The sequence below is a fragment of the Streptomyces sp. NPDC028928 genome, assembly GCF_055564915.1.
Map to the genome: position 1 here is coordinate 272,996 of NZ_JBVHVI010000002.1, position 114,478 is coordinate 387,473.

The 114,478-nt window shown below is 72.8% G+C and carries 93 protein-coding genes, 1 tRNA gene and 3 pseudogenes (1 of these 97 only partly in view); 41 read left to right on the top strand and 56 right to left on the bottom strand.

What is annotated here, in order from left to right:
• The 6 genes and pseudogenes from ACZ4U1_RS07110 to ACZ4U1_RS07135 form a co-directional block, all read right to left on the bottom strand.
• Positions 1-297 (bottom strand): annotated as a pseudogene (locus ACZ4U1_RS07110) (hypothetical protein); the annotation flags it as partial.
• Between the two features lie 8 nt (positions 298-305).
• On the bottom strand, positions 306-1,547 hold the full coding sequence (locus ACZ4U1_RS07115) for an MFS transporter (protein WP_467900614.1): 1,242 nt from the start codon (positions 1,545-1,547) through the stop codon (positions 306-308).
• A gap of 121 nt (positions 1,548-1,668) precedes the next feature.
• Positions 1,669-2,469, bottom strand: a complete 801-nt coding sequence (locus ACZ4U1_RS07120) for a sugar phosphate isomerase/epimerase family protein (RefSeq protein ID WP_467900616.1) — start codon at positions 2,467-2,469, stop codon at positions 1,669-1,671.
• A 41-nt stretch (positions 2,470-2,510) separates the two neighbouring features.
• Positions 2,511-3,452 carry a bifunctional helix-turn-helix transcriptional regulator/GNAT family N-acetyltransferase gene (locus ACZ4U1_RS07125; RefSeq protein WP_467900618.1) on the bottom strand — a complete coding sequence of 314 codons (942 nt, stop codon included), beginning with the start codon at positions 3,450-3,452 and terminating at the stop codon, positions 2,511-2,513.
• A gap of 75 nt (positions 3,453-3,527) precedes the next feature.
• On the bottom strand, positions 3,528-4,124 hold the full coding sequence (locus tag ACZ4U1_RS07130) for a dihydrofolate reductase family protein (protein ID WP_467900620.1): 597 nt from the start codon (positions 4,122-4,124) through the stop codon (positions 3,528-3,530).
• Positions 4,125-4,385: 261 nt separating this feature from the next.
• The gene (locus ACZ4U1_RS07135) at positions 4,386-5,432 is read right to left on the bottom strand and encodes a LacI family DNA-binding transcriptional regulator (RefSeq protein ID WP_467900622.1); all 1,047 of its coding nucleotides are present in this window, start codon (positions 5,430-5,432) and stop codon (positions 4,386-4,388) included.
• Positions 5,433-5,650: 218 nt separating this feature from the next.
• On the opposite strand from ACZ4U1_RS07135, the gene ACZ4U1_RS07140 reads away from it, so the two are divergent.
• From ACZ4U1_RS07140 to ACZ4U1_RS07150, 3 genes are read left to right on the top strand one after another with little or no spacing between them, the layout of a single operon-like run.
• On the top strand, positions 5,651-6,802 hold the full coding sequence (locus ACZ4U1_RS07140) for a Gfo/Idh/MocA family protein (RefSeq protein WP_467900624.1): 1,152 nt from the start codon (positions 5,651-5,653) through the stop codon (positions 6,800-6,802).
• Positions 6,799-7,950, top strand: a complete 1,152-nt coding sequence (locus tag ACZ4U1_RS07145; protein ID WP_467900626.1) for a dihydrodipicolinate synthase family protein — start codon at positions 6,799-6,801, stop codon at positions 7,948-7,950. Before ACZ4U1_RS07140 ends, ACZ4U1_RS07145 begins: the two co-directional genes overlap by 4 nt.
• Before the next feature lie 29 nt (positions 7,951-7,979).
• A complete protein-coding gene (locus ACZ4U1_RS07150; RefSeq protein WP_467901452.1) occupies positions 7,980-8,780 on the top strand; it encodes a sugar phosphate isomerase/epimerase family protein in 801 nt (266 codons plus the stop codon).
• Positions 8,781-8,954: 174 nt separating this feature from the next.
• On the opposite strand, the gene rbsD is transcribed toward ACZ4U1_RS07150, so the two are convergent.
• The 7 genes and pseudogenes from rbsD to ACZ4U1_RS07185 form a co-directional block, all read right to left on the bottom strand.
• Positions 8,955-9,344 carry a D-ribose pyranase gene (rbsD, locus tag ACZ4U1_RS07155; protein WP_467900628.1) on the bottom strand — a complete coding sequence of 130 codons (390 nt, stop codon included), beginning with the start codon at positions 9,342-9,344 and terminating at the stop codon, positions 8,955-8,957.
• Positions 9,341-10,330 (bottom strand): ribokinase, encoded by a 990-nt coding sequence (locus ACZ4U1_RS07160; protein ID WP_467900632.1) that lies wholly within the window; start codon positions 10,328-10,330, stop codon positions 9,341-9,343. Before ACZ4U1_RS07160 ends, rbsD begins: the two co-directional genes overlap by 4 nt.
• A gap of 79 nt (positions 10,331-10,409) precedes the next feature.
• Positions 10,410-12,362 (bottom strand): ABC transporter permease/substrate-binding protein, encoded by a 1,953-nt coding sequence (locus ACZ4U1_RS07165; protein WP_467900635.1) that lies wholly within the window; start codon positions 12,360-12,362, stop codon positions 10,410-10,412.
• Positions 12,352-13,881, bottom strand: coding sequence for a sugar ABC transporter ATP-binding protein (locus tag ACZ4U1_RS07170; RefSeq protein ID WP_467900638.1), 1,530 nt, complete (start codon positions 13,879-13,881; stop codon positions 12,352-12,354). Before ACZ4U1_RS07170 ends, ACZ4U1_RS07165 begins: the two co-directional genes overlap by 11 nt.
• A complete protein-coding gene (locus ACZ4U1_RS07175) occupies positions 13,878-14,936 on the bottom strand; it encodes a LacI family DNA-binding transcriptional regulator (protein WP_467900640.1) in 1,059 nt (352 codons plus the stop codon). The genes ACZ4U1_RS07170 and ACZ4U1_RS07175 overlap by 4 nt, the downstream gene beginning before the upstream one ends.
• A gap of 1,958 nt (positions 14,937-16,894) precedes the next feature.
• Positions 16,895-17,660: pseudogene (locus ACZ4U1_RS07180) on the bottom strand (RpnC/YadD family protein); the annotation flags it as partial.
• A gap of 20 nt (positions 17,661-17,680) precedes the next feature.
• Entirely contained in the window at positions 17,681-18,100 is a 420-nt protein-coding gene (locus ACZ4U1_RS07185) for an ATP-binding protein (RefSeq protein ID WP_467900642.1), read from the bottom strand.
• A gap of 202 nt (positions 18,101-18,302) precedes the next feature.
• Between ACZ4U1_RS07185 and ACZ4U1_RS07190 the strand changes: the two genes are divergently transcribed.
• The 4 genes from ACZ4U1_RS07190 (at position 18,303) to ACZ4U1_RS07205 (ending at position 23,193) form a co-directional block, all read left to right on the top strand.
• Positions 18,303-19,139, top strand: a complete 837-nt coding sequence (locus tag ACZ4U1_RS07190) for a helix-turn-helix domain-containing protein (RefSeq protein WP_467900645.1) — start codon at positions 18,303-18,305, stop codon at positions 19,137-19,139.
• Positions 19,140-19,146: 7 nt separating this feature from the next.
• Positions 19,147-19,341, top strand: coding sequence for a DUF397 domain-containing protein (locus ACZ4U1_RS07195; RefSeq protein ID WP_467900648.1), 195 nt, complete (start codon positions 19,147-19,149; stop codon positions 19,339-19,341).
• 41 nt (positions 19,342-19,382) lie between these two features.
• Positions 19,383-21,638 (top strand): SF1B family DNA helicase RecD2, encoded by a 2,256-nt coding sequence (gene recD2, locus ACZ4U1_RS07200; protein ID WP_467900650.1) that lies wholly within the window; start codon positions 19,383-19,385, stop codon positions 21,636-21,638.
• Between the two features lie 265 nt (positions 21,639-21,903).
• Positions 21,904-23,193 carry a citrate synthase gene (locus ACZ4U1_RS07205; protein WP_467900652.1) on the top strand — a complete coding sequence of 430 codons (1,290 nt, stop codon included), beginning with the start codon at positions 21,904-21,906 and terminating at the stop codon, positions 23,191-23,193.
• Positions 23,194-23,871: 678 nt separating this feature from the next.
• Here the strand turns inward: ACZ4U1_RS07205 and ACZ4U1_RS07210 are convergent.
• The 3 genes from ACZ4U1_RS07210 to ACZ4U1_RS07220 form a co-directional block, all read right to left on the bottom strand.
• Entirely contained in the window at positions 23,872-26,124 is a 2,253-nt protein-coding gene (locus ACZ4U1_RS07210) for a heavy metal translocating P-type ATPase (RefSeq protein WP_467900654.1), read from the bottom strand.
• A 213-nt stretch (positions 26,125-26,337) separates the two neighbouring features.
• Positions 26,338-26,577 carry a heavy-metal-associated domain-containing protein gene (locus ACZ4U1_RS07215; RefSeq protein ID WP_189294377.1) on the bottom strand — a complete coding sequence of 80 codons (240 nt, stop codon included), beginning with the start codon at positions 26,575-26,577 and terminating at the stop codon, positions 26,338-26,340.
• A gap of 85 nt (positions 26,578-26,662) precedes the next feature.
• Positions 26,663-27,313, bottom strand: a complete 651-nt coding sequence (locus ACZ4U1_RS07220) for a TetR/AcrR family transcriptional regulator (protein WP_467900658.1) — start codon at positions 27,311-27,313, stop codon at positions 26,663-26,665.
• A 165-nt stretch (positions 27,314-27,478) separates the two neighbouring features.
• On the opposite strand from ACZ4U1_RS07220, the gene ACZ4U1_RS07225 reads away from it, so the two are divergent.
• Together ACZ4U1_RS07225 and ACZ4U1_RS07230 are read left to right on the top strand one after the other, a co-directional pair.
• Complete coding sequence (locus tag ACZ4U1_RS07225) at positions 27,479-29,746, top strand: MMPL family transporter (RefSeq protein ID WP_467900660.1); 2,268 nt, start codon at positions 27,479-27,481, stop codon at positions 29,744-29,746.
• Between the two features lie 30 nt (positions 29,747-29,776).
• The gene (locus tag ACZ4U1_RS07230) at positions 29,777-30,820 is read left to right on the top strand and encodes a zinc-dependent alcohol dehydrogenase family protein (protein WP_467900662.1); all 1,044 of its coding nucleotides are present in this window, start codon (positions 29,777-29,779) and stop codon (positions 30,818-30,820) included.
• 45 nt (positions 30,821-30,865) lie between these two features.
• Here the strand turns inward: ACZ4U1_RS07230 and ACZ4U1_RS07235 are convergent, their stop codons facing one another.
• Entirely contained in the window at positions 30,866-31,066 is a 201-nt protein-coding gene (locus ACZ4U1_RS07235; protein ID WP_030993109.1) for a helix-turn-helix transcriptional regulator, read from the bottom strand.
• 333 nt (positions 31,067-31,399) lie between these two features.
• Here ACZ4U1_RS07235 and iolC point away from each other — a divergent pair, with 333 nt between their 5' ends.
• The 5 genes from iolC to mmsA all read left to right on the top strand — a co-directional run bounded on the left by iolC (position 31,400) and on the right by mmsA (position 37,534).
• Positions 31,400-32,350, top strand: a complete 951-nt coding sequence (gene iolC, locus ACZ4U1_RS07240) for a 5-dehydro-2-deoxygluconokinase (protein ID WP_467900665.1) — start codon at positions 31,400-31,402, stop codon at positions 32,348-32,350.
• Positions 32,351-32,415: 65 nt separating this feature from the next.
• On the top strand, positions 32,416-33,294 hold the full coding sequence (locus tag ACZ4U1_RS07245) for a Cgl0159 family (beta/alpha)8-fold protein (protein ID WP_467900667.1): 879 nt from the start codon (positions 32,416-32,418) through the stop codon (positions 33,292-33,294).
• A gap of 7 nt (positions 33,295-33,301) precedes the next feature.
• Positions 33,302-34,141, top strand: coding sequence for a 5-deoxy-glucuronate isomerase (iolB, locus tag ACZ4U1_RS07250; protein WP_467900669.1), 840 nt, complete (start codon positions 33,302-33,304; stop codon positions 34,139-34,141).
• Positions 34,138-36,015, top strand: a complete 1,878-nt coding sequence (gene iolD, locus ACZ4U1_RS07255) for a 3D-(3,5/4)-trihydroxycyclohexane-1,2-dione acylhydrolase (decyclizing) (RefSeq protein ID WP_467900671.1) — start codon at positions 34,138-34,140, stop codon at positions 36,013-36,015. Before iolB ends, iolD begins: the two co-directional genes overlap by 4 nt.
• 16 nt (positions 36,016-36,031) lie before the next feature.
• Positions 36,032-37,534, top strand: coding sequence for a CoA-acylating methylmalonate-semialdehyde dehydrogenase (gene mmsA, locus ACZ4U1_RS07260; protein WP_467900674.1), 1,503 nt, complete (start codon positions 36,032-36,034; stop codon positions 37,532-37,534).
• A 56-nt stretch (positions 37,535-37,590) separates the two neighbouring features.
• Here mmsA and ACZ4U1_RS07265 read toward each other — a convergent pair whose 3' ends face one another.
• Positions 37,591-38,424, bottom strand: a complete 834-nt coding sequence (locus tag ACZ4U1_RS07265; protein WP_467900676.1) for an SCO4651 family lipoprotein — start codon at positions 38,422-38,424, stop codon at positions 37,591-37,593.
• Between the two features lie 447 nt (positions 38,425-38,871).
• On the opposite strand from ACZ4U1_RS07265, the gene ACZ4U1_RS07270 reads away from it, so the two are divergent.
• Positions 38,872-40,332 (top strand): APC family permease, encoded by a 1,461-nt coding sequence (locus ACZ4U1_RS07270; RefSeq protein ID WP_467900678.1) that lies wholly within the window; start codon positions 38,872-38,874, stop codon positions 40,330-40,332.
• Between the two features lie 129 nt (positions 40,333-40,461).
• Here the strand turns inward: ACZ4U1_RS07270 and ACZ4U1_RS07275 are convergent, their stop codons facing one another.
• Entirely contained in the window at positions 40,462-40,869 is a 408-nt protein-coding gene (locus ACZ4U1_RS07275) for a GNAT family N-acetyltransferase (protein ID WP_467900680.1), read from the bottom strand.
• Positions 40,870-40,984: 115 nt separating this feature from the next.
• On the opposite strand from ACZ4U1_RS07275, the gene ACZ4U1_RS07280 reads away from it, so the two are divergent.
• From ACZ4U1_RS07280 to ACZ4U1_RS07295, 4 genes are all read left to right on the top strand, one after another.
• Positions 40,985-43,636 (top strand): CocE/NonD family hydrolase, encoded by a 2,652-nt coding sequence (locus ACZ4U1_RS07280; RefSeq protein WP_467900682.1) that lies wholly within the window; start codon positions 40,985-40,987, stop codon positions 43,634-43,636.
• Positions 43,633-44,487: an ABC transporter permease gene (locus ACZ4U1_RS07285; protein ID WP_467900685.1), complete on the top strand. Its 855-nt coding sequence runs from the start codon at positions 43,633-43,635 to the stop codon at positions 44,485-44,487. Before ACZ4U1_RS07280 ends, ACZ4U1_RS07285 begins: the two co-directional genes overlap by 4 nt.
• Before the next feature lie 158 nt (positions 44,488-44,645).
• A complete protein-coding gene (locus tag ACZ4U1_RS07290; RefSeq protein ID WP_467900688.1) occupies positions 44,646-46,163 on the top strand; it encodes a vWA domain-containing protein in 1,518 nt (505 codons plus the stop codon).
• A gap of 126 nt (positions 46,164-46,289) precedes the next feature.
• Entirely contained in the window at positions 46,290-48,212 is a 1,923-nt protein-coding gene (locus tag ACZ4U1_RS07295) for an AMP-dependent synthetase/ligase (protein ID WP_467900690.1), read from the top strand.
• A 51-nt stretch (positions 48,213-48,263) separates the two neighbouring features.
• Here ACZ4U1_RS07295 and ACZ4U1_RS07300 read toward each other — a convergent pair whose 3' ends face one another.
• Positions 48,264-48,662 carry a rodlin gene (locus ACZ4U1_RS07300; RefSeq protein ID WP_467900692.1) on the bottom strand — a complete coding sequence of 133 codons (399 nt, stop codon included), beginning with the start codon at positions 48,660-48,662 and terminating at the stop codon, positions 48,264-48,266.
• Positions 48,663-48,909: 247 nt separating this feature from the next.
• Here ACZ4U1_RS07300 and ACZ4U1_RS07305 point away from each other — a divergent pair, with 247 nt between their 5' ends.
• The 4 genes and pseudogenes from ACZ4U1_RS07305 to ACZ4U1_RS07320 form a co-directional block, all read left to right on the top strand.
• Complete coding sequence (locus tag ACZ4U1_RS07305; protein WP_467900694.1) at positions 48,910-49,308, top strand: rodlin; 399 nt, start codon at positions 48,910-48,912, stop codon at positions 49,306-49,308.
• Between the two features lie 240 nt (positions 49,309-49,548).
• The gene (locus tag ACZ4U1_RS07310) at positions 49,549-49,776 is read left to right on the top strand and encodes a chaplin (protein WP_467900696.1); all 228 of its coding nucleotides are present in this window, start codon (positions 49,549-49,551) and stop codon (positions 49,774-49,776) included.
• A gap of 113 nt (positions 49,777-49,889) precedes the next feature.
• Positions 49,890-50,825 (top strand): chaplin, encoded by a 936-nt coding sequence (locus tag ACZ4U1_RS07315; protein WP_467900699.1) that lies wholly within the window; start codon positions 49,890-49,892, stop codon positions 50,823-50,825.
• Between the two features lie 168 nt (positions 50,826-50,993).
• Positions 50,994-51,995 (top strand): annotated as a pseudogene (locus ACZ4U1_RS07320) (glycoside hydrolase family 26 protein); the annotation flags it as partial.
• Here ACZ4U1_RS07320 and ACZ4U1_RS07325 read toward each other — a convergent pair.
• From ACZ4U1_RS07325 to ACZ4U1_RS07365, 9 genes are read right to left on the bottom strand one after another with little or no spacing between them, the layout of a single operon-like run.
• Positions 51,959-53,158, bottom strand: coding sequence for a GNAT family N-acetyltransferase (locus ACZ4U1_RS07325; protein WP_467900702.1), 1,200 nt, complete (start codon positions 53,156-53,158; stop codon positions 51,959-51,961). The pseudogene ACZ4U1_RS07320 and the gene ACZ4U1_RS07325 overlap by 37 nt on opposite strands.
• On the bottom strand, positions 53,155-53,799 hold the full coding sequence (locus ACZ4U1_RS07330; protein ID WP_467900704.1) for a lipopolysaccharide biosynthesis protein: 645 nt from the start codon (positions 53,797-53,799) through the stop codon (positions 53,155-53,157). The genes ACZ4U1_RS07325 and ACZ4U1_RS07330 overlap by 4 nt, the downstream gene beginning before the upstream one ends.
• Positions 53,796-54,953 (bottom strand): glycosyltransferase, encoded by a 1,158-nt coding sequence (locus ACZ4U1_RS07335; protein ID WP_467900706.1) that lies wholly within the window; start codon positions 54,951-54,953, stop codon positions 53,796-53,798. The genes ACZ4U1_RS07330 and ACZ4U1_RS07335 overlap by 4 nt, the downstream gene beginning before the upstream one ends.
• Entirely contained in the window at positions 54,950-55,711 is a 762-nt protein-coding gene (locus ACZ4U1_RS07340) for a polysaccharide deacetylase family protein (RefSeq protein WP_467900708.1), read from the bottom strand. Before ACZ4U1_RS07340 ends, ACZ4U1_RS07335 begins: the two co-directional genes overlap by 4 nt.
• Positions 55,695-57,449, bottom strand: a complete 1,755-nt coding sequence (gene murJ / locus ACZ4U1_RS07345) for a murein biosynthesis integral membrane protein MurJ (RefSeq protein WP_467900710.1) — start codon at positions 57,447-57,449, stop codon at positions 55,695-55,697. Before murJ ends, ACZ4U1_RS07340 begins: the two co-directional genes overlap by 17 nt.
• A complete protein-coding gene (locus tag ACZ4U1_RS07350; RefSeq protein ID WP_467900712.1) occupies positions 57,446-58,783 on the bottom strand; it encodes an O-antigen ligase family protein in 1,338 nt (445 codons plus the stop codon). The genes murJ and ACZ4U1_RS07350 overlap by 4 nt, the downstream gene beginning before the upstream one ends.
• 3 nt (positions 58,784-58,786) lie before the next feature.
• Positions 58,787-60,229, bottom strand: coding sequence for an exopolysaccharide biosynthesis polyprenyl glycosylphosphotransferase (locus tag ACZ4U1_RS07355; protein WP_467900714.1), 1,443 nt, complete (start codon positions 60,227-60,229; stop codon positions 58,787-58,789).
• Complete coding sequence (locus ACZ4U1_RS07360) at positions 60,226-61,461, bottom strand: glycosyltransferase family 4 protein (protein WP_467900717.1); 1,236 nt, start codon at positions 61,459-61,461, stop codon at positions 60,226-60,228. Before ACZ4U1_RS07360 ends, ACZ4U1_RS07355 begins: the two co-directional genes overlap by 4 nt.
• Positions 61,462-61,477: 16 nt before the next feature.
• Positions 61,478-61,822 (bottom strand): hypothetical protein, encoded by a 345-nt coding sequence (locus ACZ4U1_RS07365; protein WP_467900719.1) that lies wholly within the window; start codon positions 61,820-61,822, stop codon positions 61,478-61,480.
• 130 nt (positions 61,823-61,952) lie between these two features.
• Here ACZ4U1_RS07365 and ACZ4U1_RS07370 point away from each other — a divergent pair, with 130 nt between their 5' ends.
• The 8 genes from ACZ4U1_RS07370 to ACZ4U1_RS07405 all read left to right on the top strand — a co-directional run bounded on the left by ACZ4U1_RS07370 (position 61,953) and on the right by ACZ4U1_RS07405 (position 67,514).
• The gene (locus ACZ4U1_RS07370; protein WP_467900722.1) at positions 61,953-62,192 is read left to right on the top strand and encodes a chaplin; all 240 of its coding nucleotides are present in this window, start codon (positions 61,953-61,955) and stop codon (positions 62,190-62,192) included.
• Positions 62,193-62,362: 170 nt separating this feature from the next.
• On the top strand, positions 62,363-63,763 hold the full coding sequence (locus ACZ4U1_RS07375; RefSeq protein ID WP_467900724.1) for a hypothetical protein: 1,401 nt from the start codon (positions 62,363-62,365) through the stop codon (positions 63,761-63,763).
• Positions 63,764-63,882: 119 nt separating this feature from the next.
• Positions 63,883-64,170, top strand: coding sequence for a hypothetical protein (locus tag ACZ4U1_RS07380; protein WP_467900726.1), 288 nt, complete (start codon positions 63,883-63,885; stop codon positions 64,168-64,170).
• Positions 64,171-64,294: 124 nt separating this feature from the next.
• Positions 64,295-64,801 carry a DUF5949 family protein gene (locus tag ACZ4U1_RS07385; RefSeq protein WP_467900728.1) on the top strand — a complete coding sequence of 169 codons (507 nt, stop codon included), beginning with the start codon at positions 64,295-64,297 and terminating at the stop codon, positions 64,799-64,801.
• Positions 64,801-65,385: a vitamin K epoxide reductase family protein gene (locus ACZ4U1_RS07390; protein ID WP_467900730.1), complete on the top strand. Its 585-nt coding sequence runs from the start codon at positions 64,801-64,803 to the stop codon at positions 65,383-65,385. The genes ACZ4U1_RS07385 and ACZ4U1_RS07390 overlap by 1 nt, the downstream gene beginning before the upstream one ends.
• Before the next feature lie 98 nt (positions 65,386-65,483).
• Positions 65,484-65,999, top strand: coding sequence for a hypothetical protein (locus ACZ4U1_RS07395; protein WP_467900732.1), 516 nt, complete (start codon positions 65,484-65,486; stop codon positions 65,997-65,999).
• Between the two features lie 176 nt (positions 66,000-66,175).
• Entirely contained in the window at positions 66,176-66,664 is a 489-nt protein-coding gene (locus ACZ4U1_RS07400; RefSeq protein WP_467900734.1) for a tyrosinase family oxidase copper chaperone, read from the top strand.
• On the top strand, positions 66,648-67,514 hold the full coding sequence (locus tag ACZ4U1_RS07405) for a tyrosinase family protein (RefSeq protein WP_467900736.1): 867 nt from the start codon (positions 66,648-66,650) through the stop codon (positions 67,512-67,514). The genes ACZ4U1_RS07400 and ACZ4U1_RS07405 overlap by 17 nt, the downstream gene beginning before the upstream one ends.
• A gap of 78 nt (positions 67,515-67,592) precedes the next feature.
• Here ACZ4U1_RS07405 and ACZ4U1_RS07410 read toward each other — a convergent pair whose 3' ends face one another.
• The 4 genes from ACZ4U1_RS07410 to ACZ4U1_RS07425 all read right to left on the bottom strand — a co-directional run bounded on the left by ACZ4U1_RS07410 (position 67,593) and on the right by ACZ4U1_RS07425 (position 70,175).
• Positions 67,593-67,889 (bottom strand): chaplin, encoded by a 297-nt coding sequence (locus tag ACZ4U1_RS07410; RefSeq protein WP_467900738.1) that lies wholly within the window; start codon positions 67,887-67,889, stop codon positions 67,593-67,595.
• A gap of 163 nt (positions 67,890-68,052) precedes the next feature.
• Positions 68,053-69,012, bottom strand: coding sequence for a D-2-hydroxyacid dehydrogenase family protein (locus ACZ4U1_RS07415; RefSeq protein ID WP_467900741.1), 960 nt, complete (start codon positions 69,010-69,012; stop codon positions 68,053-68,055).
• Between the two features lie 189 nt (positions 69,013-69,201).
• The gene (locus tag ACZ4U1_RS07420; RefSeq protein WP_467900743.1) at positions 69,202-69,510 is read right to left on the bottom strand and encodes a hypothetical protein; all 309 of its coding nucleotides are present in this window, start codon (positions 69,508-69,510) and stop codon (positions 69,202-69,204) included.
• Between the two features lie 464 nt (positions 69,511-69,974).
• Positions 69,975-70,175: a dehydrogenase gene (locus ACZ4U1_RS07425; RefSeq protein WP_467900746.1), complete on the bottom strand. Its 201-nt coding sequence runs from the start codon at positions 70,173-70,175 to the stop codon at positions 69,975-69,977.
• Positions 70,176-70,897: 722 nt separating this feature from the next.
• Between ACZ4U1_RS07425 and ACZ4U1_RS07430 the strand changes: the two genes are divergently transcribed.
• The gene (locus ACZ4U1_RS07430; protein ID WP_467900748.1) at positions 70,898-71,239 is read left to right on the top strand and encodes a hypothetical protein; all 342 of its coding nucleotides are present in this window, start codon (positions 70,898-70,900) and stop codon (positions 71,237-71,239) included.
• Between the two features lie 1,532 nt (positions 71,240-72,771).
• Here ACZ4U1_RS07430 and ACZ4U1_RS07435 read toward each other — a convergent pair.
• On the bottom strand, positions 72,772-72,996 hold the full coding sequence (locus ACZ4U1_RS07435; protein ID WP_467900750.1) for an e9imm peptide: 225 nt from the start codon (positions 72,994-72,996) through the stop codon (positions 72,772-72,774).
• A 210-nt stretch (positions 72,997-73,206) separates the two neighbouring features.
• Here ACZ4U1_RS07435 and ACZ4U1_RS07440 point away from each other — a divergent pair, with 210 nt between their 5' ends.
• On the top strand, positions 73,207-74,265 hold the full coding sequence (locus ACZ4U1_RS07440) for a tyrosine-type recombinase/integrase (RefSeq protein WP_467900752.1): 1,059 nt from the start codon (positions 73,207-73,209) through the stop codon (positions 74,263-74,265).
• A gap of 181 nt (positions 74,266-74,446) precedes the next feature.
• Here the strand turns inward: ACZ4U1_RS07440 and ACZ4U1_RS07445 are convergent.
• Positions 74,447-74,519: transfer RNA gene (locus ACZ4U1_RS07445), tRNA-Arg, on the bottom strand.
• Between the two features lie 321 nt (positions 74,520-74,840).
• Here ACZ4U1_RS07445 and ACZ4U1_RS07450 point away from each other — a divergent pair.
• From ACZ4U1_RS07450 to ACZ4U1_RS07465, 4 genes are all read left to right on the top strand, one after another.
• Positions 74,841-76,448: a dynamin family protein gene (locus tag ACZ4U1_RS07450; RefSeq protein WP_467900755.1), complete on the top strand. Its 1,608-nt coding sequence runs from the start codon at positions 74,841-74,843 to the stop codon at positions 76,446-76,448.
• Positions 76,449-76,451: 3 nt separating this feature from the next.
• Positions 76,452-78,815: a GTPase gene (locus tag ACZ4U1_RS07455; protein ID WP_467900757.1), complete on the top strand. Its 2,364-nt coding sequence runs from the start codon at positions 76,452-76,454 to the stop codon at positions 78,813-78,815.
• A 310-nt stretch (positions 78,816-79,125) separates the two neighbouring features.
• Positions 79,126-79,602 carry a single-stranded DNA-binding protein gene (locus tag ACZ4U1_RS07460; protein ID WP_467900759.1) on the top strand — a complete coding sequence of 159 codons (477 nt, stop codon included), beginning with the start codon at positions 79,126-79,128 and terminating at the stop codon, positions 79,600-79,602.
• 328 nt (positions 79,603-79,930) lie between these two features.
• Positions 79,931-81,289 carry a Cys-Gln thioester bond-forming surface protein gene (locus ACZ4U1_RS07465; RefSeq protein ID WP_467901454.1) on the top strand — a complete coding sequence of 453 codons (1,359 nt, stop codon included), beginning with the start codon at positions 79,931-79,933 and terminating at the stop codon, positions 81,287-81,289.
• 8 nt (positions 81,290-81,297) lie between these two features.
• Here the strand turns inward: ACZ4U1_RS07465 and ACZ4U1_RS07470 are convergent, their stop codons facing one another.
• Together ACZ4U1_RS07470 and ACZ4U1_RS07475 are read right to left on the bottom strand one after the other, a co-directional pair.
• Positions 81,298-82,479, bottom strand: a complete 1,182-nt coding sequence (locus ACZ4U1_RS07470; protein WP_467900762.1) for a cellulose-binding domain-containing protein — start codon at positions 82,477-82,479, stop codon at positions 81,298-81,300.
• Positions 82,480-82,599: 120 nt separating this feature from the next.
• Positions 82,600-83,277: a lytic polysaccharide monooxygenase auxiliary activity family 9 protein gene (locus ACZ4U1_RS07475; protein ID WP_467900765.1), complete on the bottom strand. Its 678-nt coding sequence runs from the start codon at positions 83,275-83,277 to the stop codon at positions 82,600-82,602.
• Positions 83,278-83,553: 276 nt separating this feature from the next.
• On the opposite strand from ACZ4U1_RS07475, the gene ettA reads away from it, so the two are divergent.
• The 3 genes from ettA to ACZ4U1_RS07490 are packed head-to-tail and all read left to right on the top strand — an operon-like array spanning position 83,554 to position 86,313.
• The gene (gene ettA, locus ACZ4U1_RS07480; RefSeq protein ID WP_467900767.1) at positions 83,554-85,218 is read left to right on the top strand and encodes an energy-dependent translational throttle protein EttA; all 1,665 of its coding nucleotides are present in this window, start codon (positions 83,554-83,556) and stop codon (positions 85,216-85,218) included.
• A 7-nt stretch (positions 85,219-85,225) separates the two neighbouring features.
• Positions 85,226-85,639 carry an acyl-CoA thioesterase gene (locus tag ACZ4U1_RS07485; protein WP_467900769.1) on the top strand — a complete coding sequence of 138 codons (414 nt, stop codon included), beginning with the start codon at positions 85,226-85,228 and terminating at the stop codon, positions 85,637-85,639.
• Positions 85,636-86,313 carry a DUF8185 domain-containing protein gene (locus ACZ4U1_RS07490; RefSeq protein ID WP_467900771.1) on the top strand — a complete coding sequence of 226 codons (678 nt, stop codon included), beginning with the start codon at positions 85,636-85,638 and terminating at the stop codon, positions 86,311-86,313. The genes ACZ4U1_RS07485 and ACZ4U1_RS07490 overlap by 4 nt, the downstream gene beginning before the upstream one ends.
• A gap of 11 nt (positions 86,314-86,324) precedes the next feature.
• On the opposite strand, the gene ACZ4U1_RS07495 is transcribed toward ACZ4U1_RS07490, so the two are convergent.
• From ACZ4U1_RS07495 to ACZ4U1_RS07510, 4 genes are all read right to left on the bottom strand, one after another.
• Positions 86,325-87,275: an ABC transporter ATP-binding protein gene (locus tag ACZ4U1_RS07495; protein WP_467900773.1), complete on the bottom strand. Its 951-nt coding sequence runs from the start codon at positions 87,273-87,275 to the stop codon at positions 86,325-86,327.
• Between the two features lie 14 nt (positions 87,276-87,289).
• Positions 87,290-90,025, bottom strand: coding sequence for an FtsX-like permease family protein (locus ACZ4U1_RS07500; RefSeq protein WP_467900775.1), 2,736 nt, complete (start codon positions 90,023-90,025; stop codon positions 87,290-87,292).
• A 1-nt stretch (position 90,026) separates the two neighbouring features.
• Entirely contained in the window at positions 90,027-93,398 is a 3,372-nt protein-coding gene (locus ACZ4U1_RS07505) for an FtsX-like permease family protein (RefSeq protein ID WP_467900777.1), read from the bottom strand.
• Positions 93,399-93,558: 160 nt separating this feature from the next.
• Positions 93,559-93,963 carry a globin gene (locus ACZ4U1_RS07510; protein ID WP_467900779.1) on the bottom strand — a complete coding sequence of 135 codons (405 nt, stop codon included), beginning with the start codon at positions 93,961-93,963 and terminating at the stop codon, positions 93,559-93,561.
• 100 nt (positions 93,964-94,063) lie between these two features.
• Between ACZ4U1_RS07510 and ACZ4U1_RS07515 the strand changes: the two genes are divergently transcribed.
• Positions 94,064-95,041 carry a methyltransferase domain-containing protein gene (locus tag ACZ4U1_RS07515; RefSeq protein WP_467900781.1) on the top strand — a complete coding sequence of 326 codons (978 nt, stop codon included), beginning with the start codon at positions 94,064-94,066 and terminating at the stop codon, positions 95,039-95,041.
• Between the two features lie 5 nt (positions 95,042-95,046).
• Here ACZ4U1_RS07515 and ACZ4U1_RS07520 read toward each other — a convergent pair whose 3' ends face one another.
• From ACZ4U1_RS07520 to ACZ4U1_RS07590, 15 genes are all read right to left on the bottom strand, one after another.
• Entirely contained in the window at positions 95,047-96,918 is a 1,872-nt protein-coding gene (locus ACZ4U1_RS07520) for an FHA domain-containing protein (protein WP_467900783.1), read from the bottom strand.
• Between the two features lie 34 nt (positions 96,919-96,952).
• The gene (locus ACZ4U1_RS07525; protein WP_467900785.1) at positions 96,953-98,296 is read right to left on the bottom strand and encodes a vWA domain-containing protein; all 1,344 of its coding nucleotides are present in this window, start codon (positions 98,294-98,296) and stop codon (positions 96,953-96,955) included.
• 118 nt (positions 98,297-98,414) lie between these two features.
• Complete coding sequence (locus ACZ4U1_RS07530; protein ID WP_467900787.1) at positions 98,415-99,770, bottom strand: PP2C family serine/threonine-protein phosphatase; 1,356 nt, start codon at positions 99,768-99,770, stop codon at positions 98,415-98,417.
• A 3-nt stretch (positions 99,771-99,773) separates the two neighbouring features.
• A complete protein-coding gene (locus ACZ4U1_RS07535; RefSeq protein WP_467900790.1) occupies positions 99,774-102,230 on the bottom strand; it encodes a serine/threonine-protein kinase in 2,457 nt (818 codons plus the stop codon).
• Entirely contained in the window at positions 102,227-103,501 is a 1,275-nt protein-coding gene (locus ACZ4U1_RS07540; RefSeq protein ID WP_467900792.1) for a hypothetical protein, read from the bottom strand. Before ACZ4U1_RS07540 ends, ACZ4U1_RS07535 begins: the two co-directional genes overlap by 4 nt.
• A gap of 41 nt (positions 103,502-103,542) precedes the next feature.
• Positions 103,543-104,574 (bottom strand): glutamate ABC transporter substrate-binding protein, encoded by a 1,032-nt coding sequence (locus tag ACZ4U1_RS07545; protein WP_467900794.1) that lies wholly within the window; start codon positions 104,572-104,574, stop codon positions 103,543-103,545.
• 14 nt (positions 104,575-104,588) lie between these two features.
• A complete protein-coding gene (locus ACZ4U1_RS07550) occupies positions 104,589-106,022 on the bottom strand; it encodes a hypothetical protein (RefSeq protein ID WP_467900796.1) in 1,434 nt (477 codons plus the stop codon).
• A gap of 417 nt (positions 106,023-106,439) precedes the next feature.
• Positions 106,440-107,438 (bottom strand): N-acetylglucosamine kinase, encoded by a 999-nt coding sequence (locus tag ACZ4U1_RS07555; RefSeq protein WP_467900798.1) that lies wholly within the window; start codon positions 107,436-107,438, stop codon positions 106,440-106,442.
• Positions 107,429-108,694 carry a 6-phospho-beta-glucosidase gene (locus tag ACZ4U1_RS07560; protein WP_467900800.1) on the bottom strand — a complete coding sequence of 422 codons (1,266 nt, stop codon included), beginning with the start codon at positions 108,692-108,694 and terminating at the stop codon, positions 107,429-107,431. Before ACZ4U1_RS07560 ends, ACZ4U1_RS07555 begins: the two co-directional genes overlap by 10 nt.
• A gap of 7 nt (positions 108,695-108,701) precedes the next feature.
• Entirely contained in the window at positions 108,702-109,535 is an 834-nt protein-coding gene (locus ACZ4U1_RS07565) for a carbohydrate ABC transporter permease (RefSeq protein WP_467900802.1), read from the bottom strand.
• Positions 109,536-109,538: 3 nt separating this feature from the next.
• Positions 109,539-110,480 carry a carbohydrate ABC transporter permease gene (locus ACZ4U1_RS07570; RefSeq protein ID WP_467900804.1) on the bottom strand — a complete coding sequence of 314 codons (942 nt, stop codon included), beginning with the start codon at positions 110,478-110,480 and terminating at the stop codon, positions 109,539-109,541.
• Positions 110,480-111,823, bottom strand: a complete 1,344-nt coding sequence (locus tag ACZ4U1_RS07575; protein ID WP_467900806.1) for an ABC transporter substrate-binding protein — start codon at positions 111,821-111,823, stop codon at positions 110,480-110,482. Before ACZ4U1_RS07575 ends, ACZ4U1_RS07570 begins: the two co-directional genes overlap by 1 nt.
• A gap of 68 nt (positions 111,824-111,891) precedes the next feature.
• The gene (locus ACZ4U1_RS07580; RefSeq protein ID WP_467900808.1) at positions 111,892-113,103 is read right to left on the bottom strand and encodes an ROK family transcriptional regulator; all 1,212 of its coding nucleotides are present in this window, start codon (positions 113,101-113,103) and stop codon (positions 111,892-111,894) included.
• Between the two features lie 241 nt (positions 113,104-113,344).
• Complete coding sequence (locus ACZ4U1_RS07585; RefSeq protein WP_467900810.1) at positions 113,345-113,965, bottom strand: Uma2 family endonuclease; 621 nt, start codon at positions 113,963-113,965, stop codon at positions 113,345-113,347.
• Between the two features lie 133 nt (positions 113,966-114,098).
• On the bottom strand, positions 114,099-114,478 hold the 3' end of the coding sequence (locus tag ACZ4U1_RS07590; RefSeq protein ID WP_467900812.1) for a mechanosensitive ion channel family protein. 727 nt of this gene lie beyond the right edge of the window; only the last 380 of its 1,107 coding nucleotides appear in the window; its start codon lies beyond the right edge, outside the window; the stop codon is at positions 114,099-114,101.

Below are 114,478 nucleotides of genomic sequence, written 5' to 3' on the forward strand. Positions count from 1 at the left end.
CCGGTAGCCCGGCCCGGCCCGGCTGGTCGCGGACGACGGCGACCCGTCCTGCCCCGAGGGCGCGGGCCCGCCCTTCGCCGGGCCGTTCGGGTACGGTGCCGGGCCGGCCGTCCTGGGCTGGTGTGTCGACGGCACGGCACCGCTCAGGGTCCGTCCGGCACCCCGGTAGCCCGGCCCGGCCCGGCTGGTCGCGGACGACGGCGACCCGTCCTGCCCCGAGGGCGCGGGCCCGCCCTTCGCCGGGCCGTTCGGGTACGGCGCCGGGCCGGCCGTCCTGGGCTGGTGTGTCGACGGCACGGCACCGCTCAGGGTCCGTCCGGTGCCCCGGTGGGCCGGGCCCGCAGCTCCGGTGTCGACGTCGCGACCGCCGCCACCGCGAGGACACACAGCAGGCCGCCGCTGATCAGGGCGGTCGTGCCCGAGGTCCAGCCGGCCAGCAGACCGCCGCGCACATTGCCGAGGCTGGGACCCGCCTGACCGACGATCTGCTCGGCCGCCGTGACCCGGCCGAGCAGCGCGTCCGGGGTCCGGGTCTGCACGATCGTGGAGCGGGCGACCACCGCGGTGGCGTCCGCGGCGCCGGCGACCGCGAGCAGGGCGAGACCGAGCCAGGGGCTGTCGGCCATGCCGAACAGGACCAGTGCCGCTCCCCAGGTCGCGGACGCGCACAGCATCACCGGGCCCGGCCGGGCGAGCCGGGTCAGCGGGCCGGACAGCGCGGTCGCGGCGACACCGCCCACCGCCAGCGCCGACAGGAACAGGCCGAGGGTGCGCGGATCGCCGCCGAAGCGCTCGGCGTTGACCAGCGGGAACAGGCTCACCGGGAACGACAGCACGGTGGCGGCGAGGTCGGTGACCAGCGCGCCCCGCACCACCCGGTGCCCGGCCAGGAACCGCAGCCCGTCCAGCACCCCGTGCACCCCGGCCCGGGACGGCTCGCCCCGCGGCGGCAGCGCGGGCAGCCCACGGGCGCCGTAGAAGGCGAGGCCGAAGCTGAGGGCGTCCAGCAGATAGCAGACCCCGATGCCGAACCAGCCCAGCAGCACCCCGGCCAGCGCCGGACCGAGCAGCATCATCGACTGCCCGCTGACCTGCTGGAGCGCCAGCCCCGCGGCCACCTGCTCCTTGGGCAGCAGCCGGGGTACGAACACCCCGGCGGCCGGGGCCCCGAGCGCGCCGAAGGCCGACTGCACGGCCACGAGCAGCAGGACCACCAGCACCGGGACATGCCCGGTGAAGCCCTGCACGGCGAGCAACAGCGAGCAGACCGCCTGGCCGACGGTCGCCGCGAGGAAGACCCGGCGCCGGTCGGCCCGGTCCACCCAGGCTCCGGCGAACAGCCCGAACACCACCAGCGGCAGCGCCTGCGCCAGCCCGACCGCACCGGTCCAGGCGGTGCTGTGGGTCATGTCCCACACCTGGTACATGACCGTCACCATGGTCATGAACCCGCCGAGCACGGACACGGTCCGGCCGATCAGCAGCCGCCGGAAGACGGGCGAGGTGCGCAGGGGGCGTATGTCGACGAGCGAGCGGGCGAGGCTCATGACTGGAGGCGCGCGCGGGGCGCCGGAGGCTGGATCACCGGGGGAGGCTAGCGGCGGCCCCGAACCCGGGCCACCGATTTTTCTCCTCCGGTGACGCCACTTCCGGTGACGCCGCTTCTCGTTACGCCGCCTCGCCCAGCAGCCGCCCCAGATGCTCACGGCCGGCGCCCAGCAGCCCGGGCAACGGTTGCGCGGCCTCGTACCAGCGCTTCTCGTACTCCCAGCACAGCCAGCCGTCCCAGCCCTGCCGGGACAGCACGTCCACGCACTCGGTGAGCGGCAGCACCCCCGTGCCGAGTGGCAGCGGGGTGGTGTCCTCGGCGGAGGCGATGTCCTTGACCTGGACATAGCCCAGGTGCGGGGCGAGGGCCGCGTAGGTGTCCGACGGCTGCTCACCGCCCAGCCACGTGTGCATCACGTCCCACAGCGCGCCCACCTGCCGGTGCCCGACCGGTCCGAGGATGCGGATCGCGTCGGCACCGGTGCGGTGCGAGTCGTGGGTCTCCAGCAGGATCCGCACACCCAGCGCGGCGGCGTCCTCCGCCGCGGTGCCGAGCCGCCGGGCGGCGATCGCGTCCGACTCCTCCCGGGGCCGGTCCGGGTCGGCGCCGGGGAAGACCCGCACGAAGGGCGCGCCGAGGTCGTGGGCCAGCCGGAGGAGGTCCCGGATCTCCGCCAGCACGGGCGCGTCCTCACCCGGGGCGGCGACACGCGCGTACCCGGCGAGACCGAGCACCTCGAGCCCGGCACCCCGGAACAGGGCCGCGGCCCCGGCCCGTTCGGCGGGCGTCAGCCCCGCGTGCACCGGTTCCTCGGGATGGGCACGCAACTCGACCCCGTGATACCCGTGCGCCTCCGCGAGCGCCAGGACCTCCGGGAGGGGCAGACCGGGAACACCGAGAGTGGAGAAGGCGAACTTCATGGCCACGGACCCTACTCGCTCATGTCCCAGGACCGCAGGCGTCACTCGCCGGGCCCGCGCAGCGTGAGGCGCCAGTCCTGGCCGAGGAGGTCGTGGCCGAAGGAGCGGTGGGGGTGTTCGGCGGTCAGGGTGAAGCCGTGGCGTCGGTAGAGGCGGCGGGCGCCGGTGAGGACGTCGTTGGTCCACAGCACCAGCTCGCGGTAGCCGGCGCCACGGGCGAAGTCGATCACCGCGCGCACCAGCCGGTCACCGATGCCGTGCCCGCGGGCCTCCGGCTCGACGAGCAGCAGCCGCAGCCGCGCGGTGCCGGGCGCGTCGTCCCGTACGCACATCACACACCCCACGGGCCGCCCCGCCAGCTCGGCGATCCACACCCGCTCCAGGTGCGGATCGTGATCCTCCGCGTAGTCGGCGACGATCCGGGCGACGAGCCCCTCGTACTCGGCGTTCCACCCGAACTCGGCCGCGTACAGCGCGCCGTTGCGCTGCACGATCCAGCCCAGCTCCCCGGCCCGGGGCTCCCGCAGTACGACGTCCTCGGCCGGCCTCTCCCCGGGCGGCTTCTTTGTGCCGAGGATGTCCCGGATGGTGCGCATGGCCTCGGCCAGCCGGGGCCGGTCCTCGGCGGCCACGCCGTCGAGCAGCGCGCCGACCGTGTCCTGGGCCCGTTCCTCCAGCAGCGCGGCGGTCGCGCGCCCGTGCGCGGTCAGCGTGATACGGCGGCGCCGCGGATCGTTCTCCGAGGGGCCGCGCGCGATCAGCCCGCCCTCCTCGAACCGGTTCAGGATCCGGCTCAGATACCCGGCGTCCAGACCGAGCCCGCCGCGCAGGTCGGCCGCGTCCAGGTACGGCGCGTGCGCGAGTTCGTACAGCACGCGGGCCTCGGTGAGGGTGTAGGGGGCGTAGAGGTGGCGCTCGTAGTCGAGCGCACCGATCACTCCTGTGTAGAACCGGTTGAAAGCGCGAACGTCCTCGACGGTCATGGTCGCCCCCGGACACTTGACCCCGTCAGAGATCCTGCCTCCGAGCCTAGGCCGCCCGCGCTCCCGCGTCCACGCCTACGACCGCCCCGCGGGCCGGTAGACGTTCACCTGCGCGCCGGTCTTCGCGGTGGCCGACGACACCAGCTCCCAGCTCCGCTTGCCCCCGTCCGCCGGGAAGACCGACTTCCCGCCGCCGAGCAGCACCGGCATGACGACGAGCCGCAACTCGTCCACCAGCTCCGCCTCGATCAGGGCCCGCACCAGCGTGGGGCTGCCCATCATCGCCAGGTCCCCGCCCTCGGCTGCCCGCAGCTCCCGCACCTTCCCCAGCGCCTGCGCCCCCGGGATCCGTACGGTGTTCTCCCAGCTCAGCTCGGAGTCCCCGAGGGTGTCGGACACGACGTACTTCCGCATCGCGTTGAGCCGGTCGGCGAAGGGGTCCCCGGCCCGGTCCGGCCACGCGGCGGCCATCGTCTGATACGTCCGCCGCCCGTACAGCAGCGCCTCGGCCTTCTCCAGCCCCGCGGCGAAGGCCCCGCCGACGACCTCCGGGTCGAAGAACGGATGCGACCACCCACCGTGCGCGAACCCCCCGTCGGTGTCCTCCTCGGGCCCACCCGGGGCCTGCACGACCCCGTCGAGACTGATGAACTCGGTGACGACGACACGCATGGGTTGCTCCTCGGCACGTGCTCGCTGCCCACGGCTGCTGGGCAACTGCTTTCAACTGCTGACGACTGCTGACGCGGGTGAAGACCGACCCCGCCCCGAAAACTCATCGGTCCCGACCGAGCCCGTTCCGCACAGCCACGGCATCGACCCGCCGCGGACATCATCCGCGCGCTGTCCGGGAAGCGGCACCGCGGCCCACCTCCGACGCCGCACCGCCCACCCCGACGCCGCACCGCCCGGCAAAGGCCACCGCCCCCGCGGTCACCCCCGCGGTACTCCGGTGGACCCCCGCACCATCAACTCCCCCCGTACCGAGGCGATCCCCCCGGGCGGCGGTTCCTCGCGGCCCATGGCGATGCGGCCCGCGCGGGCGCCCGCCTCGGCCAGGGGCAGGCGGACCGTCGTCAGGGAGGGCACCGCGTCGACGCTGAACGGGAGGTCGTCGAAGCCGGCCACCGAGACGTCCTCGGGGATCCGCAGGCCGGACTCGCGCAGGGCGGCGCAGGCGCCGAGGGCGACGGAGTCGTTCGCGGCCACGATCGCCGTCAGGGACGGATCGCGGCGCAGCAGCTCCAGCGTGGCCTCGTAGCCGGACCGGCGGTCGTAGCGGCCGTGGACCGTCCAGCGCGGGTCCTCCTCGATGCCCGCCGCCGAGAGCGCGGCGCGGTGGCCCTCCAGGCGGTGCCGGGTGGTCGTCCGTTCCTCGGGGCCGGCGATGTAGCCGAGCCGGCGGTGGCCGAGGCCGATCAGGTGGTCGGTCAGCGCGCGGGCGCCGCCCCGGTTGTCGAAGGTGAGCGCGATGGCCTGGGTGTCCGGCGCCGGCGGGCGCCCGCACAGCACCACCCGGGTGCCGGCCTCCGCGAGCTTGCGCAGCTTCGCCGCGACCGCCGCCGCGTGCGGCTCGTCCTCCACCGCCCCGCCGGTCAGCACCACGGCCGCGGCCCGCTGCCGCTGGAGCAGGGTGAGGTACGTCAGTTCGCGCTCCGGCGAGCCGCCCGTGTTGCAGACGACGGCCAGCCGCTCGCCGCCCGCGCGCCCGCCCGGCCCGCCGATCTCGGACTGGATCGCGCTCGCCATGATCCCGAAGAAGGGGTCGGCGATGTCGTTGACGAGGATGCCGACCAGGTCGGAGGTGGCGGCGGCGAGCGCGCTGGCGGGGCCGTTGAGGACGTAGTCCAGCTCGTCCACCGCGCGCAGCACCCGCTCGCGCGTGGATGCGGCGACCGGGTAGTTGCCGTTCAGCACACGCGACACCGTCGCGGGGGAGACCTGGGCGCGGGCCGCCACGTCCGCCAGGGTCACCGTCATCTCGTCCTCCGGTCACGCGTCATGTCGTACGCCCTCGTAGACAGCCAGGCACGCGTCCTGGTTCCGAGCCGACCTTAAGGCCATGAACCCCGGTTGTTCGCCCCCTCGAACAACTCGAAGCGGACACGGTCTTGTACAGACCACGTCCAGAGGCTAGCTTCTCTCATGTAGAAAGCGCTTGCTACAGCTTGCCGCACCAGCCCACGAAGGGGACTCACGTGACACGCAAGACGGTGCGTATCGCCATGAACGGCGTGACCGGGCGCATGGGCTACCGCCAGCACCTCGTCCGGTCGATCCTCGCCCTGCGCGAACAGGGCGGCCTCGACCTCGGCGACGGCACCGTGCTCTGGCCCGAACCGATCCTGCTCGGCCGCCGCGAGCACGCCCTGCGGGAGATCGCCGAGCGGCACGGCCTGGACGAGGTCTCCACCGACGTGGACGCCGTCCTCGCCGACCCGACCGTCGACCTCTACTTCGACTCCCAGGTCACCTCCGCCCGCGAGGAGGCCATCGGGAAGGCGATCGCGGCCGGCAAGCACATCTACACCGAGAAGCCCACCGCCACCGGCCTCGACGGCGCCCTCGCCCTCGCCCGTCTCGCCCACGACAAGGGCGTCAAGCACGGCGTCGTCCAGGACAAGATCTTCCTGCCGGGCCTGCTGAAGCTGAAGCGGCTCATCGACGGCGGCTTCTTCGGCCGCATCCTCTCCGTGCGCGGCGAGTTCGGCTACTGGGTCTTCGAGGGCGACTGGCAGCCCGCCCAGCGCCCCTCCTGGAACTACCGCGCGGAGGACGGCGGCGGCATCGTCGTCGACATGTTCCCGCACTGGGAGTACGTCCTCCACGAGCTGTTCGGCCGCGTCAAGTCCGTCCAGGCCCTCGCGACCACCCACATCCCGCAGCGCTGGGACGAGAACGGCAAGCCCTACGACGCCACCGCCGACGACGCCGCCTACGGCATCTTCGAGCTGGAGGGCGGTGCCGTCGCCCAGATCAACTCCTCCTGGGCCGTGCGCGTCCACCGCGACGAGCTGGTGGAGTTCCAGGTCGACGGCACCGAGGGGTCCGCCGTCGCCGGCCTGCGCAGCTGCCGCGTCCAGCACCGCAGCGCCACCCCCAAGCCCGTGTGGAACCCGGACATCCCCGCCACCGAGGTCTTCCGCGACCAGTGGCAGGAGGTGCCCGACAACGCCGAGTTCGACAACGGCTTCAAGGCCCAGTGGGAGCTGTTCCTCCGGCACGTCTACGCCGACGCCCCCTACCACTGGGACCTGCTGGCCGGCGCCCGCGGCGTCCAGCTCGCCGAACTGGGCCTGAAGTCCTCCGCCGAGGGCCGCCGCGTCGACGTACCGGAGATCTCCCTGTGACCATCCGACTCCCCGCCGCCGACGGCACCCTGCGCACCTACGAGCCCCGCACCGAGCCGCTCGCGCTCACCCCGGGTGCCCCCTTCACCTGCCGTACGGTCTTCTCCGCGGCCCACGTCGTCGCCGACCCGTACGCCGACGTCTCGCCCGACGCGCCCGCCGCCGTCGACTGGGACGCCACCCTCGCCTTCCGCCGCCACCTGTGGTCCCACGGCCTCGGTGTCGCCGAGGCCATGGACACCGCCCAGCGCGGCATGGGCCTGGACTGGGCGGGCGCGGCCGAGCTGATCCGGCGCAGCGCCGCCGAGGCGCGCAGCGTGGGCGGCCGGATCGCCTGCGGCGTCGGCACCGACCAGCTCACCGGGGGCACCCTCCCCCAGATCCGTGCCGCGTACGAGGAACAGCTCGCCGTCGTGGAGGAGGCCGGCGCCCAGGCCGTCCTGATGGCCTCCCGCGCCCTGGCCGCGGCGGCGCGCGGCCCGGAGGACTACCTGGAGGTCTACGGCCACCTCCTGCGCCAGGCCGCCGAACCGGTGGTCCTGCACTGGCTGGGCCCGATGTTCGACCCCGCCCTGGAGGGCTACTGGGGCTCAGCCGACCTGGACGCGGCCACCGGCACCTTCCTGGAGGTCATCGCCGCCCACCCCGACAAGGTCGACGGCGTCAAGATCTCCCTGCTCGACGCACAGCGCGAGATCGACCTCAGACGGCGGCTGCCGCAGGGCGTGCGCTGCTACACCGGGGACGACTTCCACTACCCCGAGCTGATCGCGGGCGACGACCAGGGCTTCAGCCACGCCCTGCTCGGTGTCTTCGACCCGCTGGGCCCGCTCGCGGCGCAGGCCGTACGGGTCCTGGACACGGGCGACGTGCGGGGCTTCCGGCACCTCCTCGACCCCACCGTCAAGCTGTCCCGCCACCTCTTCCAGGCCCCCACCCGCTTCTACAAGACCGGCGTGGTGTTCCTCGCCTGGCTGGCCGGCCACCAGGACCACTTCACGATGGTCGGCGGCCTCCAGTCGGCCCGCTCCCTGCCGCACCTCACCCGCGCCTACGAACTCGCCGACGGCCTCGGCCTGTTCCCGGACCCCAAGCTCGCCGAGGAACGGATGAAGAACCTGCTGTCCCTGTACGGGGTGAACCAGTGACCGGCCTCGAGCGTTTCTCCGTCAACCAGATGACGGTCAAGCAGCTGTCGATGCCCGAACTGGTCGACGCCTGCGTGCAGTCGGGCATCACCCACGTCGGCCTGTGGCGGGAGCCCGTCCAGGCGTACGGCCTGGAGGCGACGGCGAAACTGGTCCGCGACGCGGGCCTCACCGTCACCACGCTCTGCCGGGGCGGCTTCCTCACCGCGGCCGACCCCGTCGAACGGGCCGAGGCGCTCGGCGACAACCACGCGGCCATCGAGGAAGCGGCCGCGCTCGGCACGGACACCCTGGTCCTCGTCTCCGGCGGACTGCCCTTCGGCAGCAAGGACCTGCACGGAGCCCGCGAGCGCATCGCGGACGCCCTTACCGTCCTCGCCCCGTACGCGGCCGCACGCGGTGTCCGCCTCGCCATCGAACCCCTCCACCCCATGTACGCCGCCGACCGCTGCGTGGTCTCCACCCTGGCCCAGGCCCTGGACCTCGCCGAACGCTTCCCCGCCGAGCAGGTCGGGGTGACCGTGGACACGTACCACATCTGGTGGGACGACCAGGCCCCCGCCCAGATCGCCCGCGCCGGAGCGGCCGGCCGCATCCACTCCTTCCAGCTGGCCGACTGGACCACCCCCCTGCCCGAGGGCGTCCTCAACGGCCGCGGGCAGATCGGCGACGGCTCGATCGACATGCGGGAGTGGAAGGGCTACGTGGAGGCCGCCGGCTACACCGGACCCATCGAGGTCGAGCTGTTCAACGAGGGGCTGTGGGCCCGGGACGGGCGGGAGGTGCTGGCGGAGACGGCGGAGCGGTTCGTGGAGCACGTGATCCGGTAGCGCGAAAAAACCGGAGCGGGTGCAACCGATCGCCCGCCCCCGGTGTCGTAACTGTCGTCGGAACCACGGGGGACCCGGGGGGATCGGGGTTCCGGCAGGGGAGGAAGCAGAGGGGGCGTACCCAGGCCGTCGGGCCGGGAACGCCCCCTCGAAGTGTCCTTGGTGCCGGGGCGGCTAGAAGAACACCCCGCACCGCAGCAGCACGTTCGCGTACGGCCGGGCCTCCCCGGTGCGCACGACCAGCCGGGCCCCCGCCGACAGCTCCTTCAGCCGCTCGTGCGGGACGAGGACCAGCTCCGGGAAACGGCCCGCCAGCAGCTCGGCCGCCGCCGGATTGGCCGCCCGTACCTCCTCCGCCGCCGTGGCGCCCTCCACCACCAGCTCGGCCAGCAGGCCGTCCAGCACCTCGGCGAAGGACGGCACACCCGCGCGGAAGGCCAGGTCCACGACCCGGGGCCCGTCGGGTACCGGCATGCCCGCGTCGCACACCAGCACCCCGTGCCCGTGACCCAGTTCGGCCAGCGCGCCGGACAGGTGGCGGTTGAGGATCCCCGCCTTCTTCACAGCGCGTCCCCTCGCTCGCCGGTTCCGGATGCGCTGTCCGACCCCTGGCCGGGGGTCCGGCGGGTGTCCCCCGGGACGGCACGGCACAGCGCCTCGACCTCCGCCGCCGTCGGGTACGACTCCTGCGCGCCCCGCTTCGTCACGGCCGCCGCGCCGACCCGGGCCGCGTAGGCCGCCGCGTCCGCCGGGTCCGCGCCCGAGCCCAGCTTCCAGGCCAGGGCCGCCGTGAACGCGTCCCCGGCACCTGTGGTGTCCACCGCGTCCACCTTCACCGACGGCACCCGGGTCACGCCCGAGCCGTCGGCCACCAGCGCGCCCTCCGCGCCCAGCGTCACCACCACCGACCGCGGCCCCTTGGCCAGCAGCAGCCGGGCCCAGTCCTCCGGCTCCTCGCTCACGCACGCGTCACCGAGGATCACCCGCGCCTCGTGCTCGTTCACGATCAGCGGGTCACAGGCCGCCAGCACCTGTGCGGGCAACTCCCGCGGCGGAGACGGATTCAGCACGAACCGGCTGCCCGGCGCCAGGTTCCGTACGACCTCCACCACCGTCTCCAGCGGGATCTCCAGCTGCGCCGACACCACCCGGGAGGCGTGGAACAGGCTCGCCGCCGCCCGCACGTCCGCCGGCAGCAGACGGGAGTTGGCGCCCGGCGACACCACGATGCTGTTGTCACCGGACGGGTCCACGGTGATCAGCGCCACGCCCGTCGGGGCCCCGCCCACCAGCACGCCCACCGTGTCGACCCCGGCCGCGCGCAGGGAGTCCAGCAGCAGCCGGCCGTGGCCGTCGTCGCCGACCCGCGCCAGCAGGGCCGTACCGGCACCCAGCCGGGCGGCGGCGACCGCCTGGTTGGCGCCCTTGCCGCCCGGGTGCACGGCCAGGTCGCCGCCGAGCACCGTCTCGCCGGCGGCCGGTCGGCGCTCGACACCGATCACCAGGTCGGCGTTGGCCGATCCCACGACCAGGAGGTCGTAGTCGTACATCAGTTGACTCCCCTGAGAGATGACGTCAGGCGGACGGCCACCCTCACGGTGTACGGCCGTCCGCCCAAGTCGCCTGTTGTCAGCCGGTGAAGCCGGCCACGTTGTCCTTCGTGACCACCTTCACCGGCACCTTCACCGTCGGCTCCACCTTCTCGCCCCGGACCGCCTCGAGGGCGTTGTCCACGGCGATCTTCCCCAGCTGCGAGGGCTGCTGGGCGACGGACGCGTACAGCGTGCCGTCCTTCACCGCCGTCAGCCCGTCCGGGGTGCCGTCGAAGCCGACGACCTGCACGGACTTCCCGGCCTTGGAGCCGAGCGCCTTGATCGCGCCCAGGGCCATCTCGTCGTTGGCGGCGATGACGCCCTGCACGTCGGGGTGGGCCTGGAGCAGGTTCGACATCACGTCGAGGCCCTTGGTGCGGTCGAAGTCGGCGGGCTGCTGGGCCAGCACCCGGATGCCCGGGTAGGCCTTGAGGCCCTTGGCGAACCCGGCCGCCCGCTCCCGGGCCGCCGACGTGCCCGCCTGTCCCTGGAGGATGACGATCCTGCCCTTGCCGCCCAGCTTCTCGGCGATGGTCCTCGCGGCCAGCTCGCCGCCCGCGACGTTGTCCGAGGCCACCAGGGTGTCCACGGACGCCTTGTTGACGCCCCGATCGACGGCGATCACCGGGATCCCCGCCTTGTCGGCGGCCTTCACGGAGTTGCCCGCCGCGTCCGAGTCCACCGGGTTGACGATGATCGCGCCCAGGCCGGAACTGGTGAAGTTCTGCAGCTGGTTGGCCTGCTGGGAGGCGTCGTTCTGCGCGTCGGTCACGGTCAGGTCCACGCCCAGCTTCTCCGCCTCGGCCTGGGCGCCCGCCCGGATCTGCACGAAGAAGGGGTTGTTGAGCGTGGACAGGGACAGGCCCAGCTTCGGGTTCGTGGACGACGAGGAGCCGCCGTGCAGGAAGGAGGTCGCGCCGACGACGGCCACGGTGACCACGGCGGCGAGCGCGTACGTCACCGCCTGCCTGCCCTTCGGCCCGCCCGCACCGGCGGCCACCGGGGTCGCCCCGGCCTTGCGGCGCACGGTGTCCAGCAGCACCGCCAGCGCGATCACGACACCGATCACGACCTGCTGCCAGAACGCGGACACGTTCAGCAGGTTGAGGCCGTTGCGCAGCACCGCCAGGATCAGCGCGCCGATCAGCGTGCCGGACGCCTTGCCGGTGCCGCCCGCCAGCGAGGCACCACCGATGACGACGGCCGCGATCGCGTCCAGCTCGTAGCCGTCGGCGGCCTGCGGCTGCGCCGAGGACAGCCGGGCGGCGAGCACGATGCCCGCGACGGCGGCGAACAGGCCGGACAGGGCGTAGATGACGAGCTTCTGCTTCGGCACGCGCAGACCCGACAGCCGCGCGGCCTCCTCGTTGCCGCCGATCGCGTACATGGACCGGCCGATGTACGTCCGCCCCAGCACCAGCGCGGCGACCAGCCCCATCACCACCATGACCAGCACCGGCACCGGCAGCCAGCCGCCGAGCGTGTCCCCGAGGTGGGAGACCGAGTCCGGGAAGGCGATGGGGGAGCCCTGCGAGATCACCAGGGCGAGACCGCGGCCCACCGACAGCATGGCCAGCGTCGCGATGAACGGCGGCAGCTTGCCGTAGGCGATGAGGAAACCGTTCACCAGACCGGCGACGACGCCCGTGGCGACCGCCAGCAGCACCGCGAGCACCACCGGCACGCCGTGCTGTGTGGCACTCCAGGCCAGCATGGTCGCCGACAGCGCGGCCACCGAGCCGACCGACAGATCGATGCCCGCGGAGACGATCACGAAGGTGACACCGAAGGCGAGGATCGCCGTAACGGCGGCCTGCACACCGATGTTGAGCAGATTGTCGGTCGTCAGGAAGTCCCCGGACAGCGCCGACAGGGCGATGACGAGGACGATCAGCGCGGTGAGCGCGCCGTTGTCGAGAAGCAGCCGGCGCAGGCCGCCCGGGGCAGCGCCACCCGCGCCCGCCCGGCTCTTGAGCGTGTCAGTGGCCACGGGAGGCCTCCAGTTCGGTAGTAGGGGTGCTCGGGGTGCTCACGGCGAGGGACATCACCGCGTCCTGCGTGGCCTCGTCGGCGGAGAGTTCACCGGCGATCCGGCCCTGGGCCATCACCAGCACCCGGTCGCTCATGCCGAGCACCTCGGGCAGATCGCTGGAGATCATCAGGACGGCGGCACCGGCGGCCGTCAGCTCGTTGATCAGCTGGTAGATCTCGACCTTGGCGCCGACGTCGATACCGCGTGTCGGCTCGTCCAGGATCAGCACCTTCGTGTCGGCCAGCAGCCACTTGCCGATGACGACCTTCTGCTGGTTGCCGCCCGACAGGGTCCGCACCTGCTGCCCGAGGCCCGCCATGCGCACCCCCAGCTGCCCGGCGATCCGCTCGGCGGCCGCGTACTGCCCCTTGCGGTCGACGAGCCCGGCCCGGGTGGCCGCGCGCAGGGTCACCAGCCCCAGGTTCTCCGCGACGGAGGCGTCCAGCACCAGCCCCTGGGCCTTGCGGTCCTCCGGTACGAGTCCGATCCCGGCCGCCATCGCGGCGTTCACGTCATGCCGCCGGACCGCCTCCCCCGAGACCCGCACGACCCCGTGGTCGTACGGATCGGCGCCGAACACGGCCCGCACGACCTCCGTCCGCCCGGCCCCGACAAGGCCCGCGATGCCGACGACTTCACCCGCGTGCACCTCGAAGCTCACGTCGTGGAAGACGCCGTCCCGCCCGAGTCCCTCGACGGACAGCAGGGCCGCGCCCTGCTCCCGCCTTTCCCGCGGATACTGCTGCTCGATGGACCGCCCCACCATCAGCCGGACCAGTTCGTCCTCGTCGGTGGAGGCGGGCACCTGCCCCACACTCCGCCCGTCCCGGATGACGGTGACCCGGTCCCCGAGGGCGGCGATCTCTTCCAGATGATGAGTGATGAAAACGATCCCCACACCGTCCTGGCGCAGCGCCCGCACGATGGCGAAGAGCTTCTCCACCTCCTCCGAGGTGAGCACGGCGGTCGGCTCGTCCATGATGAGCACGCGCGCGTCCAGGCTGAGCGCCTTGGCGATCTCGACCATCTGCAGCCGGGCGATGCCGAGTTCCCGCACGCGCGCGCGGGGCGAGACATCGACCCCGACCCGCTTCAGCAGCGTCTCGGCCTCGGCCTCCATCCGCTTCCGGTCGATCAGCCCGAACCGGCGCGGCTGCCGCCCGAGGAAGATGTTCTCGGCGACGGTCAGATCGGGCACCAGATTGAACTCTTGGTAGATGGTGGCGATCCCGAGGCGCTCGGAGTCCTGCGCCCCGTGGATGCGCACCTCCTCACCGCCTACGAGGATCCGGCCGGCGTCGGGGGTGTAGGCCCCGGAGAGCATCTTGATCAGCGTGCTCTTGCCGGCGCCGTTCTCACCGAGCAGCACATGGACCTCACCCCGGCGCAGATCGAAGTCGACGCCGTCGAGCGCGACCACGCCGGGGAAGGTCTTGCGGATGCCCTCGATACGCAGCAACTCGTCCGGGTTGCTCACGACGTGCTCCTTTGCACTGGGGAGGGGGACTGCGTGGGGGGTGTGGGGGCTTGGGCGGGCGCGAGGGCCTCACCGCAGGAGCGGCGTACGACGAGCCGGGCGGGCAGGGTGACGGAGCGCGGGGTACGCCCCTCGATCCGGTCGACCAGGGCCCGTACGGCGGCCCGGCCCAGCTCACCGGTCGGCTGGGCGATCGCGGTGACCGGCGGATCGGTGTGCACGAACCAGGGGATGTCGTCGAACGCGGCCAGCGCGATGTCGTCCGGCACCCGCAGCCCACGCGCGCGTACGGCGTCCAGCGCGCCCAGCGCCATCAGGTTGTCGGCCGCGAAGACCACCTCGGGCGGCTCCGGCAGATCGAGAAACCCCTCGGTGACCCGCCGCCCGCTCTCGGCCTGGAAGTCACCCTGCCCGATGTAGACCTCCGGCAGCGGAAGCCCGTACTCGGCCAGCGCGGCCCGGAAGGCCTCGACCCGCTCGCTACCGGTGGTGGTGGCGGCGGGCCCGGCGATGATGGCGAGCCGCCGATGCCCGAGCCGGTACAGGTGCGCGACGAGATCCCGCACGGCGGCGCGCCCGTCGGCCCGCACGACGGGCACCTCCACACCGGGGATCCACCGGTCGACGAACACCATGGGAGTCCCGCCCCGGACGGCGTCGAGCATCAGCGGGGACCCCCCGTCGGTGGGCGACACAAGAAGCCCGTCGATCCGCCGGTCGAGCAGATTCCGCACGTGGTGGTCCTGCAGCTCGGGCCGCTCGTCGGCGTTCCCGATGATCACGCTGTACCCGAGCGCGCGGGCCTCCTCCTCGACGGAGCGGGCCAGCTCGGTGAAGTAAGGATTCAGCACGTCGCTGATGACCAGCCCGAGCGTATGGGTCTGATCGGTCCGCAGAGACCGGGCGACGGCGTTCGGCCGGTACCCCAGGGCCGCCACGGCGTCCATGACCCGCGCCCGCGCCTCGGCACTGACGGAAGGATGCCCGTTCAGCACCCGCGACACGGTGGCCACGGACACCCCCGCCGCGGCGGCAACATCCTTGATGCTCGCCATCGCCGGCCCCACCTCCTCGTGGAACTCATGGAATCGATTACATCCCGGTTCGTAGGGAGGATTGGAATCGATTACACGGGGCGGGAGCAAGGGGGTGGAGGTGGCCGAAACCCAATCGTGACCGGGGGAGGGAGAGCGACCGGGGGCACCCGGGGCGGACCGCGGCTCCTTGCCGCCGGCCGGCCCAGGGTCGCCTACCTCTTACCGCAGACGAAGTCGCCGTAAGGGGTTGATGTGCCCGTCGGCCATGGCGTTGCCGCGGTGGTGAGCCTGCTTCTCGCCGTAGGAGAAGGCGCCGTGAGCGCGCTGAGGCGAGGGAGCCGATACGTGGCTGTGGGGCCGCCCGCTTCTTCTCTCAGCGTCGGGCTTCCGCGAGGTGAGTCAAGGGCGCTCCCGTTCCGCTGCGCTCCACTCCCGCGTCGCCTTCGGCGATGGACCTCCGGCCCACCCATGACACACCTCGCTCCAGCCCGGGGAAGAAGCGAGCGGGCAGCCCGGGAAAAGTGGCCGACTGAGGTCCGCTGTCCCCTTGGGTCGGCTGCGTTCGTGGCGTGGGGAAGGGCGCGCGGTCGCGTGGGGCATGGACGCCGGGTGGTGTTGGCGACTTCCGGTGGGTGGGTGGGTGGGTGGGGCGCGGTCGGCCTTGGGTGCGCGCCGGGTGGGTTTGGCGGCGAGCGGCTGGTGGGGGCGGGGGTGCATGCGCGGTGGGTGCGGTGGCGGACGGCTGGTGAGCGGTGGGCCGCAGTGCGCCCGCACGCGAGGGGTGGCGGCTGCTGCATGTCCCATCAGCCCCTCAAGTCACACAAAGGCAGTGATTGGCGGATTTGGGCCACCCCCACCGATCACCCCACCCCCGTCTCCACTTCCTTTGCTCCGCCCCCTGGCCCAAGTCCGCCAATCACTCCCGGGATGGGAGCCAGGGAGTCCCAAGAGCCCCATGATTCCCAGGAGGAGCCGCCAATCCGGCCCCGAGCCGCCCATCCGACCCGGCGTGCTGGTGGGGCACCCCGCGCACCCGCCCACCATCCGCAGCCGCCGATCCCACCCGGCGTGGCGACCGGTGGGGGCCGGGGTGCACGCGTGGTGGGTGCGACGGCGGACGGCTGGTGGCCGGTAGCCACGGCGGGCACTCCGCCCGCACACGGCGGTGAGGACTGGCCGCAGTGCCCCATCAGCCCCTCAAGTCACACAACGGCGGTGATTGGCAGATCTGTTCCACCTCCACCGACCACCCCACCCCCGAACCAGCCCCTTCACTACGCCCCTTGGAACAAACCTGCCAATCACCTCCCGGCAGGGAGTCCCATGAGCCCCGAGCCCCCTGAGTCCCCGGCAGAGCCGCCCATCCGGCCCGGCGTGCTGGTGAGGCACCCCCCTCGGGCGGAAGCCGCCGATGTCACCCGGCGTGCAGGCGAGGCGAGACCGCGTCCCACCCACCGGCCGTTCGCCGCTTAGCCAGCCCGGCGTGCAGGCGAGGCGCGATCGCGCCCCCACTCCCACCGGCCGCTCGCCGCCAAACCCACCCGGCGCCCTGCAAGACGCGACCGCGCCCTCCCACCCACCGGGCCGGAAGCCGCCGATGTCACCCGGCGTGCAGGCGAGGCGCGACCGCGTCCCACCCACCGGCCGTTCGCCGCTTAGCCAGCCCGGCGTGCAGGCGAGGCGCGACCGCGCCCCACCCACCCACCCACCAGCCGTTCGCCGCTTAGCCGGCCCGGAGTCCATGCGAGGCGAGACCGCGCCCCTCACCCACGGCGCGGACGCAGCCGACGCCGGGGCCCAGTACCGGCCTGGGCCACTGCCTTTCCGGGCCGCTCGCTCGCTTCTTCCCCGGGCTGGAGCGGGCCGGGTCAAGGGTGGGCCGGAGGCCCATCGCCGAAGGCGACGCGCAGCGCCCTTGACGCGGACCGTGGAAGCACGACACTGGCCGAGAAGCGAGCGGCCCAACGGTCACTTGTTCACTCGTCGGTGAACAGCTCCGTGGCGTCCGCTGCATGGACGGCTCGCTGGGCCCAGACCTCCAGCCTGTCCAGGTCCGTGCAGCCTTCGACGCGCTCGCGGACCTCCTCCGGTACCCGGATACCGCGCCATTCCAGGATGCGCAGGATCATCTCGGCCTTGGCCTCGGCTCGCCCCTGTTCTCGGCCTTCCTCGCGTACCTGTTCCGCCAGCGGGTGTCGCCAGAAGTACTGGATCGCCGTCATCAGGTCCCTCCACATCTGCTTCGCCTGGGGATCAGCCAGGCATGAGTCGACGAACTGCACGAAGACGGCGGCGCTGTCGGGGTCGATGGTCCGCAGGGCGGATGCCAGGGATTCCAGTATTGCCGGAGCCTGCGGCCCACGCCCGTGTGTCATCGCCGACAGCACCGCAAGGGGGGGACATCCCGCTCGGCCTGCCGCTCGTCCGCGATCACCGGCACGTTGTCCGGGCCCAGCACCAGCGGACGTACCGTCAGCGAGTCCCACCCAGGGAAACCCAGCGGATCGGACGCGAGGCCCACCTCGCCGTAGCACCGCTCTGCGTGATCACGATGAGGACCGGCTCGCAGCGGTACTTCTCATACAGGTACGACAGGTAGTACGGCCTGCCCCGCTCGCGGTCGTCCGCCTTCCCCTGCGACTCCACCACCAGCAGGTACGTGCCCTCGTCCGTCTCCGCCCGCAGCAACGTGTCCACCCGACGCTCGACCGGCTCGATCTCCGTCAGGTCCACGTTCAGCGCCTCATGCGACGAGCCCACCATCACGCCACCCCCAGCTCGCACCACACGTACTTCCCCCGGTCCCCGAACCGAGCCGACGGCTGCCACCCCCAGTACTCCGCGCAGGCCGTCACCAGCCCCAGCCCCCGCCCCTCCTCCCGCTCCAGCACCTGCTCCAACGGCACCGGCGGCTCGGGCGGCTCCGGGTCCGTGTCCCACGCCCCGATCCACACCAGCCCCTGCGCCGACCTGCGCACCCGCAACGCCGCCGGCCCCTTGGTGTGCCGCACCGCGTTCGACACCAGCTCCGTCGCCAGCAGCTCCGCCGTGTCCGCCAGCCCGGCCAGGCCGTGCATCGTCAGGATCACCCGCAGCGTCTGACGGCACACCGTCACCGCTCTCAGGTCGTTGGGGATGTAGAGCGTGTAGTCCCAGGACTCGACGGACTCGTTTCCGGGCATGCGTCATCAACTCCACGTAGTGAATGGGGATTTGGCGCGCGGTGGCATCGCCGCAGCCGTCACGGCAGGACGGCACGGTGCGCTTCCGCAGCGTGTGCAATGCGTCACTGACGGTAGATCTAAATCTAGGGACGCGGCAAGCCGGTCGCGTAATCTGACGCCGAACGAGTGGCGCCTACGGGCGCGTGAGGAGGTCCAGCCGATGGTGAAGAGGCGTGAACCGACGGCTCGCCAGGTGCGGCTGGCAACTGAACTGCGCAGGCTGCGTGAGGCTGCGGGTCTCAACTCCCGCCAGGCGGCCGAGCTGCTCGGTGTGGCCCCGGCCCAGATCACCCACATCGAGTCCGCACTCGCGGGCGTGAGCGAGCAGCGAGTCCGCCGCCTGGCGTCCCACTACGCCTGTACCGACGACGAGTTCATCGACGCGCTGGTGGCTATCGCCACCGACCGGACGCGCGGCTGGTGGGAGGAGTATCGGGGTCTGCTGCCGACGTCGTTTCTGGACCTTGCCGAACTGGAACACCACGCTACGTATCTGCACGAGGTGGCGATCCTGCACGTATCAGGCCTGCTGCAGACGGAGGAGTATGCTCGCGCGCTGTTCTCCTCCAGGGTGCCGGAGCTGACCAGCGAGGAGCTGGAGTTGCGCGTGCGTCACCGCATGCGACGCCAACAGCTCAAGGTTCCTTACCGGTTGGTGATTCACGAGGCGGCGCTGCGTATCAGGGTGAGTGACCGCAATGCGTCCCGGTCTCAACTTGCCAGGCTGCTCGAGTTGTCCGAAGCAGACAACATCACCGTGCGCGTCGTCCCGTTCGACTTGGATGGCTTCACCAGGGCATCGAGCACCATGACGTACGTGGGCGGCTCTCCGTCGAAGCTGGACACAGTGGTGCGCGACGCGCCTCACGGCTCGGTGTTCATCGATTCCGAAGCGCAGCTCAACGCCTATCGAACGCGCTTCCGTAAGGTAGAGGCTGTTTCACTCGAACCCGACCGGTCTCGCGACTTCATCCACAAGCTGGCCAAAGAGCTGTGAGGCATCCATGACCACCCTCGACAACTGGCGGAAGTCGTCCTACTCGGGCGAGGGCGACGGCAACGCCTGCGTAGAGATCGCGGCGTCCCCCACCCGCACAGCCATCCGCGACTCCAAAGCCCCCACCCGAGCCACCCTCACCTTCCCCACCCCCACCTTCACCGCCTTCCTCGAAGCCCTCAAGGCGCACCCCCGCCCCTGACCCGGTCACCCGTTGTCACACCCCACCGGTACCGTCGGGTCATGGCTCAACAGGCGGGGACCCAGACCGGGGAGCGGCGGCTTGCCGTGGTCGAAGGTGTGCTGGAGCGGATCACGTACGCCAATGAGGAGAACGGGTACACGGTGGCCCGGGTCGACACCGGCAGAGGCGCCGCCGACCTCCTCACCGTGGTCGGCGCGCTGCTCGGTGCGCAGGTCGGGGAGTCCCTGCGCATGGAGGGCCGCTGGGGGTCGCATCCGCAGTACGGCAGGCAGTTCCACGTCGAGAACTACACGACCGTGCTGCCGGCCACCGTCCAGGGCATCCGGCGCTATCTGGGGTCCGGGCTGGTCAAGGGGATCGGGCCGGTCTTCGCCGACCGGATCACCCAGCACTTCGGGGTGGACACCCTCAAGGTCATCGAGGAGGAGCCCAAGCGCCTGATCGAGGTCCCCGGTCTCGGTCCCAAGCGCACCAAGAAGATCGCCGAGGCCTGGGAGGAGCAGAAGGCGATCAAGGAGGTCATGCTCTTCCTGCAGACCGTCGAGGTGTCCACCTCCATCGCCGTGCGGATCTACAAGAAGTACGGCGACGCCTCCATCTCCGTCGTCAAGGAGCAGCCGTACCGGCTCGCCGCCGACGTCTGGGGCATCGGCTTCCTGACCGCCGACAGGATCGCCCAGTCCGTCGGTATCCCTCACGACAGTCCTGAGCGGGTGAAGGCCGGGTTGCAGTACGCGCTGTCGCAGTCCGCCGATCAGGGGCACTGCTTCCTGCCGGAGGAGCGGCTGATCGCCGATGCCGTCAAGCTGCTCCAGGTCGACACCGGGCTGGTCATCGAGTGTCTCGCCGACCTGTCTCAGCCCCCGGAAGAAGGCGCCGATCCCGGGGTCGTACGGGAGAAGGTGCCGGGGCCGGACGGTGGCGGTGACGAACCCGTGAGCGCCGTATACCTGGTCCCCTTCCACCGTGCGGAGCTGTCCCTGTCCGCCCAGTTGATGCGGCTGCTGCGGACGGACGAGGACCGGATGCCGGGGTTCCGGGAGGTGGACTGGGGGAAGGCGCTCGGGTGGCTGAAAGCCCGCACCGGAGCCGATCTCGCGCCCGAGCAGGAGGCCGCGGTCAAGCTGGCGCTGACGGAGAAGGTCGCCGTCCTCACCGGCGGCCCGGGGTGTGGAAAGTCGTTCACCGTCCGTTCCATCGTGGAGCTGGCCCGGGCCCGGCGCGCCAAGGTGCTGCTGGCCGCCCCGACCGGCCGGGCCGCCAAGCGGCTGGCCGAGCTGACCGGGGCCGAGGCCTCCACCGTGCACCGGCTGCTGGAGCTGAAGCCGGGCGGGGACGCGGCCTACGACCGGGACCGGCCGCTCGACGCCGACCTGGTGGTCGTGGACGAGGCCTCCATGCTGGATCTGCTGCTCGCCAACAAGCTCGTGAAGGCCGTACCGCCGGGGGCGCACCTGCTCTTCGTCGGGGACGTGGACCAGTTGCCCAGCGTGGGGGCGGGGGAGGTGCTCCGGGATCTGCTCGCCGACGGGAGTCCGGTCCCGGCCGTCCGGCTGACCCGGGTCTTCCGGCAGGCCCAGCAGTCCGGGGTCGTCACCAACGCGCACCGGATCAACGCGGGGCAGCATCCGCTCACCGACGGGCTGAAGGACTTCTTCCTCTTCGTGGAGGACGACACGGAGGCCGCGGGCCGGCTGACCGTGGACGTGGCGGCGCGGCGGATTCCGGCCAAGTTCGGGCTGGATCCGCGCCGGGACGTACAGGTGCTCGCGCCGATGCACCGGGGGCCGGCCGGTGCGGGTGCGCTCAACGGGCTGCTCCAGCAGGCCATCACGCCCGGGCGGCCCGATCTGCCGGAGAAGCGGTTCGGCGGCCGGGTCTTCCGCGTCGGCGACAAGGTCACCCAGATTCGCAACAATTACGAGAAAGGGAAGAACGGTGTCTTCAACGGCACCGTGGGCGTCGTCACCTCGCTCGATCCGGTCGACCAGCGCCTGACCGTGCTGACGGACGAGGATGAGGAGGTTCCGTACGAATTCGACGAACTGGACGAACTGGCGCACGCGTACGCGGTGACCATCCACCGCTCGCAGGGCAGTGAGTATCCCGCCGTGGTGATTCCGGTCACCACGGGGGCGTGGATGATGCTCCAGCGGAACCTGCTCTACACGGCGGTCACCCGGGCCCGGCAGCTGGTCGTCCTCGTCGGTTCGCGCAAGGCGATCGGGCAGGCGGTGCGCACGGTGTCAGCCGGACGGCGGTTCACGGCCCTGGACTTCCGGCTGCGGGCGTGAACCCCGGGGCTCGGTGCCGGTGGGGCGCGGGCTCGGCACCGTCAACCGCGGGTCTGTACAAAAAATGATCGATCAAATGAGTCATGAAGGTCACAGAGCACTTCCAGATGCCCCTCCGAGGGGGCAGGATGAGCAGGTTGACGGCACTGAGTGCCGCCAATAGGCCCAATGGTCGACCCCGAGTGCACTCTGCTGAGCCAAATGGGGGATGGTAGAGACAGTCAGGGCACCTCGAAGATGAGGCACTACGTCGGTGAGGGAAGACGTGAGCGACAACTCTGTAGTACTGCGGTACGGCGACGGCGAGTACACCTACCCGGTGGTCGACAGCACCGTCGGTGACAAGGGCTTCGACATCGGGAAGCTCCGCGCCCAGACCGGTCTGGTGACCCTGGACAGCGGCTACGGCAACACGGCCGCCTATAAATCCGCGATCACCTACCTCGACGGCGAGGCGGGCATCCTCCGCTACCGCGGCTACCCCATCGAGCAGCTGGCCGAGCGCTCCACCTTCCTTGAGGTGGCGTACCTGCTGATCAACGGCGAGCTGCCCACCGTCGACCAGCTGACGGCGTTCAAGAACGACATCACGCGGCACACGCTGCTGCACGAGGACGTCAAGAACTTCTACCGGGGCTTCCCGCGTGACGCCCACCCGATGGCCATGCTGTCCTCGGTCGTCTCGGCGCTGTCCACCTTCTACCAGGACAGCCACAACCCGTTCGACGAGACGCAGCGCGACCTCTCCACGATCCGGCTGCTCGCGAAGCTTCCGACGATCGCGGCGTACGCGTACAAGAAGTCGATCGGCCACCCGTTCGTCTACCCGCGCAACGACCTCGGCTACGTCGAGAACTTCCTGCGGATGACCTTCTCGGTCCCCGCCCAGGAGTTCGAGCTGGACCCGGTCGTCGTCGCGGCGCTGGACAAGCTGCTGATCCTGCACGCCGACCACGAGCAGAACTGTTCGACCTCGACGGTCCGCCTGGTCGGCTCCTCGCAGGCCAACATGTTCGCGTCGATCTCGGCCGGCATCAGCGCGCTGTGGGGCCCGCTGCACGGCGGTGCCAACCAGTCCGTGCTGGAGATGCTGGAGGGCATCCGCGACTCGGGCTCCGACGTCGACACCTTCATCCGCAAGGTGAAGAACAAGGAGGACGGCGTCCGCCTGATGGGCTTCGGCCACCGGGTCTACAAGAACTTCGACCCGCGCGCCAAGATCATCAAGGCCGCCGCGCATGACGTGCTCTCCGCGCTGGGCAAGGAGGACGAGCTCCTCGACATCGCCCTCAAGCTGGAGGAGCACGCGCTGTCCGACGACTACTTCGTCGAGCGCAAGCTGTACCCGAACGTGGACTTCTACACCGGTCTGATCTACCGCGCCATGGGCTTCCCGACCGAGATGTTCACGGTCCTGTTCGCCCTCGGCCGGCTGCCGGGCTGGATCGCCCAGTGGACCGAGATGATCAAGGAGCCGGGCTCCCGCATCGGCCGCCCGCGCCAGATCTACACGGGCGTGGAGCTGCGCGACTTCGTGCCGGTCGAGGAGCGCTGAGCGCACTGAGCAGAAGGGCCTGCCTGTCCCGGCAGGCCCTGAAGCGGTGATTCGGCGGGCCTCGAAGCGGTGATGCAGCAGGCCCTGAAGCGGTGATGCAGCAGGCCCTGAAGCCGTGAGCCAGAAGCGAGAAGCAGAAGGCGCCCTGAGTCGCCGGTCCCCCCACGGGCCGACGACCAGGGCGCCTTCCCATGTCCCGGTGCGGATTCCCCCCACGGGATCCGGCCGGGCGCTCGGAGAGGACAGCGCCTGAATCGCTGTCTGTGAGCACAACGAGCAAAACTCGCCGTACTCCAGTGATGCGGTGCGATCTGCCGGGACAACGCACGCTGGGAGGGCCGCTCAAAGCTTCCCGGTGTACGTGCCCCGGCAACGCATCTCTGAGGAAGTCCCCCAAGACATCCCCAGATGCCAGTCAGCGCCCCCCAAGACGCTGGTCTGACATCGCCAACTTAGACCTTCGAACCCCTTCGATGGTTACGTTCGCATCACTGTGATCTGCGTCTCTTGCATATGTCCTTTAAGTGCGCAAGAGCCCCGATACAGCAATCGGGGCTCAAGCGTAAGGATGATGCGCGAGCCTTGTGAAGAGCTTATGTGAGGCGCGCGCCGGACTCTAGGGGGACTCCTATATCGGCCACGGCAATCGCCACCGGTCCCCGCAGTGTCACCGCCGGCTCACCGGAAGGCCCGCAACCGCAGGCTGTTGGTCACCACGAACACCGAGGAGAAGGCCATCGCCGCCCCCGCGATCATCGGGTTGAGCAGCCCCGCGGCGGCCAGCGGCAGCGCGGCGACGTTGTAGCCGAAGGCCCACACGAGATTGCCCTTGATGGTGGCCAGCGTCCGGCGGGACAGCCGGATCGCGTCGGCGGCCACCCGCAGGTCCCCGCGCACCAGCGTCAGATCGCCGGCCTCGATCGCCGCGTCCGTGCCGGTGCCCATGGCCAGGCCCAGGTCGGCGGTGGCGAGCGCGGCCGCGTCGTTCACCCCGTCGCCGACCATGGCCACAGCGCGCCCCTCGCGCTGCAGCCGTCGTACGACGTCCACCTTGTCCTCGGGCAGCACCTCGGCGTACACGTGCGCGGAGTCGATGCCGACCGTCCGCGCGACCGCCTCGGCGACGGTCCGGTTGTCGCCGGTGAGCAGCACCGGCGTCAGCCTCAGCGCGCGCAGCTCGCGGACCGCCTCGGCGCTGGTGTCCTTGACCGCGTCGGCGACGGCGAGGACCCCGCGGGCCCGCCCGTCCCAGCCCGCCACGACGGCCGTACGGCCCTCCTGCTCGGCCTCCCGGGCCGCGCGGGCCAACTCCTCCGGCAGGACGTCGTACAGGCGCCCCACGGCCACCTCACGGCCGTCCACGCGTCCGCGTACGCCCCGCCCGGGAACGTTCTCGAAGTGCTCGACCACCGGCAGGGCCCCGGCGCGGTCCTCGGCGCCGGCGGCGAGCGCGCGGGCCACCGGGTGCTCGGAGGCGTGCTCCAGGGCGCCCGCGAGCCGCAGCAGCTCCTTCTCGTCCTCGCCCTCGGCGACGTACACCGCCTGCAGGCTCATCCGGCCCGTGGTGACCGTGCCGGTCTTGTCGAGGACCACCGTGTCGACGCGGCGCGTGGACTCCAGCACCTCGGGGCCCTTGATCAGGATGCCGAGCTGGGCGCCGCGGCCGGTGCCGACCATCAGCGCGGTCGGGGTGGCGAGGCCCAGCGCGCAGGGGCAGGCGATGATCAGTACGGCGACGGCGGCCGTGAAAGCGGCGGCCGTGTCGCCGGTGACACCCAGCCAGGCGCCGAAGGTGCCGAGCGCGATGAGGATGACCACGGGTACGAAGACGGCGGAGATCCGGTCGGCGAGTCGCTGCACCTCGGCCTTGCCGTTCTGCGCGTCCTCCACCAGCCTCGCCATCCGGGCCAGCTGCGTGTCCGCGCCGACCCGGGTGGCCTCTACGACCAGCCGGCCGCCCGCGTTGACCGTGGCGCCGGTGACCCGGTCGCCGGGGCCCACGTCGACCGGCACGGACTCGCCGGTCAGCATGGAGGCGTCCACCGCGGAGACGCCCTCGACCACCGTTCCGTCGGTGGCGATCTTCTCGCCGGGCCGTACGACGAACCGGTCGCCGACGGCCAGGGACGACACCGGGATCCGCACCTCGCGGCCTTCCCGGAGCACCGCCACGTCCTTGGCGCCCAGCTCCATCAGGGCCTTCAGGGCGGCGCCCGCGCGGCGCTTGGAGCGGGCCTCCAGATAGCGGCCCAGCAGGATCAGCGCGACGACTCCGGAGGCGACCTCCAGGTAGATCGTGGAGGCGCCGTCCATGCGGGCGACGGTGAGGCGGAACTCGTCGTGCATGCCGGGCATGCCCGCGTCGCCGAAGAACAGCGCCCACAGTGACCAGCCGAAGGCGGCCAGCGTGCCGACCGAGACGAGGGTGTCCATGGTGGCGGCGCCGTGCCGCAGATTGGTCCAGGCGGCCTGGTGGAAGGGCCGGCCACCCCAGACGACGACCGGTGCGGCGAGGGTCAGCGAGAGCCACTGCCAGTTGTCGAACTGGAGCGCCGGGACCATCGCGAGCAGGACCACGGGGGCGGCGAGCAGCGCGGAGACGAGCAGGCGGTGGCGGAGGGCGCCGAGTTCGGCGTCCGGTGCGGGGGTTTCCGGTTGGGCTTCGGGCGCGGGTTCGGGCGGCGGGGGTTCCTCGGCGGTGTAACCGGTCTTCTCGACGGTGGCGATCAGGTCGGCGACCTGGACGCCGTCGGCGTAGGCGACTTTGGCCTTCTCGGTGGCGAAGTTGACGGTGGCGCTGACGCCGTCCATCCGGTTGAGCTTCTTCTCCACCCGGGCGGCGCAGGAGGCGCAGGTCATTCCGCCGATGAGCAGCTCGACCTCGGAGGTCGTGCCCGCGCCGGCGGCCGTCTCTGCGGTGGTGCTGGTCATGTCCGGACTCCAGACATCGGACCGGGCCGTACGGATCCAGTATCAGCTGGTCGGTACGGCCCGGTCGGGGGATCGAAGGGTTTCCCCGGGTTCTTTCCGGGTTCCTCCCGGGGTTCCGCCCAGGGTCCCTCCCGGGGTCCCTCCCGGGGTTCCGCCCAGGGTTCCTCCCGGGGTTCCGCCCGGGGTCTTCCCGGCTTCTGCCCGGCTTCTTCCTCAGGCCTTGCCGGCCAGCTCGAAGCCGGCCTCGTCCACGGCGGCGCGCACGGCCTCCTCGTCCAGCGGGGCCGCGGAGACGACGGTCACCTCGCCGGTCGACGCGACGGCCTTCACCGAGCTGACGCCCGGGATCTGCGAGATCTCGCCGGAGACGGATCCCTCGCAGTGGCCACAGCTCATGCCGGTCACCTTGTAGACGGTGGTGACGGGGCCCGGGGTGTCGGTCTGAGCGGTCATGTCGTTACTCCTCGTCGAGGCGTGTGGGGCCGGTGGGGTCCGCGGAGGGGATCCCACGCTCACCACACTATACCCCTAGGGGGTATTAATCCACCGTGGGGGCCCCGAGCCGGTCACCGGCCAGCGGCTCCAGGTAGCGGATCAGGACGTCCTTGGTCTCCTGGATGTAGGCCGCGCGCTCGGCGCCCTCGTGGGCCAGGACCAGTTCCAGGCCGGCCTTGTAGACGCCGAGGCAGACGCGGGCGGTGCGGGTGACGTCGGCCGGGGCGGCGTCCGGCATGAGCGAGCCGAGCAGCGCCTCTATCCGGCCGATCACGGTCGTGTGCAGCTGGTCGTGCGCCTCGGCCATCCGGCCCGGGATGTCGGGGCCGTGCATGAGCGCGAAGAACACCGGGTGGTCGGTGTTGAAGGCCATGAACCGGTCGACGGCCGACCCGATCGCCTCCTCCAGCGGGGTGGTGGGGTCGACCGGGGCCAGCGCCTCGCCGTACGCCTCCCGCATCTCGTGCATCAGCCGGTCGCCCAGCTCGATCGCGATCGCTTCCTTGTTCGGGAAGAACTGGTAGAGCGTGCCGGGCGAGACGCCCGCCTCGCGGGCGATGGCGTTGGTGCTGGCGGCGGTGTAGCCGGTGGTGCAGAAGACCTGGGCGGCGGCTTGGAGCAGCTGTGCGATACGGCGCTCGCCGCGGGCCTGGCGACGGCGCGGCTGCGGCTCCTTCTCTGTGGTGTCGGACACGCGTTATCCCCAGCTCTCCGAACGCGATTGACAAACGCGAGTGGTCGCTCGCATTCTGGTGAAACACGAGCGATCTCTCGTGTTTTTCAGTCTATGGCAATGACTGCTCCATGCTGCCGTGCTCGCGCACGGCCGCGCTGGTCAGGGTGAAGGGGACACCGCACGATGACCGAAGTCAACAAGGCGCCGCGGCCCGCGGACGCACCGCCCCGGATCGGCGGCTGGACGCGATTCGTCACCGCCCGGCCCCGCCTGTCGCTCCTGGTGGCCCTGGTGCTCACCGCCCTCGCCGTGCTGGCCGGCAGCGGGGTCGCGGACCGGCTCGGCAGCGGCGGCTGGGAGGACCCGGCGGCCGAGTCGACGTACGCGACCAGGGCGCTGGAGCGCGAGTTCCCCGGCTCGCAGCCGAACATGCTGCTCCTGGTGGACGCGGGCCGCGCCTCGGTGGACGACCCGGCGGTGGCCGCGGAGGCCCGCGCGCTGGCCCGGCGACTGGCGGGCGAGCCGGGCGTGACCGGCGTCGGCTCCTACTGGCAGGCCACCCCCGCCCAGGCCCCGGCCCTGCGCGCCGAGGACGGCCACGAAGCCCTGATCGCCGCCCGCATCACCGGCGACGAGACCGCGACGGGCCGCACCCTGGACCGCATAGCGCCCCACTACCGGGGCACGCACGGCCCGGTCCGGGTGAAGCTCGGCGGCATCGTCGCGGTGCGGCACGAGATGCAGACGATCATCAAGGAGGACCTCACCCGCGCCGAGCTGATCGCCCTGCCGATCACCCTGGTGCTGCTGGTCATGGTCTTCGGCAGCGCGGTGGCGGCCCTGCTCCCGCTGGGCATCGGCGTCGTCGCCATCCTGGGCACGAACGCGGTGCTGCGCGGCCTGACCAGCTTCACCGACGTCTCCGTCTTCGCGCTGAACCTCACCACGGCCCTCGGTCTCGGCCTCGCCATCGACTACGCGCTCTTCATCGTCCGCCGCTACCGGGAGGAGCTGTCCACCGGCGCCGACCCGCTGACCGCGGTGGGTACGACCCTGCGCACGGCCGGCCGCACCGTGCTCTTCTCCGCCCTGACGGTCGCGGTCTCCCTGGCCGCCATGATGCTCTTCCCGCAGTACTTCCTGCGGTCCTTCGCCTACGCCGGCATCGCCGTGGTCCTGCTCGCCGCGGCCGCCGCCCTGATCCTGCTCCCCGCCGCGCTGGTCCTGCTCGGCCACCGGGTCAACTCCCTCGACCTGCGCCGCCTGTTCCGCCGGGCCCGCGAGCCGAAACCGGCCGAGGGCACCGCCTGGGCGCGCACGGCCGGCCTGGTGATGCGCCGCGCCCCGCTCTTCGCCCTCGGCACCACCGCCCTGCTGATGGTGCTCGGACTGCCCTTCCTGGGCGTGAAGTTCGGTACGGCCGACGACCGGCAGCTGCCCTCGGCCGCCGAGTCCCACGTGGTGCAGCAGCACATCCGCGAGAGCTTCCCGGGCAGCCCCGGCGGCGGCCTCGAAGTCCTCGCCGAGGGCCGGGCCACCACCGCCCAGTACGCCGCCTACAAGCAGCGGGTGGCCGCCCTGCCCGAGGTGGCCCGCGTCGACGGCCCCCTGGTCGAGGGCGACACCGCCTACTTCACGGTCCAGCCCGGGGGCGAGGCGGTGGACGACCCCGCCCAGCGCCTGGTCGGCGACCTGCGCGCGCTGCACGCCCCCTTCGACACCAAAGTGACCGGCACGGCCGCCGTCCTCGTGGACACCAAGCACGCGATAGCCGAGCGCCTGCCCTGGGCGGCGGTGTTCATAGCCGTCGTCACGCTCCTGCTGGTCTTCCTGCTCACCGGCAGCGTGCTGATACCGCTCCAGGCCGTGGTGCTCAACGCGCTCAGCCTGACGGCGATGTTCGGCGCGGTCGTCTGGGTCTTCCAGGACGGCCACCTGTCCGGACCGCTCGGCTTCACCAGCTCCGGCTCGATCGAGACCACCCTGCCCGTCCTGATGTTCTGCGTGGCCTTCGGCCTCTCCATGGACTACGGCGTGTTCCTGCTCTCCCGCATCAAGGAGGAGTACGACCGCACGGGCGACCACAACGCGGCCGTGCGGCACGGACTCCAGCGCACGGGCGGGCTGATCACCGCGGCGGCGGTCATCCTCGCGGTGGTGATGGTGGCGATAGGCACCTCCCGGGTGACCAACACCAAGATGCTGGGCCTCGGCATCGCCCTCGCGGTGCTGATGGACGCGATGGTGGTCCGCAGCCTCCTGGTTCCGGCCATCATGCGGCTGACGGGGCGGGCGACCTGGTGGGCGCCGGGATGGCTGAGGCGCTTCCACGACCGGTTCGGAGTGAGCGAGGGGGAACAGGAGGCGCCCCGCGGGGATGCGGGGAACGGCGCCACCAGCCACGACGAATCCGAACTGGTGACACACTCCGGCGGCCCCCGGAGCGTCTAGCCTTCGCGCAGGTTCCCGGAAGGAGCATGCATGCGCGCGGTGATGTTCGAGGAGTACGGAAGGCCGGCCGAGGTGCGGGACGTACCCGACCCGCAGCCCGCGGAGCACGGCGTGACCGTCCGTGTCGAGGCGACCGGCCTCTGCCGCAGCGACTGGCACGGCTGGATGGGCCACGACCCGGACATCACGCTGCCGCACGTGCCGGGTCACGAACTCGCCGGTGTGGTCGAGGCGGTGGGCGCCCGGGTGACCGGCTGGCGGCCCGGCGACCGGGTCACCGCGCCGTTCGTCTGCGCCTGCGGCAGCTGCCCGTCCTGCGCGGCGGGCGACCAGCAGGTGTGCGAACGGCAGACCCAGCCCGGCTTCCACCACTGGGGCTCCTTCGCCGAGTACGTCGCGCTCGACCACGCCGACGTCAATCTCGTCGCGCTCCCGGACGACATGGCGTACGCCACCGCCGCCGCCCTCGGCTGCCGTTTCGCCACCGCGTTCCGGGCCGTGGTGCAGCAGGGCCGGGTGGCGGCCGGGGAGTGGGTCGCGGTGCACGGCTGCGGCGGGGTCGGCCTGTCGGCGGTGATGATCGCGGCGGCCTCCGGGGCCCGGGTGGTCGCCGTCGACGTGTCACCGCGAGCGCTCGAACTGGCGCGGACGTTCGGTGCCGCCGCGTGCCTGGACGCCACCGGCGTGTCCGACCCGGCCGCCGCCGTCCGCGAACTGACCGGTGGAGGCGCCCACCTTTCCCTCGACGCCCTCGGCTCGCCCGCCACCTGCGCGGCCTCGGTGAACGGTCTGCGCCGCCGCGGCCGGCACGTCCAGGTCGGCCTGCTGCCCTCGGCCGACGGCACCACCCCGGTGCCGCTGGCCCGCGCCGTGGCCCTGGAGCTGGAACTGCTCGGCAGCCACGGCATGGCCGCCCACGCCTACCCCGGCATGCTGCACCTGGTCCGCGCCGGCGTCCTGCGCCCGGACCTCCTCGTGACCCGGACGATCACCCTCGACGAGGCCCCGGCGGCGCTCGCGGCGATGGACACGGCACCGGGCGCCGGCGTCACGGTCATCGAACCCTGGAGCTGACGCCCGCCCCGCCGGCCGCCCGGCCGTCGCTCCCCGGGAGAGAGGTCAGTCGTCTCTGCGGCCGCGGTTGCCGGGGCGGGAGGCGACCCAGGCCCGGACCGTGTCGGCGTACCAGTAGGGCTTGCCCCCCTCGACGTGGTCGGGCGGGGGCAGCAGCCCGTGCTTGCGATAGGACCGTACGGTGTCCGGCTGCACCCGGATGTGCGCCGCGATCTCCTTGTAGGACCAGAGCCTTCGGTCGGCCATGCGTTGCACCTCCCCGCGCGCACCGCGGCGACGACCGGGAACGGCCGCCGGGGGGACCGGGCGCTGCGCTGATCACCCACCCTGTGCCCGGTGGACGACGCAGAGTGACCACCGAAGAGCCCCTGTTGACCAGATGTGACGGAGAGCCCGCGCACTTGCGACATCTGTGACGAGAAGGGGCTCCTTGTGACACAGCGATCACAAAGGGCAACCATGGGGAGGCATCCCACTCCCGCCCCCGGGGGGAACTGGTCCGAATGTCTGGACAAAATATTGACAGCGCTCACCGCGCGGGACTAGAAAGCCGGGGAGAGCCATGACGAAGGGAAGCCGATGGCCTACGACCTGATCACCATGGGGCGGATCGGAGTGGACCTCTACCCGCTGCAGACCGGTGTCCCGCTCGCCCGGGTGTCGTCCTTCGGCAAGTTCCTCGGCGGGTCGGCGACGAACGTCGCGGTCGCCGCCGCCCGGCTCGGCCGGCACACGGCCGTGATCACCCGTACCGGCGACGACCCGTTCGGCGCCTACCTCCACGAGGCGCTGCGCGGTTTGGGCGTCGACGACCGCTGGGTCACCCCCGTCCCCGGGCTGCCGACCCCGGTCACCTTCTGCGAGGTCTTCCCGCCGGACGACTTCCCGCTCTACTTCTACCGGCAGCCCAAGGCGCCCGACCTGGAGATCGACGCCCACGAGCTGGACCTGGACGCCATCCGCGAGGCCCGGATCTTCTGGGTCACCGGCACCGGCCTGAGCGAGGAGCCGAGCCGTACGGCGACCCTCGCGGCCCTCGCCCACCGGGCCAAGGCGGGCATCACCGTCTTCGACCTCGACTGGCGCCCCATGTTCTGGGCCGACCCCGACACCGCCCGCCCCTTCTACGCCGAGGCCCTGCGCCACACCACCGTCGCCGTCGGCAACCTGGACGAGGTGGAGGTCGCGACCGGCGTGCGCGACCCGCATGCCGCCGCCCGCGCCCTGCTGGACGCCGGTGTCGAACTGGCCGTGGTCAAACAGGGGCCCAAGGGAGTCCTCGCCGTCAACCGGCAGGGCGAGACCGCCGAGGTGCCGCCGCTGCCCGTCACCGTCCTCAACGGACTCGGCGCCGGAGACGCCTTCGGCGGCTCCCTCTGCCACGGCCTGCTGGCCGGCTGGGACCTGGAGACGATCATGCGGCACGCCAACGCGGCCGGCGCCATCGTCGCCTCCCGCCTGGAGTGTTCCTCCGCGATGCCCACCCCCGACGAGGTGGCCGCCGCGCTCGACGCCGGAGCGGTGCTGTGAGGGCCGGCCGTGTCACGGGCACGCATCACGAAGGCGGCTCGGGCACCCGTACTCCCCGCGTCGACGTGGCCGAACTCGTCCGCCTCCGCACCCGCCACCCCGAGGCGATCGCCGAGGCCGCCGCACGTCGGGCGCGCAGGCCGCTGCTGAACGAGACCGGCCGGCTGATGATCGTCGCCGCCGACCACCCGGCCCGCGGCGCGCTCGGCGTCGGTGACCGCAAGCTCGCCATGGCCAACCGCGCCGACCTGCTCGAACGGCTCTGTCTCGCGCTGTCCCGGCCCGGCGTCGACGGCGTCCTCGCCACCGCCGACATCCTGGACGACCTGCTCCTGCTCGGCGCCCTGGACCACAAGGTCGTCATGGGCTCCATGAACCGCGGCGGGCTGCAGGGAGCCAGCTTCGAGCTGGACGACCGGTTCACCGGCCACCGCCCGGAGGACATCGAGCGGCTCGGCTTCGACGCGGGCAAGCTGCTGCTGCGCGTCGACTACGCCGACCCGGGCTCCCTGACCACCCTCGAGTCCACCGCCCGCGCCATCGACGCCATGGCCGCGCGCCGGCTGCCGGTGTTCGTGGAGCCGTTCATCAGCCGCCGCACCCCGGAGGGGAAGGTGACGAACGACCTGTCCGCCGAGGCGGTCACCCGGTCCATCGCCATCGCCTCCGGCCTCGGCGGTTCCTCGGCCTACACCTGGCTGAAGGTGCCGGTCACCGAGAACCCCGACGACATGGCCCGGGTCATGGAGACCTCCACGCTGCCCGCCGTACTGCTCGGCGGGGACATCGGCGACTCGCCCGAGGACCAGGTCGCCGCCTACGAGAAGTGGCGCGGCGCACTCCGACTCCCCACCGTGCGCGGCCTGGTGGTCGGCCGCTCGCTGCTGTACCCGGCGGACGGCGATGTGGCCGCCGCCGTGGACACCGCCGTAGGACTGCTGTGAGGGCCGCATGACCAGCACCGATCTGCATCTGCCCCGGGGCGCCACCGCGAACGCCCCGTACGTCGTCGACATCGATCCCAAGGTGGCCGGCTGGACACACAGCAGCCTGCGGGTCGTCGAGTTGGCGCCCGGTGGCAGTCATGTGTGCGCCACCGGGGACAGTGAGTGGATCGTGCTTCCGCTGGAAGGCGGATGTACCGTACAAATTGAAACTGCGTCAAACGAGCAGTGCGAGTTCCAACTCCTGGGCCGGGAGAGCGTGTTCGCGAGCGTCTCCGACTTCGCGTACGTTCCCCGGGACGCCCGGGTCCTGATCGCCTCCGGCGCGGGAGGCCGCTTCGCCCTGGCAGGAGCGAAGTGCGAGCGACGACTCCCCGCCCGCTACGGCCCCGCGCCGGAGGTCCCCGTCGAGGAGCGCGGCAGCGGCGCCTGCGCCCGCCGGGTGCGCAACTTCGCCTCCGCCGACTCCTTCGAGTGCGACAAGCTGATCGCCGTGGAGGTGATCACCCCGGGCGGCAACTGGTCCTCGTACCCGCCGCACAAGCACGACGAGCACCGGCCGGGCGAGGAGTCCGAGCTGGAGGAGATCTACTACTTCGAGATCGACGGCCCGAACGGGCTGGGCTACCAGCGCGTGTTCCCCTCGCGGGAGGGCGGGGCGGACGTCCTCGCCGAGGTCCGCTCCGGCGACGCCGTCCTCGTGCCCGACGGCTGGCACGGCCCGTCCATCGCCCAGCCCGGGCACGACATGTACTACCTGAACGTCATGGCGGGCCCCGGGCAGACCCGCGAGTGGCGGATCTGCTTCCACCCCGACCACACCGAGACCACAGGGGGGTACCGATGACGATCCGGCTGACCGTCGCCCAGGCGCTCGTCCGCTTCCTCGCCGCCCAGTACACCGAACGCGACGGCGAGCGGCGGCGGCTGATCGGCGCCACCTGGGGCATCTTCGGGCACGGCAACGTCGCCGGCATCGGCCAGGCGTTGATCGAGTACGCCGACGTGATGCCGTACCACCAGGGACGCAACGAGCAGTCCATGGTGCACGCGGCGGTCGGCTACGCCCGCCAGTCGAACCGCCTGTCCACGCACGCGGTGACGACGTCGATCGGCCCCGGGGCGACCAACCTGGTCACCGGCGCCGCCCTCGCCACCATCAACCACCTGCCCGTGCTGCTCCTGCCCGGTGACGTCTTCGCCGCCCGCCCCGCCGATCCGGTCCTTCAGCAGCTGGAGGTGCCGTACGCGGGCGATGTGTCGGTCAACGACACGCTGCGCCCGGTGTCGAAGTACTTCGACCGCATCACCCGGCCGGAGGCCCTGATTCCGAGCGCGCTCCAGGCCATGCGGGTCCTCACCGACCCCGTCGAGACCGGCGCGGTCACCCTCGCCCTCCCGCAGGACGTGCAGGCGGAGGCCTTCGACTGGCCGGAGGAGTTCTTCGCGACGCGCGTGTGGACTGTACGGCGGCCCGGCGCGGACCCGACCGAGCAGGCGGAGGCGGTCCAGGCGATCCTTTCCGCCCGAAGGCCGCTGGTGATCGCGGGCGGCGGGGTCCACCACAGCCGCGCCGAGGAGGCCCTCGCGGAGTTCGCGGCGGCGACCCGCATCCCGGTCGCCTCCACCCAGGCCGGGAAGGGCTCGCTGCGTTACGACCATCCGCAGGACATCGGCGGGATCGGCCACACCGGCACCGCGACTGCCGACGAGCTGGCCCGCACCGCGGACCTGGTGATCGGCGTCGGCACCCGCTACACCGACTTCACCACGGCCTCCGGCACCCTCTTCGAGAACCCGGACGTCCGCTTCCTGAACCTGAACATCGCGCCCTTCGACGGCCACAAGCTGGCCGGACTCCCGCTGATCGCCGACGCCCGCAGCGGCCTGGGCGAGCTGACCGAGGCGCTGGTCATGCACGGGCACACCGTCGCCGACTCCTACGTCACCGAGTACACGCAGGACAAGGAACGCTGGGAACAGCGCGTCGACGCCTGCTTCGAGGCCGAGGAGCCGGACGCACGGCCGTCCCAGCCGCAGGTCCTCGGCGCCCTGGACGCGCTGGTGGACGAGTCGGACATCATCATCAACGCGGCCGGTTCACTCCCCGGCGACCTGCACAAGCTGTGGCGGGCGCGGTCGTCCGACCAGTACCACCTGGAGTACGGCTACTCCTGCATGGGCTACGAGATCCCGGCCGCCCTCGGCGTGAAGCTCGCCGCACCCGAGCGGAACGTGTGGGCGCTGGTCGGAGACGGTACGTATCTGATGATGCCGACGGAGATCGTGACCGCGGTCCAGGAAGGCATCGCGATCAAGATCCTTCTGGTGCAGAACCACGGGTACGCCTCGATCGGCGGGCTCTCGGAGTCGGTGGGCGGCGAGCGGTTCGGCACCGCCTACCGCTTCCCGACCGAGGAGGGGACGTACACCGGCGCCCCGCTGCCCGTCGACCTGGCCGCCAACGCGGCCAGCCTGGGCATGCGGGTGCTGCGCGCGAAGACCGTACGGGAGCTGCGCGCGGCGCTCGCCGAGGCGCGCGCCGCCGACACTCCCACATGTGTCTACGTGGAGACCGAAACGTCCGACACTGTGTCGGGCGCGCCTCCGGCGCAGGCCTGGTGGGATGTTCCTGTGGCCGAGACCGCGACCCGACCGTCCGCGGTCAAGGCACGTGAGCTGTACGAACGGCACGTCTCGACCCGACGCCGCCATCTGTGAGAAGGAGTCTTAGGGCATGACGAAGATCGTCAACCACTGGATCGGCGGCAAGACCGTCGAAGGCGCGTCGGGTACGTACGGGCCGGTCACCGACCCGGCCACCGGCGCGGTCACCACGAAGGTCGCGTTCGCGTCGGTCGAGGAGGTGGACGCGGCGGTCGCGGCGGCCAAGGACGCCTATCTGACCTGGGGCCAGTCCTCCCTGGCCCAGCGCACGTCCATCCTCTTCAAGTTCCGGGCACTGCTCGACGCCCACCGCGACGAGATCGCCGAGCTGATCACCGCCGAGCACGGCAAGGTGCACTCCGACGCGCTCGGCGAGGTCGCGCGCGGCCTGGAGATCGTGGACCTGGCCTGCGGGATCAACGTCCAGCTGAAGGGCGAGCTGTCCACGCAGGTCGCGAACCGGGTCGACGTCGCCGCCATCCGCCAGCCGCTCGGTGTCGTCGCCGGCATCACGCCGTTCAACTTCCCGGCGATGGTCCCGATGTGGATGTTCCCGATCGCCATCGCGTGCGGCAACACCTTTGTGCTGAAGCCGTCCGAGAAGGACCCGTCGGCCTCCATCAGGATCGCCGAGCTGCTCGCCGAGGCCGGTCTGCCGGACGGCGTCTTCAACGTCGTGCACGGCGACAAGGTGGCCGTCGACCGGCTGCTGGAGCACCCGGACGTCAAGGCCGTCTCCTTCGTCGGCTCCACCCCGATCGCCCGCTACATCCACACCACCGCCTCCGCCAACGGCAAGCGCGTCCAGGCGCTGGGCGGCGCCAAGAACCACATGCTGGTCCTGCCGGACGCCGACCTGGACGCGGCCGCCGACGCGGCGGTCTCGGCGGCCTACGGCTCGGCGGGCGAGCGCTGCATGGCCATCTCGGCGGTCGTGGCCGTGGGTGCCATCGGCGACACGCTGGTGGAGAAGATCCGCGAGCGCGCCGAGAAGATCAAGATCGGCCCGGGCAACGACCCGACGTCCGAGATGGGCCCGCTGATCACCGCCGCCCACCGCGACAAGGTCGCCTCGTACGTCTCCGGCGCCGCCGAGGAGGGTGCCGAGGTGGTCCTGGACGGCACCGGCCACACCGTCGAGGGCTTCGAGGACGGCCACTGGATCGGCATCTCGCTGCTGGACAAGGTGCCGACCAGCGCGAAGGCGTACCAGGACGAGATCTTCGGCCCGGTGCTGTGCGTGCTGCGCGTGGACACGTACGAGGAGGGCGTGGCCCTCATCAACGCCTCGCCGTTCGGCAACGGCACCGCGATCTTCACCCGGGACGGCGGCGCGGCCCGCCGCTTCCAGCTGGAGATCGAGGCCGGCATGGTCGGCGTGAACGTCCCGATCCCGGTGCCGGTGGGCTACCACTCCTTCGGCGGCTGGAAGGACTCGCTCTTCGGCGACCACCACATCTACGGCAACGACGGCACGCACTTCTACACCCGCGGCAAGGTCGTCACCACCCGCTGGCCCGACCCGGCCGACGCCCCGGCGGGCGTGGACCTGGGCTTCCCGCGCAACCACTGACAGCCGGACAGCACGGTGCCCCGCCCTCCGCGTGAGAGGGCGGGGCACCGGCGCGTTCAGCCCTGCTGTTGCTGCTGCTTCTTGATCACGTCGGTGAGGTCGGCGATCCGTGCGGCGGGCGGGGCCTTGACGGCGGCCGTCTTGCCGAACTTGTCGAAGTCCATGCTGATGGTCATGACGCCGAGCTTCTCCTTGAGCCGCACCGGCAGGTCGTCGGAGCCGACCCACACGTCCATGACGATCGACTTCGTGCCGGTCGCGGCGCCCATGGGGCTGTCCTCGCCGTAGACGTCCTTGAACTTGCCCATGTGCGCGCTGTCGATCACGCCGCGGTAGTGCGTGGTGGGGTGTCCGTTCACGGTCTGCGTGCCGAGGTTCTCGACGTTCTTGGCGTACTTCAGGCCCTTCATGGAGGCGGAGGGGCTGCCGTTGTCGCCGCTCAGGGCCTGGGCGCCCTTCTTCCCGAACACCGCCGAACCGTCGACCTTGATCCAGTCCTTGCCCTGGTACGGGCCGGAGGGGAGGGGGTCCACGTCGTAGTAGTAGACGCCGTCGACGAACAGGACGTGCGTCGTGGGGGAGTGGTTCACGGCCTGCATGTTCGCGGCCTTGGTGTCCATCTCCACGTCGAAGGCGTAGCCGTCGCCCCAGGAGTACGTGCCGTTCATGGCGATCGGGCCGCTGGTGCCGGTGTCGGTCGTCATCCGTACCTCGGCCGACCCCAGTGCCTCCGTCCGGTCCGTCGCGCGGGCCAGTGCCGCCATCGCCTTGGTGTTGGCCTTGTCGACCGCCTTGACGGCCGTCTTCGCGCCTTCCGTGCCGCAGCCGGAGGCCGCGACCAGCGCCGCCGTCGTGAACGCCACCCAGGCGGCGGTGTGCCGCATCGTCATGTCCCCACCCCGAGAGCCGTGTGTGCAGAGCTGTGCGTCTGCTGTGCGGGCGCACTCTATCGGCCGGCACTGACATGGACGCGATCGGTTTACCCGTCCGGATATCGGACGGCTGACATTTTTTTGAAACGTCGGCTGCGGTTCTCGTTCTCGGCGGACGAAACGGGTGACGAAGGGGTTGAGTGTGAGTGGCCTTTGAAACCAAGGTCACATTCGCTTGAAGCTTGATGAATGCACCTATACGGCGTCACGGCCTGGGAAAGTGATGCTCCGTGTGGCCATCCGGAGCTGCGGATTCCGTAGGTAAACCGCCATTGACGCGGCGGTTTTCGTCGGGGTTCTCTATGCAGCGCCGGGAGCGGACGAGACGAACGTACGACGATCCGCCGGAGGCGATAGCGCTCCCGTCCCCCACCCTCAGTCGCACGAGTCGATCGGAACCGCCGTATGACCGACACACTCCAGAAGTCCGTGGCAGACACCGCTTCAGCCCCCGCACCGGGGCTGAAGCGCTCCATCGGTGTCGTCGGCGGCACCCTGCTGACGCTGTCCTGCGTCACTCCCGCCTCCACGCTCTTCGTGGTCGTCCCCGACCTGTTCGGCTCCCTCGGCACCGCCACCGCCCTGACGATCGCCATCGGCTCCCTCCTCTGTATCGCCGTGGCGTTCTGCTACTCCGAGCTGGGCACCCTCATCCCCAGCGCGGGCGGCGAGTACGCCATGGTCTCGACGATGGCCGGACGGCTCGCGGGCTGGCTCGTCTTCGTGCTCTCCCTGCTGGTCGTGATGATCGTGCCGCCGGTGATCGCGATGGGCACCGCGGACTACCTGGCCCCCCTCGTCCACCTCGACCCGTCCATGACCGGCGCCGGCGTGATGCTGCTGGCCACCCTCGCCGGCCTGCTCGACCTGCGCGCCAACGCCTGGATCACCGGCATCTTCCTGGTCCTGGAGGTCGTCGCCGCCGGCGTCGTCGCCCTGCTGGGCTTCTCGCACGGCCACCGCGGAGCGGGCAGCCTGGTCTCGATGCAGGTGGCCGGTGCCCACGGCCACACGGACACCGTGACGGCCATGCTGGTGGTGTCCGGGCTCGCCATCGCCCTCTTCGTCACCCAGGGCTTCTCCACCGCCGTCTACCTCTCCGAGGAACTGGAGAACCCGCGCCGCAACGTCGCCCGCACGGTCCTCGCCACCCTCGCCATCTCCACCGTGGTCATCCTGGTGCCGGTCGCCGCGATCACCATGGGCGCCTCCGACCTGGAGGAACTGACCGGCGGCGACATCAGCTCCATGGTCACCGCCTGGTCCAACTCCGCGGTCGGCACCTTCGTCAGCCTCTGCGTGGCCCTCGCGATCATCAACGCGGGCATCGTCATGGTCATCCAGAACTCCCGCGTCCTGTTCGCCTCCGCCCGCGACAAGGCCTGGCCCGGCCCGGTCAACACCGTCTTCTCCAAGCTCGGCCGCTTCGGCTCCCCCTGGGTCGCCACCCTCGCGGTCGGTGTCCCCGGCGCGGTCCTCTGCTTCGTCAACCTGGACACCCTGTACGGCGTCACCGGCGTCTCGGTGACCGGCATGTACCTGCTGGTCGCGATCGCCGCCCTGCTCGCCCGCCGCGGCTCCCACCAGCACACGCCCGCCTGGCGGATGCCGCTGTGGCCCGCCGTGCCGGTCCTGCTCATCGCCGTCCTGACGTACATCCTGACCCAGCAGGAGACCGTCTACCTGCTGTGGACCGGCGGCATCACCGCCACGGCCACCCTCTACTGGGCCCTGTACCTCCGCCCGCGCCGCGAGACGCACTGGCTGGTGTCGATCCCGGAGGACGCGCGGGCTCCCGAGGCCGCGCCGGGTCCGGGCATCCCGGCCCAGGCGACCGCCCCGGTCGCCGACGAGGCCCGGGCCTGAGCCGCGGCTGCCTGATCCGCGGCCGGGGGTGAATTCCCCCGTCGTCCCCGGCCCGCAGACCGCCGCCCCCGTCACCCACTGCCAGGTGGGGTGCCGGGGGCGGCGGCGTTCCCCCGGGCCGCGCCGGCCTCAGAACTCCCACGTCACCACCGTGCACGTCCCGTCCTCCGTGCCGCCCGCACTGCGATAGGCGGCGAGGGCGACGTCGTTCCCGGTGTCGACGCCGACCCACATGCCGTAACAGCCCCGCTCCCGGGCCAGCGCGGCCAGCCGTCGCACCAGGGCCCGCCCGATGCCCCGGCGGCGGTACGGCTCCGCGACGGCCAGCTCGTACAGGAACATCTCGGTGCCCTTGTCGGGATGGACGGTCTCGACACCGCTGACGAAGCCGCCCACGGCCCCCTCCCAGTACGCCAGCAGCAGATGGTGCCCGGCGGTGGTGAGGAAACGCTCCGCCCACTCCGGGCGCACCGGATGGTCGAACAGATGCTCCGCGGCGACGACTTCGGCGACGGAGGTGGCCCTGCGGATCCGCATGGGCCTTCGTACCACGGCTGAAGTACGCCGTGACAGGGCCGTACGCCCCGGGGAGGGCGCACGGTTCCGCCCCACGGCAGCGGCGGTTGTCGGTGCCGCCCCGTACCGTTGACACATGGATCTTCGACCCCCCGCCCTGCGCAGCCTGCTGCGGCGGCCCCGCCGGCTCCTCGCCGCCGGGGCAGCCGTCGTGGTGCTCGCCGGTGCCGGGACGTGGACGGCGGCCGTCGCCTCCGACGACACGCGGGCCGTGCGCCGCAGCGACCAGGTCATGGCGGTCGACGGGGTGCGCCTGGACACCTCGTACTTCACCCCGGCCGACGCCGGCCGCCACCCCGCCGTCCTCCTCGCGCACGGCTTCGGCGGCAGCAAGGACGACATGCGCCGGCAGGCCGAGGACCTCGCCCGGGACGGATACGCGGTCCTGACCTGGTCCGCGCGCGGCTTCGGCGGCTCCACCGGGAAGATCGGCCTCAACGACCCGGAGGGCGAGGTCGCCGACGTCTCCCGGCTCGTCGACTGGCTGGCCAGGCAGCCCCAGGTGCGGCTCGACAGGCCCGGCGACCCGCGCGTGGGCATGGCCGGCGGCTCGTACGGCGGCGCGGTCTCCCTGCTCGCCGCGGGCCACGACCAGCGGGTCGACGCGATCGCCCCGGCCATCACCTACTGGAACCTCGCGGACGCCCTGTTCCCGAACGGCGTCTTCAAGAAGCTGTGGACCGGCATGTTCTTCAACACCGGCGGCGGTTGCGCGAAGTTCGAGCCCGCGCTGTGCCGGATGTACGACCGGGTCGCCGAGTCCGGCACCCCGGACCAGGCCGCCCGGAAGCTGCTCCAGGAGCGCTCGCCGTCCGCCGTCGGCGAGCGCATCAAGGTGCCCACCCTGCTGGTGCAGGGGCAGACGGACTCCCTGTTCACCCTCGACCAGGCCGACGCGGCCCAGAAGGCGATCCGCGCGAACGGCGCCCCCGTCGACGTCGACTGGATCGCCGGCGGACACGACGGCGGCGACATGGAGACCGGCCGGGTGGAGGCGCGCGTGCGTGCCTGGTTCGACCGGTACCTGAAGGGCGACAAGGGCACGGACACCGGTCCGGCGTTCCGGATCACCCGCACCGGAGGCATCGACTCCACCGACGGCACCGCCCAGCTGCGCGGTGCGAGCGCCGCCGCCTACCCGGGTCTGCACGACCACCGGCGCGCCGTCGCCCTCACCGGCGGCACCCAGCACGTCGCCAACCCGGCCGGCGCCAGCCCGCCCGGTGTCTCCGCCCTCCCCGGACTCGGCGGCTCCGGCGGCCTCGCCCAGCTGTCCGCGCTCGGCGTCGGCGTCTCCCTGGACTTCCCCGGCCAGTTCGCGAAGTTCGACTCGGCACCGCTCACCCGCGACCTGCGCATCACCGGCGCCCCGACCGCCACCGTGCGCATCACGTCCACCCGTGACGACGCCGTCCTGTTCGGCAAGGTCTACGACGTCGGCCCCGACGGCACCCGGCAGGTACTGCCCGCCCAGCTCGTCGCCCCCCTCCGGGTGACCGGCGCCAAGGCCGGCAAGGACGTCACCGTCACCCTCCCGGCGATCGACCACGAGGTGCAGAAGGGTCACCGGCTCCGCCTGGTCCTCGCCTCCACCGACCTCGGCTACGCCTCACCGGCCGCCCCGGCCACCTACACCGTCTCCCTGAAGGGGGACCTGAGCGTGCCGACGGCTCCCGCCGTCACCACCGCCGCCGCGCCCCTGCCCGCCTGGGTGTGGTGGCTGCCCGCGGCCGGCGCGGCCGTCGCCCTCGCCCTGCTGCTCACCGCCCGCCGCCGGACGGCCGCCCCCGCACCCGACCCGGAGCTGGCCGACGTCCCGCTGGTGATCAAGGACCTGAGCAAGCGGTACGCGAAGTCCACCACCCGGTACGCGGTGCGCGAGCTGTCCTTCCGCGTGGAGAAGGGCCAGGTCCTCGGCCTGCTCGGACCCAACGGCGCGGGCAAGACGACCACCCTGCGCATGCTGATGGGCCTGATCCGGCCGGACGACGGCGAGATCCGCGTCTTCGGCCACGCGATCCGGCCCGGCGCGTCGGTGCTCTCCCGGGTCGGCGCGTTCGTGGAGGGCGCCGGCTTCCTGCCCCACCTGTCCGGCCGGGAGAACCTGGAGCTGTACTGGCGGGCCACCGGCCGCCCGCCCGAGGACGCCCACCTGGACGAGGCCCTGGAGATCGCCGGCCTCGGCGACGCGCTCGCCCGCGCGGTGCGCACCTACTCCCAGGGCATGCGCCAGCGCCTGGCCATCGCCCAGGCCATGCTCGGCCTGCCCGACCTGCTCATCCTGGACGAGCCCACCAACGGCCTGGACCCGCCCCAGATCCGCGAGATGCGCGAGGTGATGATCCGCTACGCGGCCGGCGGCCGTACGGTGATCGTCTCCAGCCATCTCCTCGCCGAGGTCGAGCAGTCCTGCACCCACCTGGTGGTCATGGACCGCGGCCGGCTCGTGCAGGCCGGACCGGTCCGGGAGATCACCGGCTCCGGTGACACCCTGCTGGTCGGCACCGCCGTACCCGTGCAGGAGCCGGTGGTGGAGAAGGTCGGCGCGCTGGACGGGGTCGCCTCCGCCGTGCGCACCGACGACGGGCTGCTGGTCCGGCTCGAACCCGGCGGCACGGCCGAGCGGCTGGTCGTGGAGCTGGTGCGGCTGGAGGTGCCGGTCGCCTCGGTCGGTCCGCACCGCCGCCTGGAAGACGCCTTCCTCACCCTGATCGGAGGTTCCGCATGAGCACGCTCACCGAGGTCGCCTCCGGCTATCAGGCGGGGCGCACCCTGCCGCTGCGGGTCGAGCTGGTCCGCCAGCTCAAGCGGCGCCGCACCCTGGTCATGGGCGCCATCCTGGCCGTACTGCCGTTCGTGCTGCTGATCGCCTTCGCGGTCGGCGGCGACCCGGGCGGCCGGAACAACCAGGTCACGCTGATGGACACGGCCACCGCCTCCGGCGCCAACTTCGCCGCCGTGAACCTCTTCGTCTCCGCGGGCTTCCTGCTGGTCATCCCGGTCGCCCTGTTCTGCGGGGACACGGTCGCCTCCGAGGCGAGCTGGTCCTCGCTGCGCTATCTGCTGGCCGCGCCGGTGCCCCGGGCCCGGCTGCTGTGGTCCAAGCTCGCCGTGGCGCTCGGGCTGAGCCTCGCCGCGATGGTGCTGCTGCCGCTGGTGGCGCTCGCCGCCGGTACGGCCGCCTACGGCTGGGGCCCGCTGGAGCTCCCCACCGGCGGCGCGCTGGACACCGGCACGGCGGCCCAGCGGCTCCTGGTGGCCGTGGCGTACATCTTCGTGTCCCAGCTGGTCACGGCCGGGCTGGCGTTCTGGCTGTCGACGAGGACGGACGCCCCGCTCGGCGCGGTCGGCGGCGCCGTCGGCCTGACCATCGTCGGGAACGTCCTGGACGCCGTCACCGCCCTCGGCCACTGGCGGGACTTCCTGCCCGCGCACTGGCAGTTCGCCTGGGCCGACGCCGTCCAGCCCCGCCCCGAGTGGTCCGGCATGATCCAGGGCACCGCGCTGTCCATAACGTACGCCCTGGTGCTGTTCGCGCTGGCCTTCCGGGGTTTCTCCCGCAAGGACGTCGTCTCCTAGGTCACCGGTGTGTCACCCACCGGTCACGGCGGGCCGCCGCCGTGGCCGGTTCGAGATCCATCCGCAACGCCCCGGTTCGCACGTTCCGGGCCCTTCCCCCGTCACAGTCAGCAGCGGACGCACCCGTCCGACGCCAAGCGGCCCACGGGGAGGACGAGATGGACCGGTACCGGGAACACCGAACGCGGCGGCCACACCGCGCACGCCGGGCGTGGCACGCGCTGCTCGCGCTCCTGGCCGCGGGCGGTCTGCTGCTGACGGCGTGCAGCGCGGACGGCAGCGCGACGGCCGACGGCAAGGCCCGCGGGCACGACCAGGCCTACGGGACCGGCGGCCCGGACCCGTCCTCGGGCAGCCGCCTGTCCACCTTCGCGCTCGACGTCGACACCGCCTCCTACGCCTACGCCCGCCGCGCCCTCGCCGAGGGCCGCCGCCCCGACCCGCAGACGGTGCGCCCGGAGGAATTCGTCAACAGCTTCCGCCAGGACTACCGGCGGCCCGACGGCAACGGCTTCACGGTCACCGTCGACGGCGCCCGCACCGACGAGCCCGGCTGGTCCCTGGTCCGGGTCGGCCTCGCCACCCGGCCCGCCGCACCGGACGCGCACCGTCCGCCCGCCGCGCTGACCTTCGTCATCGACACCTCCGGCTCCATGGACGAACCCGGCCGCCTCGACCTCGCCCAGCACGCCCTGACCACCCTGACGGACCGGCTGCGCGACGACGACTCCGTCGCCCTGGTCACCTTCAGCGAGGACGCCGAGACCGTGCTGCCGATGACCCGGCTCGGCGGCCACCGGGCCACGGTCCGCGAGGCCGTCGACAGCCTGGGGGCGAAGAACTCCACGAACCTGGGCGCGGGCGTCGAGAAGGGCTATGCCACCGCCGTCGAGGGCCTGCGCGAGGGCGCCACCAACCGGGTCGTCCTCATCTCCGACGCCCTCGCCAACACCGGCGAGACCAGCGCGGACGCCATACTGCGCCGGATCGACGGCGCCCGCCGGGAGCACGGCATCACCCTCTTCGGCGTCGGCGTCGGCAGCTCCTACGGCGACGCCCTCATGGAACGCCTGGCCGACCGGGGCGACGGCCACACCGTGTACGTCTCCGACCCCGGCGAGGCCGACAAGGTCTTCACCGGGCAGCTCCCGCGCAACATCGAGCTGACCGCCCGGGACGCCAAGGCCCAGGTCGCCTTCGACCCGCACACCGTCACCGGCTTCCGCCTCGTCGGCTACGACGACCGCAAGGTCGCCGACCAGGACTTCCGTGACGACCGGGTCGACGGCGGGGAGGTCGGCCCCGGCCACACCGTGACCGCCCTGTACGCCGTCCACACCCGGCCCGGCGCCCGAGGTCACCTCGCCACCGCCACCGTGCGCTGGCTCGACCCGGAGACCCGCGACCCGCACGAGGCGTCGGGCGCCCTGGAGACCGGTGCCCTGTCCGGCTCGGTGTGGCGGGCGAGCCCCCGGTTCCAGGTCACCGCGGTCGCCGCCTACTTCGCCGACGCGCTGCGCACCGGCTCCGCGGACGGCCCGGCCCTGCCCGGCGCCCCGAGCCTGACCGGCCTCACCCGCAGGGCCGCCGGGCTGGCCGCGACCACCGAGGACGCCGACGTGCGCCGGCTCGCCGACGCCATCCGCCGGGCGAGCGGCACCGAGCCGGTGGAGTGAGCGGGGGGTGAGCGGGGGAGTGAGCCGGTCGAACGGGCCGGCGCACGCCCCATTGACCTCTCCTTACTTGTGAGTAAGTTGACTCGTTGGTAAGAACCTTGGCCCGCACCGCCACCGGGAGCCGTCATGGGCGTACACAGGGATCTGAAACGGGCACGGCAGCGCACCGATCTCGCGGACCGCACCGCGGTGGAGATCGTCCGCGACCCGGCGGGCGCGGTCCGTGAGGTGCGCGCCGCGCCCCTGGCGCCCCCGCTCGCCTCCGGTTCCCTGGCCGACCTGCCGTTCACCCACGCGGCCGGGACCCCCGACGCGGTGCTGCTGCGCCGCCGCGGAGAGAGCGGCGCCTGGCGTCCGGTCACGGCGGCGGCCTTCGCCGCCGAGGTGGCCGCCGTGGCCAAGGGGCTGATCGCCGCCGGACTCGAACCGGGCGGCCGGGTCGCGGTGATGTCCCGCACCCGTTACGAGTGGACCGTCCTGGACTTCGCGATCTGGGCGGCCGGCGGCCAGTCCGTGCCCGTCTACCCGACCTCCTCCGCCGAGCAGGTGGAGTGGATCGTCCGCGACTCCGGCGCCCGGTTCGCCGTCACGGAGACCGTCGAGAACGCCGTCACGGTCACCACCGCGACAGCCGGCCACCCGCACCCCCCGCGCCTGTGGCGACTCGACGCCGGCGCCCTGACCGACCTCACCACCCTCGGCTGCGACCTCCCGGACGGCGAACTCGCAGGGCGCCGCGCCGCGCTCACCCCCGACACGGTCGCCACCCTCTGCTACACCTCCGGCACCACCGGCCGGCCCAAGGGCTGCGTCCTCACCCACGCCAACCTGCACGCCGAGGCCGCGAACACCGTCGAGCTGCTGCACCCGGTCTTCCAGGCCGTCACCGGCCAGGCCGCGTCCACCCTGCTCTTCCTGCCCCTCGCCCACATCCTCGGCCGCACCCTCCAGCTCGCCTGCCTGCTGGCCCGGATCGAGACCGGCCACTTCCCGAGCGTGAAGCCCGACGAACTCCGGCCCGCGCTCAAGGAGTTCCGGCCGACCTTCCTGGTCGGGGTGCCGTACCTGTTCGAGAAGATCCACGACACCGGGCGGGCCACCGCCGAGAAGATCGGCCGGGCCGCCTCCTTCGACCGGGCCGAACGGATCGCCGTCCGCTTCGGCGAGGCCCACCTGCGGAAGTTCCTCGGCACCGGCAAGGGCCCGGGACCGGGCCTGTACGCCGCCTGGGCCCTGTACGACCTGCTGGTCTACCGCCGTATCCGCAAGGAGCTGGGCGGCCGGACGCGGTACGCCGTCAGCGGCGGCTCCCCGCTGGACCGCAACCTCACCCTGTTCTTCCACGCCGCCGGCATCGTCGTCTACGAGGGCTACGGCCTGACCGAGACCAGCGCCGCCGCCACGATCGTGCCCCCGCTCGACCCCCGTCCCGGCACGGTCGGCCGGCCGGTGCCGGGCGTGTCCGTGCGCATCGCCGACGACGGAGAGGTGCTGATCAAGGGCGGGATCGTCTTCGGGTCGTACTGGAACGACCCGGCCGCCACGGACGCCGTCCTGCACGACGGCTGGTTCGCCACCGGCGACCTCGGCGCGCTGGACGACGACGGCTACCTCACCATCACCGGCCGCAAGAAGGACATCCTCGTCACCTCCGGCGGCAAGAACGTCTCGCCGGCCGTGCTGGAGGACCGGCTGCGCAGCCGGTCGCCCGTCGGCCAGTGCGTGGTCGTCGGCGACAGCAAGCCCTTCGTCGCCGCCCTGATCACCCTCGACCCGGAGGCGGTCGCCCACTGGCTGGCGGTACGGAAGCTGCCGCCGGACACCCCCATGTCCGCGCTGGTCCGCGACGACCGGCTGCGCGCCGAGGTGCAGAAGGCGGTCGACTACGCCAACAAGGCCGTCTCCCGCGCCGAGTCGATCCGCGCGTTCGCGCTGGTCGAGGGCGAGTTCACCGAGGAGAACGGGCTGCTGACCCCGTCCCTGAAGGTCAGGCGGCATGCGGTGACGGCCGCGTACGCCGAGCAGATCGAGGCGCTGTACCGCCGCTGACACGCCGAAGCGGGCCGCCGGACCACCCGGCGACCCGCTTCGAACAGAGGATCAGTTCTCGCCGTTCTGGGACAGGATCGACACGTCCTCCAGCAGGTGCGCCAGCGCGCCGTCGCGCTTGACGTTCGAGGAGTTCTCGGTGCACTGCTGCTGCATGTGGTCCGACAGGATCGGGATGTCCTGGACATTGACACCGATCAGGGCGCCGACGCCGATCGGAATGTCGTTCACGGCGATGCACGGCTTGTTGAAAGAGCCCTGGATCAGGGCGATCTGCGGACTCATGTTCCCGTACGTGGCCGAGTTGCCGTAGCTCTGCCAAGCACCGTTGCCGTTGGCGGCGGTCGGCCCGCTGTCGTTTCCGATCGCCAGCGCCTGCGGTGCCGCGGCAGCGGAGGCGCCCATGGCCGAAGCGGCGACAGCCGCGGTGGCAACAATCTTCTTGATCACTGGCCAGTCCTTTCTGAGGAAACCCCGTCCACCGGAGCGCTTTGGTCAACTCCGCGGACCCCTCTTGGTTTCTGCCGTTCACCCCGTCGGCCGATCCGGTGGACTGGTGGTGTGTTTGTCCGATTGGTGCTTTCTCGTCACCTCTCAGGCGTTTGGGCTCCAACCGAGTGAATCGGCGGAACCATTCCCGATGCACCGGGTTGATGAGGCCGTAGGGCATGCGTCGCTACGAGGAAAGGAACGCGAAGTGCTCAAGAAGGCAATGGTCGCCGCCGCGACCGCCGCTTCTGTCGTGGGAATGGCGGTGGCGGCCGCGCCGCAGGCGCTTGCCATCGGCAACGACGACGGACCGACCGTCGCGAATGGCAACGGCGCCGCGTCGTCGTGGGGCAACTCGGCGACGAAGGGCAACCAGAGCCCGCAGCTTTCGCTGGTGCAGGGGTCGCTGAACAAGCCGTGTGTCGGTATCCAGGACGTCGACGTCGCCGTCGACGTGCTCATCGGCGTCACGGTCCAGGACATCCCGATCCTGTCGGACCACCTGCAGCAGCAGTGCAACGACAACTCCACCAACGCCAAGCGCGACGGTGCGGTCTCGCACGTGCTGGAGGACCTGTCGGTTCTCTCGGCCAACGGCGAAGGCTGAGCCGACCTGGCGTGGCCCGGGCTGTCCGCTGCACCATCGGCGGGCTGCCCGGGCCTTTTTCCAAGGAATTCAGGCGAGGGAAAAACGCGTGAGGAAGCGGTGCGATCGAGTGATTATCGCGCGGTCCGTGTTCCGCGGTCTCCAGTTGTGTCAATCCCTCGTTCCGTGCCACGACCGTTCATGTCGTGCTCGCACGGTTCTGGCCGTCATCGGGGCATGACCCCAGAGAAGGGAACACTCATGAAGAAGACCGTCGCTGCCGTCACGGGCGCCATCCTGGCCCTGGGCCTGGGCGGAACCGCCTTCGCCGACGCCGGTGCGGGCGCCAGCGCCGCCAACTCGCCTGGTGTCCTGTCCGGCAACGTCATCCAGGTGCCGATCCACCTCCCGATCAACGTGTGCGGCAACACCGTCGACATCATCGCGCTGCTGAACCCCGCGTTCGGCAACACCTGCGTCAACAGCTGAGGTTCACCCGCGCACTCCACCAGCTTCCCCGGCTGAGTACAGGCCGGCCCCGGACCGTCGTTCTTCGTGCCGGGGCCGGCCTTCCCACTTCTTCGAGCAGGAAGACCACGAGATTGCGACAGACTCTCAGCAAGGGCATGGCCGTGGCCGCCGCCGCGACCGGCATGCTGTCCTTGTACGGCGGCGCCGCGCTCGCCGACTCCCGTGCGCACGGTGCCGCCCAGGGTTCCCCCGGAGTTCTGTCCGGGAACAACGTCCAGGCCCCGGTCAACATCCCGGTCAACGTCTGCGGCAATTCCGTCGACGCGGCCGCGGCGTTGAACCCGGCGTTCGGCAACTCCTGTGCCACCGCCGCGCACGGATCGAAGGGGCAGGCCGGCAGCGAGCACCACGGGGACTACGGCACCCCCGTCGACCACTCTGGTTACGGCACTCCCGACGACCACTCTGGTTACGGCACTCCCGACGACCATTCCGGGTACGGCGCCCCCGGTGACTCCACCGGCCGGCCCGGCCCCGGTGACTCCAGCGGTCGGCCCGGCCACGGCGACGACCACTCCACACCGCCGGCCGGCGGCGGCAAGACGCCCGGCGGAGGCAGAACGACCGCGCCCTCGTACGGCGGGGAGGAGACGACGCCGCCCCCGCACGGTGGAGGCAGGACGACTCCGCCCCCGTACGGCGGGAAGGAGACGACGCCGCCTCCCTACGGCGGGCAGGAGACCACCCCGCCTCCCTACGGCGGCGGCGAGACGACCCCGCCGGGCGGCGGGCACAGCACGCCCCCTGGCGGCGGTCACAGCACGCCTCCCGGTGGCGGTCACACCACACCCCCGTCCGGCGGTGGCGAGAGCACGCCCCCGGGTACGGGCTACACCCCGCCGCCCGGCGGCGGTGGTGGCGGTGAGGAGCACCCCGGGCAGCCGCCCGTGCTCGCGCACACCGGTGGTGACGGCCCGGCGATGATGGCGACCTCGGCCGCCAGTGCCGCGCTGATCGCCGCCGGGGCGATCCTGTACCGGCGAGGCCGGGCCGCCGCCCGCCGATGACGCGTCGGGTGCCGGACCGAGCGCCCGGCACCCCGCCGCGCCCCTCCCTCTTCCTCTCCCCGATCCGTTCGGCCGTGCGGGGGTTCGGCGGCCCCGAAGCGGTATCCGTGACGGAGTTGTCCGTATGGATGTGACGGGGGTCGGTGAACGGGAGGAAGGGAGCGGGACATGGCTTCACGCCGGTGCAGGGGCCGGTCCGGGCGGCTGGCCGTCATCGCGGGGGCCGTCGTCGCGTCGGTCGCCCTCGCGGTCGGCCCCGGGTTCGCGGTGGGCCCGGCAGCGGTGCGGGCCACCGACCCGCCGCCCTTCGGGGCGTTTCTCGACTCCGGGCCCCTCGGGGTCGCGCGGATGGCCGAGCTGAGCGACTGGCTCGGCGGGACCGAGGTGAAGGTCGCCCACACCTACCTGCCCGGCGGTAGCTGGGCGGACATCGAGGGTCCGCCCGGTTTCCTGGACGTGTGGGCGCGGTGGCGGCGCCAGAAGGCGGACCGGATGCTCGTCCTCAACGTACCGATGCAGGAGCGCAACGAGGAGAACCTCCCGGACTCGCAGGTGTGGTTCCTGCTGCGGCAGGCCGCGGCCGGCGCGTTCGACCACCACTTCCGGGCCCTGGCCGAACGGCTGGTGCGACTGGGGGTGCCGGACACGGTGATCGTGCTCGGCTGGGAGATGAACGGCATCACCTACACCCATCGCTGCGGACCGGACCCGGAGGCCTGGAAGGCGTACTGGAACCGGATCGTCGCCGCCATGCGCTCCGTGCCGGGCCAGGGATTCCGGTTCGACTTCACGCCGAGCCGCGGCCGGGACGCCGTGCCCTGGACCGAGTGCTATCCCGGGGACGCAACGGTCGACATCATCGGTATGGACGCCTACGACCAGCCGAGCGGAATGCCGTTCGAGGAACAGGTCGAAGAGCCCTACGGTCTCCAGCAGCACGTGGACTTCGCGAAAGCCCACGGCAAGCCCGTTTCCTATCCGGAATGGGGACTCTTCCGCAACGGTGACAACCCCGAGTACATGGGGCGGATGCTCGCCTGGATCGAAGAGCACAGACCGCTGTACAACACGGTGACCGACTACTGTCCGCACGGCGTTTGGCAGTGCTCGGCCAACCCCCGCTCGTCGCAGGTCTACCGGACCGCCCTGTACGGCCGCACCCCCGAGCCTCCGGCCGGCTGCTCGCCGCCGCGCTCCCGCCACCGGTGCAGCAGCTCCCTGCCCCGCTGCCGGGCGGTCGCGTCGCACAGCGCGGCCGTCAGCAGCGGGGCGGTGCGCCGCCGGGCCATGAGCAGCCGCCGGTTGACGACCCGTTCGGGCCGCCAGTGGTGCTTGTAGGGCTCGTCGCCGCGCAGCAGGCTCAGCGTGCCCCGGTGCCCGTCGACGCTGTGCTCGGCGCACGCCTCCAGCAGCATCACCGCGACATCCGCCTTCCGCTGCCGCAGGGCCGGGTGGGCGCCGTAGAGGTAGCCGCCGGCCAGGCTGCCCGACAGCAGCGTCAGGTCGACCCCCATCACCTCGCCGTCGACCAGGAACTCGGTGACCACCGCGTTCCCCGAACGCACCATCTGCCCCACCGCACGCACCAGATGCTCGCGGAACCGGGGCCGCAGATGCTCGCCGGTGACCTTCCGCCCCTGCCACTGCAGCCGGTGCAGCTCCAGCAGCCGGCCGAGCGCCGCGTCCACCTCCTCCGGGCCCACCGCCCGCCGCCGCACCCCCAGCGCGGCCAGCCGGCGCAGCTTGGCCCGCGCCCGCTGGCCGGACTTGCCCGACGGCAGCCGGGTGATCAGCTCGTCCATCGGTACGGCGGGCAGCTCCAGGCACAGCGAGTCGCGCACCGTACGGCGCGGCCCGCGCCAGCGGTCGTAGACCCGCTCCACCGCGCCGCCCGGGCGCACCTCGCGGAAGTCGACCAGCGCCGTGCGCGCCGCGTCCGCGAGCGCCTCGGTGAGCGCACCGGCCGCCCGCCCGTCGTCGGCGTCGTCCAGCAGCACGTCCGTGTAGTCGGAGATCGCCCCGCCGAGCGGCACCAGTGCGGGCAGCGGCCGGCGGACCAGCATCAGCGGCGCGGCGGCCACCAGGTCGCGGCCGGCCCGCACCACCAGCAGCCGGAGCCGGCCGCGCCGGCCGTACGACAGCCACCACGAGTGCAGCCAGGCGTGGCTCTGGAACGGGGTGGCGGCGGCGCACCGCCGGAACAGCCGTCCCCAGGCGGGGGCCAGCGCGGCGAAAGCCTCCTCGTCGGTGATGAGTTCGGTGACGAGTCCGCCACCGAGGTCGGTGGTGCGGGCGGCGGGACGCGTGGTGCCCGCCGGGTAGAGGGCGGTCACCGGCGGCCGTACGTGTCGGCGGGGACGGCCGGGCCGGGCACCGAGGCCGGGGGCACGGTCTTCGGCTCCGGCCGGCGTCTCGGCCGTACCAGCAGCGCGAGGGCGCCGAGCAGGCCGCCCGCGCTCGCCCCGACCAGTCCGGTCACCGCGGGGGACGGCGAGGACGGCTCGCTCGGCTGCACCGCGCGGGAGAACTGCAGCAGCTCGACGTGCGTGTCGGCCTTGGCGGCGTTGGCGTGCCGGGTCAGCGCGCGGGCGACCGCGTCGGCCATGGCGGCGGCCCGGGCCGGGCGTTCGGAGGTGGCGGAGACGGCGAGCATCGGGGCGTCCGGCGAGGTCGCGGTGCGCACACTGGCGCGCAGGGTGGGCACCGGCACCCCGGCCTGCTCCTGGGCGTCGCCGAGCACCGCGATCTGGGTGGCGACCCGGCCGTAGGCCTGGGCGAAGCCGAGTGCGGCGGCGGTGTCGGACCCCTCGCCGGGGACGGCCACGACATAGCTGGTCGCCGTGTACTCCGCAGGCTTGAGGACGCCGTACCCGCCGCCCAGCAGCCCGCCCGTGAGGACACCGGCCGCCACCAGCGACCAGGGCGGGAGCGAGCCGAGCCGGGAGGGGCGGGAGTGATGGTGGTTCTCGGTCATGACGGGGTGACTCCCTGGGGGGATCGGGACGGGGGGACCGGGTGGGCGAGCGCCGCCGTGTAGACGTCCATGAGCCGGGCGGCGCTGCGGGTGATGCTGTAGTGGCGGGCCGCCTCGGCGGCGGTGCGCGGGCCGGACCCGGCGGCGCGGACCTCGGCGAGCGCGCGGGCGTAGGCACCGGCGTCGCACGGGACCCGGAGCGCGTCCGGGGCGGCCCCGGGCGGCAGGTCCTCCAGGGCCGGGCAGGAGGCGTAGCGCACCGGGAGCCCGGCCGCGAGCGCCTCCACGACCGCGAGGCCGAACGCCTCCTCGGGGGAAGGCGAGGCCAGCACATCCATCGCCGAGGCCAGCGAGGGCAGGTCCGGGCCGGGCGAACCGTCGGGCAGATACGGCCGCTCCCCGGCGAACAGCACCCGGCCGGCCACCCCCGCCTCCCGCGCGGTCCGCCGCAGCGCGGGTTCCTCCGGGCCGCCGCCGACCAGCAGCAGCCTGCAGTCGGGGGGCAGCTCGGCGAGGGCGCGGACCAGGACGTCGAAGCGTTTGCCGGGGGCGAGCCGGCCGATGCCGCCGATGACGAACGCGTCGGCGGGCAGCCCGAGGCGGGTGCGGGTGCGCAGCCGGGCCTGCGGGTCGTGGGCGAACCGCGCCAGGTCGATGCCGTTGGGTACGACCGCGATGCGCGGCCCGGGTACCCCCCAGCGGGCGAGCCGGCCGGCGACCGTGGGGGAGACCGCGACGGTGCGCCGGCCCAGCCGTTCGCCCAGCAGGTACAGCGCGCGGACACCGGCGGTGAGCGGCCGGCCCTCCATCTGCGAGTCGCCGAGGGAGTGCTCGGTGGCGACGACCGCGCGGACCCCGGCCAGCCGGGCGGCGATCCGGCCGTACAGGCAGGCCCGGTACAGGTGGGTGTGCACGAGGTCGTACCGGCCGCGCCGGACGATCCGGGCCAGCCGGGGCAGCGCGGCCAGGTCGCGGTTCCCGGTCATGCCGAGGTGGGTCACCCGCACCCCGTCGGCCGTCAGCCCCTCGGCCACCGGTCCGGGGTTGGTCAGCGTCACCACCTCGCACTCGACCGGCAGATGCCGCAGCAGCAGCCGGAGCTGCTGCTCGGCACCGCCCACCCCGAGCCCGGTGATGATGTGCAGGACCCTCACCGCAGCCCCTCCACGGGCCGTCGGCGCAGCCGGTGCAGGCGGTGCTTCAGGAACAGCCGTACGGCGGTGTCGTCCTCCCCGATGTACACGCGCGGCAGCACATGCGGGCCGCTCAGCCGGCCGGGGTCGATGGCGCAGGCGTAGCCGTAACCGGCCTCCCGCACGGCCGCCATGGTGCGCCGGTCGACCGTGCCGTACGGGTAGCAGAAGCCGGTGACCGGGGCGCCGGTCAGCTCCTGCAGTGCCGCCCGGCTCCCGGCGATCTCGGCTCTCAGCAGGGTGTCGTCGGCCCGCGTCAGATCGATGTGGGTGAGGCCGTGCGAGCCGATCTCCACGCCCGCGGCGGCGGCCCGCCGGATGCCGTCGGCGGTCAGCAGCGGCTTGCGCGGGCCCAGCGGATCCCAGACGTTGTCGCCGCCGAGCCGGCCGGGCAGCACGAACAGGGTGGCCGTGCACTCCCAGCGCGCCAGCAGCGGCAGGGCGTTGCCGAGGAAGTCGGCGTACCCGTCGTCGAAGGTGAGCCCCACCAGGCCGCGCCCCTCGCCCCGGGCCCGGGCGGCGAGCAGCTCGGCCACCGACACCCCGCGCAGCCCCCGGCGGCGCAGCCAGCGCAGCTGCCGCTCCAGCCGGCCGGGGCTGACCGTGACGCGGTACGGGTCGTCGGAGCAGTCGCCGACCGAGTGGTACATGGCGATCCACGGGACGGGGCCCGAGGCGGAGGCCCGGACACGGGCCGGGGACTCAACGGAGGACGGCATGGGCGAGCCTTCGGGAGAGGGTGCGTACGGAACGGAGTACAGAGCCTGGGCCCTGGGCGCCCAGGGCCCAGCCGAGCAGGACGAAGACGACGGTCACCGTGGTGCCGCCGGCGGCCAGCCCGGCGAGCGGTGCCGACGGCAGGCCCGCCACCAGTCCGCCGGCCACGGCGGCCACCACCGCCGCCCACAGCGGCCGGCTCAGCTCGTGCAGCACCGGCCCGGTCCGGATGGGCACGCCGCGCCCGCGCGTTCCGGCGAGCAGCAGGGCGGCGGTGAGGGTGATGCCGGTGGCGTTGGCCGCGGCGATCCCGGTCACCCCCCAGGAGCCGACCGTCCCGGCGCCGATCCAGGAGGTCGCGGCGATGCCCGCGGCCATCGCGGCCACCGGGTACCAGCTGGCGCGGCCCGCCGAGAAGTAGGAGCGGACCAGGACGCCGGTCAGGGTCTGGCCGAGCAGGCCCAGCGCGTAGACCCGCATCACACCGGCGGTCGCCGCGGTGTCCTGGGCGGTGAACGCGCCGCGCTGGAACAGCAGCGCGATCAGCTGCGGGGAGCAGGCCGTGATCGCGGCCGTACCGAGCAGCACCACGCAGCCGGCCACCGCCAGATCCCGCTCGACCCGGTCCCGGGCCCGCTCGGTGTCGCCGTCGGCCAGGGCCCGCGCCACCGCCGGGAAGGTGACCGTGCACAGCATCGTCGACAGCGTCATCGGGATCTGCGCGACCTTCTGCGCGTAGTTCAGGTGCGAGATGGCCCCGGCGGGCAGCCCGGCGGCGAGGAACCGCTCGATCAGCACCTGCGACTGCCGGCACAGCGCGAACAGCAGCACGGTGGCCAGCAGCGGCACGTCCAACGGCTGCGTCCCGTCGGCGACCCCGGCGTCCGCCCCGCCGGCCCGCCGACGGCGCAACTGCCGCACGAGCGAGGGAAGCTGGACCGCCACCATGAGGCAGCCGCCCGCCGCGACCCCGAACGCGGCCGACCGCACGCCCCAGCGGCCGCCGAGCGCGTACATCGCCGTGATGATGCCGACGTTGTACGCGAGGTAGATCGCGGCCGGTGCCAGGAAGCGGCGGTGGGCCCGCAGGGCCGCGCTGCAGTACCCGGCGAGGCCGAAGCTCAGCACGCAGGTCGCGGTGAGCCGCGTGCAGTCCACGGCGAGCGCCGGGTCGGGCAGGCCGGGTGCCAGAGCCGCCACGAACTGCGGGGCGGCCAGCGCCAGCAGCGCCCCGACCGCCGTGAACGCCAGCGCCAGCCGGGGCAGGGTCCCGGCGACCAGCGACCGCACCGGATCCCCAGGCGCGCCCTGCGCGCGGCGGGCCAGGGCCAGGCTGAACGCGGGGACCAACGCGAAGGCCAGCCCGTCCTCGATCAGCAGCGTCGCCGCGAACTCGGGCACCGTCCAGGCGACCAGGAAGGCGTCGGTGTCCCGTCCGGCCCCGAACAGCCGGGCCAGCGACTGGTCCCGCACCAGCCCGAGCAGCGCCGCCGCGACGGAGAGGGAGGCGGTGAGGAGGGTCGCGCGGGCGAGGAAACGGGGGGTGAGGAGGGCGGGTTCGGGGGGTGGGGAGGGGTGCGCGGGCGTGCGGGCCGGGTCCGTGGCCGGGGTGGCGGCCGGGGTGGCGGCCGGGGTGGTGGGGTCGGCCGGCGGGGGTACGGCCGGCCGGGCGCCGGGCACGGCGAGTCCGCCGGTGTCGGCCTCCGTCCCCGGTACCCCGCCGGTCCTGGGGTGCGTCATCCCGCCGGCCTCCGGCTGGGGCGGGGCGCCGGCGTACGGGACGCCTGGCCGGCGCCGGCCAGGGCCCACCAGGCGATCAGGCCGAAGGAGACCGCCGTCAGCACGGTCGCGGGGCCGCCGATGTCGGCGTAGGCGAAGTCCACGAGCTGCCAGACCAGCAGCCCGCAGGCGACCAGCGCGCAGTCCAGGCCCCGGCCGCCGGCCGCGCGGGTCCGCCACAGCCCGCGCACCGCGCACACCAGCAGGGCGAGCCAGCCGCCCGCGAGGCAGAGCAGCCCGATCAGGCCCTGTTCGGACAGGACCAGCAGGTACATGTTGTGCGGGGAGAGCAGCGGCTGCCGGCGGAACGCGGCGCCCGCGCCCTCGGTGTCGCTGCCCGAGGACAGCGCGAGCGAGGCGTGCCCGTCGCGGTACTCGGGGAAGCCCTTGAGGCCGACGCCGGTCAGCGGGCGGTCGCGCCACATGTCGGTGGCCGCGGCCCACATCGTGTACCGGTCGGTGACCGACTGGTCGGGTGCGTCGGTGACCCGGGTGATGCTGTCGATCCGCTCCTGGAGCATGGCCGTACCCACCCCCAGCCCGCCCACCAGCACCACCCCCGCGGCCACCGCGGCCGCCCCGATCCTCAGCGCGCGGCGCGGCCCGGCCAGGACCAGCTGGACGGTGACGGTGACCGCGGTGGCGATCCAGGCGCCCCGGCTGAAGGACAGGGCGAGGGGGACCAGCAGGGCGAGTGCGCAGCAGCCGGCGAGCGTCCGCTCCCGTGCCGAGGTCCGGCCGAGCGCCAGGCCCACCGCGCACACCAGCCCGAAGGACACCACCGTGGCCATGCCCATCACGTCCGACACCCCGAAGGTGCCGACCGCGCGGATGTCCCGCCCCTGGTAGGAGGCCCCGGTCCCGGTGGCGTACTGGTGCACGCCGACCGCCCCCTGCCATCCGGCGAGGGCCACCAGCGACCAGGCCAGCAGCCGGAAGTCGGCGCGGTCGCGGACGAGGAGCAGCACGGCGGCCGGGACCAGGACGAAGACCTGGAGGTAGCGGCCGAGGCCGGTGATCCCGGCGCCCGGCGAGACCGCGTGCAGCGCGGCCAGCGTGAGTCCGGCCACCGGCAGGCCGAGGAGTACGGCGGCGGTCCGGGTGAGCGGGCGGCGGCGCGCGCGCAGCAGTCGTACCGCGCAGAACACGACGACCAGCGCGGACAGCGCGTCGGCGGGGCCCGCGCCGCCCTCGCCGCCGGGGGCGACCGGCAGCGCGAGCAGCGCGACGACGGCCAGCACCGGCAGCACCGGGGACATCCGGACGGGGCGGCGCGGCGGCAGGGCGAGGGCCATCGGTCAGCTCCCCGCGGAACGCACGAGCGCGGCGGCCGTGCGCAGCAGGATGCAGACGTCCTGCCACAGCGACCAGTTGTCGATGTAGGCGTTGTCGAAGCGGGCCCGGTCCTCGATCGAGGTGTCGCCGCGCAGCCCGTGGATCTGGGCCAGCCCGGTGATGCCGGTCTGCATGCGGTGGCGGGCCGCGTAGCCCGGGTAGGTGTGGCTGAACCGGGTGACGAAGTAAGGCCGTTCGGGGCGCGGGCCGACCAGGCTCATGTCGCCCCGGAAGACGTTCCACAGCTGGAGCAGCTCGTCCAGCGAGCTCTGCCGCAGCAGCCGGCAGAAGGGGCTCATCTGCGGCTCGCCGGCCACGCTCCACCGGGTGGCCGCCTCGTGCGGGTCGGCCGGGCGGTGGGTGCGGAACTTCAGCAGTGTGAAGGGGCGGCCGTCCTTGCCGATGCGCTCCTGCCGGAACACCACCCCGGGCCCGTCGGTGAGCCGCAGTACGACCGCGCACACCAGCAGCACCGGGCTGAGCAGCACCAGCAGCGCCCCGGACACCGTGACGTCCAGCAGCCGCTTGGCGACGCTCGTCCGCCGTGGCATGCCCAGGTCCAGCCGGCGCACGGCGAACCCGGCGAGCTGGTCCCGCATCTCGTACGCCGGGCTGTCCGCGTCCACCTCCCACAGCGTGCAGCCGGATGCGGCGAGTGCCCGCAGCAGCGGCCCGTGCGCGGTGCGCACGGCCGGGTCGACGGTGAGGACGACCCGCACCCCGTTCTGGATGAGCGCCCGCTCCACCTCCTCGCCGGTGCTGAGCACCGGCAGCCCGCCGGGGCCGTCCGGGTGCTGCGCGACCACGCCCACCGGCCGTACCCCGCAGCGCGGGTGCCGCAGCAGTGCGGCGGCCACCCGCTGCCCGGTCTCCGCGGGCCCGATCACCAGGGCGGTGCGCGGGTGGCGGCGCAGCAGGACCCGGCTCCGCCAGTGCACCGCGCCCCGGGCCGCCCCGGCCGCCGCCGTGTGCAGCGCGCAGCCCAGCAGCAGGGTCCGGGCGGTGAGGGCGCGCCCGGGGTCGTACGCGGCGAGCAGCGCGGCCAGGCCCAGCCACGCCACCACGATCCGCCCGCACACCGCGGGCAGTTCGTCGAGCACACCCGGCACCGGACGCGTGGAGCGCGGGCGCAGCAGCAGCGCGCCGGACAGCAGCGCGGCGACCAGCACCGGACGGCGGGTGGCCTCGTCCAGCGCGGCCGTGCCCGCCAGCGCGGCGAGCAGGTCGGCGGCGAGCAGGGGGAGCTGCGGCGAGGCGCGCCGCGCGGGCGGCCGCCACAGCGGGAACCGGAAACTGCCGGCGGCGCGGGCCGGCAGTACGCAGACGGGCGAGCCGGACGGGACGGGCGAGAATCCATGGTCCCGTGGCTGCGCGCCGGGGGAGGGAACGGTGCTTTCCGCAGTCACGAGTGGATGGACTCCCTGCACTCGGAGGGCGCGACCCGGGCTGTTCCGCCACCGTTCGCCGCCGGGGCTTCGCCGCCCGGGCCTGTGCTGCCGAGGAGTTCGCGGTAGAGGGCCGCGACGCGTTCGGCGGTGTGCCGCACGTCGTGCGTGGCCAGGACGTGCCGGCGCCCCTGGCCGGCGAGCGTCGCGCGCAGCGGCGGATCGGTCAGCAGCCCGGTCACCGCCCCGGTCAGCGCCACGGGGTCCTCGGGGGGTACCAGGCAGTGCGCGGCGAGTGCGGGCGGCAGGCTCTCCCGGGCGCCGTCGACGTCGGTGAGGACGACGGGTGTCCCGCAGGCCAGCGCCTCCAGCGGGGCGAGCGCCATGCCCTCCCAGCGCGAGGGGAGCACCACCAGGTCGGCGGCCCGGTACCAGGGGGCGGCGTCGGGGACGGCGCCGGTGAACCGCACGGAGGGGGGCGCCTGTTGCCGTAAGGCCTCGCGGTCGGGGCCGTCGCCGACCAGCACGAGTCGTGCCCGCGGCAGCCGGGCGAGGATGTCCGGCCAGGCGGTGAGGAGGACGTCCTGGGCCTTTTGGCGGCAGAGACGGCCCACGCAGACGACGAGGGGGCGGGTTTCGTCGTCGGGGGCTTGCGGGGCTTGTGGGGCTTGAGGGGCTTGTGGGGCCGTGGGGCCTTGCCCGGCTTGCGGGGTGAAGTGGGTGGTGTCGATGCCGTTCGGGATGACCGTGTACGCGGCGCGCACCCCGGCGCGCAGGCCTGTCGTGCGCTCCGCCTCGCTGACGCACACCACCCGGTCGGCCCAGCGCGCCCCCCACCGCTCCCAGCGCAGGGCGAGCGCCGCGGTGGGGCCGCCGACCGCCTCGAAGGACCAGGCGTGCGGCTGGAACACGGTCGGGACGCGTCCGCGGACGGCGAGCCGCGCGGCCAGGCCGGCCTTCGCGCTGTGCGCGTGCACCAGTTCGGGCCGTACCTCGCCGAGCAGGCGTGCGAGGCGCCGTACCTCGCCCGGCAGGCCGGGCCCCGGTGACCGGCCCGCCCGCCACTGCCGGACATCGGCGCCCAGATCCCGCAGGCCCGCGGCCAGCGCACCGCCGGGGCAGGCCACGGTGACCCGCAGGCCCGCCGCGAGCTGGGCCCGGACCAGGTCGAGCACGACCCGGGCGACACCGCCGTCGACGGGTTGTGCGAGGTGCAGGACCCGGGGTCGATGGGCGGGTGCTGACTGGTGCATTCGCGGATTACCTCGCTCACGGGGGCGCTCGGGGCTGCGGTCGTGAACGCGCCTTCCGGTTCCGGGCGTCCACGGCGGCGAGGAGCACGCCGGCCCACGCCGCGTCCGCGTGGGAAACGAGCCGGAAGCCCGGCTGGTCACCGCCGCTCCGCGGAGCCGGGCCGAGATCGCACAGGCCGGGGTCGTGGCCGAGCGCGTTGGCGTAGACCGGAACCCGCCGGACCGGTACGCCGCCCGGTTCACTGAGCGTGGAGTCCGGTACGTCGTCCGCAGGATGGGCGGGAGCCGCCCGGTGCGACAGGCGTACGCCGGGGCGAGAGAAGAGTGTGAGCGCCGCGCCCCGGGAGGCGGGGTCGGTCAAGGATGAGAGCGTGCGCGTCGCCTCCGCAGATCACTCCATTGGCGGCACAACTCCCGGGTGTGCCGCGCGTTGACACAACGCCGGGTATCCCGCCCGGATGTTTGTGTCGATCCCCAAGGAGCACCTCTCCATGTCGCGTATCGCGAAGGGCCTGGTCCTGACCTCCGCCGCCGTCGCGGCCGTCGCCGGCGGTGCCGGCGTGGCCTCCGCCGACGCCGGTGCGGGCGCCGTCGCCGCCAACTCGCCGGGCGTGCTGTCGGGCAACGCCATCCAGGTTCCGATCCACGTCCCGATCAACGTGTGCGGGAACACCGTGGACATCATCGCCCTGCTGAACCCGGCCTTCGGCAACACCTGCGTCAACGACTGACATCGGGACGCAACCCTTCGGCCGGCCGTCCGCCCCGTACGCATCCGTCGCGGGGCGGACGGCCGGTTTTCTGCCTCGGACGGATCACGCTGGGTGGGTGAGCGGTTGCGGAGAGCGACCGGTGAACTGACGGTGGGCTCAGGTCCCACTGTTCACCGAAAGGAACACCCATGCGTGATCTGCCTGCCCGGCGTCTCGCGTCCACCGTCCTCTGCGCGGCCGTCCTGGTCGGCATCACCGGCCCGGTCGCCGTGGCCACGGCCCGGGAGCACGACCGCGCCGCCTCCCGGGCACCCGTCCCGGCGGCGGAGAAGGAGAGGCTGCTCGCCCAGGTCAGAGCCCTGAGCAACACCGGCTCCGTGCTCAACCCGGTCATCGACCTGCTCAACCAGTCGCTGGAGAAGGGCCAACTGCCCGCCGACGAGGCCAGGAGGCTCGGCGAGGCGGCCAAGGCGGCCATCGCCGAGGCCGCCACCGCCCCCGTCCAGCCCGCAGCGCCCGTACGGCCGGTGTCCCTCGCCACTCCCACGGCGCCCGCGACACCCACGACGGCGGCGAAGCCCCCGGCGTCTGCTTCGCCTACGGCACCCGCGTCGCCTACGACGGCGAAGCCCGCGGTCTCTGTGTCGCCCGCGTCGCCCGCGGCGGCGAAGCCCGCGGCTCAGGCGACGCCCACGGCACCTGCCTCCTCGGCGGCCGCTGCCAAGCCCGCGTCGCCCACGGCAGCCACGACGCCCACGGCGCCCGCGACGGCGTCGACGTCCGCGAAGCCCGCGACACCTGCGGCGCCCACGGCACCTGCGAGTTCCTCGACGTCCGCCCGACCCGCGTCACCCGCCGCCCCCGGCACGCCCGCCGCGCCCGCGTCCCCGGCCACGTCCGCCAAGCCCGCGGCGCGTGCGGCGGTCACGGCGCCCACGGCCCCCGCGACCTCGTCGGCATCCGCCACGCCGACCGCGCCCGCGACTTCCCCGACGACGGCGAAGCCGGCCACGCCCACGGCGCCCGCGTCTCCCACCGCGTCCGCCAAGCCCGCGACACCCCCGGCCGCCACCACCCCCACCGCGCCCGCCACCTCGTCGGCACCGGCGAAGCCGGCCACGCCCACGGCGCCCGCGTCCCCCGCCGCCTCCGCCAAACCCGCGGCCCCCACCCAGCCCGCCGCACCGAGCGCCCCCGCCTCCTCCGCGTCCCCGGCAGCCCCCGCCTCACCAGCCGCTCCCGCCTCACCAGCCGCTCCCGCCTCACCAGCCGCTCCCGCGGCCTCCGCCGTCCCCGCGGCCCTCACCGCGAAGGCGGCGACACGGCACGCCGGCATCGTCAACCTGCCCTCGGTCCGCGACGCCACCAGTGACGCGCTCAGCGCCCTGCAGACCGCGATCGACAATCTGGTGAAGGCGGTCACCGACCAGCTCGACAACCTCCTGTCGTCCGCCACCGACGTGGTGTCGGGCCTGGTCGACCTGCTGGGCGGCACCCTCCTCGGCAAGGACGCGACCGAGCCCACCGTCGAGTCCCTGCCCTCGCTGCCCGCCCTCCCCGCGGACCCGTCCCCGACGGCGACCGGCTGACCCGGGGCATAACCGTTTTCATATGTCTTCTCGGTGCCGGGTTTCCGGTCCGGCCGGAACTCGTTAGGCACGGCGTCAGAAATCCCGGGGTGACGTGAGTTGCCGAAGAAAGGAACACGATGAAGTCCCTCAAGGCTGCCGCCGTTGTCGCTGGTTCCGTGGCCCTCGTCGGCGTCGCCGCACCCGCGTTCGCCTACGACGCCCAGCACCTGCCGCCGATGAGCCTCAACGGCGGGCTCGCCCAGCTCACCGAGAAGCCGCCCACCGTGAAGGACCTGCTGCCGGTCAAGCACCAGTCGGACGCGCTCGACACCGAGAACAAGGACTCCGTGCTGAGCAGCCTCAAGGGCGCCACCACGACCCTCAACAAGCAGGGCCTGCTCGGCGGCCTGCCCCTGCAGCACTGAGCGGTACTGACGCCCGACCCCGCCCGGGACCACGTCGCTCGTTCGTGTGGCGCGGCCCCGGGCGCTGCTCCGGAAGGGTGAGAAGCCGCCGGGCGGCGCCACGGCCCGTCGATATGGTCGCGCGGTGACCTCAGTATCAAGCGAACCCCGCCTTTTCCGCCCCGCCGACCTGGGCACGCTCGCCCTGCTCGCCTGGATGGCCCGGAACGAGGAGGGCGACGGCAGGACCCCCTGTCTGCTCGCCTGTTCCCTGGGCGACGGCCCGGACGGCCCGGAGGCCGCGTCCGCCGCCGTCACCCACCTCCTGGAGGACATGGGCCTGACCCCGGGCGGCGAACCGGTGGACGGCACCACCCGGCCGAGCCTGAAGGTCAGCATGCTGGTCGTCGCCGGCCAGATCGTCCTCCAGCTGCCCCACAACATCAGCAGCCAGGTCACCCCGCCCGCGGACTGGCTGGAGGCGGTCCAGGAACTCGGATACACCTACTTCATGTTCACCACCCGGGTCTGCCCCTCGACCGGCCCCCGCCAGCCGGCCCAGGGAGCGGAGCTGGCCGAGTTCGCCGGCTCCCCGGAGACCACGAACGCCGCCGCGCACCTCTACCTGCCCGCCCGCGGCCTGCGGGCCTGATGCGCCGGTACGCGGGCGCCGGCCGCGGCCTCGCCCTGCTGGCCGTGCTCACCGGGGCCGCCGGACTGCTTGCCTCCTGGGTCATCACCCTGGACGAGTTCAAGCTGCTCGAGGACCCGGGCTTCGTCCCCGGGTGCAGCCTGAACCCGGTGGTGTCCTGCGGCAGCGTGATGAAGAGCGACCAGGCCTCCGTCTTCGGGTTCCCCAACCCGATGCTGGGCCTGGTGGCCTACGGCATCGTGATCTGCGTCGGCATGAGCCTGCTGGCCGGCGCCCGCTTCCCCGGCTGGTACTGGCTGCTGTTCGAGGCCGGCTGTGTGTTCGGCGTCGGGTTCGTGTCCTGGCTGCAGTTCGAGTCGCTGTACCGGATCAACGCGCTGTGCCTGTGGTGCTGCCTGGCCTGGGCCGCGACCATCCTGCTCTTCTGGTACGTCACGTCCCTCTGCGTACGCGAGGGTTTCCTGCCCGCGCCCACCCCGGTCAAGGCATTCCTCGCCGAATTCACCTGGGTGCTCGCGCTGCTGCACATCGGTGTGATTGGAATGCTCGTGCTGACCCGTTGGTGGGACTTCTGGACGAGCTGACTATTACGGCAGTCGGGGGAATTGTGAAATGCAGGCGTTTTCCGCTCGTTACGCGGTAAGGACGTCGAACCCCCGCATCCGGAAAGGCCGTACCTGACATGAAGCCGACCACCCGAGGAACCCTTGCCGCCGTCGTCACGGGCGTCGCGGCCACCGTGGGGGCCGCCGGTCCCGCCGCGGCGGCCGGTACGGTCCCCGTCCCCGTGCCGCTGGGCGGCGTCTCCAAGTCGCTCAACATGGAGCTGCCCCGGCTCGGCGCCGAGCTGCCGCTGATCAAGCCCGGCGCCCCCGAAGGCCCCCGGTACGTCACGGGCCGGCTCCTCCCCGACCGGGCCCTGCCCCAGCTGCCGGTGAGCAGCGGGCTGCCCGGCCTGGACGCCAGGGCTCCGCTGCCGCACATCCTCGGCGACGACGGCTTCGACCACCTCGCCGTGGACGGGCCCGGCGGTGACATGCGGGCCCTCGCCCCCGGCCTGTCCGTGGACGCCCCGCTGACCCAGCCCGACGGCGGCAACTTCGGCCTCCCGGCCACCAAGCTCCCCGAGGCCGGCCTCATCGCCCCGGTCCTGCAGACCGTCATCGGCGGCAACCTGGGCACCGGCCCGGGACTGTAGCCGGGCACGGCCGTATCCGCCGTACGACTGTTCCGGATCCCTCTCCGGCTGTTCCGCCTCCCCGTACGGCTCCGCCGGCTCCCCGAATGGCTCCCCGGCCGGCTCCTCGGCGGTGACCGCGCGCGCCCTCGATCGGTTAGCCGGTACGGACATTGGAACCCGGACGAGGAGCGAGCATGGTCGTCGGTGTCGGCGGAGTGGCGGTCGGTGCGGAGCAACAGGGCGGAGCGGGGACGGCCAGACCGTCCCGGAGGGAGGTGGCGCGGGGGCTGCTGGCCTCGGCCGCCGCGCTGGCGCTGGCCCCCGTCGTCGCCGCCTCCCGGCCCGTGCGGCAGGCCGCGGACCCCGGCGGCGGATCCTTCGACGAGACCTACCGGGGCCGCCGTATCCAGGGGGTGCTGGTGCCCGCCACAGGGCACAAGGCGGCCGGCGGCGAATGGCGGATCACCGTCGACGGCCGCCCACTGCACCTGATGCGCCGGGCCGACGGCACCTGGCTGAGCATGGTCGACCACTACACGTCGTACCGGACGCCGCTGGAGGCGACCCGGGCGGCCGTGGACGAGATCGGCCCCCGCCAGCGCCTGCGCGACCTGGCACCGGGCCGGCTCGACGGCGAGCACGCCGGCGCGCACACGGGGGGACGGCATGGCGTACGTGCGTAAGAACGTCAGCACGCTCACCGCGGGCGAGCGACGGCGGTTCGTGAACGCCCTGCTGACGCTCAAGCGGCGCGGTGAGTACGACGAGTTCGTGCGCATGCACATCGACTTCTACGCCGCCGACGGCGAGGACGGGCTGCGCACCGCCCACATGGCGCCCTCCTTCCTGCCCTGGCACCGCAGGTTCCTGCTGGAACTGGAGCGGGCGCTGCGCCGGGTCGACTCCTCGGTGACGGTGCCGTACTGGGACTGGACCAAGGACCGTACGACGACGTCCGTGCCGTGGACGAAGGACCTGCTCGGCGGGAACGGGCGGCGCTCCGACCGGCGGGTGATGACCGGGCCGTTCGCCTACGCGGCGGGGCACTGGACCATCAAGGAGGGCGTCACCGACGGCAGGTTCCTCACCCGGGACCTCGGCCGCTCCGCCGCCCCCATCAAGCTGCCCACCCGCAGCGAGCTGCAGTGGGCCCTGGACGACCCCGTCTACGACGCGTGGCCCTGGGACTCGACCGTCCGCAAGGGCTTCCGCAACAAGCTGGAGGGCTGGGGCGCCGGCAGCGGCAGCGCCTCCTGGAGGAACCACAACCGGGTGCACCGCTGGGTCGGCGGCGCGATGCTCGGCGGGGCGTCCGTCAACGACCCGGTGTTCTGGCTCCACCACGCCTTCCTCGACCTCCAGTGGTACCGCTGGCAGCGGGCCCACCGCAGCCACCGCTACCTGCCGGCCCGGCCGCCCGGCGTCGCCGACGCCCAGCACCAGCGGGTCGTCGCCCGGCACGAGAAGCTGCCGCCGTGGGACGAGACACCGGACCAGCTGGAGGACGTGAGCCGCATCTACCGGTACGCGTGAGCGCACACGCTGTGCGGGACACGGGAAGAGCCCCGGCGCTCGGAGTGCCGGGGCTCTTGCCTGTGGGTGCCGGTCGGCTCAGTTGCCGTAGCCGCCGTGGCCGGGTCCGGGGTTGCCGGGCGTGTCCTTCTTGCCGCTGTCGTTGACGCAGGTGTTGCCGAAGGCGGGGTTCAGCAGGGCGATGATGTCCACGGTGTTGCCGCACACATTGACCGGGATGTGAACCGGAACCTGGATGACATTGCCGGACACCACACCGGGCGACCCGGCGGCCAGGCCCTGAGCACCCGCGTCGGCCAGGGCCAGCCCGGCCCCGCTGACCACCACGGCGCCGGTGCCGACAGCGACAGCGGCTGCCTTCGCGATGCGAGACATCACGTTCTCCTTTTGTAGCTCGGAAAGCGCAGCGGCAGACCAGCCGCCGCACTTCCCGTTCAACGGCACGACGCGGGCGTGGTCACGGTGATCACCCGGGGATCACTCGTTTAACGGCAGGGGCGGCGGGCCGAGGGGGAACGCGGCTCAGGCGGGCCGGACCTCAGTGCAGCCGCCGTACCGGAGCGCCCGCCAGGTAGGCCTGGATGTTCTCCACGGCCTGGCCGTAGTACGTCGTGTAGTTGCCGTGGGAGACGTAGCCGAGGTGGGGTGTGGCGAGGAGGCGCGGCGCGGTGCGCATCGGGTGGCCGGCGGGCAGCGGCTCGATGTCGAAGACGTCGACGCCGGCGCCGGCGATCCGGCCCTCGTGCAGCGCGGCGAGCAGGGCGTCCTGGTCGACGATCGCGGCGCGGGAGGTGTTGACGAGGTAGGCGGTCGGCTTCATGAGGGCGAGTTCGGCGGCGCCGACGAGGCCGCGGGTGCGGTCGCCGAGCGCGAGGTGAACGGAGACGAAGTCGCTGTCACGGAGCAACTCCTCCTTGGAGCCGGCAAGTTCGACACCCACCTCCTCGGTCCGCTCCTTGGTGAGGTTCTGGCTCCACGCGCTGACGCGCATCCCGAAGGCGAGGCCGACCTGGGCCACCCGGCTGCCGATCTTCCCGAGGCCGAGCAGGCCCAGCCGGCGGCCGTGCAGATCCGCGCCGACGGTCGACTGCCAGGGTCCGCCCGCGCGCAGGGCGCTGCTCTCCTGGACGATCCCCCGGGCGAGACCGAGCAGCAGCGCCCAGGTCAGCTCGACCGGCGGGGTGCTCGAACTCGCCGTACCGCACACGGTGACGCCGTGCGCCTCGGCGGCGGCGTAGTCGATGACGCTGTTGCGCATCCCGGAGGCGATGAGCAGCTTCAGCCGGGGGAGCCGGGCGATCAGCGATCCGGGGAAGGGGACGCGTTCCCGCAGGGTGACGACGATGTCGTAGTCGGCGAGCGCCGCGGCGAGTGCCTCCTCCCCGTCGAGGTGCTCGCGCAGCGCGACGACCTCCACCCGCTCCCCGATCACCGACCAGTCGGCCAACTCGGTTGCCACACCCTGGAAATCATCCAGCACCGCACAGCGAAGTCGCACGTCGTCTCCCTCCCTGACGCCGACTCTAGCGACCCCCCGAGCACCCCCTCACCCGATCCCGACCCACCCCCGACTCACCCCCGACCCCCTGACGGACATCAGGGTCGCGGACAGAGTGTGCTGACCAGGCATGCGCAGTGCTCCGGTGCCCCTTCGGCCCGGAGCACTCCCGGTGACGGCCCGGACCGCTCAGGCCGTCTGGGTGCCGGCCGCCTTCATCACCAGGACGACGACTCCGGCGATCATGACGACGATGACCGTCCCGATGAGGATGGGTGTCGCGTAGGCGACGAGGAACGCGGCGACGGCCTTGGCCGACGCGACGATCGCCGTGCCCGTGGCGACGGCGATGGTGCGCGCGGCGTTCTTCAGGGCTCCGGGGTGCTCGGCGAGGTACTTCTGGACGGAGTCGAAAGCCATGCCGGCGGCGCGGCTGCCGATCGTCTGGGCAGCCCCCTTGCCGACCGCTGTGCCGAGGACGCCGAGGATCTTGTTCATGTGAAACCTCCCGCCGTCTTCCTTCCCTCGTTCGGGTTAAAAGAGGCGGCGCGTTGAAGCGCCGGGGGGAGCGCCCTGGCGCTCACACGCCCGTCCCAAGCAGCGAAAACGCCCTCCCGAGGGGAGGGCGGAGACATGCGCCCCCGGCAGGACTCGAATCTGCGGCCAAGCGCTTAGAAGGCGCATCTCTAGTGCGTCCGCAGTAGGTCTCTGACCTGGGCGGTTGGACGGTTTGGCGGTGCCTGGCATGCCGACTTCGACACGTATTCGACACGCTGTCTCTCGGCCTGAGCACGGCCCTCAGTGGCCGGTCTACTGACACGGGTCTCGCTCACCAGCGAGGCTGAGGAAGCCCACGGCTCTGACCTGGTCGGATGCCGTGGGCTTCTGTCGTTGTCGGTCGGCGTCGGCTGACCTCGTACGGCCCAGGGAGACGGCCCGAGACAGCACCGCTTCGCGAGATGTCATCGGAACAGCTCCGGGACGGGGCAGATCTCCAGTGGCTCGCCTGGCTGGTCGGTCCACCCCCACCAGACATGCTGATCGGGACACCGCCACAGCGTCCGGCAGCCCCGCCGGCCATCGTCCTCCCGTTTGGAGAGGACGAAGCCACCCGACTTCATGGGCCGGCTGCACTCGGGACAGGCAAGGGTCTCGTCGGTCATGGGAAGCACCGTAACGAGGTGACCGCTTAGTCCCGAAGCAACTTGGGCGGGGGCTGTGCCTTGTGCTGGTGGGCCTTTCACCTGCACTGATGGTTCGCAGACGTTCGTGGGCGTCCGTCGTTGTGCGTCTGCGTTGTCACGCAGTTAGACACTCATCGCTCAACGGTCTATCGCTGGCAAATCCGTTGTCAGTGCCTGCGTCTATGGTCTCAAGCGCGCGGTCGGCTTCCGGGGGTTCCAGCTCTGAAGGAAAAGGTTTCATCCCCGGCCTGTCTGGGGGCGGCTCGGAGACTCGTCCGGGACCTAACCGACGGTCGGGCTTCGTCGATGGCCATGAGGTGACCTGCCAGCGCCGGCCGCGCACCTCCTCCCTCGTGGGCGTGGGCGGACGCACGCTTCCCAAGTCTGTTGGTGGGGGGAAGGGGCGCGGCCGTGGCCGTTCACCTGCGTTCGGGGGCGAACGAGGGCCTGGCTGGTCGCTGGCGATGGACCGGTCTGTACGGTGGTGAACGTAGCTGAATGAGACGGAAACTGAGACGGCCTGGCACGGGGCCAGACAGTCTCTACCTGGCGCGACCTTCTGATCCGTAGCTCTACAGAGGTCGGTCACAGGTGGTCATACAGGTCGCCCTTCGGCTGCACGGGGACGCTACGGGTGGGGCCGGTTGCTGTAGTTGCTCTATCCGGCTGCTGTACAGCAGGACCCTGGTGGGGGTGGCGGCATGGAGCGGGAACTACTCGAACGGCTGCTGGTCGGCAATGACGAGGCGTCCGTGGCCGCTCTGGCTGCGCTCCGCTGCGGCGGTTCCCACGTGGTCTGGGAGGGGACTACGGCTTCTGAGCCGCTCGCCCTGATCTATGGACGTCGACTGCGGCACACGCGCCGCCGGGGCATCGAGACCACGAACCTGGCACATGCCGTGGATCTGCTCGGCCAGCATCAGCAGCCGGTTCGCCTGGGGCAGATCAGGGCTGCTGATGGCGCCTGGACTTTCATGCTGTTTCTGACCAAGGACGGCAGCAGGCTGATCGCGTGCACCGGCGTTCGGCGGACCCACGTCTGAACCTGAGCCGACGAAAGTCAGCCACGATGGCGGGTGCGTCGACCGATCAGGCACGCGTATGTCTCGCTGCACCCCCACCGGGCTCAGCCACGCTGCTGATGCCATCGACCAGAGCAAGCGCGACAGTCGGTGCGTGACCACGACGCAGAAGCCCTCAGGTTGGGAAGCTTGGGGTTTCTGGTGCCAGCTGCTGCGCTGACCTGTGGCGGAGCGGTTTCGACGCCTGGGAGGGGCGGTCGGCTGGTTCCCCGCTGTTCCCCGCACCATCTGGCACGGATCTGGCACGGACCTTTTCGCCGAACTCGCCTCTTCGTTGGCGACTGAGCGATCTTGAAAACCGTCGTGGCGCGAGTCACCGTGGGTTCAAATCCCACACCCACCGCCAGGTGAAACGGCCCCTGACCAAGTCATACGGTCAGGGGCCATTGCGATGTATGGTAACCGCTCGCCACGGTTGTTCCCCGCGAGTTCCCGCACGATCGGGCACGGGTGGGGCACGGACACCTTTTGATCCGTAGCTCTATGAGGACGGCCCAGCGAGGGCGCTCGTGTGTTGCATCGTGCGCCTCGCTAAGCGTCTGAGGTATCAGAGGCGGGAGGGGAGAGTGGCTCTACCTCACCGGTCCAAACACGATAGAGATGACGGATAGCCGTGATGTCGGCGTGGTCCTTCGGCCTGGCAGCGGCGATCTTCCACCGCAGGATGTCACCCAGGCGCATGAAAGGGACCCCATCGATGACGTCAGCATCATCGATAAGCCGGTCCGTAGACCAACCGGGGGTCCAACGGTCCATGATCTCTATGGAGGCAGTCGGGTGGACGACTCTGAGCCCATATCCGGAGATGGTGGGCTCTGGTGCGCCGAGACGTAGGGCGCACTGCCAGGCTTCGCCGCGTGCGAGGACATCAAGGTCGCCCATGCGCGCGCGTAACCCACGTACGTAGAGGGCAGCAGAGCCGCACACCACATAGTCGCTGCGTGGGAGTTTCAGAGCAGCCAGGGCAGCGAAAAGCCCATCGGCATCGCTAAGAAGCAACTGTTCTCCTCGGAGGGTAGGGAAGGGGCTGTGGCTCGAAGGGCCACAGCTCATGACACCTACATGTTGTACGTCGTCAAGGCACTGCCTTGGTGGGGACCGAGAAATTCAGACCCTGAAAGAGTGCCTGCTGGGGTGAACGAGGTCGGTGGAGCGGCTTTGGGGTGGCGCTGCTTTGGCGCGAGTGATCATGGCCCCGTAAGCTTCCGGCGCGTCGGGCAGTCTGTGGACCTGCCCGGTAAAGCACGACGTTGGGGCCATGATCTTCGAGGCTCGCGCCAAAGTGGCTGCCTAAAGCCGCGGAGCCGACCACCCCAGCCACGACGTACCCCTTCTCTGACGGTAAGCGGCTGATTGCTGTGCGCGCGGCACGGGCGCCGGCCGGGTTGGAGCGGGGCGGAGACAGGAGCGCAGGCCCGGCCGGGGGCCGGGCCGCGCGCGGTGAGCGGAGCGAGCCGCCTTGATGAAGTAGGGAAAGTCTTACCGCGCTCTGATCACAGATCGAACGGCTCGTAGGTCAGTGCTCGGTCCACGACCTTCTCGGCTGTCAGCTGCGGATCGCAGTCCCAGAAGATGTAGTCGCTGATGTGGGGGCGGCCGAGTCCGTGTTGCAGTGCGGTGATGATCTCGTCGGCTCCGGCCTCGTCGGCGTAGTCGGCGTCTATGAGCCGCTGAACGAGCTGGATGCCCTGCTCTCGGCTGGTGCGTGGCGCGGTCATGCCGCTTCGCTGCCGGGTTTCTGCCCGTGTTCGAAGTGGACCGATGCAGCCTCGTTTCGGGCCTCGGCCGCCGCGAGGATCCGTCGGGCCAGCCCGCCATGAGCTAGTACAAGCTCGCCGTCGAGTATGTGGATGCCCGCTGGCCACAACTCGGCAGCAACAGCCGCAAGAACACCGCCAAGACCCTGACCGCGACCCATCATCGCGCTGTTGCGGACCAAGCCCACCCAGTTCGCACCTGCGGCGGGACGCACGGCTCTGCGTGAGTGGGCGTTCAACACCAACCGGCGAGTGGACGCCCCCCCAAGAGGTGGTGGCCATTCTCGATTTGTCGAGCGGAACTCCCTGCCTGTCTCGGCCTGGGAGGACCCGGAGAAGGTCGACCAGGTCCTGCGCGCCATCGACACGCGTCTCGACGGCAAGCAAGCGGCGGCCTGGTCTCGTAAGCGCAATCGCCGCATCCTCAACGTCGCCATGAAGTACGCGATCCGGCGGCGCATCCTGCGGACCAACCCGCTCCCCAAGGGGAAGGAGTCGACGGCCGCCGTGAAGACCACGAACGCCGTTGACAAACGGTCCCTGCTGAACCCGGAGCAGGCGGCGGCCATCCTCGACTGGATCCGGCGCCGGCCGCGGGGCGGCAAGCGGCTGCATGCCTTCTTCGCCACGCTGTACTACTGCGGCCCCCGGCCCGAGGAAGCCGTAGCCATGCGGGTCGAGGACGTGACCCTGCCTGATCCCGAAGCCGACGACCAGTGGTGCGAGCTGCTGATCCACACGGCGACGCCGGAGGTCGGGAAGCAGTGGACCGACACGGGAGAGATCCACGAGCGACGGGACCTGAAGGGCCGCGCGGAGGGTGAGACTCGTACGGTTCCGGGGCATCCCGCCCTGACCCGCATCCTTCGGCAGCACATCGAGGACGAACAGCTCCAGCCGGGTGATCTGCTGTTCCAGGGTGAGTCCGGTGGCATCCTCGCCGGCTCCGTCATCCGCCGGGCGTGGCGCAGCGCGCGTAAGGCTGTACTGCCCCCGCACGTCTTCGAGTCGCCCACCGGACGGCGCGTCTACGACAACAGGAACACGCGCCTGACGAAGTGGCTCAACGACGGCATCCCGCCCGCCCAGGTGGCCGAGTGGGCCGGGAACAGCGTTGCCGTGCTTCTGGCGGCCTACGCCCGGTGCATCGACGGGCAGCTGCCGGACCTGAAGAGGCGGCTGGAAGTTGCGGGTGACCTTCCGGAGGCGGAGGTGCCGGGCACTGGCTGATCTTCGACCGGTCGAGAACTTCGACACGTATTCGACACGGCCACCCGCGAAAACCCGGTGACAGCCGTCCAGCCCCGGATCCCGCCCTTGATCATCGAGGGGGCGTCCGGGGCTTCGTCACGCCACCCGGCATCCGCCTTGACCAGCAAAAAGCCCTCCCCAGAGGGAGGGCGGAGACATGCGCCCCCGGCAGGACTCGAACCTGCGGCCAAGCGCTTAGAAGGCGCCTGCTCTATCCACTGAGCTACGGGGGCCGGTGGGGTGGCCTCGTGTTCGGTGCCCTGGAAGGGGCTGACCCGTGACGTTGCCGGGGACAAGGATAGGGCTCCCGGTTCCTTGACCCTGTCGCTTCCCCTCCGTGGCTCGATGTGGAGGTTCGGTGAAGCGGTCCTGATAATCGCAGGCAGGTACGAATCGTGCACCGCTTTTGACACCCGACGCCCCCGGGTGTTGTGCACTCGTTATGCCTGGCCTGTGCCCGTGTCCCGGTCATCCCTTCCGTCCGTTCTGTCCCGTCGGCGCGCAGACATGTCTATATGCTTCAGAATTCCCCTAAAATTGGGCATTCTTCGCATGTGGTGACCTTGGACGTACGGCCTCAGCTGCTCGACACACTTTCCGCTCTGCGCGACCGTGTCGCCGCCGCACGCTTTCCGCTGCCCCTCGCGGGGGCGCCACGCGCGCGTGCCAACCGCGACGAACTCCTCGCGCAGCTCGACGACTATCTCGTACCCCGCCTACGGGAGCCCGAGGCGCCGCTGCTGGCCGTCGTCGGCGGCTCCACCGGCGCGGGCAAGTCGACGCTCGTGAACTCCCTCGTCGGTCGGCGGGTGAGCGAGGCCGGCGTGCTGCGGCCGACCACCCGGACACCGGTCCTCGTCTGCCATCCGGAGGATCATCACTGGTTCAGCGGCATGCGCGTGCTCCCCCAGCTCACCCGCGTGTGGGTGCCCCACCAGGACCCCGCGGACGAGTTCCTGCTCGCCGAGGAGGACCCCGCGCGCGTGCTGCGCGTCGAGACCGCCGACAGCCTCCCGCGCGGGCTCGCCCTCCTCGACGCCCCCGACATCGACTCCCTGCTCGCCGACAACCGTGTCCTCGCCGCGGAGCTGATCTGCGCCGCCGACATCTGGATCATGGTCACCACGGCCGCCCGCTACGCCGACGCCGTCCCCTGGCACCTGCTGCGCACCGCCAAGGAGTACGACGCGACCCTCGTCACCGTCCTGGACCGGGTACCCCACCAGGTCGTCTCCGAGGTCTCCCGGCAGTACGGCGCCCTGCTCACCAAGGCCGGGCTCGGTGACGTACCCCGCTTCACCGTGCCCGAGCTGCCCGAGTCCGCCTGGGGCGCCGGTCTGCTGCCCGCCACCGCCGTCGCGCCCCTGAAGAGCTGGCTCGTCCACCACGCCCAGGACCCCGCCGCCCGGCAGCAGGTCATGGCCCGTACGGCCCACGGCCTCCTCGACTCGCTCAGGTCCCGCATGCCCGAGCTGGCCAGCGCCGCCGCCGCCCAGTACGCGGCGGCCCTCCGGCTCACCTCCGCGGTGGAGGCCGCCTACGACAAGGAGCACGCGCGCGTGCGGGCCCGCCTCCAGGCCGGCGCCGTACTCGCCGGGGACGCCCTCAAGCGCTGGCGCGCCTTCCCCCTGGACTGCACCGCGGGGGAACTCCTGGACGCCCTCGTGGAGAGCCTGGCCGCCCTCCTGCTGTGCGCCGTCACCGCCGCGGACGAGCGCGTCGACGACGCCTGGCGGCGCGAGCCCGCCGCCGACGCCCCGGAACTCGCCGGCCGCGAGTCCTCCGTGGAGAGCGCCGAGCACCGCATCGGGCTCGCGGCCCGGCGCTGGCGGCGCGAGCTGGAGGAGTACGCCGAGGACGAGGTACGGGTCCTGGAGCGCACCGGCGCGCCCGACCCCGAGGTCGTCGCCGCCCTCGTCGCCACGGCCGTACTGGGCGGGCGCCGGGCCCGTACCGCGGGCGAGGGGCTCGCCGAGCGGCTCGGCGCCCACGGCGTGCTGCGGCTGCGCGACCGGGCCGGACGGCTGCTCAGCGAGCACGTGGACCGTGTCATGCACGCCGAACGCGAGCGGCGCCTCGCCCCGCTCGACGCCCTGGACGTCCATCCCGAGCCCCAGGCCGAACTCATCGCCGCGCTGTCGGTACTGCAGAAGGAGAGGTGACCGGTGACCGCCGTCACTGACCAGGACCACACGGATCACACCGAGCACATGAGGCGCATCGACCAGGGCAGCAACCAGGGCAGCAAGCAGGGCAGCGACCAGGCCGGCAACACCGGTGACAGGGGCGAGAGCGGTGACGACAGGGGTATCGAGCACGCGCGGTCGAACCTCTTGAAGAACGGGGAGCGCGGCGAGGACCAGGCCGCTCTCTCCGAGGACGGGGAGAAGGAGAAGGGCGACGGGGGCGGGGACGCGGGCGAAGCCGCGGGCACGGACGCCGTCGGCGGGCGCCTAGCGCGCGTGAAGGACGAGAAAACCGGCCCCGACGCCGAACGCGATCACCCCGCGCGCGGGCACGGCGCCGAGGAGGCCGGCGGTGTCTCCGTCCCCCGGCCGCACACCCACTCACCGAAGAAACCCCGCCTCGCGGCCGACGCCACGCCTCCCAAGCCAGGCCACTCCGCCGGCCCCGACGCCACAGCCCCCAAGCCGGCCGCCGGTCCCCATCCCACGCCTTCCAAGGCGGCGGCCGGTGCCCATGCGACGTCCTCCAAGCCGGCCGCCGGCTCCGGCGCCACGTCTTCCAAGCCCGGTCCCGACGCCACGCCGCCCAAGTCCGGCACCGAGGCCGACGCCGACGCCTCCGCGGAGGCCTGGGACGACGGTCTCATCGCGCGCCGCGTCACCGAGGCCAGCGCCGCCGCCCTCGCCGCCGAGCGCGCCTCCGCCGCGGAGCCGGCGCACCGCGGGCCCGGCAGCCACACCCCGGCCCCGCTGGCGTACGACGGCCCGCTGCGCTCCCGCCTGGACGCCCTGCGCGAACTCGTCGGACTCTCCCGCACCCGCCTGGACAGCCGCACCCTTGCCGAGGCGGGCCGTGTCCTGGACGAGGCCGCCGCGCGCCGCAAGCTCTCCGGCCGGCACACCGTCGTCGCCCTCGCCGGCGCCACCGGCAGCGGCAAGTCCCAGCTGTTCAACGCGCTCGCCGGCGTCCCCATCTCGGAGACCGGCGTACGACGGCCGACCACGGCCGCGCCCATCGCGTGCAGCTGGAGCGACGGCGCGGCCGGCCTCATCGACCGGCTGGGCATCCCGGGCCGGCTGCGCCGCCGCCCGCTGCACGGCCCGGACACCGAGGGGCAGCTGCGCGGGCTGGTCCTGGTCGACCTGCCCGACCACGACTCCGCCGCCGTACAGCACCGCGAACAGGTCGACCGGATCCTGAAGCTGGTCGACGCGGTGATCTGGGTGGTCGACCCCGAGAAGTACGCCGACGCCATCCTGCACGAGCGCTATCTGCGGCCGATGGCCGGCCACGCGGAGGTCATGTTCGTCGTCCTCAACCAGGTGGACCGGCTGCCCGGGGACGCCGCCCACCAGGTCCTGGACGACCTGCGGCGGCTGCTCGACGAGGACGGCATCGCGCTCGGCGAGTACGGCGAACCGGGCGCCACCGTGCTCGCGCTGTCCGCGCTCACCGGCGAGGGTGTGGGCGACCTGCGTGAGGCGCTCGGCCAGTTCGTGGCGGAGCGCGGCGCGGCGGCCCGCCGCGTGTCGGCCGACGTGGACGCCGCCGCGACCGAGCTGCGGCCCGTCTACGCCACCGGTCGGCGGATCGGCCTGAGCGAGGAGGCGCGCGAGGAGTTCGCCGCGCGGCTCGCGGACGCGGTGGGCGCCACCGCGGCGGGCGAGGCCGCCGAACGCGCCTGGCTGCGCAACGCCAACCGGGCCTGCGGCACGCCCTGGCTGCGGCTGTGGCGCTGGTACCAGGGCCGAGGCGAGTCCACGACGGGCCGGCACCAGGTACGCGCCCAGGCCGACGAGGAGGCCACGGCCCGCCAGCGTGTCGAACAGGCGGTCCGTACGGTGTCCGACCGGGCCTCGGCGGGGCTGCCCTTGCCCTGGGCGCAGGCGGTGCGCGAGGCCGCCGTACGCGGCTCCCAGGGGCTGTCCGAGGCCCTGGACGAGCTGGCGGCGCGGGCCGGGGGACCGACGGGACGCCCGCCGCGGCCGGGCTGGTGGCCGGTGGCCGTCCTGGTCCAGGCGGCGATGACGCTGCTGCAGGTCGCGGGCGGCGCGTGGCTGGCGGGGCAGATCGCCGGGCTGATGGCACCCAACCTGGGGGTTCCGGTGCTGCTGATGGTGTGCGGGATCATCGGCGGGCCGCTGGTGGAGTGGGCCTGCCGGATGGCGGCACGGGGGCCCGCACGGCGCTACGGCCAGGAGGCGGAACGGCGGTTGCGGGAGGCGGCGGCGAGCTGCGGCCGGGCCCGGGTGCTCGATCCGGTGGCGTCGGAACTGTTGCGGTACCGGGAGGTGCGGGAGCAGTACGGCCGGGTCGTGCGGAGCGGGGCCGGAGTGGGCTGAGGGGCCGTCGGGGGCGGGCGGGTGAGGGGTGCGGGGACGCCGAGTCACCCGAACGGGTGGCGGAGTTTTCCACAGGCGGGGGGTGGTCCACAGCGCTCAGCGGGCTCGGCCCGGCGGAGGCAGTCTGAGGTCACGGCGATCGCACGGCGGGTCCGGCCGGAGAGACGGCGGGCGGTGCGGGCGGTCGCGGGCAGGTGCGGGCGCGTACGGCACGCCGTACGCGCCGCACGGCAGACGCAGCCGTACGGGACGGGCCCGTACGCGTGTCCGCCCGGCCGCAAGGGGACGGGCGGGGGAGGGGAGCGAGGAGATGAACGAGACCATCGTCTGTGTGGTGGGCAACGTGGCGACCCAGCCGGTGTACCGCGAGGTGGCGGCGGGGCCGTCGGCCCGGTTCCGGCTGGCGGTGACCGCGCGCTACTGGGACCGGGAGCGCAGCGTGTGGACGGACGGGCACACCAACTTCTTCACCGTGTGGGCGAACCGGCAGCTCGCGACCAACGTGGCCGCGTGCGTCGAGGTGGGCCAGCCGGTCGTCGTGCAGGGCCGGCTGAAGGTGCGCACGGAGGTGCGGGAGGGGCAGCAGCAGTGGGCCTCCGCCGACATCGACGCCGTGGCGATCGGCCACGACCTGTCGCGCGGTACGGCGATCTTCCAGCGCGCGGTCAGGCCCGAGGCGCCACCGACGGCGGCCCGGCCCGAGCCGAACTGGGAGACACCGCGACCCGACGACCCGCAGGACGCGCAGGCGCGGCAACAGGCGGAGGCGGTAGTGGCGGTGACGTGACGTCAGGCCCAGGCCGCGCGCGTCGCGGCGGCGGAGGCCGCCGCTGCGGCGGCGGCCCTCCGGGTGAACACGCCGTACGAACCGGTGGATTTGTCGATATGGCCAGCTCAAGGGCGGTCCCGGCGATAACGATTGCGGATCGGATCGGCCATCGGATGATCCGACCGGCGGGTGAGGCTCCGGCTGATCCATAGGATGCCGGGCGTGCCCCTAGGGGCTGCCGATTCTGCTGGTGGGACCGTCCCCCACGTCCAACGGGTCCTGCTCGAAGGGGAATTCTGTGCTTGCTGCGCTCTCTGGGATCCGCCGGTCCACCGGACCGGCCCGCCTGGCCACCGCCGCCACGGTGTCCGGCCTCGTGGCCGCCGGCGTGCTCTCCGGCGCCGGTACGGCCCTGGCGGAGGGCAGACCGCAGACGCAGGGCGGGGCCACGGCCACGATCAACGGTCTGAAGACCTACGGCGAGGCCGTGATCCACGAGGACGGCGGCGACCAGCGGGTGTCCGCGGGCCTGTTCGAGATGTCCGTGGACGGCGGCGGCACCCTGCAGACGTACTGCGTGGACCTGCACAACCCGACCCAGCGGGACGCCCGATACCAGGAGACGCCCTGGAGCGGCACCTCGCTGGGCACCAACAAGGACGCGGGCCGGATCCGCTGGATCCTGCAGAACTCCTACCCGCAGGTCAACGACCTCGCCGCACTCGCCCGGCGGGCGGGCACGAGCGGACTGACCGAGCAGGACGCGGCGGCCGGGACCCAGGTGGCCATCTGGCGCTACTCCGACGGCGCGAAGGTCGACGCCGTGGACCCGCAGGCCGAGAAGCTCGCCGACTACCTGGAGAAGAGCGCCCGGAGCGTCGCCGAACCGCAGGCCTCGCTCACCCTGGACCCGCCCGCCGTCTCCGGCCGGCCGGGCGACCTGCTCGGACCGGTGACCGTGCACACCAACGCGGGCGCGGTCACCGTGAGCCCGCCGGCGGACGCGGCCACCAGCGGGCTGCGGATCATCGACAGGACCGGCAAGGTGATCACCTCGGCGAAGGACGGCAGCCGGCTGTACTTCGACGTCCCCGAGGACGCCGCGGACGGTACGGCCGAGCTGACGGTGCAGGCGTCGACCACCGTGCCGGTGGGCCGGGCCTTCGCCTCCGAGAGCCGCAGCCAGACCCAGATCCTGGCGGGCTCCAGCGAGTCCACGGTCTCCGCGACCGCGACGGCCGGCTGGGCGGCCGAGGGCGCCATACCGGCGGTCTCCGCCCGCAAGAACTGCGCCGAGGGCGGCGTGGACATCACCGCGGTCAACAAGGGCGACGAGCCGTTCACCTTCCGGCTGATGGGCGCCGAGCACACGATCCCCGCGGGCGCGTCCCGCACGGTGACCGTGCCGCTCCAGGAGGACCAGGGCTACGACTTCACGATCACCGGCCCGCACGGCTTCAGCCACCGCTTCACCGGCGTCCTGGACTGCAAGACCCAGGGCACGATCACCACGGAGACCGCCCAGCTCCGCAACGAGCCCAGCCCCGCCACGGTCGGCGGCGGCACGGTTCCCGACACCAACCTGGCCGACACCGGCGGCTCCGCCATCACCCCCCTGATCGCGGGCGTGGCCATCGGCCTGGTGGTGATCGGCGGCGCGGTTCTGGTGGTGCTCCGCCGGAAGGAGACGCCTCCCGGCGCGTGAGCGGCCGGTCAGCAGCCGATCGGTGCGGAGGCGGCGGCCACGTCGTCGAACCACAGGGTGTCGTCGCCGGTGCCGTAGCTCTCCCAGCCGAGCCGCAGCGCGGTCGGCCGGGGCGGCACGGTCCGGGAGAGCCACTGCTGGTCGACGTCCTGCGTCGGAACCCCGTCGGCGTGCAGGCCGGGCACCTGCTCGTCGCCGAGCCAGGTGTCCAGCCCGGGCGCCGAGGTGTCGACGGCGAACCGCAGGCACTGCCAACTGCCCGTCGGAAGCGGCCTGCTCAGCGCGACCCCGGCCGGGCTCTGCGCGGGCAGGGTGGCGTCGTCGCTCTCCCGGTTCCACTGCAGGGCGCCGTTCTGCCCGCCGACCCGCAGCGCCCGGCCGCCCTGGGAGGTGTCCGGCATCGACACGAAGGTGACGTGGGAGGACGGGAGCGCGGTGGTGTGCCGGACCCACAGGCGGACGTACAGCACCGGGCCGACCGACGACAGGTCGGCGGTGGCGGCGACGAAGGCGTGGTTGCAGTAGCCGGCCCGTCCGTCCACCCGCAGTGACCTCGTGCCGCTGTGCGCGACGGCCGTGTCCACGGCGGCCGTGCCCGTGCCCTGGCAGTCGGGCGCGGTGAACCGCCAGCCGCCGGACGGGGAGGTGCCGGTCTGGTCCTCGAAGTCGGTGCAGAGGACGGCATCGCCGCAGCCGGCGGGCGTGGGGGTGGGAGCAGGCGTGGTGGGGGGTGTGCTCGGGGGGACGGTGCCGTCCCCGGTGCAGGGCACGCCGTTCAGGCTGAAGTCGGTGGGCGCGGGGTCGGCGGACTGCCAGGTCCCCTGCAGGCCGAAGTCGGTGCTAGCCCCGCCGGCCAGGGCGGCGTTCCAGTCGGTGCTGACGGCGGTCACGGAGCGGCCGGTCTGGGTGACGGTGGCGTTCCAGGCGGAGGTGACGTGCTGGTCGCCGCCGTAGGTCCAGGTCAGCCGCCAGCCGTTCAGCGCGGCGCCGAGGTTGGTGACACGGACCTGGGCGGTGTAGCCGCCGGCCCACTCGTTGACGGTGTGGTCGACGCGGCAGCCGGGGGCGGTGCCGGAGCTGCCGGCGGCGGGGGCGGCGACGAGGAGTGACACGGCCAGCGCGAAGGCGGCCGCGACTGCTGTCCCGGGTCCGCGGATCCATCGCGGGCAGCGTGCGAGCAGGGGGGACATGTGCGCCTCCTGAGGGGAAGCCAGGCGGGTGATACCGGGAGCGCTCCCAGTCGGAGGCGGGCGCGGCCCGGCGGGGGGCGGGGCCGCGCCCGGTGGGCCGGGGTGGGCGGTGAGCGCGGATCAGCGGAAGTTCACGTCACTGCACAGGAAGTACGTCTGGTCCATGTGCGAGGCCTGCCAGATGGTGTAGACGACGTGACGGCCGGTGTAGCCGGAGGTGCTCACGGGGATCGAGTAGTTCTGGCTCGGGGCGTACTTGCCGGTGCGGGCGACCAGTTGCAGGTCTTTCCAGGTCAGCGGCTGGGTGGTGGGGTCGAAGCCCTGCCGGGTGACGTAGACGAGGAAGTAGTCGGCGCCGTGGCTGGCCTGGTCGTACAGCTTGACGGTGAAGTCGGCGCCGATGTCCGTGGTCTTCCAGGGGCCGACGGCGTCCAGGGAGTTGTAGCGACCGCCCTCGGTGTGGCCGCCGCTGCACAGCTGTCCGTCGGGGACGACGGCGGGGAAGTTGCCGGCGGAGCCGTTGCGGTACAGGCCGTTCCAGTTCCACATGGCGTTGGGGTTGGCCTGCCACGCCTGCCAGCACATGGGGTCCAGCTCCGCCATCGCCGGGTTCTGGAAGTCGCTGCCCCAGCGCTGCCAGCAGCCGTAGTTGCGCGAGGCCGGGTCGACGACCGAGCCGTGGGCGGAGGCCGTACCGCCCCAGGTGATCAGGCTGACCAGGACCGCGACGAGAGTGCCCAGCACGAGCGCCAGGCGGCGTAAGCCCGTACGCGTGTATACATGCTCATGACAATGCATGGCGAAGATCTTCCTGTGGGGGAGTCGTTCACTGTGGGGTCGAGGCGGTCATGGGAGCGCTCCCGCGACCGCGGTTCCAGGCTGCGCGGCGGGCCGCAAGGGGGCAACGGCTCGTTTCCGCCAAACCTGGCCGGCCCCGCCCCCGGCCGTGCGGCACCACGAGGAAGGCCCAGGTCAGCGGGGTCCGACCGAACGGGTTACCACCCAGGGGGCGCAGTCAGGCAAGATGGGGTGTATCTGCCCACTGCCAGATTTCAAGTTGCCGGACGGTTTCTCTTGGCTGAGTACATCTACACCATGCGCAAGGCGCGCAAAGCGCACGGCGACAAGGTGATCCTCGACGACGTCACCCTGAGCTTCCTGCCCGGTGCGAAGATCGGCGTCGTCGGACCGAACGGTGCCGGTAAGTCGACCGTCCTGCAGATCATGGCCGGACTGCAGCAGCCGTCGAACGGTGACGCCTTCCTGTCGCCGGGCTACAGCGTGGGCATCCTGCTCCAGGAGCCGCCGCTGAACGAGGAGAAGACCGTCCTGGAGAACGTCCAGGAGGGTGTCGCCGAGATCAAGGGCAAGCTCGACCGGTTCAACGAGATCGCCGAGCTGATGGCCACCGACTACTCGGACGCGCTGCTCGACGAGATGGGCAAGCTGCAGGAGGAGCTGGACCACGCGAACGCGTGGGACCTGGACGCTCAGCTGGAGCAGGCCATGGACGCGCTGGGCTGCCCGCCCGGCGACTGGCCCGTCACCAACCTCTCCGGTGGTGAGAAGCGCCGCGTCGCGCTGTGCAAGCTGCTGCTGGAGCAGCCCGACCTGCTGCTGCTCGACGAGCCCACCAACCACCTCGACGCCGAGTCGGTGAACTGGCTGGAGCAGCACCTGGCCAAGTACCCGGGCACCGTCGTGGCCATCACCCACGACCGGTACTTCCTGGACAACGTGGCCCAGTGGATCCTCGAGCTGGACCGCGGCCGCGCCTACCCGTACGAGGGCAACTACTCCACGTACCTGGAGACCAAGGCCACCCGTCTCAAGGTCGAGGGCCAGAAGGACGCCAAGCGGCAGAAGCGCCTCAAGGAAGAGCTGGAGTGGGTCCGCTCCAACGCCAAGGGGCGGCAGGCCAAGTCCAAGGCCCGTCTCGCGCGGTACGAGGAGATGGCCGCCGAGGCCGAGAAGATGCGGAAGCTGGACTTCGAGGAGATCCAGATCCCGCCGGGCCCGCGCCTGGGCAACGTCGTGGTCGAGGTCGACCAGCTCAACAAGGCCTTCGGTGAGAAGGTCCTGGTCGACAACCTCAGCTTCACGCTGCCGCGCAACGGCATCGTCGGCGTGATCGGCCCGAACGGCGCCGGCAAGACCACCCTGTTCAAGATGATCCAGGGCCTGGAGGAGCCGGACTCCGGCAGCATCAAGGTCGGCGACACCGTCAAGATCTCCTACGTCGACCAGAGCCGCGAGAACATCGACCCGAAGAAGACGCTGTGGGAGGTCGTCTCCGACGGGCTCGACTACATCAACGTCGGCCAGGTCGAGATGCCGTCCCGCGCGTATGTGTCGGCCTTCGGGTTCAAGGGCCCGGACCAGCAGAAGCCGGCCGGTGTCCTCTCCGGCGGTGAGCGCAACCGCCTCAACCTGGCGCTGACCCTGAAGCAGGGCGGCAACCTGCTGCTCCTCGACGAGCCCACCAACGACCTCGACGTCGAGACGCTCTCCAGCCTGGAGAACGCCCTGCTGGACTTCCCCGGCTGCGCCGTCGTCGTCTCCCACGACCGGTGGTTCCTGGACCGCGTCGCCACGCACATCCTCGCCTACGAGGGTGACTCCAAGTGGTTCTGGTTCGAGGGCAACTTCGAGTCGTACGAGAAGAACAAGATCGAGCGGCTCGGCCCGGACGCCGCGCGTCCGCACCGCGCCACCTACAAGAAGCTGACCCGGGGCTGATCGCACCTTGCGCCACATCTACCGCTGCCCGCTGCGCTGGGCGGACATGGACGCGTACGGCCACGTCAACAACGTGGTGTTCCTCCGCTACCTGGAGGAAGCGCGGATCGACTTCCTGTTCCGCCCGGACAAGGATTTCCAGCAGGGGTCCGTGGTGGCGCGCCACGAGATCGACTACAAGCGGCAGCTCGTCCACCGGCACCACCCGGTCGACATCGAGCTGTGGGTCACCGAGATCAGGGCCGCGTCCTTCACCCTCGCCTACGAGGTGAAGGACGGCGATCTCGTGTACGTGCGGGCGTCGACGGTCATCGTCCCGTTCGACTTCGACGCCCAGCGGCCGCGCCGGATCACCGCCGAGGAGCGCGAGTTCCTCGAGGAGTACCGGGACACGGCCGACGAGGAGGCCGTCGCGGCATGACCGTGCTGCACCTGGCCGACGAGACGGAGGCCGCGGACCTCGCGGCCTTCCTCTCCCGGCTGCTCCACTACGACCGTGGGGCCGCGGTGCGGCTGCAGGCGGCCGGCACCGCCCTCGCCGTCTTCGGCCGGCCGCCGTCCTTCGAGGTGCTGGCCGTCCGCGCGGTGCGGCTGGCGAAGCCGTACGAGGACGGACTCGACGTCACCCTCGACGTGACCGTCTCCGCCGGCGAGTTCCTGGAATCCGTGGACGAGCGGGCGGCCACCGCCGCCGTCCCGGGCGCGGTCACCGGACCGCCGTGGGCCGGGGTGCTGCCGCCGCGGACAGGCTGGCGTCCCGAGCCGGGGCTGCCGGCGCCGGACGCGCTGCGCGCCACGGTCGCCGCGGCGGTGGCCGAGTTCCGCTCGCGCACCGAGGAGCTGGCGCCCGAGGGCCGTACCCGCGCGGAGCTGGACCGGATCGGGCGGGACATCTGGTCCCGGCAGATCAGGGGCACCCGGCTGCCGGTGCGGGCCGTGCACGCCGCCCAGTCGCTGGGCTTCCTGCGGCCCGGGACCGGGCCGGACGAGACCGGGCTGTTCTCCTCGGGGGCGTGGCTGCGGCTGCGTACGCCGTACGGTTCCGTGGCCGTACGGGAAGCAGGGCTCGGGTCCTTCGGGCTCAGCGTGCGCTGAGCGCGCTCACTTCACCGCGTGTCGTCCGGCCATACGCCGATGTGGTCGGACTCCAGTTCCAGGGCCACGCGGTCGCGCATGTCCAGCGCGCGGAGGTAGTCGGCGGGCAGCTGGAGGCGGCCGGCGCGGTCGAGCATGGCGTACTCGCGGGCCACGACCGTCTCATGGCCGGTCGCCGCGTCGATCTCGCTGCGCCGCAGCACCTCGGTGGAGGTACGGCCGTCACGGATCGCCACCGTACGGCGGACCTCGCTCGCCACCGCCTGGTCGTGGGTGACGATGACGATCGTCGTGCCGAGGGTCTCGTTGGCCGTGCGGAACGCGTCGAAGATCTGGGCGGCCGTCTGGGAGTCGAGTTCGCCGGTGGGTTCGTCGGCGAGCAGCACCGCCGGGTCGTTCGCGAGGGCCACCGCGATCGCCACGCGCTGCTGCTGGCCGCCGGACATCTGCCGGGGGTGGCGGTCGCGGCAGTCGGCCACCTGGAGCAGGTCCAGGAGTTCCAGGGCGCGTTCGGTGCGGGCGCGGCGGCCCTTGCGGGTGCCGGCCAGCTGGAGGGGGAGGGCGACGTTCTGGGCCGCGGTGAGGTAGGGCAGGAGGTTGCGGGCGGTCTGCTGCCAGACGAAGCCGACGACTTCCCTGCGGTAGGCGAGGCGGTCTGCGGCGGTCATGGTGAGCAGGTCGCGGCCGGCGACGCGGGCCGCGCCGGCGGTGGGGGTGTCCAGGCCGGCGAGGATGTTCATGAGGGTGGACTTGCCGCTGCCCGACGCGCCTACCAGGGCCATGAGTTCGCCCTCGCGGACGAGGAGGTCCAGGCCCTGGAGGGCTTGGACCTCTATGCCGTCCGCGGTGAAGATGCGGACGAGGCGGTCGCAGGTGATCAGGGCGTCGTGGCCGTAGGCGGGGTTCGCCCTGGCCTCGGTCACCCGGTTCGCCAGCTCCGTGAGGCTCGGATCGGTGGTCATCTCGTCTCCTGGTGTCATCGGCCGTCCCCCGCCCTGAGTTCCGTCACCGAGCCCCGTCTCCCCGTCCACCACGCCTGGAGGGCTGCCACTCCCACCGCCACCGCGACCACCACCAGGGCCGGGACGAGGAGCGACCAGGTGTCGGGGTGGAGGGCGGCGGGGGGCGAGGGGGATGAGAGGGAGGGGAGGGCGATGGTGGTGAGGTCGATGCCGGGGGAGAGGAGGGTGATCGCTGACCAGCCGGTCAGGGTGCCGCCGGCGGCCGCGAGGACGGCCTGGGGGAGGGATTCGAGGACCAGCAGGCGGCGGGACTCGGCGCGGGTGAGGCCCATCGTGCGGAGGCGGGCCAGCAGCGCGGCGCGTTCGGGGGCCGCGCGGAACAGCGACAGCAGCAGGGCCAGGACGGCGAAGCCGGCCCCGGTGGCGACGGCCGCCGTGTACACGTGCTCGGCGCCGGACTGGAGGGGCGAGTCGGCGTACCGGGCGCGTTCCTCGGCCCGGATCCGGACGGTGGCCGTAGCGCCGACGGCGTGCCGTAGCGCGCCCGCGTCCAGGTGGTCGCCGGTCAGCAGCAGGGTCGTGGGACGGCTCGCCGCGGCCGGGAGGCCGGCGCGGTCGACGAGGAGGAAGTCGGCGCCGGAGACGGCGGGGGTCCGGTCGCGGACCAGGACGATGCGGACGGTGACCGCGCTGCCGTCCTCCAGCCGGACCGGGAAGGGCCGCCGGGTGCCGTACGCGGAGGCCACGGAGGGGGAGGCGAGGGCGGGGAGGGGGCGGGAGGGGCGCCCGGTCAGGCGGTCCGGGGGGAAAGGGCCCAGGGCGGTGCGGGCCGTCAGCTCGGCGTAGCCGCGCGGGTCCACGCCCAGCAGGGGTACCTCGTCCTGGCCGTCCTCCGGCTTGGCCTGGTAGGAGATGCCGACGGCGGTCACCGCGCGCACCCCGGGGACCGAGCGGACCCGCTCGGGGGCGCCGGCCGGCAGGGGCGCGCCCGCGTCCGCGCGGGCGTCGGCGCCGACGGTGAGCAGGGCCGCCCGGTCCCGGGCCTCGGCCACCCCGGCCAGCACCGAGCCGCCGAACGCCGCCGTGGTCAGCGCGGTCAGCAGGGCGAGCAGCGGGAGCACCGCGGAGGCCTGGGTGCGGCCCGCGCGGGCCAGGGAAAGGTGGCCGACCGCGCCGCGCAGCCGTCCGGCGGGCCCGGACAGGCGGCGCAGCAGCAGCGGGTAGAGGCGGAGCAGCAGCAGCGCGGCGATCACGCCGACCAGCACCGGGGCGACCGCCACCAGCTGGTCACCGGTCGTGCCGCGCCGGCGCAGCGTCGCCACCGCCCCGGCGGCCAGCACCAGCAGGGTCAGTTCGGCGACCGTGCGGCGCCGGGAGGGCCGTACCGAGGCGGCGTCCTCGCGCGGGGCCGTCAGCCGTACCGTGCGGTGCGCGAGGGCGGCGCGCAGGGGCAGGGCGGCGCAGGCGGTGAGGGTGACGGCCAGGGCGGCGAGGACGGCGGGGGTGACACGGCCGGCGGGGACCGCGAGCAGGGACGCGGCCATGCCGAGCGCGCCGGCCGGTACGGCGACCACGGCCGTCTCGGCCAGCAGCCGCCCGGCGAGGCCGGTCAGGGAGGCACCGCGGGCGCGCAGCAGGGCGAGTTCGGCGCGGCGCCGGTCGGCGGCCAGGGCGCCGGTCATGAGCAGGACGACGACGGCGACCGTCGCGGTGCCCGCGGCGGCCACGGCGACCAGCGGGGCGATGCCGGAGCGCAGCCGGGAGAAGGCGGCGAGGGTGTCGTCCAGGTCGGTGTTGATGTCGGCGCCGTAGTCGGTCAGGGCGCGGGCGCGTTGCAGCGCGGGCCCGGACTCCAGGGCGGCGACGGCCGGTTTCAGCCGGTCCAGGTCGTGGGCGTGCAGGCCGCGCAGGTCGGGGGCGAGGTGCCAGTAGCGGGCCGGGTCGGTGCCGGTGCCCAGCAGGGCGGGGGCCGCCTCCGGGGCGAGCAGCAGCGCACCGAGCCAGTACTTGTCCGGGTCCGGGCCGGGGTCGGGCAGGGTCACCAGGGTCGGGGTGCGCAGCAGCGGGACGGTGGACCAGTAGGCGCCGTCGGGGTCGCGCGGGACGAGGATGCCGGTGACCCGGACGGCGAGCGGCCGGCGGCCCGGTGCCGGTACGTGGATGACCGAACCCACCTTGATGTGCAGGCTCCTGGCGGTGGCGGCGGTCACCGCGGCCTCCACCTCGGGGGTGGTGCCGTCGACCGGGTGCGCGGCGCGTGGCAGCCGCCCGGCGCGCACGCGCGCGTGCTCGGCGAGGCCGCTCTGCGCGGTCAGCGAGACACGGGCGGGCAGCCCGGTCGGCCGGGGCAGCCACGGTTCGGGCACCGCCGGGGTGACGGTGCCGGCGACGCCGTACGCGGACTGGGCGCGGTCCACGGTGAGCGGGCTGCCGACCGCGCCGAGCACCTTCTCGTACTGCCGTTCCAGCGTGGCGGGGCGCATCGCCCCGGCGCGCCGCTCGGGCGGCAGGCCGAGGTCGGGCTGGGGCGCGGACAGCCGTACGGTGGTGTGCTCGGGGCGGGCCTGCCGGAGCGCCCGCCCCAGGCCCGCGTCCTCGTAGCGGTCCACGGCGCGCGGGTAGGCGCCGGCCAGGCACGCGGTCAGCGCGACCAGCAGCGCGAGCGCGGCGGCGGCGCCGGGCGCGGCCCGCAGCCGGGTCCGCACCCAGGGCGCGACCACGTGCGCCACCGGCACCGGGCGGCCGGCCATCTCACTCACCTCCCTGGGCGCGCAGCGCCGCCGCCGGGTCCGCCCGGCGGACGGCCGGCACCGCCGCGACCACCAGGGGCGCGGCGGCGACGGCCGCGAGCAGCAGCGCCACCCGGCCGGGCGGCAGCTGGACGAGCAGGTCGGGCACGGGGCGGGTGGCCTCCCCGGTCAGGACGATCAACGGCAGGACGGTACGGGCCAGTACGGTGCCCAGGCCCAGGCCCACCGCGAGCGCCAGGCCCACCAGGACGGCCTGCTCGGCGGCGACCGTGCGGGCCAGCTGACGGCGCGGCACGCCGAGCGCGCGCAACACGGCGAACTCGGCGTTCCGGGCCCGCTGGGCACCGGCGGCGCCGACCGCGAAACCGACCGCGGCGAGCGCCGCCGCCACCACGGCCGCCGCGGTGAACGCGGCCTCGGGCCCCGCGCCGAACGGGTCGTCGCGCAGTTCGGCGGCGATCTCGTCGCGCACCACGACCTGCCCGGGTCCGACGTCCGGCAGGGCCCGTACGGCGGCGGCCACGCGGGCGGTGTCGCCGGGCGCGGTGCCGAGCCACCACTCGGTGGGGGTGGCGCTCTCCCCGTACCGGGCCTGGAGCAGCTGGTTCAGGGCGCGCAGGTCGAGCAGGACGGCACCGCCGTCGCGGGCGCCGGGGTGCGCCGGGTCGGCGGTGGCGGGCAGCGCCCGCACCGCCCGGACGATCCGCACCGGCACCCTCCGGTCGCCGACGGTGAGATCGACCCGCTGCCCGGGGCGGGCGCCGGCCGCGGCCAGATAACGGTCGGTGGCGACCGCCGGCACCGCGGCGGGCGCGGCCTGGGTGACCTGGAGCCGGAGGGTGACGGAGGCGATCGTCCAGATGTCGGCGTCCGGCAGGTAGCCGGTGCTGTAGGCGAAGGTCAGCGGGCCGGTGCCGGTGATCGTGGGGCGGGTGGGGCTGGTGGCGGCGCTCGGCACGGCGGAGCCGCCGGTCTCCGCCGTGGTGGTCCACCGGGCGGGCAGTGCGAGCCGGTGCGCCGTCCCGTCGGTCCCGGACGCGGTCAGTTTCTCCAGGGTGAGCCGGTGGTGCTCGGCGCGTGCGGCGGGCTGGGTCAGGTCCAGGCGCAGTCCGGTGAGGGTGGCCGGTCCGGTGGCGGCGGGGAGGGCGAGGGTCAGGGCGTGCGTGCGGCCGTCGGCGGGGAGCTGTCCGAGGGGCAGCTGGTACGGCACTCCGTACCGGTCCGCGAGCGTCACCGTCAGCGCCGTGGTGGTGCCGGGCCCGGTCGAGCTGTGCAGGCGGGCCGTCAGCGTCAGCCGGGCGGTGCCCGCAGGCACCCGCACCCCGGCGGGGGCGCCCTTCGGCGTGAGCCGGCCGAGCAGCGGCCGTACCGGTTCCTCGGCCAGGTCGGGGCGCATGAGGACGGCGTCCGCCGCGTGCGCGGTGTCGAGGGCCAGCACGGTCGCCGTACGGTCGCCGGACAGCGGCTGGGCACCACGCACGGCCGGGGCGGCCCCGCGTACGTCCGGCAGGCCGGCGTACACGTCCGTCCGGCCGAACCCGTCCTCCCCGCCGGCCAGCACCCGCACCGGCACCCCGGCCCGGAAGTCGGCCTGGTCGTCCTGCGAGCGGTCCCAGGAGGCCGCCTGTCCGATCGCGAGCATGCCGAGCGCGACGGCGAGGACCAGCAGCAGCACCGGGCCCGCCGCGCGCGCGGTGCGCCGGCTGAACTGCCAGCCCGCGAGCGCCACCGGCAGCCCCCGCCCGCGGGCCGCCCACCGCTCGGCGAACCGTGCCACGGGCGGCAGCAGCCGCAGCGTGAGCACGGTCCCGGCGAGCAGGGCCAGCGCGGGCGCGGCCACCAGGAGGGGGTCGACGCCGAGGGCGCCGATGGGGGTCCCCCCTGTTCGAGCGGAGCCGAGAACTTGGGGGAGGTCGGCGCTCACGCCGCCGGAGTCCTGCCGGCCGAGCTGCCAGTAGGCCACGCCGGCGATGGCGAGCAGGCCGAGGTCGGCGCCGGTCCGCAGCGGGGCCGGGACGGCGGTCCGGCCCGGCTTCCGGGGCTTCCGGGCCTTCAGCGGCAGGGACCAGCCGCGCCGGGGGCCGGACTTCCGCACCCGCGCCCGCACTCCGTCCCCGGCTCCCGCCACCGCCGGTCCGGTCACCGCGAGCGCGCAGCCGAGGGCCACGCCGGCCGCGACCAGCCAGACGGCGGTCCGGCCGGCCGGCGGGAGGTCCAGGCGCAGGCCGAGCCGGGCCAGCGGGCCGTGCCCGGCGAGCAGTGCGGTGAGCGGGCCGGCGAGCAGGGGCGCGCACACGGCGGCGGGCAGCGCGAGCAGCAGCGCCTCGGCGGCGGCGAGGGCGGCGATCCGGGCGCGGGAGGCGCCGCGGGCCCGCAGCAGCCGGGTCTCGTCGGCGCGTTCGGTGCTGAGCAGCCGGGCGACCAGCAGCAGCGCGTAGCCGGCGAGCAGCACCAGCTGGAGCGCGATGATCAGCAGGGTGGAGCGGGCCACGAGCAGCGAGCGGTCCACCCGGTCCAGCACGTCCGGCAGCGCGGTCTGCGAGACGGTCGTCCCCCTCAGCGCGGTCGGCTCGCGCAGGGCGGCGCTGCCGTCCCGGGCCGCCGACCGCAGCTCGCCGATCCGTCCCGTCGTCACCGAGGCGAAGTCGGCCGACGCCAGCCAGCCCGTCGCGCCGGCGCTGACCCGGCCGCCGGTGAGCACGGCGGGGTCGGCGAGCAGCGGGCCGTACGTCGTGAAGCCGGAGGTCTTCACCCCGCGGCCGAGCAGGTCGTCCAGCTGCCAGTACGGTGCCGTCACCGAGGCGGGCCGGTACACGCCGACGACCCGGACCCGGACCGCGGGCCCCTTCAGCCGGTCGGCGAGGGTGAGCCGGTCCCCGGGCGTCAGCCGCAGCGCCCGGGCGGCGGCCTGCGGGAGCGCCACCTCGACCTCGCCGCCGGTACGGCCGCCCGGGCGCGGGAGGCGGCCGGCGGCCAGCCGCAGCCGGCTGTGGTCCAGTGCCGCGAAGTACGTCAGGTCCGGGTCGCCCGACCTGCCCGCGGCCGGTTGCGGGGAACGGGGCAGCGCGTACGGCCCCGAGCGGCGCAGGGTCCGTACGGTGACCGGTAACCCGGCGAAGGTGCGGCGCGCGCCCTGGCGTACGGCGGTGTCGGCGGCGGCCCGTTCGGCCGGGGGCACGTCCGCCTTGACGATCAGCGCGGTGTCGGCGGCGTTGCGCGGGTCGCCGAGCACATGGCGCAGCGCAGCGTCGCCGATCGCGCCCGAGTACGCCGTGAGCGTCGCCAGTACCGCGGTGGTCAGCGCCACCGTCAGCAGAGCGGCGCCCAGCAGCAGGCGGTGCGCACGCGCGCGTGAGAAGACGAACCCCGTCACCCGGCCCCCGTGTGTCCGGACTTCCAGACCTTCGGGCGATGCTGACAGAGGGGCCGGGCCGTGGGTAAGCGGTTGTCGGCCGGTCTATACCGGATTGTGATCGGAATGCGGGGACGGGTGACCGGAATCCGACCTTCAGTGACCTGTCGGGGGCGCGGGATCAGTCGGGGGTGTTCACCATCGACGCGGCGGCGTACGTCAGGTAGTTCCACAGCGTCCGCTCGTGCTCCTCGGACAGCCCCAGCTCCTCGACGGCCACCCGCATGTGCCGCAGCCAGGCATCGTGCGCCGCCCGGTCCACGGTGAACGGGGCGTGCCGCATGCGCAGCCGGGGATGGCCGCGGTTCTCGCTGTACGTCGTGGGGCCGCCCCAGTACTGCATCAGGAACAGGACCAGCCGCTCCTCGGCCGGACCCAGGTCCTCCTCCGGGTACATCGGCCGCAGCAGCGGGTCCCCGGCGACTCCCTCGTAGAAACGGTGGACGAGCCGGCGGAAGGTCTCCTCCCCGCCGACCTGCTCGTAGAAGGTCTGCTCCTGAAGCGTGCCGCGCCGAATCTCATTCACCCGTCCATCGTCTCAGACCGGGTGACCCAGGACTCAAGGCTTAGGACCGGTCCCGCCCGGCCCGCCCCTGCCGCGGCCCGCCCGCCCCTACTGTGGACCCATGGGCGCCTACGACACGGAGATCGAGGTCCTCGCCGACGCGGCACGGGCCGCGCTGGTCCGGGAGATCGACGCCGACGGGGCCTGGGCCGCGGACCCGGTGTGGCGGGAGGCGTTCGCGGCGGTGCCCCGGCACCTGTTCGTGCCGTACTACTACGTCCCCGGACCGCGCGGCTACGAGCGCCGCTGGCGTGAGAGTCCCGACCGCGAGGCCCGGGAACGCTGGGTGCGCGGCGCCTACGCGGACGTACCGCTGGCCACCCGGCTGCGCGACGGCGAGCTGCTCTCCTCCAGCAGCCAGCCCTCCCTGATGGCCCGGATGCTGGTCGCCCTGGGCGTCCAGGAGGGCGACCGGGTCCTGGAGGTCGGCGCCGGCACCGGCTACAACGCGGCCCTGCTCGCCCACCGGCTCGGCGACGACGGCCTCGTCACCACCATCGACCTGGAACCGGAGATCACCGAGTCGGCCCGGCAGCACCTCGCGGCGGCCGGCTTCCACCCGGTCGTCGTCACCGGCGACGGAGCGCGCGGGGTGCCCGAACGCGCCCCCTACGACCGGATCATCGCCACCTGCGAGCTGCCCACGGTGCCGCGCGCCTGGCTCGCCCAGTGCCGCCCGGGCGCGCGCGTTCTCACCCCGCTCGCCACCGGACTGCTCGCCCTGACCGTGCACGACGCGCGGCACGCCGAGGGCGGCTTCCTGCCCGGGGCGGCCTTCTTCGTGCCGCTGCGCGGTGAGGGCAGGCCGGAACCCGGGGGCGTCCCGACGGCCGGGCTGCCGGGCCGGGCCCGCCGGCAGGAAACGTTCCGCTTCCTGCTCGCGCTGACCCGGTCCACCCTCGACCCGCAGGAGGCGTACGCCCTGTGGGAACGCGAGGGCGAGCCGGGCCGCGGACGCTACGGCGTCACGGTCGACGGCGAGCGCACCTGGGCATGGCTGGACGACCCCGAGGGGCCGTACGCCTGGCCCCTGCCCTGAGCCGGTCAGCCCCGGCGGACGGTGATCGTCGTCCAGGCGCCCACGTGCACCCGGTCACCGTCCTGGAGCGGGACCGGCACGAACGGCTGGATCGGCTCCTCCGACATGTTGACCGTGGTGCCGTTGGTCGAGTTCTGGTCGACGACCGCCCAGCTGCCGTCCGGCTGCTGCACCAGCACCGCGTGCTGGTGCGAGACGCCCGGATCCTCCGGCGGCACCGACAGGTCGATGTCGGGGGTGTCGCCGGTGGAGTGCCGGCGGCGGCCGATGGTGACCTGGTTGCCGGTGAGCGGGCGCTGCTGCTCGGGCGAGTACGCCGGCAGGTTCAGGCCCGCGGCCTCGGGGCCGGAGCGCTGCATCATCGCCATGAAGTACTCGCGGTCCGGGCCGATGGTCGCGGTCCAGGTGCCCGGCTGGGAGGACTGCGGCGCCTGCGGGAAGCCGCCGCCGGGTCCGGGCGGGGCCTGGGGGGCGCCGGTCTGCGGGTAGCCGTAGCCGCCCTGGCCGCCCTGGCCGCCGGGGCCGGCGGAGGAGGGCGGGGAGATCACCCAGTCGTCGTCACCGGCCGGGGGCCGGCCGGTCTCGCGCGGGAACGCGGGCGGGGCCGACGCCCCGGCCTGCTGGAACGCCTGCGGGGCACCGCCGGGACCGGGCGGTGTGGGCCCGGGGGGCGGCGGTACCGGACGGGAGGGATCGCCGCCGAAGCCGGAGGGGCCGGGAGGCGTGGGACCACCGGGGCCGGAGGGACCGCCGGGACCCTGTCCCGGACCGCCGCCGAAGCCGGAACCGGGGCGCTGGTTCTGGTTGCCGCCGAACCCGGATGGACCGCCCGGTCCACCGGACGCCGGACCCTGGCCGCCGCCGAACCCGGAGGGGCCGCCGGGGCCACCGGGGCCGCCGGGGCCCTGCCCCGGACCGCCACCGAAACCGGACGGGCCGCCGGCCCCCGGGCCCTGAGCCGGACCCTGGCCCTGGCCCTGGCCCGGACCCTGGCCCTGGCCCGGACCCTGGCCCTGGCCCGGACCCTGGCCCTGACCCGGCCCACCGCCGAAGCCGCCCGGACCACCGGGACCACCGGAACCCGGACCCTGTCCCGGACCGCCGCCGAAGCCACCCGGACCGCCGGGACCCTGACCCTGACCCGGGACCTGACCCTGACCCGGGACCTGGCCCTGACTCTGACCCGGCGCACCGCCGAAGCCGCCCGGGCCACCGGGACCCGACGGACCGCCCGGACCCGACGGACCGCCCGGGCCGCCAGGACGCCGGCCCGGTGCCGTGCCCGGTCCCGATCCCGGCCCCTGGTTCTGACCCGGGACCTGGCCGAAGCCCTGGGGCGGGCCCGGCGGGCGCTGGTTGCCGGCGCCGAACGGGGGCGCGCCCGCGGGGCCGGGGGAGGTCGGCGGGCCGGACGGGGCGCGGTCGCCGCCGAACGGCGTCGGGCCCGACGGCTCGCTGCCGAAGGACGGGATCGGCTCGGCCGGCCGGTTCACCTGCGAGGGCCGCGAGCCCTGGTACTCGTACCCGTCACCGCCGCCGTACGTCGAGCTCGGCGGCTGGAACCGCGGCTGCGGCGGACGCGGGGCGGCCGGGGTGTAGGAGGTCGCCGTGTTGGTCAGGAAGTTCCACCGGCACTCCTCGCAGAACGGCGCGCCGCCCTCACGGGGCGTACGGCACTGCGGGCACAGCTCCGGCTCCGGGGCCGACGCGGCCGGCGGGCGGGCGCCGGCCGGGCCGCCCTGCGGGGGCGGGAAGCCGTAACCGCCCGCGGGCGGGGGCGGCGGAGGGGGCAGAGGTACGGCACCGGCCATGCGGTGACCGCAGACCTCGCACCAGTCGTCGGAACCCGACTGGTGTCCGTTCGGGCAGGTCGGCATGTCGGCGCTTCCCCTTCTCCTACGCTTCCAAGGGTCACTTCTTTACACGAACAGTCTTTGTGGACCGGGTCTCCAGCGTCATCTCGTCCGCCTCGGCGACCCTCGTCTTCAACCGCACAGTACCTGTCGCGGCGTCGACCACGTCCACCACCTTCGCAAGCAGTTTCGCAGTATCGGCGTTCCCCGAGGCGCTCGCGAGCTGAACCGCACGCCCCAGTTTGGCCGTTGCTCCATCGAAATCGCCCGCTTTACGAAGGTCGAGCCCCTTCTGGATGGCCTGCGCCAGTTCCGCCTGCCCGGTGTAGTGGGCGACTTGGGGGTTGATCGAGGTGGAGGCGGCCATGTCGTCGGTCCACACCGCCCGCACGAGCCCCTGCGCCCCGAGGTTCTGCACCGATCCGTCCGATTGCGGCACCACCAGCGACACCCGGGCGGCGAGCATCTCCTGGCCGAGTCCGGCCGGCGGGACCGTCACGCACAGGTGGTAGTCGCGGGACTCGTCGCCCCAGGAGCCGGTCGGGTAGTCCCCGGCGCGCGGCCCGGCCTCGGTGCGGCGGCCGGTCAAGTCCTCCACGTTGGGCGCGACTTGCTTGACGAAGCGGATGGTGGTGCCGACCGGCGTCCACACCCGCAGGGAGACGTCGGCGACCTCCTTGCCCATCGCCGTCTCCATCATCCGCGTGAAGTCCGCGGCGAGGCCCGACGGGTCGGCGACGATGTCGGCGGTGCCGAGCAGCGCCGAGGCGATCCCTGTGACTTCTTTCACTTCCCAGTCGGTGCCCACGCCCCGCGCGTCACAGGTGAACCGCCCCGCGCACGCGTCCAGCGTGGCCCGCAGCTCCTGCGGTGACTCGTGTTCGTTGCGGCCGTCGGTGAGCAGGATGCCGTGCCGGATGGTGACGTCCGCCGCGGACAGCAGCCGGTCGGCGAGCCGCAGCCAGGTGCCGATGGCCGTACCGCCGCCCGCGCTCAGCCGGCGCAGCGCGTGCTTGGCCTGCTCACGGGTGGTGGCGTCGGCGACCGCGAGCCGGCCGCCGCCCGGATAGACCTCCTTGGCCACGTGCGTGCCGCCGATCACCGCGAACCGGGTGCCGTCGCGCAGGGTGTCGATCGCGGCGGCCGTGGCGTCGCGGGCGTTGCGCATCTTGGTCGGCGGGTAGTCCATGGAGCCGGAGCAGTCGACCATGACGGCCACCGCGGCGGAGGGCCCCCGACCCGCCGGGTACCCGGGCGCGGAGACCGCGCTGCCGATGGTGCCGCCGCCGGTCGCGGTCACGGTGACGACGGCGTTGACCTCGCTGCCGCCCTCGGGCAGGTACTCGTTCTGGTAGACGTCCACCGAGAACCGTGGCACGTTCGACTTCGCGAAGTTGGCCATGCTTGATCGCATCCCCCTCGGACACCTCGCTCACACGAGGCGATGGCTGTGAGCGGACCGGTCCCCTCCGGTCCGCCGCGGCTTCCCCGTGCCGTATCCCCCCGGTCGGGTACGGCCCTCAGGCCGATCCTGCCCCCTGCGGCGGCGCCGGGAACGGCAGGATCGCCACTGTTACGTTGTCGTGGCCCCCGCCGTCCAGGGCGTGCCCCACCAGCACCCGGGCGCCGTGCAGCGGGCGGACCGCCGCGTCCGCCGGGATGACCTCGGACATCTCCTCGGCGGTCTCGGCGTAGTTCCACAGCCCGTCGGTGCACACCACGACGGTGCCGGGCCGGTCCGGCTTGAAGGCGGCGGTGTGCGGCTCCAGTTCGTAGGCGTCCGCGCCGAGCCAGCCGGTGATCGCGTGGGCCCGCTCGTCGGCGTACGCCTCGGCCTCGCTCATCAGGCCGGCGGCGACCATCTGCGCGGCCCACGAGTCGTCCTCGGTGAGCCGGGCGGGGGGCGCGGTGCGGTCGGTGGGCACCCAGTAGGCGCGGCTGTCGCCGACCCAGCCGACGACCAGCAGGCCGGAGGTGACGATCGCGCCGACGATCGTGCAGGCCGGCGCGTTCTGGTGCGGGGCGTGCTCGCGGGCCGTGGCGGGCTCCTCGGCGAGCGCGTTGACGGCCTGCGAGGCGGCGACGATCGCCTCGTGCATGGCCTGCTGGGGGTGGGTGCCGCGCGGCAGCGCGGCCAGCAGGGTGTCGCCGGCCGCCTGGGAGGCGGCCAGGGAAGCGTCGTCGGGACGGGTCGCGGAGGACACGCCGTCGCAGACGATCGCCAGCGCCGCCGGGGTGCCGTCGGGCAGCGTGGTGTGGCCGACGGCGAAGGCGTCCTCGTTGCGGTGGTGGCGCAGCCCGCGGTCGCTGACGGCGGCGACCGGGCCCGACTCCCGCTCCACGTGGTCGCGTTCGCGCGGCTGGGCGTGCCCGCAGTTCTCGCAGTAGCCGTCGCTGTCCACGCGGCCCGCCCGGCAGGCCACACAGAGCTGCGCGGGCTCGGCCGGGGCGGCGGTCAGCCGCGGGTCCGGCGCCTGCAGCGGGTACTCGTCCGGTTCGTCCGGCCGGTCGAACCGCACCCCGGAACCGGAGGAGTGCCCACCGCCGGCGTCATGCCCGCCCGACTGCGTGCCGTCCGCGACCGGACCGGTCCCGTGCGCGGGCAGCGGCGTGCCGTCCGGGTCGGTGCCGGGCGGGTCCGCCGGCGGATGCGCCGCGGACGGCGTGCCGGAGCCGGCCGGGCCGGGGCCGGGCCAGTCCGTGCCGTCGTCGGGTGCCGGGGAGCCGGTCATGGTGAGCGTCGGATGGTCCTGCGGCCTAGCGGGCACCACCGACAGGTCGTATCCGCACGCTCCGCAGAACAGATCACCCGACTCCACGGGCTCCGCGCAGCTCGGGCACTTCGGCAGTGCGGCCTGCCGGGGCATCTGCGACATCGACTACACCCACGTCCGGGGGCGGTAACGGTTGGCCCGTTCCACCAGCTCGATCCTCTCCTCGCCGCCGGGCGCCAGCCGGGCCAGCGTGCGATAGGCGCGCTCCAGGCCGAAGCGGAGGCCCCGCTCGTCCAGACCGCTGCCCAGCAACACCCGGCCTCCGGCGGCGGGCCCGGTGCCCTGGCCCCCGGAGAGTATCCAGTCCAGCGCACAGCCGAGCACCTCCGCCGACAACAGCTCGCGCCGTGCCGGGTCCAGGCCGTACGCCTGGAGTGCCTCGACCTGACCGGCGGCGGCCGTCAGGTCGTCCAGGAACGGTACGTCACCGGAGCCCGCGGTGCGCTGTCTGAGCCGGGCCCGGACGGCGGCGACCCGGGCGGCCGTGTAGTGGATGGAGGACTCGGGCACCGACTCCAGCGTCCGTACGGCGCCGCCGCGGTCCCCGGCCGCGAGCCGCACCCGGGCCAGACCGAACGCGGCGCTCACGAAGCTCGGGTCGGTCGACCACACCAGGCGGTAGTACTCGGCCGCGTTGTCCAACTGGCCCAGCACCTCGGCGCACAGGCCGAGCGCCAGCTTGGGCGCGGCCTCGCCGGGGAAGGCGTCGTAGATCGCGTCGAACGCGAGCGCGGCGTGCTCGAAGTCGCCTGTGACCAGCGCGGCCACGCCCCGGTACCACACCACCCGCCAGTCGTCGGGCCGTTCCTCGTCCAGCTTGGCCAGGCTCATCAGCGCGCCCTGGTGGTCGCCGCTCTCCAGCCGGGCGCGGATCTGCCGCAGCCGGGTCTCCACGGTCTGCGCGGGCGCCGCGGCCAGCGCGGTCATCAGCTCGGCCGGCGCGGAGGCCATCAGGCCCGCGAGAAAACCGGCGTTGGGGTCGGACGGGTCGACCAGCGGCACCGGCAGGGCGAGCGCGGCGGCCGCGGTGTCGACCGGCTTGACCAGGGCGGGCGGGAGCGGAGCGGGGGCGGCGGGAGCCTTCCCCACCGGGCGCGCCCCCAGCCGGGACACGTCCCCGTCCAGCCGTGGGAACAGCTCGGTGTCGGTGACCTTCACCTCGGGTCCGAACAGCGTCGACAGCGCGGGCCGTGCCTGCCCGGACTGCAGCGACACCACCTCCCGCAGCACGCCCGTCAGCTGTTCGGCCATCTCCTGCGCGGAGGCGAACCGGCGGGCCGGGTCGGGGTCGGTGGCGCGGACCAGGAGCCGGTAGAAGGACTCGTACCGGCGGAAGACCTCGATGCTGTCGGGATCGGGCAGGGAGTCGACGTAGACGTTGGTGTAGCCCTGGAAGTCGAAGGCGAGCACGGCGAGGGTGCGGCCCACCGTGTACAGGTCGCTGGCCACCGACGGGCCGGACTCGGCGACCTCCGGGGCCTGGTAGCCGACCGTGCCGTAGATCGCCGACTCGTCGTCGTCCATGCGGCGGACCGCGCCCATGTCGATCAGCTTGAGCTGGTCCTCGGTCTGGATGGCGTTGTCGACCTTGAAGTCGCAGTAGAGGAGGTTACGGCTGTGCAGGTGGCCGAGGGCCTCCAGCGCCTCGATGCCGTAGGCGCACGCCTGTTCCACCGGCAGCGGGTCGCGCCGGCCGTCGGGGGTGCGGCGGGAGTTGGCGATCTCCTTCAGGGACTTGCCGCCGACGTACTCCATGACGATGTAGCCGTCGAGGGAGCCGGTGCGCTGGTCCAGGTGCTCCACGAAGTTGTAGATCCGCACGATGTTGGCGTGCTCGATCTCCGCGAGGAACCGCCGCTCGGAGATCGCCGCGGCCATCGCGTCCTGGTCGCCGGTGTCCAGCAGGCCCTTGAGCACCACCCAGCGGTCGGAGACGGCCCGGTCCACGGCGAGGTAGATCCAGCCGAGCCCGCCGTGCGCCAGGCAGCCCGCGACCTCGTACTGGCCGTGCACGATGTCCCCGGCCTTCAGCTTGGGCACGAAGGAGTAGGGGTGCCCGCACTTGGTGCAGAACCCCTCCGTGCGGCCCGGCCGGTCACCCCGGGCCCGGCCCACCGGAGCGCCGCAGTCCGCGCGCGAGCAGAACCGCTTCCGCTCGGGCACCTCCGGGTTCTCCAGCACCATTGCGCGCGGGTCGGGCCGCGGCACCTGCGGCACCGAGACCAGTCCGGCGCCCAGCCGGCCGCGCGAGGAGGTGCCGGACGAGGAGCCGGAGCTGCGCACCGACACCGAGCGGCCCGTGGAATTCCCCGACAGCGACCGGGAGAGCCGCCCGGACACCGAGCGGCGCGACCTCGACGACTGCGAGGACGTCCGCGCGCTGCGCGAACTGCCGCTCTCCGACGCCCCCCTGGTGATCCCGGTGGGCGGCGAGCCCACCATCCCGCTCGCGGAGACGACCGGCGCGAGACCGCACGTGTCGCAGTACAGCTCGCCGCCGCCGACGTCCTCGTACGTCCCCGCGCAGCCCGGCCGCTGGCAGGTCTGCCCCGGCTGACTCATGACGCGTCCCCCTTACGGTCCTCCGGCGCGCCGCCGAGCAGTTCGGCCGCCGTCTGCTGGTAGCGCAGCACGGCCTGCTCCGCCACGCGCAGGTCGCAGGGCGCGCTCCACAGCATGCGGCGGGCCGCGTCGTACCGCTCTACCAGCAGCGGGTCCTCGGCCAGACCGTGCCGGGCCACCTTCGCCTTGTAGGCGTCGAGCCGGCCGCGCAGCTCGGCGCGGACCGCGAGCGGCGCGGTGACCGCGGTCAGCGACTCGCGGGCGCGCAGCAGTTCGTCCTCCGCCTTCTCCTCCAGCGACTCCAGCAGCGGGGAGAGCCGGTGCCACTGGGCCTGCCTGCGGTACTCGGCCGCGGTCGCCAGCTGCTCCTGCAGCGCGGTCGGCGGACCGCTCACCACCGGGACCTCGGTCGCGGCGATCTTCGCGAGCACCTCGCCGCGCGCGGTACGGGCCTCGGCGAGGGTGCGGTCCGCGCGCGAGAGCACGTCCCGCAGCCGGATCAGCCGCGCCTCCGCGTCCTGGCGCACCGTCAGCACGGCGTCGATCTCCCGCCGTACGTCCTCCAGGGCGCGCGCCTCACGGTCGTACACCGTCGTGTCCGGGCGCCCGCCGCCGGGCGCCGAACTGCCCTCGGCCGGGACCCAGAAGGCGAGCGGGTCGCGGACGACGTCCTCGCGCAGCTGGGTCAGCGTGCGGGTGATCCGCTCCAGGTCGTCCCCGGCCGGGTGCTCGCCGGGGCGTACCCCGACGGAGTGCGCGAGGCCCCGGGTGCGCTGGAGTTCCGCGGCGAGTAGATCGATCCGCGCGGGCAGCGCCGACCACACCGCGTCGGCGGCGACGATCATGTCCAGGCTCGTCGCGTACAGCTCGTTCATCCGGTCCACCAGCGCCGACAGCGAGAACGTCTCGCTCAGCCGGCCGGTCCCGCCGCCGGGGACGGTCACGGACTCGCCGCGCAGCAGCTCGGTCAGCTCCGCCAGGTCCTCCCGGCTGGACCAGCGGCGCCGGGCGCGGATCTCACGGGCGCCGCGCAGCGCGGCCGTGTAGGCGTCGAAGTACGCCCACAGCAGGGTGATCCGCGCCTCCGTTGCCTGCCAGCGCTCCTTGGTCACACCGGTCAGGTCGGCACCTTCGAGGAGTCTGCGGCCCGCGTGGTCCTGCAGGGCCAGCAGCGAGGTCTCGATCGCCTCGTGCTCCTGGCCGAGCCGCGCCAGCGCACGGTCCACCTCGTCCCGGTCCATCACCGGCCCGGCGGGGTCCGTGACGCCCATCGATCACCTCTCGCTTGCTGTCTGTTCCGGTCGGGTGCGGCTCAACTGCTGCGCAGGTACTGCGGCGCGGGCGGTTTCGACGCGGCTGGATCCTTCCCCAGTGTCGCCGACAGCCAGTCGTCGTACGACGTCTGCCAGCCGTGTGCGCGATAGTCCACCAGGACACCGTTGACCCGGCGCACCAGATCGCTCGCGTCCTTCTTCATCGCCACTCCGTAGTACTCGGTCGTGAACGCCTTGCCCTTGAGCTCGACCGTCGGATCCTGCGCGGCCTGGCTCGCGGCCAGCGCGCCGTCGGTCACCACCGCGTCCACCTCGCCCAGTTGCAGCCGGACCAGGCAGTCCAGCTGGTTCGGGACGGTGGTGGAGATATCGGTGGAGGCGGGCAGCCGGCCCTCCTTCCGGTCGGCGTCCAGCTTGGAGTACGCCGTCGAACCGGCCGCCGTGCACACCTTCTTGTGCGCCAGCGAGTCGTCGTAGCCGGTGATCGGGGACGACTTGGGCGCGAGGACCTGCTGGCCGGTCTTGAAGTAGGGCGCGGAGAACGCGACCTGCTTCAGCCGGTCACAGGTGATCGTCATGGTGCGCACCACCATGTCGACGCGCCCGTCCTCGATCGCCGGGATGCGCTGGCTGGTCGGTATCGCCTTGAACTGCACCGCGTCCGGGTCACCGAGGATGTCCTCGGCGATCCGGTGGACGAGGTCGATGTCGAAGCCCTCCAGCCGCGCGCCCTCGGTGTTGGGGTTGCGGTAGCCCCAGCGGTAGCTGTTCTGGTCGACGCCGACGACCAGCTTGCGCTTGGCGCCCGTACGGGCCTTGATGGCGTCGATCGTCGGGCCGTCCGCGCCGGACGGGGCGAGCGTCTGCTGGTGCGCCTCGGCGTCCACGCAGCCGTCGGCACGGGCCTGGATGCCGGTGGCCGTCTTCCGCCCGGCCCGCTCCGGGTCCTGCGGCGCCCGCTGGGTGCACGACAGCAGCAGGACGAACGCCAGCGCCAGCGCGCACAGCACCGCCATCGCGGCGACCCCGCCCCAGCCGCGCAGCGACGGCCGTGCACGGCTCACGTCCATCACCTTGCCCCCTGTCACCGGTACTCCGAAAGTCTGCGGCCGATGCCGGCGACGGCGCCGGCCGCGCCCAGCACCGCGAGGACGGCGGCGCCCACCGGCAGCCCGGTCATGGCGTCCCGCCCGTCTCCGGCGGCCTGCTGGAACTCGGCCCGCTCATGGTCGATGGCCCGGGCGAGATTGCGGTCGACGCTGTCGAAGCACTCGGCGGTCGCGCCCTTCGCGCCGATCACCTTGTCCAGCGCCTGCTGGTAGTTGCCGTTCTCGTCCTCGGTCCGGGCGGCGGCGTGACGCTGCTTCCACACGGCCATGTTGCCCTCGGCCGCCTTGACCGGAGTGGTGCCCCCCTGGTCGTCGGCGAGCCGGGCCGCCTCGGTGAGGCCCTTGCCGAGCACGGCGATGTCCTTGTCGAAGTCGTAGTAGTAGGCGTCGTACGGCTTCCCGTCGACCGTGATGGTCTCCGCGCCGCGTGCCACCAGGCTCAGGTTCTCGTTCCCGCGTGCCTTCAGGGAGGCGATCCGGGCGTCGTGGAGGACGTTGAGCGAGCGGATCCCGTGCTCGTAGGAGCCGTCGAGGCCGGAGCGGGCGACGGCGTGGCCCACGACCAGCCACAGCAGGGCGACGGTGGTCGCGGCACTGGCGGCGACCAGGCCGTGGTTGAGCACGCGGTTGGTGCGCCGGTACATGCGGTGCTGGGCCCAGCCGAGCGCGGCCAGGGCGAGCAGGCCGAGCGCGATCGCCGCCCACGGGTACGGTGTCGCGTTGCCGTAGTCGGCGTCGAGCCGCCGGTTCTCCGTCGTGTAGAGGTCCTCCGCCGCCGGGAGCATCTCCTTCTGCATCTTCTCGTTGGCGTACCGCAGATAGGCGCCGCCGACCGGATAGCCCTGCCGGTTGTACGTCCGGGCGCGCTCGATGAGGCCCTTGTACTCGGGCAGCAGCCGGTTCAGCCTGGCGATGGTCGTCTCGGCGGCGGAGCCCGGCTCGGCGTTGGCGGCGGCGGTGACGAGGCCGGCGGCGGCGGTGCGTACGTCCTTCTCGTACCGGTCCCTGGACTGCGCGTTCTCCTGTCCGCCCGCCAGGAACCCGCTGGAGGCGGCGGTGTTGGCGTCGGCCAGCGAGCGGTAGATGCCGGCCGCGCCGGAGCTGAGCGGCTGGCTGCGGTGCAGCACGTCGTCGGCGGCGGCCGAGCGGGCGCTGGTCTGCCAGGCGGTGACCGTCCCGAACGCGACGACCAGCAGCGCCAGGACGGCACCGATGATCCGCAGCCGGCCCGGCTCGGTCGTCGCGGCGGCCCGCAGCCGCTCGACGCCCTCGGCGAAGGCGGTCCGGCGCGCGGGCGGCACACCGGGACCGACGGCCGCGGGCCGTCCGGGCTGTGCGGGGATGCCGGGGGCGGCGGGCACACCGGGGCCCACCACCGGTGGTGCTGCGCTCTTCGGCGGGTGTGTCACTTGACCTCCCCCATGGTCATCCGTTCGCCGCCAAGTATCGCCGTCGGCACTGACATCCGCACCGGCCTTCACTGGATCTTGATCGGATCGCAGTGTGCCCAGAGGCGCACGGCATCCGACGCACCACCCCCTGCCGATGAACACGCCGGTCAGGACGGATCGGTTCCAGCTGCTCCCAGTGGCTTTCCGGGGTACAGCTGACGGCGTTGGCCGTGGCCGGGAGGAGGAGGCGCGGGCGGCGGCCGAGGAGCTGGACGAGGCGCGCGGCGCGCGCTGGTCGAGGCGGCACGGCGCGCCCCGGAGCGGGGCGGCACCGTGCACGACACCATCAGCGGAGGCGACATCCGCGGTCCCGTCATCCAGACCGGCACCGTCCACGGCGACCTCCACTTCGGCTGACGCCTCACCGCGCGCGGGTCAGCGGGTGCGCCGAGCCGGCTCCCAGTGGCTCCGCGCCCGCTCCTGCGCCGCCGCGTCCGAGCCCAGCCGGTCCAGGCCCAGCAGGGCCGCGCCCAGGACCGGGCTCGCCGTCACCACGCGGACGTCGGCCTTGGGGGCGCGGGCCGCCAGGAGGGCGCGGATGCCGTCGTTCAGCTGGGGGTGGCCGGCGGTGAGGACGCTGCCGCCGAGGAGGACCGGGGTCTCCTCCTCCAGCAGGTCCAGGCGGGTCAGGGCGACCGTCGCCATCACCGTGACCTCCTCCGCGAGCCGGGTGACGATCGCCCGGGCCACCCGGTCGCCGTCCGCCGCCGTGGCGAACAGCACCGGGGTCAGCTCGTGCCGCCGGCCGGGGTCGACGTGCTCCAGGTGCAGGGCCTCGATGAGGGCGTACATGCTCGGCAGGCCGAAGTGCGCGGGGAGGGTACGGGCCAGCGAGGTGGGCCTGCCGCGGCCGTCCTCCGCGCGGGCCGCGTGCCACAGCGCCTCCTCCGCAAGACCCCAGCCGCCGCCCCAGTCACCGGAGATGCGGCCGATGGCCGGGAAACGGGCGGTACGGCCGTCGGGGCGCATGCCGACGCAGTTGATGCCCGCCCCGCACACCACCGCCACCCCGCGCGGCTCGGCGACGCCCGCGCGCAGGATCGCGAAGGTGTCGTTGCGGACCTCCACCGACGCACCCCACGCGCGCGCGTGCAGCGCGCTCGCCAGCTGCTCCTCCTCCACCGGGAGATCGGCGTTGGCCAGGCAGGCCGAGACATGGCCGACGGAGGTGACCCCGGCGTCCGCGAACGCCCGGGCCACCGGTTCCGCCAGCGCGTCCAGCGCCGCCGCCACGCCCACCGCGGGCGGGCGGAAGCCGCCGCCGCGGGCCGTGGCCAGGACCTCGCCGGCGCCGGTGACCACGGCCACGTCGGTCTTGCTGTTGCCCGCGTCGATGGCCAGGACCGTCAGGGGGTCGGGTGCGGTCAGGCCCACGCGAGGTGCTCCCGGTTGTGTGCGATCAGCTGGTCGGTGAGGGTGTCGGCGTACCCGTACTGGCCGATCAGCGGGTGGGCGAGCAGGGCGCGGAAGACGCGGTCCCGGCCGCCGCGCAGGGCCGCCTCCAGGGCCAGCTCCTCGTACCCCGTCACGTTCGCGATCAGCCCCGAGAACAGCGGGTCCAGGTCGGGGACCGGCAGCGGGACCGGGCCCGCCGGGCCGACCGCCGCCTGGACCTCGATCACCGCGTCGTCCGGGAGGAAGGACAGTGTGCCCCTGTTGAGCGTGTTCACCACCTGGTACGGGCTGCCTCCTCCGCCCAGCAGGGCCGCCGCCAGGTCCACGGCCGCCTCCGAGTAGAAGGCGCCGCCCCGCTTGGCCAGCAGTGCCGGCTTCTCGTCCAGGGCCGGGTCGCCGTACATGGCCAGCAGCTCCCGTTCCATGGCAGCCACCTCGGAGGCGCGGGAGGGCTTGGTGCGCAGGTCCCGTACGACCTCGTCGTGCGCGTAGTAGTAGCGCAGGTAGTAGGAGGGGACGACGCCGAGGCGGTCCAGCAGGGGGCGGGGGAGGCGGACGTCGTCGGCGATCGCCTCGCCGTGCTCGGCCAGGAGCTTCGGCAGGACGTTCGCGCCCTCCGGGCCGCCCAACCGCACACCGGTTTCCCAGGTGAGGTGGTTGAGGCCCACATGGCCCAGATGCACATCCGCCGGGGCCACACCGAGCAGGGCCGCGAACTTCCGCTGGAAGCCGATCGCCACGTTGCACAGGCCCACCGCCCGGTGGCCCGCCTGGAGCAGGGCGCGGGTGACGATGCCGACCGGGTTGGTGAAGTCGATGATCCACGCGCTCGGGTTGGTACGGCGGACCCGTTCGGCGATGTCGAGCACGACCGGGACCGTGCGCAGGGCCTTCGCCAGGCCGCCCGCGCCGGTGGTCTCCTGGCCGATGCAGCCGCACTCCAGCGGCCAGGTCTCGTCCTGCTCGCGGGCCGCCTGGCCGCCGACGCGCAGCTGGAGCAGCACGGCGTCGGCGCCGTCGACCCCCGCGTCCAGGTCGGAGGTGGTGACGATCCGGCCGCCGTGGCCCTGCCTGGCGAAGATCCGCCGGGCCAGTCCGCCCACCAGCTCCAGGCGTTCGGCGGCCGGGTCCACCAGTACCAGTTCCTCGACGGGCAGGGTGTCCCTGAGGCGGGCGAAGCCGTCGATGAGTTCGGGGGTGTAGGTCGAGCCTCCGCCGACCACAGTGAGTTTCATACGTGGTTTAACCCTTCACTCCGGTGAGCGTGACGCCTTCGACGAACGCCTTCTGGGCGAAGAAGAACACGAGGATCACGGGCGCCATGACCAGCACGGTCGCGGCCATGGTGAGGTTCCAGTCGGTGTGGTGGGCGCCCTTGAAGGACTCCAGTCCGTAGGACAGGGTCCAGGCGCCGGGGTTCTCGGACGCGTAGATCTGCGGGCCGAAGTAGTCGTTCCAGGCGTAGAAGAACTGGAAGAGGGCCACGGCGGCGATGCCCGGCCTGGCCATGGGCAGCACGACCCGCAGCAGGGTCCTGAGGTCGCCGCAGCCGTCGACCTTCGCCGCGTCCAGGTACTCGTCGGGGATCGTCATCAGGAACTGGCGCAGCAGGAAGACGGAGAACGCGTCCCCGAACGCCATCGGGACGATCAGCGGCCACAGCGTGCCGGACAGGTCCAGCTGCTTCGCCCAGAACAGGTACATCGGGATGACGACCACCTGCGGGGGCAGCATCATCATCGAGATCACCAGCATGAGCGACAGGTTGCGGCCCCGGAAGCGGAACTTGGCGAGCGCGTACGCCACCGGGACCGAGGAGACCACGGTCAGCACGGTGCCGAGACCGGCGTAGAGCAGCGTGTTCCGCCACCAGGTGAGGAAACCCGGCGTGTCGAAGACCTTCCGGTAGTTGCCCCACTCCCAGGTGTGCGGGAGCAGGTCCCGGCTGAGGGCCTGGCTGTCGCTCATCAGCGAGGTCAGGAACACGAAGACGAAGGGGAGCGTGAAGAACAGCGCGGCTGCCACGCCCAGGGAGTGGACCGCGACCCATTCCAGATGTGTCTTGCGGCGGTTCATACGTCAGTCACCTGCCTGGATCAGGCCGCCGCGGCGCCGCATCAGCAGCGCGGTGAACGCCGTCGACAGGGCGAACAGCACCAGCGCCACCACGCACGCCGAGCCGTAGTCGAAGCGCTGGAAGCCGAGGTTGTAGACGAGCTGGGGGAGGGTGAGCGTGGACTTGTCGGGGTAGCCGGGCTCGAACTGGGTGCCGGCGCCCTGGATCACTCCGGAGGCGACCTTCCCGGCGACCAGCGGCTGGGTGTAGTACTGCATGGTCTGGATCACGCCGGTGACGACGGCGAACATCACGATCGGCGCGACGTTCGGCAGGGTGACGTAGCGGAAGCGCTGCCAGGCCGAGGCGCCGTCCAGCTCCGCCGCCTCGTACTGCTCCGCCGGTACGTCGAGCAGCGCGGCCATGAAGACGACCATCAGGTCGCCGACGCCCCACAGGGCCAGCAGGGTCAGCGCCGGCTTGGACCACGTGGGGTCGTTGAACCAGCCCGGCGCCGGCAGTCCGGTCTTCTCCAGCAGGGAGTTCACCGGGCCGGTGCCGGGATTGAGCAGGAACGCGAAGGCCGTGGTCGCCGCGACCGGCGGGGCGAGGTACGGCAGGTAGAACAGGGTGCGGAAGACGCCCGTCCCCGTCCTGATCCGGGTGATGAGCAGCCCGACGCCCAGCCCGAACACCACGCGCAGGCTCACCATGATCAGGACCAGCCACAGCGTGTTGCGCAGCGCGGGCCAGAACAGCGGGTAGTGCTCGAAGACGTACGCCCAGTTCTTCCCGCCGCTCCACTCCGGCGGCCGGAAGCCGTCGTAGTGCATGAAGGAGAAATAGACCGTGGAGATCAGCGGATAGGCGAAGAAGACCGCGAAACCGATGAGCCACGGCGACACGAAGGCGAGGGTGCGCAGCGCCGAGCGCCGGCGTCTGGAGGCGAGGGTGACGGCGCTCATCACCGGGCCTGCGCGATGTCCGTGTCGATCTGCGCGGCCGTCCTCCGCAGCCCGGCCTCGAGATCGGTGACCTTGCCGCTCTCGTAGTCGTAGCCGAACTGCTGGATCGTCACCAGGTACACACCGCCGTTGACCGAGGCGGGAGCGGTGGTGGAGTGCGGGTTGGCGGCGATGTCCAGGAAGGTCTTGAACCGCGGGTCGTACGTCAGTTCCGCGGACTTCAGCGCGGCGAGCGTGGAGGGCACGTTGTGGATGTCGTTGGCGAAGCCGACCACCGCGTCCGTGTCCGTGGTGACGTACTTGACGAACTCCCAGGCCGCGTTCCGCTTGCGGCTGGTGGCGGCGATGCCCGCGATGGTGCCGGTGATGTAGCCCTTGCCGTACTGGTCGGCCTGGTCGTCCGGGACGGGCAGCGGGGCCACCCCGATCTCGAAGTCCGGCTTCGCCTCCTCGGCCATGCCGAGCCGCCACTCGCCGTCGAGCTGCATGGCGACCTGGCCGGTGTGGAAGGGGTGCTTGGGGCCCCACTCGTCGCCGAGGGTGGCGCGGAACTTCTCCAGCCGTGCGAATCCGCCGAGTTCGTCCACGAGTTTCTTCTGGAGCGTGAAGGCCTGTGCGAAAGCGGGGTCCTCGGCGAGGTTCGACTTGCCGTCCTTGTCGAAGTACGTCGGCGAGAACTGGCCGAGGTAGTGCTCGGTGGTGGACTCCCAGCCGTGGTAGTTCGGCATGAACCCGAGCTGCTTGTAGCCGTCGCCCTGGGGCACGGTCAGTTTCCTTGCGTCCGCCTCGAATTCGGACCAGGTCCTCGGGGGTCGGGCGATGCCCGCTTTCTTGAACGCCGTCCTGTTGTAGTAGAGCCCGTACGCGTCACCGAGCAGCGGAACGGCGCAGCGGTTGCCGTCGAACCGGGTGTACTCGTTCATGGGCTTCGGGAACGTCTTCTCCGGGTCGATCCCGGACTTCTCGAAGAACGGGTCCAGGTCGACCAGCGCGCCCGAGGAGCAGAACCTGCCCACGTTGTTGGTGGTGAACGACGAGATCACGTCCGGGGCCCTGTCGCCGCCGGCCCGCAGCGCCTGGTTGATCTTGTCGTCGGTCATGTTGCCGACGATGTTCACGTGGATATGGGGGTGGGCGTTCTCGAAGCCGGTGACCAGCGCTTTGACGGCCTTCACCTCGTTCGGCGCGCTCCAGGCGTGCCAGAAGGTGATCGTGGTGTCCTTCGTGGGGTCGTCCGTGGCGCCCGAGCCGGACTGGCCGGTGCAGGCGGTGGTGAGGAGGGCGAGGGAGGCGGTCAGGGCGAAAGCCGTGTTTCGGGCGACTCCGGGTATGGCTGTGGGCATGGCGAGGTCTCCCAGGGGCGGGTGGGCGGGAAGGGGGACGTGCTACCGCTGCGGAGGTGCGAGCGGGTTCAGCGCGAGGTGTCGAAGACCTCGTCGCGGGTGGCGGCGAGCGCGGACTCCAGCGCGCCGCGCAGGACGGGGTGCTCCCGGACGTCGCCGACGACCAGCCGGGGCCGGGCCGCGGCCAGCTCCTCCAGCTCGGCCTGGACGAGGGCGCGCAGCACCTCGCCGCCGGCCGTCAGCGCGGAGCCGCTGAGGACGACGAGTTCGGGGTCGAGCACGGAGACGAGCGAGGCCAGACCGGTGGCCAGCCGGGTGGCGTAGGCCTGGAGCAGCTCCCGGTGAGGGCCGCTCGCATGGTCGGCGGCGCGGGCGACGAGCGCGGTGGCGGCCTCGGTGTACGGCCCCGACGGCACGTCCGGGACGCCGAGTTCCCGGGCCAGCTTCGGCAGGGCCTGGGAGCCGGCCAGCTCCTGGTAGCCACCGCTGTTGGCCTTGGTGACCTGCCGTACCAGGGGGGTGCCCGGCACCGGCAGGAAGCCGACCTCGCCGGCGCCGCCGGTCCAGCCGCGGTGCAGCCGGCCGCCCAGGACCAGGGCGGCGCCGAGGCCCTCCTCGTTCCACAGCAGCACGAAGTCCGCGTGGCCGCGGGCCGCGCCGAGCCGCTGTTCGGCGATGGCGGCGAGGTTGACGTCGTTCTCGTACTCGACCGGCATCGGAAGCGCCGCCGCGAGGTCGTCGAGCAGCGCGGGGGAGTGCCAGCCGGGCAGGTGGGAGGCGTAGCGCAGCCGCCCGGTGTTGGGGTCGAAGGCGCCGGGTGTGCCGATGACCAGCCGGTGCACGTCGGACCGGGCGAGCCCGGCCGCCTTGACGGCGCCGTCGAGGGCGTCGGTGACCTGCTGGACGACGGACCGCGCCGGGCGCCGACCGGGGGTGGGCAGCTCGTGCTCGCCGACCGTGCGGCCGGTGATGTCGGCGACCGCGGCGCGGATGCGCTGCGGGGTGACATCGAGCCCGGCGGCGTATGCGGCCGCGGGGTTGACCGCGTACAGCTGGGCGTTGGGGCCCGGCCGGCCCTCGCTGGTGCCGGTGAGCCGGACCAGGCCGGCCGCCTCCAGGCGGGCCAGCAGCTGCGAGGCGGTGGGCTTGGACAGGCCGGTGAGCTTGCCGATCCGGGTCCGCGACAGCGGCCCGTGCTCCAGCAGCAGGTCGAGGGCGGCGCGGTCGTTCATGGCGCGCAGGACGCGCGGGGTGCCCGGCGTACCGGCGGTTCCTGCCATGGGGGTCGACACCTGCCTTTCCAGCCGCTCAGCCTTTCAGTGACCTGGGCATGACGTCCAGTCTTGATCACCGGCCGCCCCGAGATCACTGTTAGGAAAGTTTCCTATTCGGGGTGGGAGGAACGTAAGCCCAGGACGAAGGGGGCGTCAATAGACAACGCCCCCGAGGCGACGGAGCCGTTACCTCGGGGGCGGGATGGTGCGTCCCTCGTGAAGCGCGTGCGGCCGACCTGTGGGCCGTTCAGTCGGTGAGGAGCGGGGTGGTGTTGAGGGTCGGATAGGGCGCGGGGAGGGGGAGGGGGTCGCCGAGGGTGACCTTGGTGTCCGTCCTGTAGTAGGCCTCGGTGGGGTCGTCGCCGGGGAGGACGGGGTCCGTATAGCAGTGGGCCGTCTGGGAGTGGCGGTCGATGAGGACGTAGACGGGGATGCCGACGGCTGCGTAGGTGCGGAACTTGGGGCCGGTGTCGGTCTCGTGGTTGGTCGACGTGACCTCGCCGACGAGGGCGATCATGTCGATGGGGTACCAGCCCTTGTTCGCCTTGCGGTACGACTCGTCGAGTTCGGTGGGCTCGCGGTGGAGGACATAGAAGTCCGGGACGATCAGAGCCATCGTCCTGCCGTCCTTGTGTGTGGCCCGGTAGCCGTTACCCATGCCGGTCAGGCTCAGCCCCGCGGTGAAGAACTGGACGGCCAGTTTGAAGGCGCCGTTGTTGTGGTGGTGATTCGGCTGCGGCGGCACCATGGCGGTCCCCTCGACGTACTCCGGTCGAATCGGCATCGGCGACGCCTTTTCGAACGCACTCAACAGGTCGATGGGGTCCACCTGCGTCATGACCGGCTCCAGGATCGGTTCGGCGCTCATCGCTTCTCCTCGTCACGCTGCTGCCAGGCTAAGCCCGCACTGGGCGCCCCGGCAGAACGATGGGGCACCCCGCGCCCTCCCGGCGTCGGAATGCCCCACCCCTTCACTCGAACGTGTGTGCCGAACCGTTCCGCTACTTCGCCGGCGGAGCCGAGCGCTGCGGGGTGATCGGCGTGGCCGCCGCCGACTGCGGGGAGTCCGCGTTGGAGTAGACCGACGGGGCCGCCACCGCCGCCGTCGGGTCGGGGGTGTCCTCCTGGTCCTCGACGGCCGTCGCGCCGCCCACGATGCGGATGCTCGCCGCGTCGAACGCCCGCTTGATCCGCCAGCGCAGCTCCCGCTCCACCGTGACCGACTTGCCGGGCATCGTCCTGGCCGAGACGCGGACGACCATGGAGTCGATCAGCACCGAGTCCAGGCCGAGCACCTCGATCGGACCCCACAGCAGCTCGTTCCAGGGCTCTTCCTTGCTCATCTTCTCGGCGACCTCGTCCAGCGTGGCCTTGACCCGGT

Excerpts from the sequence above, each read along its gene's own strand:
- ACZ4U1_RS07115 (WP_467900614.1), bottom strand. The coding sequence starts at position 1,547 with ATGAGCCTCGCCCGCTCGCTCGTCGACATACGCCCCCTGCGCACCTCG.
- ACZ4U1_RS07120 (WP_467900616.1), bottom strand. The coding sequence starts at position 2,469 with ATGAAGTTCGCCTTCTCCACTCTCGGTGTTCCCGGTCTGCCCCTCCCG.
- ACZ4U1_RS07125 (WP_467900618.1), bottom strand. The coding sequence starts at position 3,452 with ATGACCGTCGAGGACGTTCGCGCTTTCAACCGGTTCTACACAGGAGTG.
- ACZ4U1_RS07130 (WP_467900620.1), bottom strand. The coding sequence starts at position 4,124 with ATGCGTGTCGTCGTCACCGAGTTCATCAGTCTCGACGGGGTCGTGCAG.
- ACZ4U1_RS07135 (WP_467900622.1), bottom strand. The coding sequence starts at position 5,432 with ATGACGGTGACCCTGGCGGACGTGGCGGCCCGCGCCCAGGTCTCCCCC.
- ACZ4U1_RS07150 (WP_467901452.1), top strand. The coding sequence starts at position 7,980 with ATGACGGTCAAGCAGCTGTCGATGCCCGAACTGGTCGACGCCTGCGTG.
- ACZ4U1_RS07160 (WP_467900632.1), bottom strand. The coding sequence starts at position 10,330 with ATGTACGACTACGACCTCCTGGTCGTGGGATCGGCCAACGCCGACCTG.
- ACZ4U1_RS07175 (WP_467900640.1), bottom strand. The coding sequence starts at position 14,936 with ATGGCGAGCATCAAGGATGTTGCCGCCGCGGCGGGGGTGTCCGTGGCC.
- ACZ4U1_RS07185 (WP_467900642.1), bottom strand. The coding sequence starts at position 18,100 with ATGCCCGGAAACGAGTCCGTCGAGTCCTGGGACTACACGCTCTACATC.
- ACZ4U1_RS07190 (WP_467900645.1), top strand. The coding sequence starts at position 18,303 with ATGGTGAAGAGGCGTGAACCGACGGCTCGCCAGGTGCGGCTGGCAACT.
- ACZ4U1_RS07195 (WP_467900648.1), top strand. The coding sequence starts at position 19,147 with ATGACCACCCTCGACAACTGGCGGAAGTCGTCCTACTCGGGCGAGGGC.
- recD2 (WP_467900650.1), top strand. The coding sequence starts at position 19,383 with ATGGCTCAACAGGCGGGGACCCAGACCGGGGAGCGGCGGCTTGCCGTG.
- ACZ4U1_RS07210 (WP_467900654.1), bottom strand. The coding sequence starts at position 26,124 with ATGACCAGCACCACCGCAGAGACGGCCGCCGGCGCGGGCACGACCTCC.
- ACZ4U1_RS07215 (WP_189294377.1), bottom strand. The coding sequence starts at position 26,577 with ATGACCGCTCAGACCGACACCCCGGGCCCCGTCACCACCGTCTACAAG.
- ACZ4U1_RS07225 (WP_467900660.1), top strand. The coding sequence starts at position 27,479 with ATGACCGAAGTCAACAAGGCGCCGCGGCCCGCGGACGCACCGCCCCGG.
- ACZ4U1_RS07230 (WP_467900662.1), top strand. The coding sequence starts at position 29,777 with ATGCGCGCGGTGATGTTCGAGGAGTACGGAAGGCCGGCCGAGGTGCGG.
- ACZ4U1_RS07235 (WP_030993109.1), bottom strand. The coding sequence starts at position 31,066 with ATGGCCGACCGAAGGCTCTGGTCCTACAAGGAGATCGCGGCGCACATC.
- iolC (WP_467900665.1), top strand. The coding sequence starts at position 31,400 with ATGGCCTACGACCTGATCACCATGGGGCGGATCGGAGTGGACCTCTAC.
- iolB (WP_467900669.1), top strand. The coding sequence starts at position 33,302 with ATGACCAGCACCGATCTGCATCTGCCCCGGGGCGCCACCGCGAACGCC.
- iolD (WP_467900671.1), top strand. The coding sequence starts at position 34,138 with ATGACGATCCGGCTGACCGTCGCCCAGGCGCTCGTCCGCTTCCTCGCC.
- mmsA (WP_467900674.1), top strand. The coding sequence starts at position 36,032 with ATGACGAAGATCGTCAACCACTGGATCGGCGGCAAGACCGTCGAAGGC.
- ACZ4U1_RS07265 (WP_467900676.1), bottom strand. The coding sequence starts at position 38,424 with ATGACGATGCGGCACACCGCCGCCTGGGTGGCGTTCACGACGGCGGCG.
- ACZ4U1_RS07270 (WP_467900678.1), top strand. The coding sequence starts at position 38,872 with ATGACCGACACACTCCAGAAGTCCGTGGCAGACACCGCTTCAGCCCCC.
- ACZ4U1_RS07275 (WP_467900680.1), bottom strand. The coding sequence starts at position 40,869 with ATGCGGATCCGCAGGGCCACCTCCGTCGCCGAAGTCGTCGCCGCGGAG.
- ACZ4U1_RS07280 (WP_467900682.1), top strand. The coding sequence starts at position 40,985 with ATGGATCTTCGACCCCCCGCCCTGCGCAGCCTGCTGCGGCGGCCCCGC.
- ACZ4U1_RS07285 (WP_467900685.1), top strand. The coding sequence starts at position 43,633 with ATGAGCACGCTCACCGAGGTCGCCTCCGGCTATCAGGCGGGGCGCACC.
- ACZ4U1_RS07290 (WP_467900688.1), top strand. The coding sequence starts at position 44,646 with ATGGACCGGTACCGGGAACACCGAACGCGGCGGCCACACCGCGCACGC.
- ACZ4U1_RS07295 (WP_467900690.1), top strand. The coding sequence starts at position 46,290 with ATGGGCGTACACAGGGATCTGAAACGGGCACGGCAGCGCACCGATCTC.
- ACZ4U1_RS07310 (WP_467900696.1), top strand. The coding sequence starts at position 49,549 with ATGAAGAAGACCGTCGCTGCCGTCACGGGCGCCATCCTGGCCCTGGGC.
- ACZ4U1_RS07330 (WP_467900704.1), bottom strand. The coding sequence starts at position 53,799 with ATGACCGAGAACCACCATCACTCCCGCCCCTCCCGGCTCGGCTCGCTC.
- ACZ4U1_RS07340 (WP_467900708.1), bottom strand. The coding sequence starts at position 55,711 with ATGCCGTCCTCCGTTGAGTCCCCGGCCCGTGTCCGGGCCTCCGCCTCG.
- murJ (WP_467900710.1), bottom strand. The coding sequence starts at position 57,449 with ATGACGCACCCCAGGACCGGCGGGGTACCGGGGACGGAGGCCGACACC.
- ACZ4U1_RS07350 (WP_467900712.1), bottom strand. The coding sequence starts at position 58,783 with ATGGCCCTCGCCCTGCCGCCGCGCCGCCCCGTCCGGATGTCCCCGGTG.
- ACZ4U1_RS07360 (WP_467900717.1), bottom strand. The coding sequence starts at position 61,461 with ATGCACCAGTCAGCACCCGCCCATCGACCCCGGGTCCTGCACCTCGCA.
- ACZ4U1_RS07370 (WP_467900722.1), top strand. The coding sequence starts at position 61,953 with ATGTCGCGTATCGCGAAGGGCCTGGTCCTGACCTCCGCCGCCGTCGCG.
- ACZ4U1_RS07375 (WP_467900724.1), top strand. The coding sequence starts at position 62,363 with ATGCGTGATCTGCCTGCCCGGCGTCTCGCGTCCACCGTCCTCTGCGCG.
- ACZ4U1_RS07380 (WP_467900726.1), top strand. The coding sequence starts at position 63,883 with ATGAAGTCCCTCAAGGCTGCCGCCGTTGTCGCTGGTTCCGTGGCCCTC.
- ACZ4U1_RS07390 (WP_467900730.1), top strand. The coding sequence starts at position 64,801 with ATGCGCCGGTACGCGGGCGCCGGCCGCGGCCTCGCCCTGCTGGCCGTG.
- ACZ4U1_RS07395 (WP_467900732.1), top strand. The coding sequence starts at position 65,484 with ATGAAGCCGACCACCCGAGGAACCCTTGCCGCCGTCGTCACGGGCGTC.
- ACZ4U1_RS07400 (WP_467900734.1), top strand. The coding sequence starts at position 66,176 with ATGGTCGTCGGTGTCGGCGGAGTGGCGGTCGGTGCGGAGCAACAGGGC.
- ACZ4U1_RS07405 (WP_467900736.1), top strand. The coding sequence starts at position 66,648 with ATGGCGTACGTGCGTAAGAACGTCAGCACGCTCACCGCGGGCGAGCGA.
- ACZ4U1_RS07410 (WP_467900738.1), bottom strand. The coding sequence starts at position 67,889 with ATGTCTCGCATCGCGAAGGCAGCCGCTGTCGCTGTCGGCACCGGCGCC.
- ACZ4U1_RS07420 (WP_467900743.1), bottom strand. The coding sequence starts at position 69,510 with ATGAACAAGATCCTCGGCGTCCTCGGCACAGCGGTCGGCAAGGGGGCT.
- ACZ4U1_RS07425 (WP_467900746.1), bottom strand. The coding sequence starts at position 70,175 with ATGACCGACGAGACCCTTGCCTGTCCCGAGTGCAGCCGGCCCATGAAG.
- ACZ4U1_RS07430 (WP_467900748.1), top strand. The coding sequence starts at position 70,898 with ATGGAGCGGGAACTACTCGAACGGCTGCTGGTCGGCAATGACGAGGCG.
- ACZ4U1_RS07435 (WP_467900750.1), bottom strand. The coding sequence starts at position 72,996 with ATGACCGCGCCACGCACCAGCCGAGAGCAGGGCATCCAGCTCGTTCAG.
- ACZ4U1_RS07460 (WP_467900759.1), top strand. The coding sequence starts at position 79,126 with ATGAACGAGACCATCGTCTGTGTGGTGGGCAACGTGGCGACCCAGCCG.
- ACZ4U1_RS07470 (WP_467900762.1), bottom strand. The coding sequence starts at position 82,479 with ATGTCCCCCCTGCTCGCACGCTGCCCGCGATGGATCCGCGGACCCGGG.
- ACZ4U1_RS07475 (WP_467900765.1), bottom strand. The coding sequence starts at position 83,277 with ATGCATTGTCATGAGCATGTATACACGCGTACGGGCTTACGCCGCCTG.
- ACZ4U1_RS07490 (WP_467900771.1), top strand. The coding sequence starts at position 85,636 with ATGACCGTGCTGCACCTGGCCGACGAGACGGAGGCCGCGGACCTCGCG.
- ACZ4U1_RS07495 (WP_467900773.1), bottom strand. The coding sequence starts at position 87,275 with ATGACCACCGATCCGAGCCTCACGGAGCTGGCGAACCGGGTGACCGAG.
- ACZ4U1_RS07500 (WP_467900775.1), bottom strand. The coding sequence starts at position 90,025 with ATGGCCGGCCGCCCGGTGCCGGTGGCGCACGTGGTCGCGCCCTGGGTG.
- ACZ4U1_RS07515 (WP_467900781.1), top strand. The coding sequence starts at position 94,064 with ATGGGCGCCTACGACACGGAGATCGAGGTCCTCGCCGACGCGGCACGG.
- ACZ4U1_RS07520 (WP_467900783.1), bottom strand. The coding sequence starts at position 96,918 with ATGCCGACCTGCCCGAACGGACACCAGTCGGGTTCCGACGACTGGTGC.
- ACZ4U1_RS07525 (WP_467900785.1), bottom strand. The coding sequence starts at position 98,296 with ATGGCCAACTTCGCGAAGTCGAACGTGCCACGGTTCTCGGTGGACGTC.
- ACZ4U1_RS07530 (WP_467900787.1), bottom strand. The coding sequence starts at position 99,770 with ATGTCGCAGATGCCCCGGCAGGCCGCACTGCCGAAGTGCCCGAGCTGC.
- ACZ4U1_RS07535 (WP_467900790.1), bottom strand. The coding sequence starts at position 102,230 with ATGAGTCAGCCGGGGCAGACCTGCCAGCGGCCGGGCTGCGCGGGGACG.
- ACZ4U1_RS07540 (WP_467900792.1), bottom strand. The coding sequence starts at position 103,501 with ATGGGCGTCACGGACCCCGCCGGGCCGGTGATGGACCGGGACGAGGTG.
- ACZ4U1_RS07545 (WP_467900794.1), bottom strand. The coding sequence starts at position 104,574 with ATGGACGTGAGCCGTGCACGGCCGTCGCTGCGCGGCTGGGGCGGGGTC.
- ACZ4U1_RS07560 (WP_467900800.1), bottom strand. The coding sequence starts at position 108,694 with ATGAAACTCACTGTGGTCGGCGGAGGCTCGACCTACACCCCCGAACTC.
- ACZ4U1_RS07565 (WP_467900802.1), bottom strand. The coding sequence starts at position 109,535 with ATGAACCGCCGCAAGACACATCTGGAATGGGTCGCGGTCCACTCCCTG.
- ACZ4U1_RS07570 (WP_467900804.1), bottom strand. The coding sequence starts at position 110,480 with ATGAGCGCCGTCACCCTCGCCTCCAGACGCCGGCGCTCGGCGCTGCGC.
- ACZ4U1_RS07575 (WP_467900806.1), bottom strand. The coding sequence starts at position 111,823 with ATGCCCACAGCCATACCCGGAGTCGCCCGAAACACGGCTTTCGCCCTG.
- ACZ4U1_RS07580 (WP_467900808.1), bottom strand. The coding sequence starts at position 113,103 with ATGGCAGGAACCGCCGGTACGCCGGGCACCCCGCGCGTCCTGCGCGCC.
- ACZ4U1_RS07585 (WP_467900810.1), bottom strand. The coding sequence starts at position 113,965 with ATGAGCGCCGAACCGATCCTGGAGCCGGTCATGACGCAGGTGGACCCC.